Genomic DNA, 115,343 nt, shown 5'->3' on the forward strand with positions numbered 1-115,343 from the left:
TGTTCGTCGAACCGGGTGCGCAGCGACTCGTGTCGACCCACCACGTCACGCAGCGCGGCGTCCAGCGCGGCGAGGTCCAGGGGGCCGGTCAGGTGCAGCACCAGGGGGCTGTGGTAGATCGGTGCGGTGTCGCCGACGAGCCGACCGAGGAACCACAGCCGCCGCTGCGCGTAGGAGAGCGGAATCTGCTCCGGCCGGGGTCGCGCCGTCAGCGCGAGGCGTCCCCCGGCCGCCGGCTCCCCGGCCTCCTCCGCCCCGGTGTCCAGCCCGAGCAGGTCCAGCAGGCCGTTGAGGGTGCTCGCCTCGAACAGGTCGGTCAGCCAGACGTCCAGTTCCAGTTCGTCGCGCAGCCGCAGCACCAGCCGCGTTCCGGCCAGGGAGTTGCCACCGAGGGCAAAGAAGTCCCCGTCCGGGTCGACCGGCCCCGGGCCCACCGCCTCGGCCCACAACTGACGTACCCGGGCGGTGACCTCGTGCGGCTCGCGGCCCGGAGCCGGCGCCACGACCCGGGCCGGCGGTGCCGCGACGCGGTGCGGCTCCTGGTCGAGGTCGGCCCCGGCGCGTCGCTGCTGCCGGGTCGACCGGGCCGGAAGCTCCACCCGCAGGTCGGCGACCCGCCGCTGCGGGGCGGCGACGACGTCGGCGAGCAGGTCCAGGTAGCACCGGGAGACGCGCTCGATGGTGGCCCGGTCGAACAGGTCCGCCGCGTAGCGGAGGTCGACGTGCGCGCAACCCGAGCCGAGGGTCACGTCGGCGACGAGGTCGAACTCGGTGCTGACCTCCGCCGCCTCCAGGTACTCCTCCGACAGGTCGGTGACCTCCAGGCCGGCCAGCCGCATCGGCTCGCCCTCCGGCACGATCTGGAAGACGACCTGGTAGAGCGGCTGACGGCTGCGGTCCCGTGGCGGGTTGACCCGGTCCACCACCCGGTGGAACGGCGTCGAGGCGTGCGTCAGATCGGCGGCGACGTCGGCCCGTACCCGGTTCAGCAGGTCGGCCCAGGACTCGTCCGGGTCGCACCGCAGCCGCAGGACGACGCTGTCGGCGAAGAGCCCGATCAGGTCGGCCGACTCGGGCTCGTCGCGGCCGGCCACCGGGGTGCCGACGACCACCTCGGACTGCCCGGACCACCGGGCCAGCAGCACCGTGAAGGTGGCGAGCAGGACCACGAAGGGTGTGGTGTCGTACGCCCGCGCAAGCGTGCCGACCCGGTCGGCCAGCCCGGGGTCGAGCGGGGCCCGGTGGTTGGCCCAACGGAACCGGCGGACCGCCGGCCGCTCGCCGTCCAGCGGCAGCGCCATCGTGGACAGGCCGGTCAGCCGCTGCTGCCAGTAGCGCAGGCCGGCCTGTACCTCGGGTTCGAGCTCCTGACGCTGCCACACGGCGAAGTCGGCGTACTGGGCGGCCAGGTCGGGCAGCTCCGGGCGGCGTCCGGTGGCGTACGCCGAGTACAGCTCGGAGAGGTCCCGGCGGAGCACCCCCTGCGACGTCTGGTCGAAGACCAGGTGGTGGGAGGCCAGCACCAGCAGGTGGCGTCGCGGGCCGCAGCGGATCAACTCGCCGCGCAGCAGCGGCGCGTGGGAGACGTCGAAGGGCTGCTCGTACCAGCGCAGCACGAGCGACCGTACCGCCGATTCCAGGGCGGCGGCCGGCAGCCCGGACAGGTCGGCGTAGCCCAGGCCGGTCCCGGCGGTCTCGTCGAGCACCTGCCGGGGGGTGCCGTCGACCGGTGTCAACGCGCACCGCAGCAGGTCGTGCCGGGCGAAGAGGTCGTCGACCGCGCGGTCGAACGCTGCCCGGTCCAACTCGCCGTCGAGGGCGTGGACCAGCACCGTGCAGTAGGCGGAGAGGTCCGGTACGAGCTGCTGCGACAGCCAGAGCGCCTCCTGGCTGTACGACAGCGGCGGTGCCTCTTCCATGGGTGGCCACCCCTTCGCGGTCCGTCCGGTGCGGCCCACCCCGCGTCGGACCTCGCGTCGGGGCCCGGCGCGGCTGGTCCCGCAAGACGGTGACGCTAGGCGGGCCGGGTTAGCGGGTGGTTATGCCAGCCGCCGCCTCCGGCGACATAACCGGGCGGCAACCCGGGCGTGGCAGGGTGCCGCGGGAGAGCGGGGCGCACCGGGCAACCGCTGCGGTGTCCGAGCGGCCGCCGCCTGTGCCGTCCCCGCGCGGAGGAGACCTGTGACGACTCACCCACGACCCGACTCGCTCTCCGACGTGCTGCGCGTCTCGGCCCGGCGGCATGCCGAGCGGACGGCGCTGGTCGACGTCGGCGTCCGGCTGACCTACCGGGACCTCGACGGTTGTGTGGACGCGCTCGCGGCCCGGTTCCGGCGGGCCGGGGTGCGCCCGGGGGACCGGGTGGGCCTGCACGTGGCCCGGGGGCCGCTGGCGCTGGTGGGTTCCGCCGCGCTGATGCGGGCCGGTGCCGCGTACCTGCCGCTCGACGTGGCCCAGCCGGCCGCCCGGCTGCGCTACATCGCCGAGGATTCCGGCCTGCGGCTGGTGGTCTGCGACGAGGCCGGCAGCCGGGGCGAGTTCGGGGCGGGCGTGAGCCGGCTGACCGTGGACGCCGACGACCTGGGTCGACGGGCGTCGACGGACCCGGACGACGAGCCGGCGATCCTGACCGGCTCGGGGGCGTACGTCATGTACACGTCCGGGTCGACGGGTGCGCCGAAGGGGGTGGAGGTCACCCACGCGAACGTGCTGGCGCTCCTCGACGACGCGTTGCCGCTGTTCTCGCTCGGCCCGGACGAGGTCTGGCCGTTGCAGCACGGCCACGGTTTCGACATCAGCGTCTGGGAGATGTGGGCCGGCATCGCCGTCGGCGCCACCCTGGTCGCGGTCACCGGGCCCGCCACCGAGGACGTCGAACAGCTCGCGGAGCTGCTGGCCCGGCACCGGCCGACGCGCCTGCACATCGTGCCGAGCGTCTTCCGGCACCTGGCCGAGGTGGTGGCGGAGGACGACGTGCGCATTCCGCTGCGCAACGTCACCTTCTGCGGCGAGGCGGTCAACTACCAGGCGATGCGGACCTGGGCGGACAGTCAGCCGGGCCCGGCCCCGCAGTGGTTCAACTCGTACGGCATCACCGAGACCACGGTCTACAACACACTGGCCGAGCTGTCCGCCGCCGACATCGCCCGCGCCGACCCGGCCACCCTGATCGGCGCCGGCTACCCGAGCAGTCCGGTGGTGGTGCGCACCGACGACGGTCCGGCGGCGGCCGGTGCGGTCGGCGAGATCTACATCGGCGGCCGGCAGGTCAGTCCCGGCTACCTGGGCCGTCCCGAACTCACCGCGCAGCGGTTCGTCTCCCTGCCGGACCAGCCCGGCATCTGGTACCGGACGGGGGATCTGGGCCGGACCGACCCGGACGGGCGGCTCCGCTACGTCGGTCGGATCGACGAGCAGGTCAAGATCCGTGGCTTCCGGGTGGAGCTCGGGGAGATCGACGTAGCGATGCGCGGGATCGAGTGGATCCGCGACGCCGCGTGCGTGGTGCACACGTCCGCGCTGGGCGAGCCGATGCTCGTCGCGTTCGTGGTGCCGGCACAGGACGCGCAACCCGCACCGCAGGCGCTGCTCGCCCGGCTCCGTGCCGAGCTGGCGGCCCGGCTGCCCGCCCACATGCTGCCCAACCTGGTGGTACCGGTGCCGGTGCTGCCGCTCAACGCCAACGGCAAGACGAACCGGCGGGCGCTCGCCGCCGAGTTGGGCGGCTGAGCCGTGACAGTCGAGCACCCGTTCCGGTTCGCCGTCGTCGCGAACGGCACCGAGGGCCCCGAGTGGACCGCCCTGGCGCAGCGCGTCGAAGCGCTCGGCTACGACGCGCTGCTGGTCACCGACCACGTCACCGATCGGGTGGCGGCGGTGCCGGCCCTCGCCGTCGCGGCCGCGCACACCGACCGCATCGGCGTGGGCACCTTCGTGCTCAACAACGACCTGCGTCATCCGGTGCTCCTCGCCAAGGACTTCGCCGCCCTCGACGCCCTCAGCGGCGGACGCGCGTTGCTGGGCCTGGGCGCGGGCTGGATGAGCAGCGACTACGAGGTGACCGGGGTGCCGCGGGAGCGGGGTGCCGTCCGCCTGGCCCGCCTGCGCCAGTCGGTCGGCATCGTCAGGTCGCTGCTGGCCGGTGCGGCGGTCGACGTCGACGGGCCGCACTACCGGGTACGCGCGGACGCCGGTCTGATCGCCCACGACGGGCCCGGGCCGCGGCTGCTCCTCGGTGGCGGTCGCCGTGGTGCGCTGGAGTTCGCCGCCCGCGAGGCCGACATCGTCAGCGTGGTGCCGCCGCTGGGCCCGCAGGGGCCGCGCGACGTGACGGACCTCGCCCCGCAACGGGTGGACGAGCAGGTCGGCTGGGTCCGCGCGGCGTCCGCCGGCCGCCGGGAGGCACCCCGGATGAACCACGTGGTGTGGGAGTGTTTCGTCACGGCCCGGCCGGCGCCGATCGTCGCGGCACTCGCCACCGCGTTCGGCACCACCCCGGACCTGGTGGCGCAGTCCCCGAGCTTCCTGGTCGGTTCGGTGGACTCGGTGGTGGACGCGCTCTGGTCGCGCCGCGAGCGTTGGGGCTTCTCGTTCGTCACCGTGCCGGTGGCCGCCCTCGACGCGTTCGCTCCGGTGGTGGCGCGGCTCACCGGACGGTGAGCCGCCTACGTCCGGCCCCCTCGTCGGCCCAGCAGGGCCTGGCCGGGCCCGCCTCGGCCCAGTAGCGCGCCGAGCCGCCGCAGCAGACCCGGTCGAGCCCCGGGCGACCCGGCGGGGTGCCCGGGGCCCGCCGGCCGACGGTTCCGGCCGCCGAGCAGCGGATCGGTCGCCCCCGTCGCCCACCGCACCACGGCCGCCTGGTCCTGCCGGCCGGTGCCGGTGGGGCTGCCGGGCAGGGTGAGCAGCCCCCGCTCGGGACGCGCCGGGTCGACCACCAGCCGCATGGCCGCCCCGAAGTCGGGTTGGGCCACGCAGACGGTCTCGGCGCAGCCGGAAAGCTCCACCAGGGGATCGGGCGCGGCGGCGCGGCCCAGCGGCGACCGGGCGAGCAGGTTGACCTCGCCCCACCGGGCGGGGCGCTCGTGCCCGACCCGCCCGGCCACCACCGCCCGCGCCAGCAGCAGCTGCCCGACGACGAACCGGCGCGGGGTACGCCAGGGCGGCGGCACCAGCCCCTCGGGGAGCGCGTCGAGCAACCCCCGCAGGGCGGACTCGTGGCCGTGGTAGCAGTAGGTGAACTCGGGGTCGTAGCGCCGGCACGGTGCGGTGAGCGCGGCGAAGAGTTCCTCGCGCAGCAGATCCCGGAAGACGACGAGCACCGCCAGCCCGTACTCGTCCCGGTCGGCGGTGCCCGCCCACCGGCTGATCTCGTCGCGCAGCGTCGGCAGCGGCTCGGGCGCGTCGCCGGCCGGCAGGTGGCGCAGCGCGAGATCCCGGTAGTAGGTGTACAGCTCCGCCCGCACGTCGAGCTGGAGTCGCGCCGACACCGACTCGGCCGCCCGGTCGCCCGCGCGCAGCCGCTCGGCCACCCGCCGCGCCCGGTGACCGCCGAAGAAGTTCCAGGCCACCCCCGCGGAACGGGCGGCGGTGGTGCTGTTGTTGCAGCTCACCACGAACCCGGAGGCGGGGTCGACCACCCGGGGCAGGCGCTGGGCCGGGATCCACTCGACGCTCTCCCCCGGCGGGGAGAACCCGCGCGGCCCGCGCTGCGCGCGGGCCGGGAACCGGCCGCCGACCGTCCAGGCCACCCCGCCGTCACGGTCGGCGAGCACCGCGTTGACCGGCGGCAGCCCGCTGTCGGTGAGCACCGCCACCCCGTCGGCCACCGTGGTCACGCCGTACATGCCCAGCAGGCCGAAGTCGAGCGCCCGGGGATCGGTGAGGGTCGACCGGAAGGCCACGGCCCGGCCGGCCAGCTCGCCGACGATCGGGCCGCTCGGGCTGTCCCGTACCTCCAGCACCTCGTCCGGGCCGCCCCGGACCGCGATGGTCTCCCGGCGCGGGGTGCCCGGTCCCCCGGCAGCGCCGGCCCCGCCCGGGGAGGCGTCGCCTGGGCCGGCCGGACCGGCGTCGCAGAGGTCCACCACGTCACCGGGGAGCCGGGTGAAACCCCAGGCGACGTGCTGGTTGGTTCCCGACACGATCACCGGCAGCCCCGGGATGGTGACGCCGGTGACCGTGGTGTCGGGCAGCGCGATGGTGGCGGCGTACCAGAGGGACGGGTTGGTCAGGCTCAGGTGGGTGTCGCTGGCCAGGACGGCGGACCCGGCGTGGGATGCGGCCCAGGCGTTGCTGCCGACCGGGCGCTGGTCGGTCACCACCAGCGGCTGTCCGTCGCGTGGCTCGGCCTGCCCGATCAGCTCGCGCAGCAGGGCCAGCGGCGGGGTCGGCCGGAGGGGTGCGGGCCGAGCGCCGTCGACGTCGGTCTCGAACTCGTCCTGCTCGGGCAGGAGGAAGTCCACGACCTGCGCGGGCAGGGTGCGCCGCATCACCTCGACCATCCGCAGCTCGCTGCCGTCGGAGGCCAGTTCCTGGAAGAGCAGCTGCGCGACGGCGATCGAGTCGACCGGTGACCACCGGCGGTGACCCGTCGCGTCACCGGTCGCGTCGTTGACGCCCGCGGTGAACGCCTCGACCAGCTCCCGTTGCCCCGCCGGCAGCAGCGCGAAGCACTGCCGGGCCACCTCGGCGAGGTGGAGCCGGCGCTGCCACCGGTCGCCGGGCAGGGCGACCGGGCCGGCCACCTCCGCCAGCCGCCCGTGGACACGACGGCAGAGCAGGTCCATCTGCTCGCGCCGGTGGTGCGCGACGCTCCAGCCCAGTCCGAAGGTGGCCGCCTCGACGGTGCCGGCGGTGATCCGGGGCCGGTCGGAGCGGTCGTAGCGGATCTCCGCGCCGCCGCGCCGCACGACTCGTGGGCGGGTCACCGGGGCGGCGCCCCGACCGCCGACGGCGCCGGCAGCGGGGTGTCGGGGGCGCTGACGACGGCGGTCAGGAGCCCCACCACGTGGTCCAGCAGTGCCCCCGCCCGAGCCGCCTCGTCGGGGTCGTCGGCGTGCTCGACGGCCAGCCGCAGCCGGTCGGCGTCGCCGAGGTGGGCGTGGACGGTGCGTTGGGCGGCGACGGCCACCGGCAGCAACGGCGGCCCGTCGTCGGTCACCGGCCGCAGCCGCAGCCGACCACCGGCCGGTCGGTCGCCGGCGACCTCGACGGAGAGCACCACGTCGATCAGCTCGGCCGGGTCGACCGCCGCGTCGGCGGCGGGCCCGGCGATCAGCGTCTCCAGCGGGAGATCCGACCACTGCCGGGCCGCCGTGAGCCGCTCACCGACCAGGTGTACGAGCTGACGGGGGGTCGCCTCGGCGGCGACCGGAACGGCCAGCAGGGTGCTGTTGGCGAACGGGCCGACGGTCCGCTCCACCTCCGCCAGCGGACGGTTCTCCAGCAGCGTGCCGACCCCCACCGAGGACAGCCCGGCGAGCCGGGCCACCGCGGCGGCCACCGCGGCGGCCAGCACGACGACGCTCGTGGCGTTCTGTCCGGCCGCCCACCGCCGGACCGCCGCCATCACCTCGGGCGCCACCTCGGTCGCGCTGCGGGCCACCGCGACGGTGGTGGCCGGTTCCCGGGGCATTCGGGCGGGGTCGTCGGCCAGCTCCCGCACCACGGCGCGCCAGTGCGGTCGGCTCTGCCGCAGCGTCGCCGGCCACCGCCCCTCCTGCCACAGCGCGTAGTCGAGATACGAGATGACGTCGGTCGGGTGGGTGGCGGTGGGAACGGCACCGGCGGTGCCGGTGCCGGCCTCGGTGCCGGTGCCGGCCTCGGTGGCGGCGGCGTTGGCGGTGGCGGTGGCGGTGGTATCGGCCAGGGCGTCGTAACCGGCGGCCAGGTCGTCCACGAGCACCTGTTGTGACCGGCCGTCGCAGGCGAGGTGGTGCAGGTGCAGCGCCAGCAGGTCGGCGGCACCCGACCTGCGGAACAGTTGAGCGTGCAGCAGGCCGCCCGCGGCGAGGTCGAACGGCCGCAGGTGGGCCTGCCGCACCCGCCGACGCGCCCGGCGCAGCGCGTCGGCCGGGGGCAGCTCGCGCAGGTCCGTCTCCTCCAGGACGCCGTCGTCGGCGACGGCGGGAAGCACCACCTGGACGTGCCCGGCGCCCTCCGGGCGGAAGCCGGTACGCAGCATCGGGTGCCGACCGACCAGCCGGTGCAGCGCCCGGCGGAGCAGCTCCGCGTCGACCCGGCCGCCGTCGCCCGCCTCGACTTCCAGCACGACCACGACCTTGTTCGCCGGCGACGGCCCGAGCCCCACCTCGACCAGCATGAGCTGCTGCTGTTGCAGGCTGAGCGGCCCGTGCTCCCGCCCGGTCGCCTGCGGGGCGTCCACCGGCTGCGCGGCCGTACCGTGCCGGGTTGCCCGCGCGACCTGGGCCGCGAAGTCCGCGAAGACCGGGAACTCGAAGATCAGGTTGGCGGGAAGGTCGACGCCGAGGCGTTTGCGGGCCCGCGCCATCAGCCGGGTGGCGAGCATCGAATGCCCACCCAGCTCGAAGAAGTTGCTGTCCGCGTCGACCTTCGGCACGCCCAGCAGGGCCCGCCACAGCTCCCGCAACCGTCCGGTGAGGTCGTCGTCCACGGCCGCGTCACGGCCGCCGTCCGGAGCTTCGTCCACGGTCCACCCTCCACTTCCCGGCACCGTGTCCCGCACGAGCCGTCGTCGCTCGGCTCAGGCGTAGGCGCGGTGCTGCCTGCGGTACATGTCGGCGTAGCGGCCGTCGGGTCGGACGACCAGCGTGTCGTGGTGGCCGACCTCGACGATCGCGCCGCCCTCGACGACCACGACCAGGTCGGCGGTGCGGGCGGTGGAGAGGCGGTGGGACGCGAAGAGCGTGATGCCGTTGGCGCTCTCGGCGGCCCGGCGGGCGGCGGCGAGGTAACGGCGCAGGACCGCCTCCTCCGCGATCGGGTCGATCGACGCGGTCGGCTCGTCCAGGACGAGCAGGCACGGTGCCGGGCGCATGCTGGCCCGGGCCAGCGCCAGCCGTTGCCACTGCCCCCCGGACAGGTCCACACCGTCCTCGAACGACCGTCCCAGCCTCGTCGACAGGCCCTGCGGGAGCCCGTCGACCACCTCGGTGGCGGCCCCCCGGCGGACCGCCTCGTGCACCGCCGGGAGGTCGTCGACGCGGTCGAGGTCGCCGACGCCGACGCTGACCCCGGCGGTGAACTCCAGCCGGGAGAAGTCCTGGAAGCACGCGCTCACCCGCGTGTACCACCGGCCGCCCGGGATCGCGGCGAGGTCGACGTCGTCCGCGGTGATCCGGCCCTCGGTCGGCGCGTACAGCCCGGCCAGCAGCTTGATCAGGGTGGACTTGCCGGCACCGTTGCTGCCGACCACCGCCACCGTCGTGCCCGCCGGCAGGTGCAGGTCCACCCCGCGCAGGGCCCAGCCCTCGGCGCCCGGGTACCGGAAGCCCACACCGCTCAGGGTGACGCCGGAGGCGAGGCGGTGGGGCGCGGGCGGACCGACGGCCGGTACCGCCCGCACCGCGTCGTCGACGTACTCCTCAAGCGCCAGCAGTCGGCGGGAGGAGGCGACGGTCTGCTGGAGGAAGCCCAGCGACTGCACCAGTTCGTTGACCTGCATGCTGATCGAGGTGACCAGACCGAGGGTGAGCACCACGTCGCCGAGCGACACCGATCCGTCGACGAACCGCCACATCACGAGCACCAGGCCACCGGCGTAACCGGCGGCGAAGACCAGCGCACCGAGGCCGGTGAGCAGCAGGTTGCCGGTGACCGCCCGGACCACCCGGCGGTCCGCCTCCCCGGTCGCGGCGGCGAGTCGGCGGCGCAGCTCGGGCAGGACCCCGAACAGGCGCAGTTCCTTGCCGGCCGCCGGGGAGGTGCCGACGGTGTACAGGTGCCGGCCCAGCCGGGCCGCGCCGGCCCCCGCCCCGACCGCGGCGATCCGGCGGCGCTGTGCCCACCGCGACGTCATCAGCGCGGGCACCGCCAGCACGGCGATCAGCAGCATCCGCGGGTCCACCAGCGACAGCAGCACGGCGGTGACGACGGCGCGCACGCTCGCGCCCAGCACCAGGGACAGCGCGTCGGCCCCCTCCGAGAGGTAGACCCGTTCCTGTTCCAGGACCTCCAGGTTGTCGCGCACCGTCGGATCGTCGAGGTGGGCCACCCCGGGCAGGCGGCTGACCAGGGTCATCAGCCGACGGTCCACCGCCGCGGCGGTGGCCTCGATCATCCGGACCGACAGTTCGATGGCGGGGGCGATCGTTCCCGACCAGAGCGCGGCCGCCAGCACCAGCGCGACCACGGCGACGGTCACCGCGGTCGGGTCCCCGGCCACCGACCCGTCGATGATCAGCTTCACCAGGTACATCAGCAGGGTGACCAGGGTGGGTCGCAACCCGAACATCAGCAGGGTCAGCACGGTGGCCCGGCGGTCGGCGCCCAGGGACAGGCTGATCGCGGCCACGAAGGCGCTGCGGCGGCGGGTCCCGGTCGGTCTCATCACGCGTCGCCTTCCGTGCGGAAGCGCTGTGCCTGCACCGTGAACATCGCGGCGTACTCGCCGCCGGCCGCCATCAGCGCGTGGTGGTCGCCGCGCTCGACCACCCGCCCGCCGGCCAGGACGACGATCTGGTCGGCGCGGCGCACCGTGGAGAAGCGGTGGGAGATCAGCACCACCGTCCGGCCGGGCGCCGCGGCGAGCAGCAGGTCGTACAGCTCGGCCTCGCCCCTGACGTCCAGCGCCGAGGTCGGTTCGTCGAGCAGCAGCACGCCGGCACCGGCGTGCACGGCCCACAGCGCCCGCGCCAACCCGACCCGCTGCCACTGACCGCCGGAGAGGTCGACACCGTCGAACTCCCGACTCAGCACGGTCGCCCAGCCCGCGGGCAGCTCGCCGATCACCTCGTCCAGCCCACTGGACCGGGCCACCCGGTCGAGGTCGTGCGGCTCGGCCGGGTGGCCCGGCGCGCCGAGCAGGACGTTGTCGCGCAGCGGCAGGCCCCAACGGATCCAGTCCTGGAACAACGCGGCGCAGTGCCGTTGCCACTGATCCGGGTCGAGTTCCCGCAGGTCGACGCCGTCGACCAGGATGCGGCCCTCGGTGGGCTGGTAGAAGCCGCACAGCAGCTTGACCAGGGTGGTCTTCCCCGCCCCGTTCACGCCGACGATGGCGGTGGAGGCGGCGGCCTCGATGGTCAGGTCCAGACCGCGCAGCACCCACTCGGCGGAGTGCGGATAGCGGAAGCCGACGCCGTCGAAGACGATGGACCCGCACCGGGGGATCTCCCGCCGCCGGGGGGCGGGCGCAAGGGTCGCCGGGTTCGCCCGCTCCAACTCCCGAACGGCGCGCATGGTCTCGCCGCCGACCCCGATGTGCAGCAGGTCGGGAGTGGCGACGAGGAAGCCGCCGCAGCCGACGGCGGCGACCGCGAAGGCGGTGAACCGCCCCGGGGAGAGTGCCCCGCTGGCCAGGTCGGCGGCGAGGGGCACGAACACCAGCGCCTGCCCGGCCGCCACCGCGAGGGTGCTCACCACGGTCACCCGGACGACGCCGGAGCGCTCGGTCCGCACCCGGCGCAGCGCCCGGACCCACTCGCCCCGGTAGCCGCCGAGCAGCCAGTCGGCCAGGCCGAAGACCCGGACCTCCTTGGCCGCGGGTGCGGTGGTGACCAGTGACTTGAGGTACAGGGCCCGGGCCAGGCCGGCGGGCGTGCCGTCGGCCGAGACGAGCTGACGCTGGTACAGCTTCGACACCACGACCATGGCGCAGCAGTACGCGGCGAGCAGACCGAGCGCCACCCACCAGCGGTAGCCGAGCAGCACCAGTGCGGACAGGGTGGCCGCGGCGCGGACCAGACCGATGTTGACCACGCCGGTGACGGCGTCCCGCAGGTTGGTGGCGATCACTCCGCCCCGTACGGCGGCGAGCAGCTCCCGGCTGGCCGGATCCTCCAGCCGTTCCAGGCCGGCGGGGGCCGCCAGCGCGGTGACGACCCGGCCGGAGACTGCCCGGTCCAACGCCCGCCCCACCCGCTCGGCGACGGCGCGGGCGATCATCGGCAGCACCAGTTGCAGGAGGAAGACGAGGCCGAGGCCGGCCGCCGCCAGCAGGATGTCGCGGCTGGCGGCCGGCCAGCCCTGCGCCCGCAGCCGGTCCAGGCTGCCGATCAGGGCCCCGGAGGCGATCGCGAGACCGGCGGGAAGGACGGCGAAGCAGGCGAGTGCGCCCAGCAGCGCCGCCGTCCCCGAGCGGTCGGTGCGCAGCGCCTCGGTGATCAGCAGGACCACCGGCGGCGCCGGTTTCCGGGGCACTGCCGTGCTGGTTGTCGCGGTCATGCGCCCACGGCGTCCTGGTGGTTGCCGGCCCCGGGGCTTGGACGGGCCAGCTCCGCGAAGGCGGCGTCGAGGTCGCGGCCGGCCGTGGCGAACGAGTCCCCCGGCCAGGAGTCCACCAGATGTCGGGTGATGCCGCGCAGCCCGTCGTCGAACCACAGCTCCAGGACCAGGCCGAAGGAGGTGGGGTCCACCTGCTCGCCGATCTCCGCCGACGGTTCGACGGTGAGCGTGCCGCCGGGGAGTTCGCGTACGACGCGGGGGTCGGGCTGGAGCGCGAGGCCGAGGGTCGGCAGGTGGCCCAGCGCCGTGAGGTCGCGGCCGTTCTCCGCCAGGAGGGCGACGGCCCGCTCGAACGGCATCTCCTCGTGTCGCAGGGTGCGCCCGACGGCCCGCTGGGCGGCGACGACCTGCTCGGCCGGCGACGCGGTCGGATCCACCTGCACCTCGACCGGCAGCAGGTTGGAGAAGCAGCCGATGATCGCGTCGCTGCCCGGCCAGCCGCGATTGGCGACCTGCATGGCCACGAGTTGCCGGCGCTCGCCGGTGTGCTTCGCGGCGAACCCGACCAGCCCTGCCGCGAGCACCGAGAAGAAGCTCACCCCGTGTGCGGCGGCGAGGGCGGTCAACCCGGCCGAGGTGGCCTGCGGGACCTCGAAGTGCCCGGTGCGGACGACGTGCCCCCGCACCGGCGAGCTGTCGCCGGTCAGCCGCGGTGCGGGCCGGCCGAGGAGGTCGGCCAGCCCGCCGAGGTGGCCGGCCAGCCGCTCACCGGTGAGGGCGTCGGCCTGCCATTCGGCGAAGTCGAGGTACTGCGACGCCAGCGGGTCGCGCGCCGCGCCCACGCCGAGGCGCACCGCGTACGCGTGGGCGATCTCGTCGACGAGGATGCCCCGGGACATGCCGTCGTAGGCGATGTGGTGGATGCAGGAGACCAGCTGCCAGGCGTCCTCGGCGGTCCGGACCAGGGTGAACCTGGCCGGCGTCTCGGCGTGCAGGTCGAAGCCGACGAGATGCTCGCGTCGGATCAGCTTGTGCAGCTTCGCCGGGCCGGCGCCACGCAGGTCCACGGTCCTGATCCGGGCCGGCCGGTCGACGACGCGCTGCGCCGGCACCCCGCCCGTGTCCTCGACGACCGTGCGCAGGGCCCACTGCCGGGCGACCACGTCGCCGACCGCGCCGACCAGCGCGTCCGGGTCCAGGTCGCCGCGGAACGACAGCAGGTCCACCCCGTTGAAGAAGCTCATGCCGCCGGTGGCCCGGTCGATGTCGTAGAAGACCCGCTGGCTGAACGACAGCGGGCTGCCGGACCGGCGGCGACGGGCGGTGACGCTGATCGACCGACGTCGGGTCGGCTGCGCGGCCGTGGCCAGGACAGCCAGCCGTTCCGCGAGCGACCGGGCGCTGGTGTGGGCGAACAGGTCCGCGAGGGTGACCGGGAGGTGGTAGCGCTGGTGCAGCCGGGACACCACCCGCATGGCGTCCAGTGACGAGCCACCCAGCCGGAAGAAGGAGTCGTCCGGCCCGCACGTCGCCGTCCCGATCTCGACGCGGAACAGTTCACACAGGGTGGCGGTGGTCGGGGTGGTGGCCGCCGCCGGCTTCGCGTCCACCGTCACCGGTGCGCGGGCCGGCGTAGGTCGAGCAGCTCGACGACCCGGGCCCCGATCGCCGCCGGCGACAGGGTGCTGACCTCCGGCACCGTCAGCTCGACGTCGTACTCGTTCCGGATCCGGTCCCGCACCCGTCGGGCGGCCGCCGCGTCACCACCCAGTTCGGTGAGGTTCTCGTCGACCGGCTGTCGGTTCAGGCCCAGTTCCTCCCGCAGGTACCGGGCCGTCACGCTGGTGATCAGCTCGGCCTCACTGAGCACGGTCGTGTGTGCCCCGCGGAACCCGATCACGAGCACCGGCCGGGGCCGCCCGCTGGTGTTGGCGCCGCTGAGGTGGATCGTGCGGCAGTCGAAGAGGGCAGCCGAGCCGGCCGGATAGTCCGGCTCCACCCGGAAGCGGCTCAATCGCTCCAGCACCTCCGGCTCCACGCCGTAGAAGCGTCCCCCCATGGTGTCCGGTGCCTGCTGGGTGTGCGGCGCGAGGCCCAGGCGGTGGCTGCGACGGTAGAAGGCCAGGCCCCCGTTGACCGAGGTCACGTCCTCCAGGGCGATCCACATGTGGATGAAGTCGGGCGGTTCGACCGGCGAGGTGAACAGCTCCTGGTGCGCGGGCAGCGCGCCGGCACCCGGGGGCTTGGGGAACGACTCCAGGTAGAACACGACCGGCTCCCACGGCACCGCCGCCCGCACCAGGTCGAGGAAGATCGGGCTGTTCGCCAGGTCGAGGAACCAGGGCTCGTACCGGTGCAGGTCATGCATGCAGCGCAGCGTGCCGTCGGCGAACCGTTCGTTGGCCGCCGGCGGCACCGTCGGCAGGGTCTCCCGTTCGTAGCGTTCCAGGGCCGCCCGGGTCCGTTCGACCTGCGCGGCGTCGAAGAACCGGTCGACGAAGACGACGCCCTCCCGTCGCAGCGTCTCCGCGATTTCCGGCTCGCCCGGTCTGAAGAACCGTTCCGCCATGGCCACCACCTCCCGGTCGACGCGCGCACCCGCGGGCCGCGACGGGCGTCCCGCGCAGGGTAGGAGGCGCTGGTTATCGTCCGGTTACGCCGGGATCGTCGGCCCCGCCCGCCCGCCCGAGCGCGTTCTCGGCGGTGCCGCACGGCGGTATGGTGGCGCCCTTCGAGCCGTGGAACCGCCCGCCGCGACGGGGGTGGCGGGACCGGCTCGGACCCGTGGTCCGCCGTCCACCGCCAGGCCCGCCGGGCCGGCGCACATCGACTTCGAGGTGAGTGGCTGTGTCGAGTACCGGTCCAACCGTTCCCGCGCCCCCGGTGGGGTCCGTTCCCTCGTCGGCGCTCGCGCTGACCGCCACCCAGCAGGGCATCTGGCTCGCGGAGCAGCTCGAACCGGGAGAGTCCGGTTACCACGACACCGCCGTGTCGCGGATCGTCGGAGACCTCGACGCCGACGCGCTGCGGGCGGCGCTGGCGGACGTCCAGCGGCACCACGAGGCGTTACGGTGCCGGATCGAGACCACCGCCGACGGCGTCCCGACGCAGGTCTTCGACGTCGACCGGGTCGACTGGTCCTACCGACGGTCGGCCCGGCCCGACACCCCCGTCGAACGGCTCGTCGGGTTGGACAGCAGCGAACCGTTCGACCTCGGGTCGGGCCCACTGTGGCGGGTACGCCTGGTGCGCACCGGACCGGCGGAGCACATCCTGATCGTGGTGACCCACCACCTCGTCACCGACGGCTGGTCGCACGGGGTGTTCCTGCGTACGCTGCTGGCCTGCTACCTGGCCCGTACGCGGGGGATCCGGCCGGCCCTGCCCGACCCGGGGCTGCGCTACGGCGAATGGATCGCCGACAAGCTGCGCAGGGAACGGGACGCCCGACAGAGCGACCGGGTCGACCGGGCCGCCGCCCGGCTCGTCGACGCGCCCCGCCGCTGGTCCCCGCCGGGGTTGACCGCCGGCCCGGCCGGACGTCGGGCGGCGCTGGTGCCGGTGCCGCTCTCGGCGGCCGAGTGCGAGACCTTCCGGCAGGCGTGTCGCGGGCTCGGCGTCACCACGTACATGGGGCTGGCCGGGTTGTTCGCGCTGGGGGTCGCCCGGGGCACCGGCGTCGGCGAGGTGGTCCTGGCGGCACCGGTGGCGCACCGCGCCGACCCGCGCACCGCGGCCCTGATGGGCTGCATGATCGAGGTGGTGCCGGTGCATGTCCGGGTCGATCCGGCCCTGCCGGCCCGGGAGGCGGCCACCGCCGGCCGGGCGGCGACGCTGGAGGCGCTGCGCCACCTGGACGTGCCGTACCGGGAGGTCACCCGGGCGCTGCGGGTGCCCCCCGGCGACGAGGACCCGCTGACCAACCTGTCGTTCGAGGAGTTCAACGTCCCGCTGGGTCGCCACCGCCTGGCCGGGCTGGAGATCGAGCCGCTGCCCCGGGTGGGGTTGCGCACCCGGCACGATCTCACGCTCAGCGTCCCGGCCGGTCTCGCCCGGTCACCGGAACTACTGGTGCCCGCCGACCGTTGGCAACCCGGGACGGTCGCCGCGTTCGCCACGGACCTCGCCGACCTGGTGCGCGCCTGCCGCCCGGCGTGACCGACGACGCCCAGCGGCCGGCGCGGCGTCCTCGTCCGGCGGACCGCCGGCCGGTCCGGTGCCCATAACCTCGGGATAACCGCCCCCGGCTAGCTTGCCCCCGGAGGTGTCAGCCATGCCGAGTTCGTTTTCCCGTTTCCTCGACGAAGCGGAGCTGGCCAAGGTCCGGGAGCTGTACCTGGAGTCGCTCGACGCGCTGGACGACGACGAGGACGACGAGGCGACGGCGGCGACGGATCGGAACGGCCCCGTCGGGCAGGACGCGGCGGGCCGCGGGGAGAGGGCCGGTTCCGATGAAACTGACTGACGACCAGGTCGAGGCGTACGAGCGCGACGGTTTCCTGCTGCTACCGGCGTACTTCTCCGCCGACGAGGTCGCGCTCATGCGGGCCGAACTGCCCGCCGTGTTCGGCGTGGAGTCGCCGGCGCTGATCCGTGAGGCGGGCAGCGGCGTGGTGCGGGGCGTGCACGGCGTCCACGAGTCGAACCCGGTCTTCGCCGCCCTGGTGCACCAGGCCCGGATGGTGGAGCCGGCGCGGCAGCTGCTCGACAGCGACGTCTACGTGCACCAGTTCAAGATCAACGCCAAGCTGGCGCTCGTCGGTGACGTCTGGGAGTGGCACCAGGACTTCCTCTTCTGGCACGAGGAGGACGGCATGCCCGAGCCCCGGGCGCTGACCATCGGGCTCTTCCTCGACGACGTCGACGAGTTCAACGGCCCGCTGATGCTGGTGCCCGGCTCCCACCACGGCGACCTGTGCGAGGTGAGCCGCCAGCCCGACACGGAGGGGTGGGCGAGCACACTGACCTCATCGCTCAAGTACCAGGTGCGGGCCGACACGCTGGCCGACGCGGTCGACGGTCGGGGGATCGTCGCACCCAAGGGGCCCGCCGGCTCGGTCCTGATCTTCCACAGCAAGATCCTGCACGGCTCGGCGCCGAACATGTCGCCGCGCAACCGGACCATCGTGCTCACCACCTACAACAGTGTGGACAACGCGCTGGCCGAGGTGGCCGACCCGCGACCGGAGTTCCTGGCCAGCCGCCGGGCCGTCGCGTTGACGCCGCGTGGCGCCGAGTCTCTCGCACCCGCCTAGGGCCCGGCGGACCGTGCTCCGCGAAGCCGGTTCGCGGTCCCGACCCGAGGAGGACCCCTGTGACCACGGTGGCAGAGCCGTCGGCCTGGAACTCGACGCAGGAGCCGTTCGCGCAGGTTCCGCTGACGGCGCTGCTCGCCGACCAGGCCGGGCGCACCCCGGACGCGGTGGCGGTCGTGTCCGGCGTCGAGGAACTGACCTACCAGGAGCTGGACGCGCGCGCCAACCAGCTCGCCCGCCGGTTGATCGGGCTGGGTGTCGGGCCCGAGGACGTGGTGGCCCTGGTCCTGCCCGGGTCGGTGCCGTTCCTGGTCGCCGCGCTGGCCGTGCTCAAGTCGGGGGCGGCCTACCTGCCGGTCGACCCCGGCTATCCGCAGCACCGGATCCAACTCATGCTCGACGACGCGCGGGCCGCCGTCCGCCTCACCCTCGACTCGATCGCCGCCGACCTGCCGTCCGCCGACATCCCCACCGTCGTGCTTGACCGCCCGGAGGTCGCGGCGGAGCTGGCCGGGTGGAGCCCCGCCGCTGTCACCGACGCCGAGCGGATCCGGGCGCTCTCCCCGCTGCACCCGGCGTACCTCATCTACACCTCGGGGTCGACGGGCCGCCCCAAGGGCGTGGTGGTCTGCCACCGGTCGGTGGTCAACTACCTGACCTGGGCCACCCGGGCCTACCCGTCCTGCGCCGGCGCCACCGTCCTGCACTCCCCGGTCACCTTCGACCTGACGGTGACGGCCCTGTTCGCGCCCCTGCTCACCGGGGGCCGGATCCATCTGACGGGTGTCCGGGGCGGTCCGCCCGCTCGGTCCGCCCTGCGCCGGTCCCCCAGCACGTTCCTCAAGGCCACGCCGGGATTCGTCCCGATGCTGGCGGCGTTGCCCCCTGAGTTCTCCCCGAGCGGGGAGCTGGTGGTCGGGGGCGAGGAGCTGCTCGGCGACGCACTGGCCGACTGGCGCCGGCGGCACCCGACGGCGACGATCATCAACGAGTACGGCCCGACCGAGACGACGGTCGGTTGCATGGAGTACCGGATCGCGCCGGGTGACCACCTTCCCGGCGGCCCGGTGCCGATCGGCCATCCCATCGCCAACACCCGGATCCACGTGCTCGACGAACGCCTGGATCCGGTGCCACCGGGCGCGATCGGCGAGGTGTACGTCGCCGGGGCGGGGCTGGCCCGGGGGTACGCCGGCAGGCCGGCACTGACCGCGGAACGCTTCGTGGCCTGCCCCTTCGCCACCGGGGAACGGATGTACCGCACCGGCGACCTCGCGCGCTGGACGGCGGACAGTCAACTCGTCTACGCCGGGCGGGTCGACGAGCAGGTGAAGGTGCAGGGCTACCGGGTCGAGATCGGCGAGGTGGAGGCGGCGCTGACGGCGCACGGGACGGTCGCCCAAGCTGCCGTGGTGCTCCGTGCCGGCCCCGGGGGCGCCGCCCTGGTCGGCTACGTCACGCCCGTTGCCGGGCAGGCGCCGCAGGCTGCCCGGCTGCGCGAACACGTCGCGCGGCGGCTGCCGTCCTTCATGGTGCCCGCCGAGATCGCCGTGCTCGACGAGATCCCGCTGACCCCGAACGGCAAGGTCGACCGTCGGAGGCTGGCCCAGCGGTGACCGACCGGCCGGGGGGTCACCGCTGACCCGCCGGATGACCGGCGCCCCCGCCGTGGGCGATGGCGGCGCTCAGATGCCGACCGGGATCCTGCCCCGCAGCACGGCTACGATATCGAGCCCGACCCGGCAGAGCTCGCCCCGGATCGCCTGCCGGTGCAGGCGGTTCGTCGACTCGTCCACGTCGACGTTGAGCTCCCTGCGCAACCTGGTGGAGCAGATCTCGTACCACCGCTGGGCCTGGGACAGGTGTCCCAGGTGGCCGTGCACGGCGATCAGGATCCGGTAGGTCTCCTCCCGGTACGGCTCGATCTGGAGCATCTCCCGACACCGGTCGACCACGGTCAGGTGGTCACCGCTGGCCAGGTTCGCTGCGATCAGCCGCTCCAGCGCGAGGAGACTCCTGCTGCGCAGCCACATCCGGTGCACCTCGGCCCAGTCCAGATCCACCCCGGGGAGGAAGTCGCCCCGGTAGATCTCCATCGCCGACGCGCACAGCCGGACGGCCTGTGCGCCGTCCCCCTGTGCCTCCGCCGCACGCGCCCGGTCGATCAGGTCGTCGAAGACCTCGAAGTCGACCCACACGCCACCCTCGGCCTCCAGGGCGTACCCGAGCTGGTGGGTGACCAGCCGCAGCGACGCACGCTCCCCCGCCGGGCCGCCCGCCCCGACGGCGCGCTCGTTCTGGCTCGTCAGCGCGGCGCGCAGCATGTGCACGGCCACCTTTAGCGAACTCGAGGTGCGCGACCAGGGCGCGTCCGGCCACAGTGCCTCGTACAGGGTCTCCCGGGACAGGACCCGACCCCGGTTGAGCAGCATGAACTGCAACAGGACCCGGGCCTTGCCGGCCCGCCAGCGGTCGATCTCGTGGCCGCCGGCGCTGAAGGCGAACCCACCGAGGGTACGCACGACGATGGCTGGCTCCGCAGTCGTCACGGTTCCTCCTCCGTCAACCCCGGTGTGCGCAGGTGCACCGGTAGCTGGCGTGGCGTTCGGCGTGCGACCTGCGGAAAAAGTAGATCATTCGGCCAAGGGCCGGGAGGAACCCCTAACCACCCCTATAGTCCGCAGTTGTCCTGAGCTGAGGGGTTTGGTGAGCGTCGGGTCCGTAGCCGGTACCCGGCCGCCTGCCACTCGCCCGCCCGGGCGACCGCCCCCGCCAGCCATTGACGCCTGTCTCTATCAGGTGTCTCATGACAGGTACCTACCGGTAACCCCGTCCGTCCCGGAGGTTCCCATGTTCTCCCGCCCCCCGCGTCGCCTGGCCCGGCTGACACCCCTGGTGCTCCTGCTCGCCGCGGCGACCGTCGCCGCCCCGCCCGCCCACGCTGCCGGACCGGCCGGCTGCGATCCGGCCGGCTGCCTGCTGCCCTTCCCCAGCGACGTGCACACCGTCGCCGACCCGCACACCGACACCGGCATCCGGCTCAACCTCGACCGGGCCCACATGCCGGCGAACATCCTCGGTACCCGGATCAACCCCTGGGAGTGGAACCGCAGCGACGGGTTCTCCCCCGGCTCCGCGCTGCTCGCCCACGTCCCGGGGCTCGACGCCGCGGCGACCGGACTCGCGCCGGCCACCGACATCGGCCGCTCGCTCGCCGCCGACGCCCCGATCGTGCTGATCGACACCCGCACCGGTACGCGGCAACCGTACTGGGCCGAACTGGACGCCACCGCCGCCGACCGGCCCGACCGGCAGGCACTCATCATCCGACCTGCCCGCAACCTGGACGAGAACACCCGGTACGCCGTCGGGCTGCGCCGCCTGCGCACCGCCGCCGGCGCCCCGGTCGCCGCCTCGAAGACCTTCGCGGTCCTGCGCTCCCCCACGCCCCCGGCCGACCCGGCGCTGCGTCGCCACTGGGAGTACGCACAACGCGCGCTCGGTTCCCTCGCCACAGCCGGCATCGACACCAGCGAGCTGCACCTCGCGTGGGACTTCACCGTCGCCAGCCGACGCGGGCTGACCGGGCGGATCACCCACATGCGCGACGAGGCGTTCCGCAGACTCGGCATCTTCGCTCCGGCGGTCACCATCGACGCGGTCACCAACCGGCCCGCCGAGGACGACCCGTACATCCGGCGGCAGGTCGAAGGAACCGTACTGGTGCCCAGCTACCTGAACAACCCGCTCGGTCCGCCCGGCTCCTGGCTGAACACCGGGGACGACGGGCTGCCAGAGCAGGAGGGCGTCAACACGCAGCTGGCGAAGTTCCACTGCAACATCCCCCGCTCCGCGAGCGCCGCGACGCCGGCCCGACCGGCGCTCTACGGGCACGGCCTGCTCGGCTCCCCGCGCGAGATCGACCAGACCCGGCTGCGGCAGTACGCGAACGAGTCGAACACCATGCTCTGCGCCACCGCCTGGATCGGCATGGCCACCGAGGACGTACCCAACGTCATCTACGCGCTCGGCGACTTCTCGCAGTTCCCGTCGATTCCGGACCGTACCCAGCAGGGCTTCCTGAACTTCCTGTTCCTCGGCCGAGCGCTCACCCACTCCTGGGGCGGCCTCAGCACCCGCTCCGCGTTCCGCGACAGCGGCCCGCTGTTCCGCGCCGGCTCCGGTCACCTCGTTTACCTCGGCAACAGCCAGGGAGGCATCCTGGGTGGGGCACTCTGCGCCGTCGCCACCGACCTCACCCGCTGCTCCCTGGGCGTACCCGGGGCCAACTACTCCACCCTGCTGGACCGCAGCGTGAACTTCGACCAGTTCCTTCCGGTCTTCGGCACCGCGTACCCCGATCCGCTCGATCGACAGCTCGTCCTCGGGCTCGCGCAGCTGCTCTGGGACCGGGGAGAGGCGAACGGCTACCTCGCCCACCTGACCCGTGACCCGCTGCCGAACACTCCGGCGAAGCGGGTGCTCCTCGTCGAGGCGTTCGGTGACCACCAGGTGGCCAACGTGGCGACGGAGGTCATGGCGCGCAGCATCGGCGCGCGACTGCGTACCCCGGCCCTGGCCGCCGGGCGCAGCGCGGACGCGGTGCCGTTCTGGGGCATCCCGGCCGCACCCACCCTGCCCTACGCCGGCAGCGCGCTGGTGGTGGTGGACAGCGGTTCGCCCGCACCGCCGGCGGGCAACGTCCCGCCCCGCGCCGGCCAGGACCCCCACGGCCACCCCGCCAACTCACCGGCGATCCGGGCCATGATCGCCCAGTTCCTGGCCACCGGAGAACTCGTCGACACCTGCGCGGGGTCGCCCTGCACCGCAACGCCGTAGCGCCGTAGCGCCGAGCCGACCCCAGGCACTCGCCGGCCCCCGTCGAACCGGGTCGGTCGCGGACCACGTCCGTCGACCGGGTCGGTCGCGGACCACCCGCGGTGCCGGGCGCGGCTGGTCCCACCGGTTCAGTGGTGGGACCAGCCGCGGTGTTCAGGCAGTCGTGCAGGGCGCTCCGTCGAGCGTGAAGCCCGACGGGCGGGGGTTGGCACCGCCGTGGGTGCCGTTGAAGCCGATGCCGACCGAGGCGCCCGCCGGCAGCGCGCCGTTCCACGTCTCGTTGACGGCGGTCACCTGCGTGCCGCTCTGGGACCACCGCGCCGACCAGCCCTGGACCACGCGCTGGTCGGCCGTCGGGAAGGTGAACCCCAGCCGCCAGCCGGACAGCGCCGTCGTACCGGTGTTCGTGATCGTGATCGTGGCGGTGAAGCCGGTGCTCCAGTCGTTGGTCGCGTAGCTGACCCGGCATCGTCCGTCGCCGGGCCCACCGTCGTCCTCGGCGGTGGTGACCGTGACCGGAGCCGACGGCGCGGAGCGGTTGCCGTCCGCGTCCCGCGCCACGACGTGGAAGGAGTACTCGGTGCCGGGGGTCAGGCCGGTCACGGTCAGGGCGTTGGTCGTGGGCCGCCCGACGAGCACGTCCGTCGCGCCGTTCTCCCGGTACACCTCGTAGCCGGTGACACCCTCGTCGTCGGTCGACGCGGCCCAGCTCAACGTCATCCCGGTGGCCGTCACGTCGGCAGCGACCGGGGTGCCGGGCACGGTGGGCGGGCTGGGTTCGGTGGTGGCGTAGGTCAGGCCGAAGCCGTACGGGAACAGCGGCGTCCTGCCGTCGCCGTCGTTGACCGGCTGCTGGGTCGCGGTCGCCGGCCAGCTCACCGGGAGCTTCCCGGTGGGGTGGTGCCGGCCGAAGAGCACGTCGGCCACACCGGCGCCCTCGGTGCCGGGCAGCCAGGCCGCGAGCAGGGCGTCCCAACCGGGAAGCTGGGCCGCGACGTCGAGCGGCCGACCGGACACCAGGACGACCACCACCGGAACGCCGGCCGCCCGCAGGGTGTCGACGGTGCGCAGGTCGGCCGGGTCGAGCGCGAGCCCGTCGGGCCGGTCACCCTGCCCTTCGGCGTACGGCGTCTCGCCGACGACCGCGATCGCCACCTTGTACGACGGGTCGATTCCGGTGCCGTCCCGGCTGTAGGTGACGGTACCGGCCGAGCCGACGGCGTCGCGGATGCCGCGCAGGACCGTGGTGCCCGGGGTGATCGGCCCGCTGTCGCCCTGCCAGCTGATCGTCCAACCGCCGCTCTGGTTGCCGATGTCGTCGGCGTTGCGTCCGGCGACGAAGATCTTCCCGGTCGGGGCGAGCGGCAGCACGTCGCCCTGGTTCTTGAGCAGGACCTGTGATTCGGCCACCGCCCGCCGGGCCAGCGCCCGGTGCTCGGCACTGCCGACGGTGGCCGCGTAGGACCGGTCGGCCAGGGGACGCTCGAAGAGGCCGAACTCGATCTTCTTGGTGAGGATGCGCCGGTTCGCGTCGTCGATCCGGGCCATCGACACCCGACCCGCCTGCACCTCACCGCGCAGGAGGGTGATGAACCGCTTCCACTCCGTCGGCACCATCACCATGTCGATGCCGGCGTTCACGGCCCGGGCGACCTCGTCACCGGTGAAGCCGGGCGCACCGTCGATCTGGTCGATGCCGTTCCAGTCGGAGACGACGAAGCCGGAGAAGCCCAGCTCTCCCTTGAGCACGTCGGTGATCAGGTAGCGGTGCCCGTGCAGCTTCTGCCCGTTCCAGCTGTTGTACGAGACCATGACCGAGCCGACGCCGCGCTCCACGGCGGCCCGGAAGGGCGGCAGGTGCACGGCCCGCAACTGGGCCTCGGTGAGGGCCGTGTCGCCCTGGTCGTCGCCGCCGGTCGTACCGCCGTCACCGACGTAGTGTTTCGCGGTGGCCAGCACCGACGCCGGCCCACCGGGCGTCGTGCCCTGGAGGCCGGTGACGACGGTCGTCATGTCCGAGGCCAGCTCCGGCCGCTCCCCGAACGACTCGTAGGTGCGGCCCCACCGGTCGTCGCGTGCGACGCACACGCACGGCGCGAAGGTCCAGTCGACCCCGGTGGCGGTCACCTCCTCGGCCGTGGCCCGCCCGATCTGCTCGACGAGCGCCGGGTCGCGGGTGGCGCCCAGGCCGATGTTGTGCGGGAAGATCGTCGCACCGACCAGGTTGTTGTGCCCGTGCACGGCGTCGGAGCCGTAGAGCATCGGGATGGCCAGCGGCGTGGCACGCGCGCCGCGCTGGAGACCGTCGTACATGTCGGCCCAGCCGGCAGCGGTGTTCGGCGTGGGCGCGGAACCGCCGCCGGAGAGCACCGATCCGAGGCGGTAGGTGGTCATCTCGGTGGCGGTGACCGAGGCCCGTTCCGCCTGCGTCATCTGGCCGAGCTTGTCGTCCAGCGTCATCCGGGACAGCAGGTCGGTGACACGTGCGACGACGGGCAGTGCCGGGTCCTGGTAGGGCGGCACGGCGGCGTGCGCCGCCGGCACATGAGCCAGGGCCGCGACCAGGGCGGCACACAGGACAGCGGACAGACGGGTACGCACGGTACGTCCTTTCGACGGCGGAAGCCCCGCACGTCCGGCGCCCATCTCGCCGTGCAGGTATCGACACCTCACCATATCCGGGAGCGCTCCCACGACACAATCTCCGGGAGCCGCGAACCGGGCCGCCGCAGCGTCGAATGGCGCGAGGGGGATACTCGGGTGGGGTGGCCGACTGCGGAGTCGACCGGGGATCGGAAAACCGGCTGTTCCGGTGTGACATGGCGGATATGAGCAAAGATCTCTTCGCCAAGGTGCAGAGCTACGAGGCGTACGCGTTACGCCAGGAGCTGGAACTGCGCAACCTGCTGCCGTACTTCCGGACCGTGCAGGGACCCCCCTGCGCCGTGACCATGATCGGCGGCGCTCCTCGCGTCAACCTGGGCTCCAGCAACTACCTCGGGCTGTCCGGGGACCCACGGCTGACCGAGGCCGCCCACCTGGCAACCCAACGTTACGGCACCTCGATCAACGGCTCCCGGTTGATGAACGGCACCACCGCCCTGCACCTGGAGGTCGAGGCAGCGGTCGCCGACTGGTTCGGCGAGGAGGACGCGCTCGTCTTCAGCAGCGGTTACAGCACCAACCTGGGGGTGATCGGCGCCCTGGTCGGTCCGCAGGACGTCGCCGTCTGCGACGCCGGTGACCACGCCTCCATCCTGGACGGTGCCGGACTGGCCCGTGGCCGGCTGCTGCCGTTCCGGCACAACCGGATGGACCGCCTGGAGGCGTTGCTGCGGCGGGCCGCCGACTCGGACGGGGGAACCCTGGTCGTCGTCGACACCGTCTACTCGATGCAGGGCGACCTGTCCGACATCGTCGGCGTCACCACCCTGTCCCGCCGCTACGGCGCCCGCCTGCTCGCGGACGAGGCACACGCGACGGGGGTGCTCGGTCCCACCGGGCAGGGGGTGGCGGCCCTGGCCTGCCTGGCCGACGCGGTCGACCTGCGGATGGGCACCTTCTCGAAGGCGCTCGGCGGCAGCGGCGGTTTCGTGACCGGCCCGGCCGACGTCATCGACTTCCTCCGGGTCCAGGCACGGTCGTTCATGTTCACCGCGGCGGCCCCGCCGAGCGGAATCGGCGCGGCCCTCACCGGGATACGGATCGCGCAGTCCGCCGAGGGCGACGAGCGGCGGCAACACCTCGAGGCGAACGCGGCGCGGCTGCGCACCGCCCTCGCCGACCTGGGCTTCGCCGTGCCGGCGGTGTCGCTGGCCGCCGCCGGGACACAGGTGCAGACGCCGATCCTGCGGGTGCCCGCCCCGGACGACCTCACCGCCGCCCGGATGTGGAAGGTGCTCTACGACCACGGGATCTACGTCAACGTGGCGCTCTACCCGGCGGTGCCGAAAGGACAGTCCCAGCTGCGGGTCAGCGTCATGGCGACGCACACCGAGGAGCATCTGGAACGGGTCGTCGACGCCTTCACGGTCGTCGCCCGCAAACTGGCGGTGGTGGACATGCCGGACGGTGCCTGACCGACGGTGCGACGCGGGGGCCTGCGTGCCGCCGGCCCACGCGTCAGACGCCCGACCAGGCCCGGGAGGCCGCCACTTTCAGCAGGATGTCGTTGCTCTCCGGCAGGCCGACGGTGACCCGGACGCCCTCGCCCGAGAAGGCGTGCACCTGGAGCCCTTCGGCCCGGCAGGCGGCCTCGAAGTCACCGGTGCGGGTGCCGAGCGGCAGCCAGACGAAGTTGCCCTCGCTCGGCGGTACGGGGATCCCCACCGCCCGCAGGCCGTCGACCACCCGCCCACGCTCGGCGGTGACCGCCGCGCGGCGGGTCGCGTACTCCGGCGCCGAGGCGAGCGCCGCGATGGCGGCGGCCTGTGCGGTCTCCGGAACCACGAACGGCATGGTCACCGCGCGCAGCCCGGCGATCGGACCAGGCTGCCCGATCGCGTAGCCGACCCGCAGACCGGCCAGCCCGTACGCCTTCGAGAAGCTGCGCAGCACCACCAGGTTCGGGTGCCGGGGATAGGTACGCAGACCGTCGGCGGTCTCCGGGTCGGTGGCGAAGTCCCGGTACACCTCGTCGAGGACCACGAAGACCCGGCGGGGCACCCGGTCGAGGAACCGGTCCAGGTCGTCCTGACGGATCGCCGTACCGGTGGGGTTGTTCGGGCTGCACAGGAAGATCATCTTGGTGCGCCGGCGGACCGCCGAGGCCATCGCGGGCAGGTCGTGGTCGGCTCCGCGCAGTGGGATCCGCCGCACCGGCACGCCCATCCCCTCGGCGATCAGCGGGTACCCCTCGAAGGACCGCCAGGCGAACAGCACCTCCCGCCGGCCCCACCCGCGGCCACGGTTGACCAGGTGCAGCATCTGCTGGATCAGGCCCGCCCCGCCGGCCCCCACGGCCACGTGGTCGACCGGCACGTCGTGATGGGCGGCGATCGCCTCCACCAGGGCCGTCGGATACACCTCGGGGTAGCGGTTGACCCGGCCCGACGCTTCGGCGATCGCCCCGAGGACCGCACGCGGCGGCGGATCCGGGCTCTCGTTCGCGGCGGCCCGGTGGATCTGCTGTTCGGACATGTCGCCTCCTCCCGGGCGACGCTATGCCGCCGGGCACCGGGACGAATCGACTGTACGGCGCGGCCACGAGGGGCACCCGGCACTGCCCGGTCAGGCAGTCCGATCGGCGCCGTCGCAATCGGGTTCAACCGGACCCGCGCCCCTGCCAGCATCGCCGGACGGGGCCGACGCCCGCCGACCTCGTACCCGACGACAGGAGTCACCGTGACCACCTCGGAGGCTCGGCGCGCGCCGGCCAGAACCACCGTCCTGGTGGTGGTCTGCCTCGCCCTGTTCATGGCGTTGCTGGACAGCACCGCGATCAGCCTGACCCTGCCGGCGATGCGGGCGGACCTGAACGCCGACCTGACCGGGCTGGTGTGGATCGCCGACGGGTACGTGCTGGTCTTCGCCGCCCTGCTGCTGACCTCGGGAAGCCTCGGTGACCGGCTCGGCCGGGCCCCGATGTTCCTCGCCGGCCTGGCGGTCTTCACCGTCGGCTCGGCGATCTGCGCGTACGCCCCGGAGCTGCCCGTGCTGGTGGCCGGGCGGATCGTGCAGGGCCTCGGGGCGGCGCTGGTCACCCCGCAGACGTTGGCGATCCTGTCGCACACCTTCCCCACCCCGAAGGAGCGGGCCAGGGCGTTCGGCATCTGGTCCGGAGTCTCGGCGTTGGCGCTGTTGCTCGGACCGGTCCTCGGCGGGCTACTCGCCGACACCTGGGGCTGGCGGTCGGTGTTCCTGATCAACCTGCCGGTGGGTGGGGTGGCGCTGCTGCTCGGCGCGCGGGTCCTGATCGGTCGGGACGGCACCGCGGCCCGACCGCAGGGGCGGTTGCGTCGGGTTGTCGACCTGCCGGGTCAGGTGCTCGCCGTGCTCTGGCTCGGCACGCTCACCTTCGCCCTGGTCGAGGGGAGTCGTTTCGGGTGGACCTCGCCGGTCATCGTCGGTCTGCTGGTGCTCTCGCTGCTCGCGTTCGTCGCCCTGCTCGCGGTGGAGCGGCGGGTGGCGCATCCGATGCTGCACCTGGATCTGTTCCGCTCGGTCACCTTCTCCGCGAGCACCGTGGTGATCGCGCTGACGGCGTTCGGCATGTACGCGTCGTTCTTCCTGGTCAGTCTCTTCCTGCAACAGGCCCAGGAGTACTCGGCCGCCGAGGCGGGGGTGCGGTTCCTGCCGGCGATGGGCGCGGTGATGGTCGCCTCGCCGCTGGCCGGGCTGCTCGCCGGGCGGGTCGGCTCACGGGTCCCGGTGCTCGGTGGTGCGACGCTCATGGGGGTCGCGCTACTGCTGCTGGCCCGGGTGGAGACCGACTCGCCGTACGGGAGCTGGTGGCCCCTGCTGGTGATCTTCGGCGCGGGGATCGGTCTGGTCATCCCGCCGGTGAACAGCGCACTGTTGGGCAGCGTCCGGGCCGACCGGGCCGGGCTGGCCTCGGCGACCGGGGAGACCGGTCAGCAGGTGGGTGCGCTGGTCGGTATCGCCGTGCTCGGGGCGTTGGTCACCAACGGATTCCGCCGGGTGGTGGCTGACGGGGCCGGGTCGGTGGGGCTGTCCCGGGAGGACTCCGCGGAGCTGGCCCGACGGCTCTTCGCCGAGGACGGCGACTCGGCGGCGGGGGCGAGCCCGGCCGTGACGGCGCTGGTGGACCGGGCGTTGACCACCGGCATCGGCTGGGGGCTGACCGCGGCGGGAATCGCGGCCCTGGTCGCGGCGGCGGTGGCCGTGTTGATCCGGGAACCCCGGACCAGCGGTCAGCAGGAATCGGACGCCCAGCCGGTCGGTGCGGCGCAGAGCCGCTGACCCGACGGCGGGGCGACGCCGTCGCGAGCCCGCCGCGAGCCCTTTCCGCACGGCGGTCAGCTCCGTCGCCCACCGGCCCGTGCACCGTCCGGATCTCCCAGACGCGACGGGCCGGCCCGACGGATCGGCGCGGGATCCGTCGGGCCCTCACCCGGAGGCCGGGGTCAACCCCCGGCGCGCCTGGCGGTCAGCTCCGGCGGGCGTTGGATCTCCCGCCACGTCTTCGGGGCACTGCGCGCGACGACGACCTTCGCGACCTGACCCACCGCCCACCGGAGTGCCTTGTTGCGCACCGGCTTGAACCGGTTGACCCGCAGCACCCGCTCCCGGATCCAGAAGACCCGCTCCCGACGGCGACGTTCGTACTCACGCAGACCCGACGGGACGTCCGCCGCCGTCGCCAGGGCGTCGGCCAGCACCGTGCCGTCCTCGATCGCCATGCACGCACCCTGCCCGAGATCGGTGGGGAGGGCGTGCGCGGCGTCACCGAGCAGGGTGACCGGCCCCTCGCCCCAGCGGTCGTGCCACTCGTGGTAGAAGACGTCCAGCCTGCTGATCGTCTCCGGCGGGGTGGTGCCGACGAACTCCGGCGCCGGCCCACCGACCGCGTCCGCGAGCTCCCGGGCCCGGGCGGCCGTGCCCTGCGGGTCCTCCCCGCCGGGGTCGCGTTCACAGGAGAGCGTCCAGACCACCCGGTCACCGCCGATCAGCCATGCGCCGCCGCCGATCCGGCTGTCCGGGTTCGAGAACAGGTGCACGGTGCCCCGGCTGAGGCCGCAGGTGCTCGGTGCGATGCCGCGGTAGGTGGACCGGCCGGTGTAGACGGTGGGCAGTTCCCCGCGCAGCTGGGTCAGGATCGTGGAGCGGATGCCGTCGGCGGCCACCAGCCCGCTCCCGGTCACGGTCCGGCCGTCGCCGAGCTTGAGCGCGACCTCGTCACCGGTGAGCTCGTAGCCGGTGACCCGCTGCCCGTAGTTCGGCAGCACGCCGTGCTCGGCGCAGGCCTCCCGGAGCATCTCGATCAGGTCGCCCCGACCGATGCCGACCGCCGGGCTGCCGCCGGGCGAGATGGTCTCGGCGGTCCGCATCCGGAACATGACCTCCTGGCGTGGGTTGCGGCTCTCCGACCCCTTGAGGATCTCGGCTCGCTCCAGCAGGCGCCGCTCCAGCCCGAGCGACGCCAGACAGGTCGTCGCGTTGCTCCAGATGGTGTGCCCGAAGCCGGCGTTGGTGACGATCTCGTCCAGCTCGCGCCGCTCGTAGACCTGCACCGGGATGCCGTGCCGGGCCAGGGCCAGGGCGGCGGTCAGCCCACCCACCCCGGCGCCGGCGATGAGGATCGGGCGGGTCAGCTCCATCGGGTTGCTCCTCACGTGGTCACCGCCGGGTCATCAACAGCATCAGGGTGCGCGGACGGGTGGGCAGGTACTCCAGCTCGAAGGCGTCGGCGAAGAGTTCCTTCTCCTCCGCCGGGGCGAGCATCGGTGCCATCTTGGCCCCGCCCTTGAGCTGCTCCTTGTCACCCTGGAAGCACCAGACGAGCACCGCGGAGCCGGGCCGGGTGAGCCGGTGGATGGCGCGTGCCACCGCCAGCCGCTGCTCCCCCTCGGTGTCGTTGAGCGCCCCGAAGTCACAGATCAGGTCGTACTGGTCCCGGGTGCCGGGGATCGGACCGGCGGTGATGTCAGCCTCGGTGAACGTGCAGCGGTCGGCGACCCCGGCGGCGCTCGCCCGCGCACGGGCCCGACGCACCGCCACCGGGGAGAAGTCGACCCCGAGCACCGGCCCGAAGCCCTGACGGGCCAGGTAGACGGCCTCCGCACCGGTACCGCAGCCCAGGTCCAGCGCGGCGGGATACTCGGCGGGAGTGAGTCGACCCGACTCGACCAGCTCGGTGAGCTGGGGGCGGACCTCCTTGTCCCAGGGAGCGACGTTGAACCGGTAGAGGGTGTTGTAGAACCAGGGCCGCAGCCGCATCAGAGGGTCCTTCCGTTCGGGGCCATCGACGGGCCGGCCGGTTCGAGGTCACCGGCGATGCCCTTCAACACGTCGGCCACCCGGTCGTTGAGAAAGAAGTGCCCCCCGGGCAGAACGCGGACGTCGCCGGGGCCGGTGGTGAGGGTGGACCAGGGCGGAAGCAGGTCCAGCGGGGCCTCCGGGTCGTCGGCACCGCCGTAGACGGTGACCGGGCAGCTCAGCCGGGGGCCCGGCCGCCACTGGTAGGTGTCCGCCGCCTCGAAGTCGGCCCGCAGAATCGGCACCACCAGCTCCAGCAGCTCCTCGTTGGCGAGCACCTCCTCCGGCGTACCGGCCAGCTCCCGCAGCCGTTCCTTGAACTCCGAGTCGGGCAGCGTGTAGTCGTACTGGCCCGCGACGGGTGGGGGCAGCTGCGGGGCACGGTGACCGGAGACCATCAGGTGGGTCGCCGGGCGGCCGTGCAGGTGCTCCAGCCTGCGGGCCAGTTCGAAGGCGACGAGCGCACCGAGGCTGTGGCCGAAGAGGGCGTACGGCCGGTCGATCCGGTCCAGCAGGGTGCCCACCACCTCGAGGGCGATGGCGTCCACGCTGGTCAACGGAGCCTCGGCGATACGGGAGCCGCGGCCGGGGATCTCCACCGGCACCACCTCGACGTGCTCCGGCAACTGCCGCTGCCAGCGGCCGTAGATGCGCATCGCCGACCCGCCGGCGTAGGGCAGACAGAAGAGCAGGGTATGGGCCATCGCTCAGCCCTCCAGCGGGGCGGCCCCGCGCCCGTGGGTGGCGGCGATCGTACGGAACTGCATGTTCGAGGTCCCCTCGTAGATCTTGCCGACCTTGGCGTCCCGGTAGAACTTCTCCACCCCGTGTTCGGGGACGAAGCCGTTGGCGCCGAGTGTCTCCACCGCCAACGCGGCGGCCCGCTCGGCGACCTCGGAGGCGACGTACTTGGCCATCGCGGTGGCGCGCAGCCGCTCACCGGGGTCGCCACCGTGCTGGAGCAGCCGGGCGGTGTCGTAGAGCAGCGCGCGGGCGGCGGCGAGTTCCGCGGCGACCCGGGCCAACGGGAACGCCACCCCCTGGAACCCGGCGATCGGCTGGCCGAACTGCTCGCGGCGGGCCGCGTACCCGGTCGCCGCGTCGAGGACGCCCTGGGCGAGCCCGACCAGTTGGGCGGCGATGCCCACCTTGCCGACGTTGAGGGTGTCCACGGCCAGCAGTTCGCCCGCGCCGGGACGGCCGAGCACGTCGCGCCGGCCGACGCGCACCCCCTCGAAGGTGACGTCACAGGTGGAGCTGGCCCTGATGCCCATCTTGTCGATCGGCTCGCCGACGGTCAGCCCCGGGCTGTCCCGATCAACCAGGAACGCGGTCAGGCCCACGTCGGCGAGCCGGGCGAAGACCACGAGGACACCCGCCTCGGCGGCGCTGCTGATCCACCGTTTCGCGCCGTCGAGGACGTAGCCGCTTCCGTCGGCGCGGGCCACCGTGCGGCTGGCGAAGGCGTCGCTGCCGGCCTGCGGCTCGCTGATCGCGTACGCGCCGACCGTGCCGTTGGCGAGCCGGGGCAGCAGCCGCCGACGGGCGTCGCCGTCCCCGTGCCGCAGCAGGGCGCTGGCGACCAGCGCGTTCTGCACGTCCACCAGGACGGCGACGGACGGGTCGACCCGGGCGATCTCCTCGATGGTGAGGACCACCGCGAAGAGGTCCCGCCCCGAGCCGCCGTACACCTCGGGGATCTCCACCCCCATCAGCCCGGCGGCGAAGAGGTCCTCGGTCAGCTCCGGGTCGATCCGGGCTGCGGTGTCCATCGCCCGCACTCGGGGGGCGATCGCCTCGGCGGCGAACGCGCGGACCTTCTCCCGCCACGCCTGGTCGGCCGGAGGCAGCCAGGTCAGCGGCTGCGGGACGGCGGGGTCGACGCTGCTCATGCGGCCCCCTCGGGCTCGTCGCTGCCGGTGGTCGGGGTGGTGGTGCGGCGGGCGGCCACCGCGCCGAGGAAGGCGGCGAGGTCGTCGCGGCCCAGCCCGGCGAGCGGGAAGTCGCTCGGGCTGACCGTGCCCGCGCCGGGTCGGGCACTGGCCTCGACGAGCCGGTCCAGCGCGGCCGGCACCGCCTCGGCCAGGGTGTCCAGGGTGTCGGTGGCGGTGGTGTGCCGAGCGGAGAACTCGACCACCAGGTCACCGGCGGCGAGGTGGCTGGTGACGGTGAGCCGGTGGTCGCCGCCGTCGCTCGCCGCCGGCCCGTCGGCGGCCTCCCCGGCCGCCCCCGGTGCCCCGTCGAGGTCACCGAGGTGCCGCAGGAGCACCGGGGCCGGCCCGGCCGGCGGCACCGGGGTCCGGACCGTCGCCCGGTAGCGTTCCTTGACCACCCCGACCAGGTCCGGGAGGTCGTCGGGGGCCTGCTCCACGGTCAGCCGGGCGAGGCTCGCGTACGGCCCGACCGCGCCGGTGACGTCCAGGTCGGCGACCCCGTCGGCGCGCAGGTCGACCTCGACGTCCAGGTCGGACCGGGAGACCCCGGTGGCGCGCAGTGCCTCGACGAACGCCACCGCGACCACCTCGTCGGCGGTGAGCCGGTGCGTCCGGGAGGCGGCGGCGAGCAGCGCACCGGCCCGTTCGGCGGGCACCCGCACCACCCGCCGGTACGCGGGTGCGTCCGCCGCGACCGGGCCGAGGTCGGGCCCGCCGGCCGGCTCCGTGCTGGTGCCGGCGTCGACCGTACCGGCGGGCGGGGTCGCGGTGGCGAGCCGCTCCGCCCAGCGGGCCAGCAGCGCCGGAGGGGCCGCCAGGGCCACCTCGTCGCCGGTCGCCGCCTGGGTGAGGGCGTGCCGCAGGTCGGCGTAGAGGATCGGCCAGGAGCGGGCGTCCACGGCCAACTCGGCGACGAGCCAGACCAGTCGTCGGCCGGCGCCCAGGTCGAAGAGGGCGGCCCGGGTGAGCAGCCCGTCGACCGGGTCGAGTTCGGTACGGATGTCGGCGACCATCTGGTCCCTCGCCGCGGCCCGCCGCTGCTCCGGGAGCGGGGCGAGGTCGATGAGGGGCACGTACGGTTCGTCCTCGACGCCGACCTCCTGTCGCCAGCCGTCGTCGGTGCGGAGCAGCCGGAGCCGCAGCGCCGGATGGGCGGCGAGCAGCGCGGCGAGGACCCGACCGGCCGCGTCGGAGTCGAAGCCCTCGGGCACCGGCAGGTCGACCACCCGGACCCGTAGCGGAGTGGCCGGCCCGTCGGCACCGACCAGGTTGCGCTGGTACGGGGTGAGCGGGAAGCTGCGGTCCCCGGCGGGCCGGCCGGTGGCCCCGGTACGGGCGTCGGCGACCGCCGCCAGCTCGGCGATGACCTGGTGGGCGAAGAGGTCGGCGGGGCTGAGTTCGATGCCTTCGGCGGCGGCTCGGCCGACGATCTGGATACCGGTGATGGAGTCGCCGCCGATGGCGAAGAAGTTGTCGAAGGGGCCGACGTCCGGCTGGTCGAGCACTTCGCCGATGAGCCGGGCCAGCAGCCGCGCCGTCTCGGTGGCCTCGCCGGTCGGGGCCGGTCCGGCTGCCAGCCGGGCCGGGTCGGGCAGTGCCGCCCGGTCGACCTTGCCGTTCGCCGAGAGCGGCAGCTTCTCCAGGGCCACCAGGGCGGTCGGCACCATGTACGCCGGCAGCGCGGCGGCGGCGTCGGCGCGGACCGCCTCGACGAGGGCCTCCCGATCGGCGGCCGGGTCGGCGGGGACCAGGTAGGCGACGAGTCGGCGGTGGTGGCGGTCGCCGAGTGCGGTGGCCACCGCGGCGGCCACTCCCGGAGCACGCCCCAACGCCGCCTCGATCTCACCCAACTCGATCCGATAACCACCGATCTTGACCTGGAAGTCCTCCCGACCCAGGAACTCGATACACCCCTCCGGCCGCCAACGCCCCAGATCACCCGTCCGATAAAGCCGCTCACCACTGACCGGATGGGTCACGAACCGGGCCGCGGTCCTCTCCTCGTCCCGCCAGTACCCATCAGCCAACCCGTCACCACCGATGAACAACTCCCCGGTCACCCAGACCGGACACTCCTGCCACCGATCGTTCAACACGTGGAAACTCTGGTTACGCAACGCCCGACCATACGGAACCGACTCCCAGGCCGGATCAACCTCACCGATCTCATGGAAGATCGACCAGATCGACGCCTCCGTCGCACCACCAAGACTCACCGGCAGACACCCCGGCGCCAACCGGCGCAACTGACCAGGCAGATCCACCGGAATCCAGTCACCGGACATCAGGAACAACCGCACCGAGCCGAGCACACCCACCCGACCACTACCAGCAACATGATCAGCGAGCATCTGCGCCAACGCCGGCACCGAGTTCCAGACAGTCACCCCATGCCGCGCCACCAGATCCACCCAATGCCCAGGATCACGATTACTACCGTGACGAGGCAGGACCAACCGACCCCCCGCACCGAGCAACCCGAACACGTCGTACACCGACAGATCGAAACTCAGCGAAGAAAGCCCCAACACGGCATCGTCCGGACCGACCGACCACCGATCATTAACATCATCAATGGTGTTACAAGCCGCCCGATGCCGAATCATCACCCCCTTCGGCATCCCCGTCGACCCCGACGTGAAGATCACATACGCCAGATCATCCGGCCCCGCCACCGGCTCCGGATCCACCAACTCCGGCGGCACCACCGACAGATCCACCACCACCTCGGCCACCCCGTCCGGCCAACCACGCCGAGGCCCGTCAACCCGCGCCAACACCACCCGACAACCACCGAAAGCAACCAGATGATCCTGCCGCTCCTCCGGCAGATCCGGATCCACCGGCAGATACGCCCCACCCGCCAACAACACACCCAACGCGGCAACAACCTGCGCAGCGGACTTGTCCACCGCCACCGCCACCAACTCGTTCGGACCCACCCCGAGATCACGCAGACGATGAGCGACAACACGAGCATGCCGATACAACTCGCCGTAACTGACCACGCCGTCAACCGACACCACCGCCGGACGCCCCGGATCCCGCCGCACCCAACCCAACAACGGAGCATGCAACAACCCGTCAGCCCGCCGACCAGCAGTCTCGTTCGCCGCCGCCACCAACTCACGCTGAGCGACCGGCCGTAGGTCGCCCGGGTCGGTCCGCCAGGCGTCGTCGTGCTCGGCGAGCGCGGTGGTGAGCCGGGAGAACGCGTCGAAGACTGCGTCGAGAACCCCGTCGGGGAAGAGCTGCCGGACCCCGTGCCAGCTCATCCGGACCCCGTCGGCGGTCTCCAGCAACGCGAAGTCCAGCCACACCTGCGGGGTCTGGGCGACCTCGTGGACCATGTCGCCGAGCCAGCCGAACCAGGTCTCGTCGCCCGGTTCGTTCTCCTGCACGACGGTGCTGGTGAAGACGACCGGCATCACCGCGCCGGCCGCGCCGCCCCGGGCCCGGGCCATCTCGCGGAGCACCTCGACACCGCTGACGTACCGGTGTTCCAGGTCGGCCCAGCTCTGCTCCTGCAGGTGCCGGGCCAGCTCCGCCACGCTGCCGGCGGCGGTCAGATCCACCGGGAGCAGGTCGAACGAGGCGAACTCGCCGACCAGGTCACCGACGTGCGGGTGTACCGGCAGCCGGTTGGTGACGGTGACGTTGACGGTGAACCGGCCCGACCGGCACCAGGTACCGAGGGCGTAGGCGTAGACGGCGAGCAGCACCGACGACGCGGTGAGCCCGTACCCGCCGGCCCGGTCGAGGATGCGCTGCCAGGTGGCCCGGTCCAGGGCCAGGTCGAAGGAGACCGGCTCGGGGCGGGTGATCGCCGCCGGGGCGGTGGCCAGCGGCAGGTCCGGCCGGGGCGGCAGCTCGGCGATCCGCTCCCGCCAGTACGCGAGCGACCGTTGGTGCAGCGGCGTGCCGCGCAGCTTCTCGGTGGCCAGCACGTAGTCCCGGTAGGTGACGTCCAACGGGGCGAGGCCACCGATCTCCTGGTGGATGCGGCGCCAGTCGCGGGAGATCAGCCGGATGCTGCCGATGTCGGCGATCATCAGGTCGAAGCCGAGGTGCAGTCGGGTCCGCCCGCCGGGCAGCAGAGTGGCGCGGACGTCCCAGAGCGGCCAGACGTCGACCGGGCGCATCTGGTGCGCCAGGAACTCCCGCAGTTCGGCGAGGTGCGCCTCGACCTCGTCGGCGGGACGGTCCCGCAGGTCGGTGGCCTCGATGGCGTACGGACCGGGATCGGCGAGGATGCGCTGCCGGCCGTCGTCGCCGACGACCGCCCGGAGCATGGGGTGCCGGCGGATCACCTCCTGCCAGCTCGCGGTGAGCGCGGCGAGGTCGACCTCACCGGTCTCCACCTCCCAGTAGACGTGCGCGGCGACGTTGCCGCCCTCGACGCTGCCGAGCCGGCCGAGCCACTGCGCCTGCTGGATCTCGGCGAGCGGGAACGGCTCGTACAGGTCGTCCGGGGCGGGCACGGCCGGCGGCAGGCCGGGCTCCGGCTCGTCGCCGTCGGGGTCGTCGCGGCGGCCGGCGGCGACCAGGGTGGCCACCCCGGCGACGGTCGGCGCGGCGAGCATCTCGCGCAGGGTGATCCGGGTGCCGAAGGCCTCGTTGACCCGGGCCACCACGCGGGTGGCGAGCAGGGAGTGCCCGCCGAGCTCGACGAAGTTGTCCTCCACACCGACGGGGGCCACACCGAGCAGGTCCTGCCAGATCCCGGCGACGAGCCGCTCCCGGTCGTCGCGGGGGGCGACGTAGGGGGTCTGCACGTTGGGACGCTGGTCCAGGTTCGGACCACCCCGGTCGGTGGCCGACTCGCCGCCCTCCTGCCGGGCGGCCAGGTCCAGCGGGGCGGCGACGGTGCCGTCCGGTTCGATCCAGTAGCGCCGCCGCTGGAACGGGTAGCCGGGCAGGGAGACCCGCCGGCCCGTACCGCCGCCGTGCACCGCGTCGAGGTCGACGGCGACACCGGCCGCCCAGAGTCGCCCGGCGATCCGGGCCGCGTGGTGCGGGTCGGTGACCTCGCCGGGGGCCGGGTGGGTGGCCAGCACGGTCGCCTCCCGGGTGACCTGCCGGGCCAGGGTGCCGAGGGTGTGACCGGGGCCGACCTCCAGCAGCACGGCGTCCGCCCCGGCGACCCGGGCGACCGCGTCGCCGAAGCGGACGGTGTCGCGGACGTGCCCCACCCAGTAGGCGGGGTCGGTGGCCTCCGCCTCGGTGATCCAGTCACCGGTGCGGTTGGCGAGGTACGGCACGGCTGGCGGGCTGAGGCGGAGCCCGGCCAGTTCGGCGGCGAACGGCTCCAGCATCGGCTCCATCATGGCCGAGTGGAAGGCGTGCGAGGTGTGCAGCCGCCGGCTGGTCACACCCTGTTCCGCCAGGGCACGCCCCAGGGCCTCGACCTCCTCCGTGGGGCCGGAGACCACACAGAGGTCGGGGCCGTTCGCGGCAGCCAGGCTCAACGTCGGGGTGAGGTGGGCGCGGACGGCGCCCTCGGCCAGTGGGACGGAGAGCATCGCGCCGGGTGGCAGGGCGCGCATCAACCGGCCCCGGGCGGCGACCAGCCGGGCCGCGTCGGCGCGGTCGAGCACGCCGGCCAGGCAGGCGGCGGTGATCTCACCGACGCTGTGTCCGATCATCGCGTCCGGGGTGACTCCCCAGCTACGCAGGAGCGCGGCGGTGGCGTACCCGACGGCGAAGAGGGCGGGCTGGGCGAGATCGGTGGACTCCAGGCGGCGGGCAGTCTCCTGCGGGTCGCCCCCGTCGTCGTGCAGCACGGTGCGCAGGTCCAGGCCCAGGTGCGGGCGGAGGTCCTCGACGACGGCGTCCAACGCCTCCCGGTACGCCGGCTCGGTGGCGTAGAGCTGCGCGCCCATGCCCGGGTACTGGCTGCCCTGGCCGGGAAGGAGGAAGACCATGCGGGGCCGGTCGACGGCGCTGCCGGTGAGCGCGCGGGCCGGGTCGGTGAGCGCGGCGGCAGCCTCGGTGGGGTCGGCGGCCACGACCACCCGGCGGTGGCGTTCGGCGGTCCGTCCCGCCCGCAGCGTCCAGGCCACGTCGGCAAGCGACGGCGCGTCGGTTGCGGTGAGGGCACGGGCGAGGCGTTCCCCCGCGTCGTCGAGGGCGGCCGGGGTACGCGCCGACAGGGTGATGACCTGGGTGGCGCGGGCCGGCGCGGGCGCCGGTGGGCGTTGCGCCGCCTCTTCCAGGACGACGTGGGCGTTGGTGCCGCCCATGCCGAACGAGCTGACCCCGATCCGACGGGGCGCGTCGGAGACGGACCACTCGCGCAACTCGGTCACCACCGACAAGGGCGAGGAGTCGAAGTCGATCTCGGGGTTGGGCTTGTCGTAGTTCAGGCTGGGCACCAGTTCGCGGTGCCGGAGCTGGAGCACCGCCTTGATCAGGCCGGTGACCCCGGCGGCGGTGTCGAGGTGCCCGACGTTGGACTTCACCGACGCCAGGGCGATCTGCCCACGTCGCCGGGCCCGGGAGGCGAAGACCCGGTTGAGGGCGGTGACCTCGATCGGATCGCCGAGCAGGGTGCCGGTGCCGTGCCCCTCGATCGCGGTGACGGTGGCCGGGTCGATCCCGGACACACCGAGGGCGGTGGCGATGGCGCGGGCCTGACCGTCCACCCCGGGAGCGGTGTAGCCGACCTTGGCCGCGCCGTCGTTGGTGACCGCACTGCCCCGGATCACCGCCTCGACGTGGTCACCGTCGGCGAGCGCGTCCTCGAGCCGCTTGAGGACGACCACCCCCACTCCGCTGCCGAACATGGTGCCGGTGGCGTCGGCGTCGTACGGCCGGCAGTGCCCGTCCCGGGAGAAGATCAGTCCCTCCTCCCAGAGATAGCCGGTGGGCTGTGGCAGCCGGACCGCCGCTCCCCCGGCCAGGGCGATGTCACACTCCCCCTCGAGCAGGGACTGGGTCGCGACGTGCACCGCCACCAGGGAGGAGGAGCAGGCGGTCTGCACCGCCACCGCCGGCCCGCCCAGGCCCAGCTTGAAGCTGACCCGGCTGGGCAGGTAGTCCTTGTCGTTGGTGACCAGCAGGTCCAGCGTCTCCGAGATGGTCGACATGACCCGGCCGGCGAGGATGTTGCCGATCAGGTACGTCGACAGGGAGCTGGAGGCGTAGACGCCCACGGAGGCGTCGATCGAACCGGGTGGGTAGCCGGCGTCCTCCAGGGCGTGCCACGCAGCTTCGAGGAAGAGCCGCTGTTGCGGGTCGATCAACGCGGCCTCGCGCGCGTTGTAGCCGAAGAACGTCGCGTCGAACAGGTCGATGCCGTCCAGCACCGAGGCGGCCCGTACGTAGCGGGGGTCGGCGAGGGTCTCCTGGGGGATACCGGCGGCGCGCAGCACCTCCTCGTCCCAGAAGGTGATGGACTCGACGCCCTGGCGCAGGTTACGCCAGAAGGCGGCGATGTCCGGGGCACCGGGGAAACGGCCCGACATGCCGATGACGGCGATGTCGCCGGTGGAGTCCGCCGACGTCATGAGGAGGCCTCCTCGGAAATGGACCGACCGCGTCGCCGGTCCCGGCGACGGCCGGCCCGGGCGAAGGCCTCGTCGACCGTGTCGTCGGTGTCACCGCCGTCCAGTCGGGCCGCGAGTAGTCGGATCGTGGGATGTTCGAACATGTGCATCAGGGGGAACGCGGTGCCGAGCGCGTCACGGAGCGCCCGGTAGACCCGGACGATGATCACCGAGTCGGCGCCGAGGTCGAAGAAGCGGTCGTCGAGCCCGATCCGTTCGACCCCGAGAACCTGCTGGAACGCCTCGGCGATGGCCTGTTCCACGGCCCGGGTCGGTGGCGCGTAGGGCTGGGCTGCGACCGAGGTGGCGTGGGCGTCCGCCTCCCGGATCAGCCGTTCCACCCCCGCCCGGTCGACCTTGCCCTGAGCTGTCAGCGGCAGCCGGTCGACGACGGTCAGCGTCGCCGGCACCATGTAGGCGGGCAGGACCCGCCGCAGGTGGGCGCGGACCCCGTCGGTGAGTGGCACGCCCCGGGGGCCGGCCTCCGGCGGCGCCGGGTGGTGCACACCACCGATCAGGCTGTGCAGCAGCACGTCGTCGTCGCCCAGGTCCAGCACGTCCCGCACCGTCGACTCGTCGCGGAGCACGCCGACCTGGCAGAGGCCGAGGTCGTGGTCGGGTGCCGTCTCCTCCAGCAGCTGGCTCATCTGACCGGCCTCCAGGAGGCTGAAGTGCAGCGCGCGGTCGCCGTAGAGCGGCGCGACGGCACTCATCCGGCCAACCAGGAAGACCTGGAACGCGCTGCCGTCGAAGGTGGACTGGTTGGTGGAGACGTGCAGGTCGCGGCCGAGGTGCGCGTCGGGGCGTACCGGCACGAGGCGGTGGGCCACCGGGTCGTGGTAGTAGCTGCCGCCGGGCAGCCCGTCGACCCGGCCGGGGCGGACCTGCACGTACGTCTGCACGGGGTAGAGCGAGCCCGCGGAGGCGTACCGGTACTTGGGCAGGGTGTCCCCGTCACGGCCGCGCAGGCACTCGAGCAGCCCACCGAGGGACGCCATCGGCACCGCCTCGTCGGCGAAGGTGCGGCGGCTGCTCCGGCGTGCCCACCGCTGCTTCCCCTCGGTCTCGTCGAGGGTGGTCGGCAACACCACGGCAGGGCTGGTGAGATCGTCGCGGAGCGATTTGCGGGCCAGGGTGAACTCGGCCCGGCGGACCGGGTCGGTCTCGACGTCGCCGAGCACCTTCTTCTCGTCGGGGTCCACGTCGACCGGTGAGGTCGCCGACGGGGTGGTGCGGGCGTCCGTCGCCTCCGGCACGACGCAGGCGACGAGTCGGCGGTGGTGGCGGTCGCCGAGTGCGGTGGCCACCGCGGCGGCCACTCCCGGAGCACGCCCCAACGCCGCCTCGATCTCACCCAACTCGATCCGATAACCACCGATCTTGACCTGGAAGTCCTCCCGACCCAGGAACTCGATACACCCCTCCGGCCGCCAACGCCCCAGATCACCCGTCCGATAAAGCCGCTCACCACTGACCGGATGGGTCACGAACCGGGCCGCGGTCCTCTCCTCGTCCCGCCAGTACCCATCAGCCAACCCGTCACCACCGATGAACAACTCCCCGGTCACCCAGACCGGACACTCCTGCCACCGATCGTTCAACACGTGGAAACTCTGGTTACGCAACGCCCGACCATACGGAACCGACTCCCAGGCCGGATCAACCTCACCGATCTCATGGAAGATCGACCAGATCGACGCCTCCGTCGCACCACCAAGACTCACCGGCAGACACCCCGGCGCCAACCGGCGCAACTGACCAGGCAGATCCACCGGAATCCAGTCACCGGACATCAGGAACAACCGCACCGAGCCGAGCACACCCACCCGACCACTACCAGCAACATGATCAGCGAGCATCTGCGCCAACGCCGGCACCGAGTTCCAGACAGTCACCCCATGCCGCGCCACCAGATCCACCCAATGCCCAGGATCACGATTACTACCGTGACGAGGCAGGACCAACCGACCCCCCGCACCGAGCAACCCGAACACGTCGTACACCGACAGATCGAAACTCAGCGAAGAAAGCCCCAACACGGCATCGTCCGGACCGACCGACCACCGATCATTAACATCATCAATGGTGTTACAAGCCGCCCGATGCCGAATCATCACCCCCTTCGGCATCCCCGTCGACCCCGACGTGAAGATCACATACGCCAGATCATCCGGCCCCGCCACCGGCTCCGGATCCACCAACTCCGGCGGCACCACCGACAGATCCACCACCACCTCGGCCACCCCGTCCGGCCAACCACGCCGAGGCCCGTCAACCCGCGCCAACACCACCCGACAACCACCGAAAGCAACCAGATGATCCTGCCGCTCCTCCGGCAGATCCGGATCCACCGGCAGATACGCCCCACCCGCCAACAACACACCCAACGCGGCAACAACCTGCGCAGCGGACTTGTCCACCGCCACCGCCACCAACTCGTTCGGACCCACCCCGAGATCACGCAGACGATGAGCGACAACACGAGCATGCCGATACAACTCGCCGTAACTGACCACGCCGTCAACCGACACCACCGCCGGACGCCCCGGATCCCGCCGCACCCAACCCAACAACGGAGCATGCAACAACCCGTCAGCCCGCCGACCAGCAGTCTCGTTCGCCGCCGCCACCAACTCACGCTGAGCGACCGGGAGGACCTCCGCCCCACCGGTGCCCCAGGCGGTGTCACCGTCGGCCAGGTCGGTGAGCAGGGCGCAGTACGCGTCGAACATCTCGTCCATGACGCCGGGCGGGAAGAGTCCCTCGACCACGTCCCAGTTGAAGGCAAGAGCGCCCTGGTCCTCGTAGACCTGGTGGTCGAAGTTGACCTGCGGGGTCTGCGAGACGACGTAACTCATCTCGCCCAGCCACGCCGCGCCGAGCGCACCCTGCGCGCCCTCCTGGTCACGTCCCTGCTCACGGGCGCTGGCGAAGACCACCGGAGCGAACGTGCCGGGGCGCACCCCCCGCTGCCGGCTGATCTCCCGGAGCACCTCCACTCCGGAGAAGTAGCGGTGCTCCAGGTCCTGCCAGAGCTGACGCTGGATCCGTTCGGCGAGCCCGGCCAGCCCGTCGCGGGGGGCGACGTCGACCTCCAGCAGCGTCACCGTGGTGAAGTCACCGATCACCGAGTCGATGTCGGGGTGCAGCGGCAGCCGGTTGAACAGCGGCACGTTGAGCACGAACCGGCTGGTCCGGCTCCACCTCCCGAGCACCTCGGCGAAGGCCGCCAACTGGACCACGGTGGGGGTGACGCCCCGCCGGGTCGCCCGGTCGCGCAGCCGCGCCCACCGGGCGGCGTCCAGGACGTACGCCCGACGGTGCCGGCTGTGGCTCCCCGCGCCGCTGAGCACGGGCAACTCCGGTCCGGCGGGCAGCTCGGGGATGCGGGCCAGCCAGTAGTCGCGGGACTTCGCGTAGGCGGCGGAGGTGGGCACCTGGTCCAGGGCGAGGACGTAGTCGCGGAAGGAGACCGCCGGGGGACGCGGGTGGGTCCCCGGGTCCCGGTAGAAGTCCCCCCACTCCAGGAAGAAGAGCCGGACACTGGCCACGTCGGCGATGAGCAGGTCGAGGCTGACGTGCACCCGGGTGATGCCGTCCGGCAGCCGGGTCGCCCGCACCTCGAACATCGGCCAGTGTCCCGCCGGCAGGATCTGGTGGCTGAGTTCCTCCCGGACCTTGACCAGGTGGCCGTCGCGCTCCGAGGCGTCCATGGTGGCGACGTCGGTGACCGGCACGGTCAGCGGCCCGATCTCCTCCGGCGGGAGGATCCGCTGGGTGCCGTCGGGTTCGATGACCGCCCGCAGCATCTCCTGGTGGGCGACGAGCCGGTTGAGCGCGGCGGTGAGCCGGTCGACGTCGAGTGCGACCGCGTCCAGTTCGAGGTAGATGTGGACGGAGGCGTCACCGAGTTCGTAGCCGCTGCTGCGACCGACGAAGTAGGCGTACTGCTGTTCGGTGAGGGGGAACGGTTCGTGCCGGTGTGCCGGGTCGTCGACGAGCGGACGCCACGTGACGACCTCCGGGTCGCGGGGCGCGGGAAGCTGCCCGGTGGCGCGGGCCACCAGGTCGTCCACCGAGCCGCGCATGAACTCCACCAGCGGCAGCGGCACGCCGAGATCGCGTTCCAGGTCACGACGCAGCTCGATCGCACGCAGCGACTCCAGGCCGAGGCCGGCCAGAGGCACGTCGGTGCCGACCCGGTCGGCGGTGGTGCCGAGCAGCGCGGCGAGCCGTCGGCGCACCTCGGCGGTGAGCACCGGCGCCCGCAGCGCCTCGTCCAGGGCGAGCAGCATGTCCCGCACCGGCGCGGGTGCCGGCGCTGAAGCGGCCGGGGCGGCGGGACGTCCGGCGCGGGCCAGCGGGCGGAGTTCCCCGGCGACGTAGCGGTCCCGGCAGGCACCGCGCTGCACCTTGCCGCTCACGGTCTTGGCGACCCCGTCCGGGCCGACCAGGAGCACCTCGTGCGCTTCGACCTCGTGCTCGCCGGTGACCGCCGCGCGCAGGCGTCGGGCGAGCTCGTCGAGGTCCACCCCGTCGGTCTCGGCGATGGACTGGACCACGACCAGGCGCTCCTCGTCGTCCTGGTCGATCGCGAAGGCCGCCGCGGGGGCACCCTTGAGCGCGGGATGGACCCGCTCGCAGGTCATCTCGACGTCCTGCGGGTAGAGGTTCCGTCCCCGGATGATGATCATTTCTTTGAGGCGGCCGCAGAGGACCAGCTCGTCGCGGTGGCGGAAGCCCAGGTCGCCCGTGCGCAGGAACGGGCCCGTCCCGTCGGCCAGCCGCGCCCCGAAGGTCTCCTCGGTCAGCTCCGGTCGCCGCCAGTAGCCCTGGCAGACCACCGGCCCACGGATCCACAACTCGCCGACGCGGTCGTCGTCAACGACCGTACGGCGCTGCGGGTCGACCACCACGATCTCGCAGTGCGGCCCGGCGGGACCCACCCCGACCAGGGTCAGACTGCGGTCGTCGGCGTCGGCCGGGACGACCCGCCCCTGTTCGAGTTCGGCGGCGTCGACCCGGAGCACCAACGGCTCCGGGTCGCAGTGGCGGCCGGTGAGGAAGAGCATCGCCTCGGTCATCCCGAAACCGGGGCCCATCGTCTCGGGCCGGAACCCGTACGGGCCGAACTCCTCGGCGAAGCGGGCGATGGTGTTCGCCCGGACCCGTTCGGCGGCGTTGAAGGTGGTGTGCCAGCCGGAGAGATCCAGCCCCGCCCGACGGGACCGGGGGATCTGCTCCAGGCAACGTTCGAAGGCGAAGTTCGGGGCGCAGCCGAAGACCGGCCCAGGAGTCTCGGTGATGGCGCGCAGCCAGCGCAGCGGGTCGGCGACGAAGTCCTCCGGGGTGAGGAAGACCGCGTGCCCGCCGAGGTACTGCGCCAGGAGCAGATGGCCGCCGATCCCCAGCGCGTGGTAGGGCGAGATCCAGCTCACCACGTTCGCGCCCGCCGGCAACCCGGCCAGGGAGACCGTCTGGGCGATCTCGTGCAGCAGGTTGCGGTGGGTGACCATCACGCCCTTGGGCGCACCGGTCGATCCGGAGGTGTACTGGAGCAGCGCCAGGTCGTCCCCGCTGATCTCCGGCGGCTTCCAGTCGGCGGCGGCGGACTCGTCGATCCGGTCCACGGCGAACCACGGCACGTCCGCGCCGAGTCGCTCGCGCAGGTCGGTGAGGCGGTCGAGGAGGTCGGCGGTGGTGACCACGGCAGCGACCTCGGCGTTGCCGGCGATCTGCACGGCGCGTTCGGTGCGCGGGTCACCGGGGCCGTCCACGGGGGCGGGCAACCCACCGCCACCATGCCGGCGTAGAGGCTTCCGGTCAGCCCGACCAGGAAGTCCAGTCCGGGCGGAAGCAGCACCAGCACACGGCTGGCCGGAGTGAGCCGAGGAGCCAGGGTGGCGGCGAGGGCGGCGGAGCGGTGGTCGTACTCCCCCCGGGTGAGAGTGCGGGCGACACCCCGCCCGTCGGTGGTGTCGGTGCCGGCGGGATAGCTCAGGTGGACGAAGGCGAGTCCCCGCGGATCCCGCTCGGCGTTCGCCCGCAGGATGTCGAGCAGTGTGGTCGCCTGGATGCCGCCGTCGAGGGCAAGGTCGGTCATGCGCGCTCCTGGCTGGAAGTCGTCTCGGTCCGACGGCGCGCCACCCGGCGCAGCCGGCTCCCGGTCACCGGCGGGCCGGCGGTGATCTCACGGGTCTCATCACCGTGCCAACGCCGCAGCGGACGGGCCGCCCTCCAACGGGCCCTCCGGCCGGGCACTCCCCGGCCCGCCCGCTTCGGGGTGCCCGCTCCGGGGTACCCGCTCCGGGGTGCCCGGTCGGCTACCCTGCCGCCCGGTCGGGTCGCGCCGGACAGGACGACAGCGGACCCCGGAGGGAATCGCCGTCGGGAGTGCCGGATCAACGCGAGGGCGTCACCTGGTCGGGGCGGACGGCGAGCTCGGGCAGGCGCTGCATCTCCTGCCACATCTTCTTCTCCGCCATGGCCAGGTAGACCCGGGTCAGCTTCCCCATCAGCCAGCGCACCGCCGGGTTGCCCGGCTCGGCGGCCGTGGCGACCTGTACGGACTGCTGGCGGACCCACTTCACCCGCTCCAGGCGACGGCGTTCGTAGTCTCGGAGCGCGGCGGCCACCCCGGCCGCAGCGGTGAGGTCACCGGCGGCGAGCGCGTCGGCCAGCACCACCCCGTCCTCCACCGCCTGGCAGGCGCCCTGGCCGAGGTCGTTGGGCATCGCGTGGGCGGCGTCACCCACGAGGGTGACCAGGCCGTCGCCCCACCGTTCGTGCCACTCGTGATACCAGATGTCGGTCCGGATCATCGCCTGGCTGGGGGTGGCGGCGACCCGGTCCCGCAGCATGGCCGGGAGCACCCGGGCCAGGTGGAGCGCGTGGTCGCGTTCCCGGCCGGGCTTCTCACGCTCGCCCGCCGGGGCCTTCCAGGAAAGCGTCCAGGCGGCCCGGTCGCCGCCGATCCGGTAGACACCACCGCCGACGCGGGTGGTGTCGTCGTGGAAGAGCTGCGGGATCTCGGGCACCAGGCCGTCCGTGCCGGCCACCACCCCCCGGTACGTGGTGCGGCCGAGGTAGATGCCGGGGACCGACCCGTGCAGTTGCTCCAGCAGGGCCGAGCGGACGCCGTCCGCGCCGACCAGCGCCGTGCCGGCGACGGTGCTCCCGTCGTCCAGCAGCGCCTCGACCCGCTGGTCGCTCTGGCGGTACCCGGTGACCCGGCGGCCGTGGTGGACCCGGATGCCGCGCTGCTCGGCGGCGTCCATGAGGATCTCCGCCAGGTCCATCCGTCCGATCGACAGCGACGGCAGCGCCCCCGGCCAGAGGTACGGGTGGCTGGACATCCGGAACCGCAGCTTCTGCGCCGAGTCGAAGCTCTCGATCGCCACCACCCGGTCGGCGGCGGCGACAAGCCGGTCCCCGAGCCCCAGCCAGCCCAGCGGGGTGGAGGCGTTGCTCCACAGGGTCAGCCCGCTGCCCGGGGCGGTGCGGATCTCCTCGGCGGTGCGCCGCTCGTACACCTCCACGGGCAGGCCGTGCCGCGCCAGCGCGAGGGCGGTGGTCAGTCCGCCCACCCCCGCTCCGGCGATGATGATCGGCCTGGACAGGCTCATCGCTGGTCCCCTTCCGCTTGGTCGGTGGTCGGTGGTGCCGGGAGGAATCCCTCGGCGACCAGTCCGTCGAGGTACCGGCCGAGCAGGTCGGTGTCCACCCGGGGTGGGCGGAGCCCGTCGCCGAGCACCTCCCGGGTGGCGCGGTCGTCGAAGACCGGCTCGCCGGGACCACTGACCCGTCCCTCGGCCAGCGGCGCGTACATCGCCAGCACCGGGCCCAGCTCCGCGTCCCCGGCCTCCGCGGCGGCGGTGACCGCCGCGTACCACTGCGCCAGCGGCACCCGGCGCACCGGCCAGCCCCGGTCGGTCAGGGCGTCGGCGAGCCGGACCAGTGGCACCTTCTCCGCCAGCGCGAAGTGGAAGGTCCGGCCGAGCGCTGCGCGGCGCCGCGACAGGCCGGTGATCACCTCGGCGATGTGGTCGACCGGGACCAGGTCGGTGGCGAGCCCGGTGTCGGGCACCAGCCCGGTCCGGACGCAGGCCCGGATCACCTGGCAGACCAGGTCGTCCCGGCGCCACACCCCGCTGCGGGTGTCCCCGGCGATCCGGCCGGGCCGGTAGACGGCGATCGGGAGACCCCGGGCGCGGGCCAGGGCGACGACCTGCTCGGCGACCCACTTGCTGTGGTTGTAGCCGGTGTCGGTGACCGGCGGCGGAACGTCCGGCAGGACGTCCTCCCGGAGCACCGCCTCCTCGACCGGCCCCTCCGGGGTGAGCCCGCCGAAGACCGACATGGTGGAGACGTAGTGCACCGGGATCGGGCGGTCCAGGGTGGCCAGCCGGAGGATCTCCACGGTGCCGCGCACGTTGCCGTCGCGCAGCATCGCGTACGGGCGCAGGAAGTGCACCACCGCGCCGCAGTGGTGGATGGCGTCGACCTCGCGGGCCAGGTCGGCGAAGCGCCGTTCGGTGAGCCCGAGTCGGGGCGCCTCCAGGTCGCCGGTGACCGCCCGGACCCGGTCGGCCGACGCCTCGTCCCAGCAGTGGTAACGACGCAGCTGGGTCTCCAGGCGCCGTTGGGCGTCGGTGTCGTCGCGCCCACGGACCAGGCAGAGCACGGTGGCGCCCTGCTCGGCGAGGTGCCGGGCCAGGAACGCCCCGAGGAAGCCGGTCGCCCCGGTCAGCAGCACCGTACCGGGCCGTTCGGTGAAGCGGACCTCCCCCACCGGGCGGATCTCCTCGGGGAGCACCACGTCGGCGCGCAGCGCCGCGACGTGCTCCGCCTCGGCCGCCGCCACGTCCACCGTCCCCTGGGCGTCGAGCAGGTCGGCGAGCGCGCCGATCCGGGACCGCTCGAAGAGCACCCGCACCGGCAGGTCCACGTTCCACAGCCGACGGATGGTGGCGTGCAGCCGGGCGGCGAGCAGGGAGTGCCCGCCGAGGGCGAAGAAGTCGTCGTCCAGCCCGACCCGCTCCACCCCGAGCGCCTCGGCGACCAGCCGGGTCAGTTGCCGCTCGGTGGCGGTACGCGGGGGCACGTAGCCGGTGTCGGCGACCGTACCGGTCGGGGCGGGCAGTGCCCGTCGGTCCACCTTGCCGTTCGGAGTGAGCGGAAGGGCGGGCAGAGCCACCACCGCGGCCGGCACCATGTACTGCGGCAGCCGCTCGCCGACGGCGTCCCGGGCGGCCCGCAGCAGGGCGTCGTCGCCGGCGGTGCCGTCGGCGGGGACGACGTAGCCGACGAGCTTCTTGTCGCCGGGGCGGTCCTCCCGGACCACGGCGACCGCCTCGGCGACGCCCGGGTGGGCGCGCAGCGCGGCGGCGATCTCGCCCAGCTCGATCCGGAAGCCGCGCAGCTTCACCTGGTCGTCGGTACGGCCGAGGAACTCCAGGTTCCCGTCGGGCAGGTAGCGGACCAGATCACCGGTGCGGTAGAGGCGTTCCCCGGTGACCGGGTGGGTGACGAAGGCCGCCTCGGTCAGCTCGGGTCGGTGCAGGTAGCCCCGGGCCAGGCCGGCACCGCCGATGAAGAGTTCGCCGGGAGCCCCGAGTGGACGGCTGCGCAGCCGCTCGTCGAGGACCCGGACCACGGTGTTGGTCACCGGGCGGCCGATCGGCGGGTGTCCACCACCGACGATCTCGTCGGTGACGGTGGCGTAGACGGTGGTCTCGGTCGGGCCGTACCCGATGAGGAAGCGTTTCTTGCCGCCCCACCGTTCGGCGACGTCGGCCGGGCAGTCCTCGCCACCGGAGCCGAGCACCTCCAGCGTCGGTACGTGTTCCGGGGCGAGGTGGGCCAACAGTGACGGCGGGATGAAGGTGAACGTCACCCGCTGCCGGTTGATCAGCTGCACGATCTCGACGCCACCGGCCAGGTCCGCCGGGGCGGGCACCACCAGGGGTACGCCGCCGAGCAGCGACAGCACCATCTCGAAGACGCTGACGTCGAAGCTGAACGGCGCGAACTGGAGCACCCGGCTCCCGTCGTGCAGTCCGGCGAGGTGGCGGGTCAGGTGCAGGTTCGCCACCGACCGGTGCTCCACGGCGACACCCTTGGGGGTTCCGGTGGAGCCGGAGGTGTAGATGACGTAGGCGAGGTGCTCGGGCCGGCAGCGCACCGGCGGATCGGTGTCGGGGAGTCCGGCCAGGTCAGGGTCGTCGATGGCGACCACGGTCGCCGGGGCGTCGATCCGCTCGCGCAGCGCGGTGGGGGCGAGCAGCACCCGGGCCCGCGAGTCGCTGATCATGAAAGCGACCCGGTCGGCCGGGTAGCTCGGGTCGACCGGCACGTACGCGCCGCCGGCCTTGAGCACGGCCAGAACCGCGACGACCATCTCCACCGACCGGTCGGCGACGATCCCGACCAGGGCGTCCGGTGCCACGCCGAGGTCCACGAGGCGGTGGGCGAGGCGGTTGGCGCGGCCGTTGAGTTCCGCGTAGCTCACCGACTCGTCACCGAAGATCACCGCCGGGTGGTCGGGAGTGGCGGCCACCTGCCGGGCGAAGAGCTCCGGCCAGGTCTCGGTGGGCAGGTCGGCGACCGGGCCCCGGCCCCACTCGGCGAGCTGCGCGGCCTCGGCGGCAGGCAACTCCGGCAGGGCTGCCACGGCCCGCTCCGGGTCGGTCGCGATCTCGGTCAGCAGCATCACCAGGTGGGCGACCATCCGGTCCACGGTCGCCGGGGTGAAGAGGTCGGTGGCGTACTCGGCGACCAGTCGCCACGCCCCGCCGTCGGTGGGAACCACGGTGACGGTGAGGTCCGTCTTGGCAGTGCCCGGGTCGACCTCCAGGGGCTCGGCGGTGATCCCGGCGAACCGGCGGTCGGCGGCGTCGACCCGGTCCACCAGGGCGAACCCGACCTGCGCCAGCGGGGTACGGGAGAGGTCGCGGGTGATGCCGAGCCGCTCCACCAGCACGTCGAAGGGGACCTCCGCGTGGGCGTACGCCGCCAGGCAGGCCCGGCGGACCCGCCCGATCAGCTCGGCCACGCTCGGGTCGCCGGCCAGGTCCGCGCGGAGCACCAGGGTGTTGGCGAGGAACCCGACCAGCGTCTCGGTCTCCGGACGGTCCCGCCCGGAGACCGGCACGGCCACCCCGAAGTCGCTCTGCCCGGCGTACCGGCCGAGCATCAGCTGGTACGCGGCGAGCGCCACCATGAAACCGGTGGCGTCGTACCGCCGGGCCACCCCGGTCAGCCGGTCGACGACCCCGGCCGGCACCTCGGCGTACCGCTGCCCGCCCCGGTTGGTGCGGGTGGCCGGGCGGACCCGGTCGGTGGGCAGGTCCAGCACGGGCAGCCCGGCGAGCCGGTCCACCCAGTGCCGCAGTTCCTCGTCGTGTTCACCCCGCTCCAGGCGGTCCCGCTGCCAGGCGGCGACGTCGGCGTACTGGAGGGCCGGGGCAGGCAGGTCGACCGGCTCCCCGGCCACCCGGGCCCGGTAGGCGGTCACCAGGTCACGGACCAGGACCTGGGTGGAGCCCTGGTCGCCGATGGTGTGGTCGAGGGCGAGCAGCAGGTGGTGTTCCTCGTCGTCGACGCGGAGCAGGGTGACCCGCACCAGCGGCGCGGTACCCAGGTCGAACGGGGCGGTGAGCCGGTCCCTGGTGAGCGCGGCCACCTCGTCCGGCCGGGCGTCGAGCAGCTCCACCGGCACGGTCAGCTCGGGGAGCACCACCTGCACGGGTTCGCCGTCGCGGACGTCGAAGCGGGTGCGCAGCGGCTCGTGCCGGGCCACCACCTCGGCGAACGCGGCGCGGAACCCGTCGACGTCCAACGGGCCGCGCAGGCGCACCGCCGTGCCGATCACGTACGCCCCGCCGCTGGTCGGGTCGAGCTGGTGCAGCAGCCAGAGTCGACGTTGCGCCGGGGAGACCGGCAGCACACCGTCGCGTGGCAGCACCGGGATCGCCGCGGTGGAGCCGCCCTCGTCGGTGCGGAGCAGGCCGGCGAGGGCCGCCACGGTGGGCAGGTCGAACAGTGCCCGCACGCCGGTGTCGACGCCGAGCGCCGCCCGGGTCCGGCTCATCGCCCGGGTGGCGAGCAGCGAGTGCCCGCCGAGGTCGAAGAAGTTGTCGTGCACGCCCAGCCGGTCGACGCCGAGGACCTCACGCCAGATGTCGGCCAGCGTCCGTTCCAGGTCGTCGCGCGGGGCGACGGTGTCGGTCTGGCTGTCGTCACCGGCCCGGGTCGGCTCCGGCAGGGCCCGGACGTCGAGCTTGCCGTTGCCGGTGCGGGGCAGCTCGGCCAGGACGGTGAGGGTGGCCGGGACGAGGTACTCCGGCAACAGCCGTCGGGCGTGCTCGCGCAACGCCGCCGAGGTCGGGGCGGCGTCGGGGCGGGGCACCACGTACCCGGCGAGTTCGGTGTCGTCGGCGCGCCCGGCGCGGGCCACCACGACCGCGTCGGCCACCTCGGGGTGCTCGCGCAGCACCGCCTCCACCTCACCCGGCTCCACCCGGAAACCCCGGATCTTCACCTGGGTGTCGGTGCGGCCGAGGAAGTCGAGCGTGCCGTCGGGCAGCCAGCGGGCCCGGTCACCGGTGCGGTAGAGCCGCTCGCCGGTGTGCGGATCGGTGACGAAGCGTTCGGCGGTCAGCTCGGGGCGGCCGGCGTAACCGAGGGAGACCCCCGGTCCGCCGATGGCGACCTCGCCGGGCCCGCCGAGGGGCACCGGCCGCAGCGCCGGGTCGAGCAGGAGGATCCGCAGGTCGGGCAGAGGACGGCCGACCCGGTTACGGTTCGGCTCGGCCAACTCGGTGGCGCGGACCCGGTGGAAGGTGGCGTGCACGGTGGTCTCGGTGGTGCCGTACATGTTGACCAGTTCGGGCTGGTCGTCGCCGTACCGGTCGAACCAGCCGGCCAACGCGCGGACTTCGAGGGGCTCTCCGGCGAAGACCACGTAGCGCAACGCGGCCAGCCGGTCCGCGGCGGTTGCCTCCACGGTGGTGAGCTGCCGGAACGCGGTCGGGGTCTGACTGAGCACGGTGACCCGGTGCCGGGCCAGCAGCGCCCGCAGCTCTGCCGGTTCCCGGCTGGCCAGGTAGGGCACGACGACCACCCGGCCGCCGGTGAGCCAGGCCCCCCACAGCTCGAAGACCGACACGTCGAAGGCGACCGGGTGGAACATGCTCCACACGTCGTCGGGGCCGAGGCGGAAGAGGGTGGCGGCGCCGGTGACCAGCCGGACCACGTTGCGGTGGGTGACCATGACGCCCTTGGGGCGACCGGTGGAGCCCGAGGTGTAGATCAGGTAGGCGACGTCGTCGGGGTCCTCCGGGGCGCGGTCGGCCGCCGTCGCGACGGGCGCAAAGGTGGTGGGGGCGACGACCGGGCCGGTGAATCCCGCGAGGTCCGCGTCGGCGACCAGTGCGGTGACCCCGGCGTCGTCGAGGACGTAGCGCATCCGCTCCGCCGGCCAGGCCGGGTCCAGCGGCACGTACGCGGCCCCGGCGTCGAGCACGCCGAGGACGGCGACCAGCAGGTCCAGCGAGCGGTCCAGGTGGATGCCGACCCGGTCGCCGCGGGCCACGCCGGCAGCGTGTAGCCGCCCGGCCAGGTCGGCTGCCCGGTCCCGCAGCTCGGCGTAGCCGATCCGGTCGTTCCCGCACTCGGCGGCGACCGCGTCGGGGGTACGCGCGGCCTGCTCGCGGAAACGGGTGAGCAGACCGGGCGTCTCCGGCTGGGGTGTGGTGCGGACCCACTCGTCGAGCAGGAGCCGTCGTTCGTCCTCGGTGAGCGGGGCCAGTTCGCCGAGGCGACGACCCGGGTCACCGGACAGGTCGGCCAGGATCAGCCGGTACTGGGCGATCATCCGGTCCACCGTCGCCGGATCGAAGAGTTCGCGGTCGTACTCGACGCGCAGGCGCAGCCCGTCGTCGTCGGGAACGAGCATGATCGACAGGTCGAACTGGGCGGTGCCCGGCCGCAGGTCCACCGGGGTCACCACGGCCTCACCCATCGCGCGCGCCGCCGCCGGGGTGTTCTGCACCGCGAAGAGGACGTTGAACAGCGGGGTCTGCGCCCGGTCCCGGACCGGGCGCAGCCGCTCCACCAACAGGTCGAACGGGACGTCGGCGTGCGCGTACGCGTCCAGGCAGGTGTCCCGGACCCGGTCGAGCAGCTCCCCCACGGTCGGGTCACCGGTCAGGTCGGCGCGCAGCACCAGGTTGTTGACGAAGAACCCGACCAGCCCCTCCAGCTCGGTGCGGGGCCGCCCGGCGACCGGCGAGCCGACCGCGAAGTCGGTCTGCCCGCTGTACCGGCCGAGCAGGAGCTGACAGGCGGCCAGCCCGACCATGAAGAGGGTGGCCGAGCGACGGCGGCCCGCCTCGGTGGCCCGCGCGACCAGGTCGGCGGGGATCCGGTCCCAGCGCAGGTCACCGGTGTAGGCGCGGCTGACCGGGCGGGGCCGGTCGGTGGGCAGGTCCAGGGTGGGCAGGTCGGCGAGGCGCTCCCGCCAGTGCTCGACCTGGGCGGTGGCCCCCTCGCCGGCGGTCCACTGCCGCTGCCAGGCGGCGTAGTCGCCGTACTGGACGGGCAGGCCGGGAAGCCCGGCGGCGGTCGGGTCGGCCCCGGCCACGTACGCGGCCACCAGGTCCCGGGCCAGGATCTGCACCGACCAGCGGTCACAGATCGCGTGGTGCAGCGCCAGGTGCAGCACGTGCTCCCGGTGGGTCAGCCGGATCAGGGTGGCCCGCAGCAGCGGCGCGACGGTCAGGTCGAAGGGGCGACCGGAGAGCCCGTCGAGAGTCTCGGCGAGGGTGTCGGCGTCGGCCGCCTCCACCCGATCCAGCGGTACCACCAGCGCGGGTGCCACCACCTGCACCGGTTCCCCGTCGGCCTCGTGGAACGACGTCCGCAGCGTCTCGTGCCGGGCCACCACCGCGTTCAGCGCCCGGTGCAGGGCGTCCGGGTCCAGCGGGCCGGTCAGCCGGACCGCGCTGTCGACCGCGTACGCCCCGGCGCTGCCCGGGTCGAGCTGGTCGAGGAACCACAGCCGCCGCTGCCCGGAGGAGGCGGGCAGCACCCACCGGCCGGACAGGTCCCCACCGACCTGCGGCATGCGGAACTGCGCGGCGATCGGCGGCAGCTCGACCGGGGTCGGGCCGGCGGCCTGCTCCGGGGCCGGGTCGGAGCCAGTCCGGGCGGGCTGCGGCAGGGCAGCGGCGAGAGCGGCCACGGTGGGCCGGGCGAAGACCGTCCGCACCGGCAGGTCGGTCGCCAGGGCGTCCCGGACCCGGGCCACCAGCCGGGTGGCGAGCAGGGAGTGCCCACCGAGGGCGAAGAAGTCGTCGTCGCGGCCCACCCGGTCGAGGGTGAGCACGTCGGCGAAGATGCCGGCGACGGTCTGTTCGACCGGGCCACGCGGCTCGACGTAGGTACCGATGTCGGGGCGGAGCCCGTCCGGGGCGGGAAGCTTCGCGCGGTCGACCTTGTTGCGGTTGGCGGTCAGCGGCAGGGCGTCGAGGAGCACCAGCGCCGCGGGGACCATGTAGTCGGGGAGCCGGTCCCGGCAGGCGGCGTGCAGCTCGTGGGTGAGCGCGACGCGGTCGGCGCCGTCCGGGTCGTGCAGGTCGGCGTAGCCGACGAGGCGTTGGTCGCCGGGGCGGTCCTCCCGAACCACCACCACCGCGTCCCGCACCCCCGGATGCCCCCGCAACACCGACTCGATCTCCCCCAACTCGATCCGGTGCCCCCGCACCTTCACCTGGAAATCGACCCGCCCCAGAAACTCCAACCCACCATCAGCCCGCCACCGCACCACATCACCCGTCCGATACACCCGCGCACCGGACACCTCCGGATGCCCCACGAACCGCTCCGCCGTCAACTCCTCCCGACGCCAGTAACCCGCCGCGACCCCCGCACCACCGATCCACAACTCACCCGGCACCCCCACCGGCACCCGACGACCACCCGCATCCACCACCAACAACTCCGTGTTCGCCACCGGAACACCCAACGGCAACGAACCCTCCCCACCCACCACCCGGTACACCGTCGACCACACCGTCGTCTCCGTCGGCCCGTACAGGTGCCACACGGTGGCGCCGAGGTCGTGCAGCCAGTGCGCCAGGTCCGTGGGGACCTTCTCCGCGCCGGCCAGGGCGGTGAAGCCGGCCGGTGGTCGCCAGCCGGCCTGCTGGAGCAGCCGCCAGGTGGTGGGGGTGCCCTGGAGGTAGGTGACGCCGCTGCGGGCCAGCCGCTCGGCGAGGCGTTCGCCGTCCACGACGGTGTCGTGCGGGATCATCTCGATCCGCGCGCCGGCCACCAGGGGCAGGTAGACGTCGAGGACCGGCATGTCACAGGAGATGGTGTTCGCCGCGCCGACCACCGCGTCGGTCGGCATGCCGGGGCGCTCGGCCATGGTGAGCAGGAAGTTGACCACCGGTCGGTGCGGCAGCAGCACCCCCTTGGGGCGCCCGGTGGAGCCGGAGGTGTAAATGACGTACGCGAGGTCGTCCTGGCCGGGGCCGTCGGGGAGCGGGTCGACGGGGCGCTGCGCCACAGCCGACCAGTCGGTGTCGAGCCGGAGCACCCGGACCGCCCCGGGCAGCGGCTGCGGCAGGAGCCCGACCAGGTTCTCCTGGGTGAGCACCGCCGTCGCGCCGGAGTCGTCGAGGATGAACGCGATCCGGTCGGCCGGGAAGTCCTTGTCGATCGGCACGTACGCGGCCCCGGCGCGGAGCACACCGAGGAGCGCGACCAGCACCTCGCAGGAGCGCTCAGCGAGCAGCGCCACCTTGTCGCCCCGGCCCACCCCGAGGGCACGCAGGTGGTGGGCGAGCTGGTGGGCCCGCGCGTCCAGCTCGGCGTAGCTGAGCCGGGTGGTGTCGTCGGCGACGGCGATCCGGTCGGCGTGCCGGGCGAAACCCGCGCTGACGTACCGGTCGACGCTGGTCTCGGGAATCTGGGGACGGGTCCCGGTGCCCCAGCGGGTCAGCCGGGCCCGTTCCTCGGGCGGGAGCGCCGGCAGCGTCGACAGCGGACGGTCGACGCCGTCGGCGAACGCGGTCAGCACCATCCGGTAGTGGGCGAGCAGCCGGTCCACGGTGTCGGCGTCGAAGAGATCGGTGTTGTACTCGGCGACGACCCGCTGGGCGGTGCTCTCCGGCCCGGTGGGGAAGACGGTGAAGGTCAGGTCGTACTTGGCGGTGGTCTCCGGGGCGCGCAGCGGGGTGGCGGTCAGCGCGCCGAGGCGCAGCGACGGCGCCGGCAGGTGCGCGGCGATGAACATGACCTGGAAGAGCGGGCTGTGTGCCAGATCGCGCTCCGGGCGCAGCCGCTCGACCAGCCGTTCGAACGGCACGTCGGCGTGGGCGTACGCGTCCAGGCAGACCGCCCGGACCCGGTCGACCAGCTCGCCGACGGTGGGGTCGCCACCGAGGTCGGTGCGGAGCACCAGATTGTTGGTGAAGTAGCCGATAAGCGGCTCCAGCTCGGGGCGGTACCGGCCGGAGATCGGCGAGCCGACCGGCACGTCCTCGGTGCGGCAGTAGCGGGAGAGGGTGAGCGCGTAACCGGCGAGCAGCGCCATGAAGAGGGTGCCGCCGCGCGCGGCGGCGAGCCCGGTGAGCCGGTCGACCAGCTCCGCCGGCAGCTCCGCCTGCCGGGTCGCGCCCCGGTGGGTCAGGACCGCCGGGCGGGCCCGGTCGGTGGGCAGGTCGAGCACCGGCACGTCGGCGAGCTGGGTACGCCAGAAGTCGAGCTGCCGTTCCTCGGCCGGCCCGCCGGCCCACTCCTGCTGGGCGTCGGCGTAGTCGCCGTACTGGACGGGCAGGTCGGGCAGGGTCGGCTCGTTCCCCGCGGCCAGGGCGGTGTACGCAGTGGAGAGTTCGGTGGTGAGGGCCTCCACAGCGAGCCGGTCCCCGACGGCGTGGTGCAGGGTGACCAGCAGCGCGGCGTCGTCCGGTCCGCAGATGGCGAGGGTGATTCGCAGCAGCGGTGGCACGGCCAGATCGAACGGGCCGACGGCCTCCGCCCGGAGCAGCTCGGCCAGGGCCGCCTCGGGGTCACCGGCGGCGCGCAGGTCCACCTCGGTCAGCGGCGTGGGGACGTGTGGGTGGACCACCTGCACCGGCTCACCGTCGACGGCGGCGAACCCCGTCCGCAGCGACTCGTGCCGCTCGACGAGCAGCGCGACCGCGCGGTGCAGGGCGGGCACGTCGAGCGGACCGCGCAGCCGCAGCGCCCCGTAGAGGTGGTAGGCGGTGGCGGTGGCCGGCTCGAACTCGGTCAGGAACCAGACCCGCCGCTGCTGGAAGGAGGCGGGGAACCGGATCGTGCCGTCGGCTTCGGGGTGGCGGACGCCACGCCGGACCGCCGGGGCCGACCCGCCGACCGGCGACGCGTCGGTGGGCCGGGTGTCGGCCGGGGACGCGCCGGGCAGGGCGGCGGCGAGACCGGCGACGGTGGGCCGGGCGAAGACCGTCCGCACCGGCAGGTCCACCCCGAGCGTGGCGGCGATCCGACCGATCACCCCGGTGGCGAGCAGCGAGTGCCCGCCGAGGGTGAAGAAGTCGTCGTCGCGGCCGACCCGGTCCACGCCGAGCACGTCGGCGAAGATCCCGGCGACGGTCTCCTCGACCGGGCCGCGCGGGGCGACGTACGTGCCCTCGCGACGGGCCGGGTCGGGTGCGGGCAGCGCCCGCCGGTCGATCTTCCCGTTCGGGGTGAGCGGCAACGCGGCCAGTGGCACGAAGACCGCCGGCACCATGTACTCGGGCAGCCGGTCCCGGCAGGCGGCGCGCAGGTCGTCGTCGGAGACCGGACCGCCGACGTGGTAGGCGACGAGGCGTTGGTCGCCGGGGCGGTCCTCCCGAACCACCACCACCGCGTCCCGCACCCCCGGATGCCCCCGCAACACCGACTCGATCTCCCCCAACTCGATCCGGTGCCCCCGCACCTTCACCTGGAAATCGACCCGCCCCAGAAACTCCAACCCACCATCAGCCCGCCACCGCACCACATCACCCGTCCGATACACCCGCGCACCGGACACCTCCGGATGCCCCACGAACCGCTCCGCCGTCAACTCCTCCCGACGCCAGTAACCCGCCGCGACCCCCGCACCACCGATCCACAACTCACCCGGCACCCCCACCGGCACCCGACGACCACCCGCATCCACCACCAACAACTCCGTGTTCGCCACCGGAACACCCAACGGCAACGAACCCTCCCCACCCACCACCCGGTACACCGTCGACCACACCGTCGTCTCCGTCGGCCCGTACAGGTTCCAGACGGCGGCGCCGGTGCCGGCCAGGGTGTGGGCCAGCTCGGGCGGGAAGACCTCGCCGCCGCACCAGACGGCGAAGCCGGGCGCGGGTCGCCAGCCGGCGGCCAGCAGCAGCTTCCAGGTGCCCGGGGTGGCCTGCGCGACCGTCGCGCCGACCTCGCTCAGGTGGGCGGCGAGTCGCGTGCCGTCGCCGGCCACCTCCCGGGGTACGACGTCGACCCGACCGCCGGCCAGCAGCGGGCCGAAGAGCTCCAGGGCGGCGATGTCGAAGGAGAGGGTGGTGAGCGCGGCGAGCACGTCGTCGCGGCCCAGTCCCGGCCGTTCGGCCATGGTGGCGAGGAGGTTGAGCAACGCGCCGTGCGGCACCGCGACCCCCTTCGGGGTACCGGTGGAGCCGGAGGTGTAGATGACGTACGCGATGTCGTCGGCGGCGGGCGTGGCGGGCCAGTCGCCGGCGGCGGGCAGGTCGGCGTCGGGGTGCGCCCGGCCGGTGCCGTCGGCGGCGGGCAGGTCGGCGTCGACGCGGAGCAGCGGGGTCCCCGCCGGCAGGGCGTCGGCGGTGGTGGCGTCGGCGAGGACGAGCGTCGCCCCGCTGTCGGCGAGCACGAACCGCACCCGGTCGACGGGGAGTGCCACGTCGATCGGCAGGTACGCGGCCCCGGCGCCGAGCACGCCGAGGAGGGTGGCGGGCAGGTCCACGTCCCGCCCGACGGCCACCCCGACGAGCTGCCCCGGGGTGACCCCGGCGGCGCGCAGGGCGGTGGCGATCCGGCGGGCCCGGCCGACCAGTTCGCCGTAGCTGAGGCGGCCGGAGACCCCGGTCACCGCGGTCCGGTCGGTGTCGGCGTCGGCGTGCGCGGCGACCAGTTCCGGCAGGGTCCGCGCCGGCACCGGCCGGGACGCACCCCGTCCCCAGGTGGTGAGCTGTTCGCGTTCGGTCTCGGTGAGCAGCGGCAGCGCGCTGATCGGCCGGTGCGGGTCGGCCACCGCGCCGTCGAGGACCATCCGCAGGTGGGCCAGGAGCCGCTGAGCGGTGGCCGGGTCGAAGAGCGCCGTGTTGTACTCCACGGTCACGTTGAGCCCGCCGTCGGCGCGGGGCACACAGGTGACGAAGAGGTCGAACTTCGCGGTGCCCGGGTCCACCCGGAACAGCTCGGCGGTGATCCCGCTGGCGGTCAGCGCCGGCAGTGGCACGTTGCCGAAGACGAACATCACCGAGAAGAGCGGGCTGCGGGCCAGATCCCGGTCCGGGCGGACCCGCTCGACGACCCGTTCGAAGGGCACGTCGGCGTTGGCGTACCCGTCGAGGCAGGTGGCACGGACCCGGTCGAGCAGTTCGGCGAAGCTCGGGTCCGCGCCGGCGTCGACGCGCAGCGGCAGGTTGTTGACGAAGAAGCCGATCAGGTGTTCCACCTCGGCTGCGCGGCGACCGGCGACCGGGGTGCCGATCGCCAGGTCGTCCTGGCCGCTGTGCCGGGCCAGGACGGTGGCGAAGCCGGCGAGCACGGTCATGAAGAGGGTGGCCTGGTGGTCGCGGCCGAGGTGTTCCAGGTCGGCGACGAGCCCGGCCGGGAACGCCTCGGTGACGGTGGCCCCGTCGAAGGTCTGCGTCGCGGGGCGGGGCCGGTCGGTGGGCAGTTCCAGCGGGGGAAGCCCGGCCAGCCGGTCGGCCCAGTAACCGAGCTGGCCGTCCTCCTCTTCGCCGCCGACCCATTCGCGCTGCCAGGCGGCGAAGTCCCCGTACTGGATGGGCAGCTCGGGCAGGGCCGGCTCGACCCCGGCCAGCGCGGCGTCGTACGCGGTCAGCAGCTCGCGGACGAAGACCGCGCCGGACCACTGGTCGTAGACGGCGTGGTGGAAGGCGACCAGGAGCACCCGGTCGCCATCGGCGATGTCCAGGAGGGTGGCCCGGAACAGCGGCGGCCGGGTCACCTCGATCCTGCGGCGGAGCAGCTTCCGGATCCGTCCGGCGAGGCGCTGGTGCACCTCGTCGGTGGGCAGACCCGGCGGCACCAGGTCGGCGACGTCGATCCGCTCGATCGCGACGGTGAGGCTGGTCGAGACGGCCTGGACCGGTTCGGAGTCGACCAGGACCAGGCCGGTACGGAGCGTCTCGTGCCGGGCGACCAGGGTGTCCAGCGCCCGCTGGAGCGCCGGGACGTCCAGCTCACCCCGGATGCGCAGTGCGCCGTGCTCCACGTAGGAGGCGCTGCTGTCGGGCTCCAACAGGTCCAGGAACCAGAGCCGCCGCTGCCCGAACGAGGTCGGCAGCAGGTACGCCTCCCGGGTGCGGGCCGGGGTTTCTTCGACGCTCACGCGGACACTCCTCGCTGCGTGGGGTACGGACGGTCAGACCTGCCGGGCGAGCCGGGGCTGACGGGCGATCACCGGGGCGGCCGGGCGGGACGCGAGCCCGTCGATGACGTGCGCCAGGTCGGCCAGGACCGGCCGGTCGAACAGGGTGCGGACGGGCACCTCGACGCCGAGCACGCCGCGCAGCTTGAACGCCACCCGGGTGGCGAGCAGGGAGTGCCCGCCGAGGGCGAAGAAGTCGTCGTGCACGCCGACCTTCTCCACGCCGAGGATCTCCCGCCAGGCGGCGGCGACCGCCTCCTCGGTCCCGGTGCGCGGGGCCACGTACTCCCGGCCGAGGTCGGGGCGGGCGCCGTCGAACTGGGGCAGGGCCGACCGGTCGGTCTTGCCGTTCGGGGTCAACGGGAACCGCTCCAGCGTCACCACGTGCGCCGGCACCATGTACTCCGGCAACAGGGCGCGCAGTTCGGTGGTCAGCGCGGCGTCCGGCACGGACGCACCGTCGGCCGGCACCACGTACGCCACCAGGCGGGTGTCGCCGGCGATCTCCCTCGGCAGAACCACGGCGTCGGCGATGTCGGGCCGGTCCCGCAGCACCGCCTCGATCTCGCCCGGCTCGACGCGGAAGCCCCGGATCTTCACCTGCTGGTCCGCGCGACCGAGGAACTCCAGTTCACCGTCGTCGGTCCAGCGGGCGAGGTCACCGGAGCGGTACATCCGCTGCTCGCCCTCACCGGCGTACAGGTCGGGCAGGAAGCGCTCGTAGGTCAGCCGCGGGAGGTTCTGGTAGCCGACGGCGACCCCGGCCCCGGCGACGAAGATCTCGCCCCGCATGCCGGGCGGTACCGGCATCAACCGCTCGTCGAGCAGGTAGATCCGCAGGTCGGGCAGGGGACGGCCGACGTTGCTGCGGATCCCGCTGGTCAGGTCCGCGCGGGTGATCCGGCGGTAGGTGGAGTGCACGGTGGTCTCGGTGATCCCGTACATGTTGACCAGTCGGGGCGCGTCGTCGCCGTACCGGTCGATCCAGGGAGCCAGGGTCGGCACGTCGAGGTACTCGCCGGCGAAGATGACGTGGCGCAGGGGCAGCCGGGGGGCCTGGTCGGCCAGGGCCGGGACCATGAACTGGCGGAACGCCGAGGGGGTCTGGCTGAGCACGGTGACCTGCTCGGCGGCGAGCAACTCCAGCAACGCCTCGGGGTCGCGGACGGCGTCGTGCGGGACGACGACCAGGCGGGCACCGTGGCCGAAGGCCCCCCACATCTCGAACACCGACACGTCGAAGGCGTACGAGTGGAACATGCTCCAGGCGTCGTCGGCCGAGAGGTCCATCAGGGTGCCCGCGCCGGTGACCAGCCGGACCACGTTGGCGTGGGTGACCAGCACCCCCTTCGGGCGTCCGGTCGACCCCGACGTGTAGATCAGGTAGGCGACGGAGTCGGGTTCGGGGCCGTCGGCCGGCGCGTCGGCCGGCCGGGCGTCGATCGCGGCGGCGTCGGTGTCCAGGTTGACCACCGGGCCGGCGAACTCGGGCGCGGAGCCGTTCACCGCGTCGTGGGTGACCAGCGCCGACACCTCGGCGTCGGCGAGGATGTAACGCATCCGTTCGGCGGGGTGGCCCAGGTCCAGCGGCACGTACGCCGCACCCGAGGTGAGCACCCCGAGGATGGCGACCACCGTGTCGAGGGACCGTTGCAGGCACAGGCCCACCCGGTCGCCGGGTCGTACGCCCACCGACCGCAGGTGCTGGGCGAGCCGGTTGGCCCGGGTGGCCACCTGGGCGTAGCTGAGCTGCTGTCCCTCGCAGACCACTGCCACGGCGTCGGGGTTCGCGGCGGCGCGTTGCGCGAAGAGCTGGGGCAACGCCGGGGCGGAGGGCTGCGGTTCCGTCCGGTTCCAGTCGAGCAGCAGTTCCCGCCACTGCCCGATCGGCATGATGTCCATGTCGCCCAGCCGCAGCTCCGGGTAGAGAGCCATGTTCTCCAAGGTGGCGCAGAACTGGGTGACCAGCCGGCGCATCGCCGTCTCGGTGAACCGGGTCTGGTCGTAGACCAGCCGGGGTACGGGCATCGCCTCGCCCGGCATCACGATCATGGTGATCGGGAAGTGGGGCCGGCCGTCGTACGTCGACTCGACCAGCTCGACCTCGTGCAGGGTCATCTCGGGCACCGGGACGTTCTCGAAGGCCAGGTCGATCTCGAACAGGGGCCGGTTGCCCGGCAGGTCGGCCAGCCGTCGCAGGTCGGTCAGCGAGATGTCGGCGTGCTCGCGGGCCTGGGCCATGCCGTTCTGCAGCTCGCGCAGCCACGGGATCAGTTCCGCGTCGTCGGTGACCCGGGCCCGCACCGGCATGGTGGCCAGCATCGGTCCCATGATCCGTTCGCTGCCGGTCAGCGTCGCCGGCCGCTGGGTGCCGGTGGAGCCGACCAGCACGTCGTCCCGCCCCAGGTACCGGCTGAGCACGATCATCCAGGCACCCTGCATCACGGTGTTGAGGGTCAGGCCGTGCTCGCGACCGAAGTCGGTCAGGGCGGGGATCTGGTCCAGCAGTTCCGGGGTGGGCAGCACCGCGTGGGTGGGCTCGCCCGGGGCCAGCGGCCCGACCGGCGCCGAGCCGATCTCCAGGGCGTCGGACGCCCGGTGGCCGGCGAGGTACTCCCGCCAGAACTTCTCGGTCTCCGACCGGTCCTGCCGGGCCCACCAGGCCAGGTACGCGCGGTAGGGGCGCGACGGCGGCAGGTCCGCCGGTCGGCCCGTGGCGTGGGCGTTGTAGAGCGCGGTCAGCTCGGCGAAGGCCAGACCGAACGACCAGCCGTCCATCAGCAGGTGGGAGAAGCTCCAGAAGAACTCCCACTCGGTGTCGGCGAAGCGGATCAGGCGACCGCGCATCAGCGGGGCGGTGGCGTAGTCGAAGCCGCTCATCCGGTCGTCGTGGACGAACCGGGCGTACCGGTCGCGCTGTTCCTGCGGGTCGGCGTCGCGCCAGTCGAGCACCTCGATCGGGAACGGGGCGTCGCGGTGCACCACCTGGAGCGCCTTGTCGACACCCTCCCAGTGGAAACTGGTCCGCAGCACGGCGTGGCGATCCACGATGGCCTGCCATGCCGCCCGGTACGCCTCGACGTCGAGCCGGCCCCGCATCCGCATCGTGACCTGTTCCAGATAGATGCCGCTGCCCGGCGAGTACAGGTTGTGGAACAGCAGTCCCTCCTGGATCGGGGACAGCTCGTAGACGTCCTCGATGCCGTCGTGCTCCATCACTCACTCCTCCCGGGCCGTGTCGTACCGGCACCCGTCTGGTCTGTTTGTGGTGTTGCCTGCCGCAGCCGGTCGAGCCGCTCGACGAGGTCGACCAGCAGCGTCCGCAGGGCGACGACCTGGCCGGTCTCGGCGGCGGCCCTCGCCACGTCCGCGACGACCCCGGCCAGGTCGGACCGCGTGGCCGGCCCGGCCGTGGCGGGGGCGGGGCGTTCGATCCAGTGCCGCTGACGCTGGAACGGGTAGGTCGGCAGTGCCACCCGACGGCGGACGCCGGACGGGTGCATGGCCTCGAAGTGGGGGGTGGCGCCGGCCGTCCAGAGCTGACCGACGGCCCCCATTAGGGCCTCCCGCCCGCTGGTCCGGTCAGCTGCCGCGGGCATCGTGGCCACCACCGGCACGCGGTCGGCGGCCTGGCCGACCAGCGACGCGAGCGACGCGCCGGGGCCGACCTCGACCAGGAGCCGGCCCGGCGGCTCGACGAGCTGACGGGCGACGTCGGCGAACCGGACCGGCCGGCCGAGCTGGCGCAGCCAGTGTGCGGGCTCGGTGGCCTCGTCGGCGCTGACCGGGCGACCGCTGACCGTGCTCACCCACCAGGTCCGGGGTGGCCGCGGGGTGAGGTCGGACAACTCGGCCGCCAATCCGGGCAGCAGGGGCGCCACGCCGACCGGGTCCGGGGCCGGCGGGGCGGCCAGCCGGTGGCAGCGCACGTAGAGCTGGGACAGCTGCCGTTCCAGCAGCCGCACGTCCGCCTCGGGACCGGTGACCACGCAACGTTCCGGAGCGTCGAGCGCCACCAGGTGCACCGCTGGGGGAAGCTGACCGGCGAGTTCGGCCTCGGGCAGGTCGACGGCCATCGTGGCCTGCGGCGGCAGCTGGGCCACCAACCGTCCCTGGGCGACGGCCAGGCGCAGCGCCTCGGCCGGCTCGAGCGTCCCGGCCACGGTCGCGGCGGTGATCTCGCCGGCGCCGTATCCGGCGACGGTGTCCGGGGTCAGCCCCCAGGCGGCGAGCAGCCGGACCAGCGCGTACTCCAGCACGAACAGCGCCGGGCGGATCACCTCCGGCCCGGGCCGGCCGGTCGGCGCACCGACCAGCAGTTCGCGTACGTGGGGGGCGAGCGGGCCGGGAAGCGCCGCCACGCAGGCGTCGACCTCGGCGCGGAAGACCGGCTCGGTGTCGTACAGGTCCCGGCCCATCCCCGGGTAGGCGCTCGCCTCTCCGGGGAAGAGGAAGACCAGCCGCCGCCGGTCCTCCGGAACGGCCTCCGGGCCTGTCCCGCGCCGGTGGGCGGTGAGGGCCTCCACGGCCGCGTCCACGGAGTCGGCGAGCAGCGCCACGCGGTACCGCATCGACTGCCGGCCCACCTGGAGGGTCCAGGCGGTGTCGGCCAGCGGCGGGGGTTCGGGCGCCCGCAGGGCGTCGGCGAGCCGGCCGGCAGCCAGTTCCAGGGCCTGCGGGGTACGCGCCGAGAGCGTGATCAGGTGTGGTCCCGGACCGGCCGGCGGCCGGGCCTCCGGCGCGGGCGCCTCCTCCAACACCACGTGGGCGTTGGTGCCGCCCACCCCGAAGGAGGAGACCCCGATCCGGCGGGGGCCGTCGGTCGCCGGCCAGTCCCGCAGCTCGGTGTTGACGAAGAACGGGGTCGCGGCGAAGTCGATCTCCGGGTTGGGCTTGTCGAAGTGCAGGCTCGGCACGAGTTGCCGGTGTCGAAGCTGGAGGATCGCCTTGATCAGCCCGGCCACCCCGGCTGCCGCGTCCAGGTGACCGATGTTCGACTTGACGGAGCCGAGCGCGCAGTAGCCGGTGCGGCGGGTCCGCGCGGCGAACGCCCGGGTCAGCGCGGCGACCTCGATCGGGTCGCCGAGCGGCGTGGCGGTGCCGTGCGCCTCCACCGCGGTGACGGTCGCCGGGTCGACGCCGGCCAGGCCGAGCGCCGTGGCGACCGCGCGGGCCTGCCCGTCCACCCCCGGGGCGGTGTAGCCCACCTTCGCCCCGCCGTCGTTGGTGACCGCGCTGCCACGCACCAGGGCCAGCACCCGGTCACCGTCGGCGACCGCGTCGGGCAGCCGTTTCAGCACCACGACGCCGGCCCCGCTGCCGAACACGGTGCCGGTGGCACCGGCGTCGAACGGGCGGCAGCGGCCGTCGACGGACAGGATCGACCCGTCCCGCCACAGGTAGCCGTGCCGCTGCGGCAGCCGCACCGCGACCCCTCCGGCGAGGGCCACGTCGCAGTCCCCGTCGAGCAGGGCACGCGCCGCCAGGTGCACCGCCACCAGCGAGGACGAACAGGCCGTCTGCACGGTCACCGCCGGGCCGCCCAGTCCCAGCCGGTACGCCACCCGGCTGGTCAGGTAGTCCTTGTCGTTGCCGACCACCAGGTCGAGGTCGTCGGTGTCGACCGGGGTGCCGCCGCCGGCGAGCAGGTGGTGGATCAGGTAGCTGGGCAGGCCCGCTCCGGCGTACACCCCGACCAGGCCCGGTACCGCACCGGGTGGGTATCCGGCGTCCTCCACCGCCTCCCACGCGCACTCCAGGAGGATCCGGTGCTGCGGGTCGATCCGGGCGGCGTTGTGGGGCGGGTAGCCGAAGAGGTCCGCGTCGAACTCCTCGATCCCGGGCAGGGTCGCGGCGGCCCGCACGTAGTGCGGATCCGCCAGTGTCCGCGGGTCGACCCCCGCCCGGCGCAGCGTCGCGTCGTCGAGCTGGCTGATCGACTCGGTGCCGTCGCGCAGGTTGCGCCAGAACCGGTCGACGTCCGGCGCGCCGGGAAAGCGCCCGGCCATGCCGACCACCGCGATGGCCGCGCCACCCTCCCCGGTCAGGTCGCTCACCTCGGCCGCACCGCAGCCGGCGACAGGGTCGACGCCACGCCGCAGCGGTGCCGCCGGACGAGGGTCCTCGGCGTCTCGGTCATCAGGTTCCTCCCGCCGTGCTGGTCGCTGTCGGCTCCCGCCGCGGGAGCCCGCCCGTGACACCCGTTCGGGTCCGTCGCCGTCGATCACGTTGCCAACTACGTCCTGCCGCAGCCGCCCTCCAACGGAGACTCCGCCCGGCTACCTCGCCGGAGGGCCCGCCCGGCGGTGCCCGAACGGCTACCCGGACGGGCCGGGCTCACAGCCGCGTCCGCAGTTCCCACAGGTCGGGGAAGAAGCGTTCGTCCCGGCGCGAACGGAGGTGGTTGACGCCACTGGAGCCGCCGGTGCCCGCCTTGTGACCGATGAGGCGTTCCACCGCGAGCGCGTGCCGCATGCGCCACATGGCCCAGGCCTCGTCGTGGTCGAGCAGCGCCTCGGCGACCTCCAGCACGTCGCTGTCCGGCCGGCCACCGCGCAGCAGTCGTACCGGATCGGCGATCCCCCGGCGGCGCAACAGGTGACGGAAGGCGTCGGCGAGGCTGGGCTCGCGCAGCCTGCGGTCCAGCCGGGCACGGTCGGTGCCGCCGGCCGTGGTGATCCCGGCGTGGCCCCGGCCGCGCAGCCCGGAGACGTACTCGATCTCCCGGAACCGGACGGACTGGAACCCGCTCGCGCTGCCGAGGTACGGACGCAGGCTGACGAAGCCACCCGGGCTGATCGTGCCCAGCGTGTCGAGTTGGCTGACCAGGAGCCGGTCCACGCCACCGACCCGGCGCAACCGGTAGAGGGCGTCGGGTACGGCGCCGGCGAACAGGTCCGCCCGGGCGGCGACGAGTTCGTGCACGATCAGTTCGAACCAGATTTCGAACGCCTGGTGCACCAGGACGAAGAAGCGTCCGTCCGGGTGGTCGGGCACCTCCCGGGTGGCCGCGAGCAGCGCGTCGAGGTGCAGGAAGCCGCCGTAGTCACCGCCGGACGGGCGGTGCGGCCCGACCACCGCCGGCTCGACGCCGTGGTCCTGGTCAGTGGTCATCGCGGTTTCGCCACCTCTCCGCCGGGTCAGCGACGCTGACACTGGCACCTGCGGGGAATCTCCCAGCGGCTGACCAACCCGGGAATCCACCAACGCCTACGACGATCGGGGCCCATGCGCGCGGCCCGGTCGGCCCGCCCGATGAGGCGCCACCGGTGATCAGAGGCCCGACAGGTGCACGCCACCACCGTGCGTCGAGGGTGGGCCGGTCGGGTCGGCCCGGACACCGGGGGTCAGCGGTAGACCCGACGGACCCTCGGGCCGACCCGGGTGAGCAGTTCGTTGGGGATGGTGCCGGCCGCCCGCGCCCAGTCGACCAGGGTGGGTTCCCCGGCCGTGCCGGGCCCGAACAGCACCACCTCGTCGCCGGCCACCACCGACGCGTCCGGCACGTCGACCACGAACTGGTCCATGCACACCCGGCCACTGATCCGACGTCGCCGGCCGGCGAGCAGCACACTGCCCCGGTTGCCCACCGACCGGGGCACACCGTCGGCGTACCCGGCGGCGACCAGGGCCAGGGTCGTCTGCCCCGTCGTGACGTACTCGTGTCCGTAGGAGACCGGGGTGCCGGCCGGGACCTGTCGGGCCAGGACGACCGGCGCCCGCAGGGTCATCGCCGGCACCAGGTCGACCGGCGGTGGCACCGGCAACGGGTTGATCCCGAAGACCGCGATGCCCGGGCGGATCAGGTCGTACGCGGCGGCCGGCACGGCGAGCGCGGCAGCGGAGTTCGCCAGGTGCCGCAGCCGGGGCGCCACACCGTGCGCGGCGGCGACGTCCAGAGCGTCCGCGAAGGCCGCCAACTGCCGGTCGGTGGACGGGTGCCCCGGCTGGTCGGCGTTGGCCAGGTGGCTCCACACCCCGACGACGTCCAGCTCGTCGCCGGCGAACTTGCCGGCCGCCAGGACCAGCTCCGGCCATCGGGCGGCGGTGGCACCGGCCCGCGCGCAGCCGGTGTCCACCTTGAGGTGCACCCGGGCCTGCCGCCCGGTGAGCCGGACGGCGGCCAGGACGTCGTCGAGCACCCACCGGTCGGAGATCGAGAGGTCCACTCCGGCCCGGATCGCGGCGGCGAGGTCGTCGCCGGGGCGTGGCAGCCAGCACAGCACGGGGACGGTGATCCCGGCCGCCCGCAGCGTCAGCGCCTCGGGCAGATAGGCCACGCCCAGCCAGGTGGCGCCGCCGGCGAGGGCGGCCCGGGCACCGGGCACCAGACCGTGACCGTAGGCGTCGGCCTTGACCACCGCCATCAACTCGACGGCCCGCAGCCGGCGGAGCGCGGAGACGTTGTGGGCGATGGCCGCCAGATCGACCTCCGCTTCGCACCCGACCATCCGCCGAGTGTGCCGGTCACCCCGAGTCGGCCACAGTGCCTGATCGGGCCGTCCGGTGTGGCGCTCCGCGAGGGGTGGGGCACGGCGGCGCGGGCGGGGCATGGCGCGTTCAGTCACTTCCGTAGGGCCTGGTCGGGTACGCCGACCGCGATGGTCGACCGGTGGCGGCGAAATGAGTCCCTGGTCCGGGGGGCCCGGGGCCGCCGCGTCGCGCCTAGCGTCCCTTGCGCAGGTTCCGCGCCGACCGAGGAGCGGGACGAGACCGAGTATCCGCGTGTGGCAGACCGCTGGGAGTCGTGGCATGGACGAACAACAGGCGTTGGAGCTGGTCATCCGGCTGGTGGCCCGCGGCCGGGGGGTCGACGAGCGAGCCCTGGGCCCGGAGACGGATCTGGTGAACGACCTCGGCTTCGACTCACTCGACGCCTCGGAGCTGCTCGCCGCCCTGCACACCGAAACCGGCACCCACGTGCCGATGACCGACCTGTCGGACCTGCGCACCGTCGCAGACGTCGGACGCGCGTTGACGAAGCAGGAGGCCGCCTCGTGATCACTTCCACCGGTCGACGTATCGACCCCGAGGACCCGGTGTGGATGCTCAACCAGTACCGCGCCGCCGAGGTGCACGGCGCCGGTGCCATCATGCGGATGGCGCGGCTGGCCGACACCGCGAAGCTGCGCAGCGACCTCTCCCGCCACCTGCGGGACGAGGCGGTGCACGCCTGGCTGTGGACCAAGGCCATCGAGGAACTCGGTGGCGAGGTGGTCGACGTCCCCCAGCCCTACCAGGCCCGACTGTCGGCGCACTTCGGCATCCCGAAGACCCTCACCGACATGCTGGCGCTGACCCTGGCCTCCGAGAAGCGCGGCCTGGCCGAGTACGAGCTGCACGTCGGTCAGGACGACCTGCCGCAGGCGATCCGGCGGCCGATGAAGGCGATCATCCGGGACGAGGCCTGGCACGTGTCCTACATCGAGGAGGCGCTGCAGGAGCGGGCCCGCGAGGACAAGCGGATCGACGAGATCATCGCCCGGGCCGAGCAGGCCGACGTGCTGGCGGTCGCGGAACTGGAAGCCGAAGCGGCGACCGCCGGCGGATAGCGGAGCGACGACCGCCGGCGGGATGGCACGGCATCGCCGACCCGCGACCCGACCGCCGCTCGCGCCGGCCCCGTTGTGGGGCCGGCGGGCCGGCGGTACCCCCGTGAGAGAACACGATTGGCGAGGACTGCCGATGACCCAGCTCGACCTCCCCTCCGCCCCGCTGGTCACCTGGCCCGCCAGCTACGCCACCGACCCGGGGCTCTGCCTCGAAGAGATCGTCCGACCCTACGGCTCGACGGCGACGGTGAGCTTCATCGACGCCGACGGCAGCCGGGACTCGGTGACCTACGACGTGCTGGCCCGCCGGATCGCGACGGCGGCGGCCCGGCTGCGCGGGGCGGGCGTGCGGGTCGGTGATCCGGTCGCCATGACCCTGACCAACGACCTGCCCGCGGTGGTGGCCGCGCTCGGCGTGTGGGCGGCCGGCGGGACCCTCGTCTCGCTGCCGCCATCGCCCCGGCGGGGTCGGGAACTGCACGCGGAACGCTTCGGTGCCGTGCTCGCGGCGATGGACTGCCGGTTCCACCTGACCGCGCCCGACGACCCGGGCCCGCTCACCGACCGGTTGCGGGCGGTGCCGATCGGCGGGTTGCAGGGCGAGGAGAGGGTCAGCGACCCCGAACCCGACATCCCCCGCACCGCGCTGGTGCAGTTCACCTCCGGCAGCGTCGGTACGCCCAAGGGGGTGGCGATCCGGGCGGACACCTTCGCCGGGCACACCAAGATGATCAGCCGGTGCTTCGATCTGGATCCGGTGCGGGACCGGGTGGCCACCTGGCTGCCGCTCTACCACGATCTCGGCTTCGTCTGCTTCTTCGGCTCGGCACTGTACTCCCGGACGGGGCAGGTCCACACGGATCCCCGGACGTTCGTGCTGAACCCGGCGCACTGGCTGACCATGCTCGCCGAGGAAGGAGCCACGATCAGTGGGGCGCCCAACTTCGGCTTCCGGCTCGCCTCCCGGGTGCCCTATCCGGACAAACTCGACCTGTCCCGGATGCGGTGCTGCCTGAACGCCGCCGAACGGGTGCTCTGGTCGGACGTGGTGGACTTCCACCGGGTCGCCGGTCCGCTCGGCTTCGCCTGGGAGGCCATCATGCCGGCGTACGGGCTGGCCGAGGGGACGGTCGGGGTGTCGTGCACACCGCGCGGCCGGGGGCCGGTCGAGGGGCCCGGTGGTCACGTCTCGCTCGGTCCCGCCCTGCCGGGCGCCCGTTACCAGCTCAGGGGCGACGAGACACCCGCGACCCTGCTCATCAGCGGTCAGTGGCTCCTGGAGGGCTACTGGACCGCCGCCGGCTTCGAGCCCCGGCAGGAGGATCCGTTCGACACCAACGACGCGGCGTTCACCCACGACGGTGAGCTGTACGTCATCGGCCGGCGAACCGAAGTGGCGTCGATCTCGGGGCACAACGTCTTCGCCGAGGACGTCGAGGCGGGGGCGCTCCGCGCGGGAGGTCCGTCCCTGCTGGGCTGCGCGGCTTTCAAGCACAGCGCCACCGACGGCGGCGAACGGTTCGCCCTCGTGCTGGAGATCTCCCCCCGGACGGCGAAGTCGGCGCCGGAGTTGGCGCGTACCGTCCGGGCCGCCGTGTCCGACCTGCTCGGCACCCGGGTGGCGCCGCTGCTGGTGGTGCAGCAGGGCGTGATCCCGCGTACCACCTCGGGCAAGCCGCGTCGGCCGGCGCTGCGCGAGGCGGTGCTCTCCGACGGGCTGCCGGCACGGCGGATCCTGGCCGAGCTGAGCTGACCGGACCGGCCACCGAGGTCGCCGCACGGCAGGTGACCGGGACAGGCGCACCGCGAATGACCGGGTCGCCGGACGGCGGATGGCCGGGGTCGCCGTACGGCCACGCTCGCCGTGCGGCGGCCCCGGTCGCCTATCGTCGGGGGATGTCGGCCGTCATCAGTCGGTCGAGCTCGGCGTCGAACCGGGGATCGGCCAGGGCGAGGCGGGACGCGAGCAGCTCGGTGAGCACCTCGTCGGCCCCACCGCCGATGCGGGCCAACCGCACGTCGCGCCACCAACCTTCCAGCGGGAAGTTCGTGGTGTAGCCCCGGGCCCCGAAGACTTGGAGGCAGTCGTCGGTGACCCGCTCCACGACGTCGCTGACGATCAGTTTGAGGGCGGCGGCCTCGTGGGCGAAGCCCACACCGGCGACGCCGCGGGCCACGGTGTCCCGCAGGGCGGCCTCGGCGACGGTGAGCTGGGCGTGGGCCTGGGCCAGCCGGTGCCGGACCGCCTGTTTGCCCAGCAACGGGCCGTCGCCCAGCTTCCGCTGCCGGGCGTGGGCGGCGGCGAGGCCCAGCGCCATCCGTCCGGCGGTGAGCAGTTGGGCGCAGATCGACATCCGCTCGAACTGGAGCAGCCGGCTGGCGTAGGCCAGACCCATCCCGGGGGCGCCGAGCAGCGCCCCGGGACCGAGCGGCACGTCGAAGGACACCTCACCGACGTCGCACGAGCGTAGACCCGCGGTGGCGAAGAACCCTTCGACGCACACCCCCGGGGTGGCCAGCGGCACCAGGAACAGGGCAAGGTCACGGGGCCCGCTGCCGGCGACCCGGGCCACGGCCAGCAGGTGGGTGGCTCCGCCCAGGTTCGAGATGTAGCGCTTGCGGCCGACCAGCCGCCAGCCGTCCGCCTCCCGCGTCGCCGTGCTGCGCACCCCGGACAGGTCCGATCCGCCCTGCGGCTCGGTGGCCCCGAAGCAGCCCACAGCCTGTCCGTCGAGCGCGTCCTCCAGCAGGGCGTGCTGGGCGCTGCCGTCGGCGAGCCAGGTCAACGCACCGATGAACACCTCGCTGTGGCCCATCGCGGCGAGGGCCAGTCCGCTGTCGCACCCACTCAGTTCCTCCGCCATGGCGACCAGCCGAGGCAGCCCACCCGTCGCGCCCGGCGCCCACCGCTCGCGGAAGACGCCGTGGGTGGCGAGTTCGGTGATGATCGTCCTGGGCAGGTGTCCGGCCCGCTCCCAGCTCCGCCTGCGGTCCCGGTCGATGCCGGAGATCGCGGTACGCACCAGGGCGCGGTAGTCCACCTCGGCCGTCAACCGCACCGGCGTCATCCGACCAGTTCCCGCCACTGCGCGTGCTCGGGGACACGTCCGGTGCTCAGGTCGGCGTACCGGTCGACGAGTTGCTGGGTCAGTGGCCCCACCTTGCCGGTGCCGACCGTACGCCCGTCGACGCTGAGCACCGGCACGATCCCGGCAGCGGTGCCGGTGAGGAAACACTCGTCGGCGTGGTAAAGGTCGGTGCGCACCAGGACGTCGGCGCGGGCGGGAATGCCGGCCTCGGCGGCCACGGTCAGAACGGTGTCCCGGACGACGCCTTCGAGCGCGCCCGAGGCCAGGTGCGGCGTCCGCAGCTCGCCGTCGCGGACGACGAAGAGGTTGTGCGCCCAGCCGTCGGTGACGTGGCCCTCGGTGTTGAGCAGGATGGCCTCGTCGTACCCGCTGGTGAGCGCCTCCATCTGGGCCAGGTAGGAGTTGAGGTACTGGCCGGTGGCCTTGGCCGCGGGCGGCAGGACGTGGGAGGGCATCCGCTGGAAGCTGGCCACCTTGGCGCGTACCCCGGCGTCCTTGGCGCCGCCGACGAGCGGGCCGTTGGCGGAGGCGATGACCGCGACCTGGTAGGACGCCTGCAACGGGTTCGCTCCGGGGCCGAGGAAGACGATCGGGCGCAGGTACGCGTCGGTCAGTCCGTTGGCGCGGACCACGGACCGGCACGCCTCGGCGAGGTCGTCGACGCCGTAGGGCAGGCGCACCAGGTAGGTCGCCGCGGAGCGGGCCAACCGCTGGAGGTGGTCGGTGAGTCGGAAGATCGCCGGTCCCTGCGGGGTGCCGTGGCACCGCACCCCCTCGAAGAACCCGATCCCGTAGTGCAGACCGTGGGCGCTGACGTGGACGTGGGCCGCATCCCAGTCGACCAGGCGACCGTCCAGCCACACCTTGGCATCGGTCATCATGCTCTCCCTCCCTTGCCCCACTGCTGCTGTTCCGGTACTGACGCGATGCGACGGCGGAGACTGACCACAGCGGGGTCCGGCGGCTGCACCGTCTCCTCGGCCAGCAGGCCGTGGTTGAGGGCGACGGTCACCGCCACCGTCCGGTTCGGACAGTTGAGTTTCGCCAGGACGTTGCCCACGTGCCGCTTCGCGCCGTGCTCGGAGATGCCGAGCCGTCGGGCTATCTGCTTGTTGCTGAGCCCTTCGGCCAAGAGCTTAAGAGCCTGCCGCTCCCGGGGCGTGAGCATGAAAGACGGGTCTGATCGGGGCTTGCCAACGGTGCGCAGCTCATCGAGAATGCGCCGAGCCAGCGAACCGGGGATGGGCATCTCGCCGTGCCGCAGCTTGTGCAGACTGTCGGCGAGGACGGTGCGGTTCAACCCGGACTCCAGCAGGAAGCCGTCCACCGAGAGGGCGGCGACCTCCGGCATCAGGGCATCCTCCGGCTGCCGGAGCAGGAACAACGACGACGTGCCGGTACGGGCGGCGACCGCGAGAACCTCGTCGGTGCCGCCACGGGGACTCTCCGCCGAGACGATCACAAGCTGGTAGTCCCCCGTCTCCAGTAGCCGTATGGTGGCCTGCGGGTCGGCTCCGGGATGCACCGTGGTGACCATCGGCAGGTCGGCCAGCATCTGGATCAGACCGCAGCGAGTCAGCTCGTTGTCGATCGACACCAGTACGGCAAGTCCCTGCGTTTCCTGCGGAGATCGGATGATGCTCGCCTCTTGCATGTCTCCCCCTTGCTTAGCCTGCTGACGCTCCGGCTCCTGCATGCTCCGGTGGACGTGAGGCGCCCCGGCCGCATCCGGCCGCCGCGCCCGCTGGTTGAAAATCTGCCATGATCTTGTCATTCGGCCGGTTGGTCGAAGTTAAAAATCCATCCGGCCGGCCAACTCTGCCGGGAATATTAACGGTCTCATGCTCTCGACACCACAGAGCTTCGAGATACCAGGGTGAAATTTGCCTGACGAAGCTGGAAGATCACCCGCTGATGACGGACTCCAATGCCTTCATCCCTATCCGGGTTTGCCAGTAGGCTGACCCGGGAACCGATGTCACGGTGACGATAGGAGCGACTTGAGGCAGTCCGTGGTGACCGTTTTGCGCTTATGCGGGGTATTAGCATTCCTGGCGCTCGGGCTCGCCGTGGCCTGGTCGGCGGTGTTCGCCGTCGCCCGGGTGACCACCCACCCCGGCGTCTTCCTGCTGGCCGGCCTGGCCGCCTACACGGCCGTGCTGGCCCTGGGCGGGTGGCTTCTCACGCGTAACCTCGCCGAGAGGCCGAGGCGACGGGCCCGCGTGGTCGGGGCGGCGGTCGCCATGTCCCTCGTGCTGGCACCCGCCCTCTGGGAGGCTGCGACCCCGCCCCCGGAGCCTGATTTCGGGCCGCCGCCGGCCGGACTGCGGTACTGGGAGCTGCCCGACGGCACCCGGCTGGCCGCGGTGCGGGTTGCGGGCCGCCCGCAGCCGGCCGGCGACCCCGTCGTCTTCCTGCACGGCGGCCCCGGCGTCGCGCACCTGGACCACGACCTGCGGGTCCTGGGACAGCTCGCCGACACCGGTCGGGACGTCTGGCTCTACGACCAGATCGGTGCCGGCCGGTCCAGCCGGCTGGCCGACCCCACCGGTTACTCCCTCGACCGTAGCGTCTCGGACCTCGAAGAGGTGCGCCGGCGCATCGGCACCGAGCGGATCACCCTGATCGGCCACTCCTACGGAGCGACCATCGCGGCCACCTACCTGGCCCGGCATCCCACCCGCGTCTCGGGATTCGTCGCCGTCTCGCCGGGCCGGTTGGTGCCCGAGGTCGGCGACGTCAGCGGCACGGGCATGATCGAACGGCTCACCCCCCGGCAGCGACTCGCCGTGCTCGGCACGGCACTGCAACCCCGGGCCATGCTCACGTGGAGTCTCGTCAAGGCCGATCCCCGCGCGGCCCACGCGTTCTCCGGCGACCGGGAGATGGACGCGCGGTTCGCCACCCTGTACCGACACTCCGCGCCGGGCCTGGTCTGTGAGGGCAACCGACCCCCCTCGGCGCCGGACCGACCCGGCTTCTACGCCAACCAGGTGCCCCTGCAGATCACCCGGCCCGCACCGGACATCCGGCCGGCACTGGCGCAGGTGACGGTGCCGACCCTGCTCCTCAAGGGCGCCTGCGACTACCTGCCCTGGTCGATCGTGGCGGACTACCGCCGCAGCATCCCCGACAGCCGGCTGGTCTACTTCGCCCGCTCGGGGCACCAGATCTTCACCGAGCAGGAGAGCGAGTTCCTCGACGTCGTCCGGGCCTTCCTGGCGGACGCCCCGCTGCCGACGCCCGCCCGGCCGGACCTGGAACCGCCCGCGAGCTTCGAGGGCCCCCGGTGAGACCCGCCCGACCTGCATCGACCAGGACCGACGACATGACGCCCGGCAACCCCGCCCGCCGAGAAGCCTTTCCGCAGCAGACTGCGCATCGCCAGGACTGACGATGCGAACCGATCCGGCCGCACCTCCGACGGCGGCGACTCGCGATTCACATTGCGGGATCGGTTGACAGGTCAACTATTCACCGAGCCGGCCGGATATGGCAGGGTAATTGTGCGCCGACCCGGACAGTAAACACTGGTGGACGGGCGGTCAGCACGGTGACGCCTTATCCCGACACCTTTATTCCTGATGCGCCCGACGACGGACCGTCGTGTTCAGGGCAGCCGCACCACCTGACCGGCATAGAGCAGACCAGCACCGAACCCGAGCAGCAACGCGAGACCGCCGCGCACCTCCGGCGACCGGCTCACCAGAGCGTCGATCGCCAGCGGCACCGACGCGGCGGCGGTGTTGCCGAGATCCGCGACGTCGCGGGCCACCATCACCGACTCGGGCAGTGCGAGCGAGTCCACCAGCGCGTCGGTGATCCTCATGTTCGCCTGGTGCGGTACGAACGCGGCGAGATCGGTCGCCTTCACTCCCGCCACGTCCAGCGCCTCCGACGCCACCCGGTGCATCCGGGTCGTCGCCCAGCGGAAGACCGCGGGCCCCTCCAGGTGCAGGTAGGGCCAGGGCGTACCCGGCTGGTCGCGCAGGTCCGACCAGGGCCGGGGTTGCGAGATGGCCGAGCCCTGGACGCTGTCGGAGCCCCAGACCACCCGGGAGATCCCCGGTGCCGCGCCGGGGCCGACCACCACCGCTCCGGCGCCGTCGCCGAAGAGGAACGCCGAACCCCGATCCCGCGGATCGACGATGTCACTCATCCGCTCGGCTCCCACCACCAGGACGTGCTCGGCAGATCCCGCTGCCACCATGTCGCGGGCCAGGCCGAGCGCATAGCAGAACCCCGCGCACCCCGCGTTGAGGTCGAACGCCGCCGCGACGTTCGCCCCCGGGCCCAGCAGGTCGGCGACCTGCGCCGCCACCGCGGGCGCCTGCCGCAGATGGCTCATCGTCGTCGCGATGACGCAGTCGACGCGGTCGACCGGTACACCGCCGGCCGCCAGGGCCTTCGTGGCGGCCGCGTGCCCCATGAGGGCCAGGGTCTCGTCCGGGCCCGCGAACCGGCGTCGCCGGATCCCGGACCGGCGCACGATCCATTCGTCGGTCGAGTCGATGCCGGCGCAGACCTCCTGGTTGGTGACGACCCGCTCGGGCAGGTAGCCACCGGTTCCCACGATCGTCGCGGGTACGGCCCGGTCAACCGGCACGCCCATCAACCCCTTCCGGCGTCTGGCAGGGCACCCCCGGCGGGTGCCAGCTGTCCACCTGAGGACAGCGTGGTGGATCGATCGGATGTCGACGGTCCCCGGACCGCGCGACCAACCGACGGCGGTCGGTCGCCCCGATCGGGGTACCCGATGAGGGTTTCCTCCCCCGTCACCGGACGGAGTCCCGGGCGGTCACCAGTTCCGGCCGCGCCGCGGCGGAGCCGTCGTGGTCGTCCGTAGGACGTCGGAGGACGCGGGGCGTCCACCAGTTCGCCCGTCCGAGGACGGTCATCGCCGCCGGCAGCACCAACGCGCGGATGATGGTGGCGTCGATCAGGATCGCCGCGGCGAGCCCGATCCCGATCTGCTTCATGTCGATCGTGGAGAGCGTGCCGAAGATGGCGAAGACCGCGACCATGACCACCGCCGCGCTGGTGATCACACTCGCCGAGGCGGTGATGCCCTGCGCGACCGCGTCCCGGTCGCCGGCACCACGGCGCACCGCCTCGCGGATCCGGCTGACCACGAAGACGTGGTAGTCCATGGACAGCCCGAACAGGATGACGAACAGGAACAGGGGCAGCCACGACACCACCGCGTCGATGGACCGGAAGTCGAGCAGGCCCTCCGCCCAGGTGCCCTGGAAGACCACTGTGACCAGGCCGTAGGCGGCGGCCACGGAGAACAGGTTGAGCACGATGGCGGTGAGTGCCACCACCGGAGCCCGGAAGGTCACGGCCATCACGAGGAAGGTCAGCAGCAGGACGAAGCCGATGACGAGCGGCAGCTTCGCACGGACGTGCTCCGCGTAGTCGAGGTCACTGGCCACCGGCCCGCCCACGGCGTACTCGGCGCCGGGAACACCGGCCACGGTGGCCGGTAACAGTTCCCCGCGCAGTTCGGTCAGGGAGTCGCGGGCCTGCTCGGTGCGCGCCGGATACGGGGTGGAGACGCGCAGCGTGCTGGTCCGCCCGTCGGCCGAGACGTCGATCGCCGGTTCCGGCCGCTCGTGGGCGAACAGCGGGTCACTCAGCGTGCGCCGGTGCAGATCGGTCAGCGCCGCGCGTACCTCCCCGGACCGCTCGGCCGGGGCACGCACCACCACCTGGTGGGCGATGCCGGTCGACGGGAAGGCGGCGGTGAGCCGGTCGTAGCCCTGCATGACGGCGGTGGATCGCGGAAGGTCCTCGGTACCGGGAAAGCGCAGCCGCATGTCCAGGGCGGGCGCGGCCAGCGCCAGCAGCAGCCCCAGCGACACCGCCAGGGTCAGCCAGGGGTGACGCAGAGCGGGACGCAGGATCACCGGCCACAACCGGGACCGGCCGCCCCGGTTGCCCAACCGCCACAGCACCGGCACCCTCGGCCGGTCCACCCGGGGACCGAGCAGGACGAGCAGCGCAGGCAGGACGGTCAGGGAACCGACCATCGCGACGGCGATCACCAGGATCGACCCGGTCGCGAACGAGGCGAAGACGGCGTCGTTGGCCAGGTAGAGCCCGGCCATGGAGACGATGACGGCGACTCCGGAGACGATCACCGCGTGACCCGACGTCTCCGCGGCGATCTCCACCGATCCGAGCCGGTCCGCCCCCCGGAGCCGCTCCTCCCGTTCACGCCGCAGATAGAACAGGGAGTAGTCGACCCCGACCGCCATCCCGATGAGCAGGACGACGCTGTTGACGGAGTTCACCGCGGGCACCAGGTGACTGGCGAGCGTGGCCAGGCCGATGGCGGCACCGACCGCGGAGAGCGCGAGCAGGACGGGCACCGCGGCCGCCACCAGCGCGCCGAAGGCGACCACGAGGATGAGCAGGCTCACCGGCAGACTGGTGAACTCCGCTCGACGGAAGTCCCGGGCGAGAGTCTCGTCGAGACCCCTCTGCACCGAAGCCTCACCGACCTGTTCGACCCGCAGCCGGGGATGGGATCGCTGCACCTCCTCGGTGGCGGCGAGCAGCGGCTCGATCCGCGTCTTCGCGGTCTGCGCGTCGTCGGTCAGGGTGAGCCGCACGAGGACGGCGTCCCCGTCCGGAGCCTCGAGTGGGCCGGTGACCGAGGCGACCCCGGGCTGGGTGCGCATCACCTCGACGGTGCGCTGTGCCGCCGCCATCGCCGCTGCCCGGTCCAGCCGGCCCGCCCGCGCGGTGATCAGCACGTTCTCGGTCGCCCGCTCGTCGAAGCCGCCTGCCCTGACGAGGGCGACCGCCCGCCCGGACTCCCCGACGGCGCCGTCCTCCACGGACATCTCGTTGACCTCGACCAGCGCCCCGGCGGTCAGACAGGCGGCCACGAAGACGACCCAGAGCGCGATCGCCCGCCAGGCGTGTGCGGCACTCCAGCGGGCGATCCGAACGGTCAAGGGCTTGTTCTGCACGTCGGCGTTGCCTCCACGTGAACGACCCCGAAGGGCCCCGGACCGGCGACGGCTCCGATGGCCGGGCACCCGGTGATTACGCTCCTGCGGGAGCGGCGAGGTCCGACCGAATGTAGGAAGGGCCGGGCGGGGTGACACGACCGGATCGAGCACCCCGACCGGGCACCTCGAACCGCCGCCCGGGCCACCGGGTCGGGCAGGGGGTGTCGCGGGTGGGCCGGTCGGGCAGACCGATCGGACACGGTGGCCCCTCCTGCCGGGCGGTAGACCTGAGGGGAAGGGAGTGCCGCATGCGAGATGACTTCCCCCGGTACCTGGCCAAGGAACTGGATGTCGCCGATCCGTTGGCCGAGCTGCGCGACCGGTTCGTGATCAACGACGACGACCTGATCTACCTCGACGGCAACTCCCTGGGGCGCCTTCCGGCCGCGACGCCGGACTTCCTGGCCCGGCTGGTGCGCGACGGCTGGGGCACCGGTCTCGTCCGGTCCTGGCCGACCTGGATCGACTGGGGCAGACGGTTGGGCGACCAACTCGCCCGGCATGCCCTCGGTGCCCGGCCGGGTGAGGTGGTCATCTCCGACTCCACCTCGGTCAACCTCTACAAGCTGGCGGGTGCCGCCCTGGACGCCACTCCCGACCGGGGCACCATCCTCGTCGACGCGGAGGAGTTCCCGACCGACCGCTACATCCTCCAGGGCCTGGCCGAGCAGCGGGGCCGCATCCTGCGGAGGCTGCCCTCCGACCTCGATCAGGGGCTCCGGCCCGACACGCTACGGGCCGCGCTGGACAGCGACGTCGCACTGGTGGTGCTCTCCGCCGTCTCCTACCGGTCGGGCGCGCTGCTGGACATGGCGGCCGTCAACGCGGCGGCCCGGGAGGTCGGGGCGTACGTCCTCTGGGACCTGTCGCACGCGGTCGGCGCGGTCCCGGTGCAGCTGACCGCCTCCGGCGCGGACCTGGCCGTCGGGTGCACCTACAAGTATCTCAACGGTGGGCCCGGCGCCCCCGCCTTCCTCTACGTACGCGAGGAGTTGCAGGCCACCCTGCGCCAGCCCATCTGGGGCTGGTTCGGCCAACGCGACCAGTTCCAGATGCGGTCCGACTACGAACCGGCGGGCGACCTCGACCGCTTCCTGGTCGGCACCCCGCCGATCCTCTCCGTGGCCGCTGTCGAACCGGCGTTGGCGGTGTTGGCGGAGGCCGGCATCGAACGGATACGGCAGAAGGGGCTCCGGCTCGGTGAGCTGATCGTCGAACTGGCGGACGCCTGGCTGGCCCCACACGGCTTCTCGCTCGCCTCGCCCCGCGATCCGCACCGGCGCGGCGGTCACGTGTCGTTGAGCCACCCCGAGGCCCTGCGGATCTCCCGGGCGCTCGCCGCCGAGGCGCGCGTGGTCGGCGACTTCCGGGTCCCCGACCGACTCCGGCTGTGTGCCGCTCCGCTCTACACCCGCTTCGTCGACGTCTGGGACGCGATGGACCGGCTCCGGGACGTCGCGGAGCAGCGGTCCTACCTGCGACTGCCCGCGACGCCCTCCAGGCTCACCTGAGCCGGGCCCGGCCCGGACGCGGCAGACCACCTGCTGCGATGGCGTGACCAGGGGTCGGGTGCAGGGCGTCGCGAAGCTGCTCGGACGCCTCCGGCGCGGCGCCGGTCCTCGACGCCGCCGGTCAGCGGGTCTTCTTCGTCGCCCGCTTGCGAGGCGGCGTCAACGATTCGGCGATCGCCGCGATCGCGGACGGCACCAGGCGGTAGTACGCCCAGACACCCCGTTTGTCGCGCTCGATCAGACCGGCCTCGGCGAGGATCCGAAGGTGATGACTCACGGTCGGCTGGGACAGCCCGAGCGGCTCGGTGAGGTCACTGACGGACGCCTCCCCTTCCGGGGCGGACTGGATCAGGCTGAGCAGCCGCAACCGGGCCGGGTCGGCGAACGCTTTCAGCACCCCCGCGAGCCGCTCGGCATCGGCGCGTTCGATCGGCTCGCCCGCGAGGGGCGAGATGGCAGGCGTCGTAGTCTCCACGGTTCCCACGTCATGCATCGTTGCAGCAACATGCCCGTCAGGCCGGGAAAACGAGGGGCGAATCACGGCGAGTTCGCAAGGAGGAGGATCCGGCACCCGGCCGTCGCCGGCTACGTCCCGCCGTGATCCGGGTGCGGTGGTCGCCGGTCAGGCGGTGAAGACGGCGTCCGGGTCGTAGCGGGCCACGGCACGACGTACCCGGTCGACGTTTCCGCCGTGGTAGGCGGCGTCCAGCGGCGAACGGCCAGGTTCCGGGTAGTTCGGATAGATCCGCCCAGAGCCCAGTGGATGGGTGATCGCCCAGGACCGGTCGACCCACCGCTGTGTCTCCTGCCGGACGTCGGGAGTGCTCCGGCGGATCGTGTAGCCGGTGTGTTTGAGAATGAAGCGGGCCCGGCGGTGGACGAAGGCGGTGGCCTGCGGGGCGACCCGACCGTAGGCACCGCCCCAGGGGATGAACTCCAGTTCGCGTGCCTGCCCGGTGACCCGGCCGGTGGTCAGGTGCCCGATCAGTGCCGCCACCACCGCCGGGGTCAGGGTAGCGTCGAAGAACTCGGAGCGGGCCAGCCGACGGCCCGGCGAGGTTCCCCAGGGCGGGCCGGTCACCTCAAGATCCTCGGGTAGCTCGGGGTAGCTCACCGCTGCCGCGACGCTGGCCGGCAGGTCACGGATGGCGACCTGCTCCGGTTCGGGGGCGAACCGGTCCAGGAACGCGGTCCCCGCGCCGACGCTCACGCCGAACACGGCAACCCAGGGCTCCTCTGCGGGGTCGTACGGGCCGATCAACCCGACCTCGGCGTTGATCTCGTCGGGTGCCTCCGGCGCCCAGCTCAGCCAGGTCCCGATGATGTCGGCCGCGTGCCGTACCGGCCACCGGCACTCGAAGAACGTCGCCGGTACCGCTGGCCGGGTTCGCAGCACGAACGAGGTGACGGCACCGAGCAGTCCGCCGCCGGCGCCCCGCAGCGTCCAGAACAGCTCCGGTTCACGCTCGGCGTCACACCAGAGGATACGGCCGTCGGCGAGTACCACCTCGGCGGCGACCAGATGGTCACTGCCCAGTCCGTAGAGGCGGCTGAGGCTGCCGTATCCGCCGCCGAGGACCGCACCGCCGAGGCCGACGTCCGGACACCAGCCACAGGAGACGGTCCGGTCGTCGACGGCCAACTGACGCCGCAGCTCGTGCATGCGCAGCCCGGGGCCGGCGGTGACCAGGTCGCCGTCGCGGCGCAGCTCCCGCAGGGCACCGAGGTCCAGCAGCAGCCCGGTGGTGCTGGACCGGTCGGCGAAGCTGTGCCCGCCGCTGCGCAGCGCCACGTCCAGCCCGTGGGTCCGAGCGAAGGCCAGGGCCGCCGAGATGTCGGCGGTACCGGCGGCCCGCACCACGGCCTGCGGTAACCGCTCGTCGCCGACGGCGAGAAACGGCAGCCGGCAGCTGACGTACTCCGGGTCCGACGGGGTCAGCAGATGCCCGGTCAGCTGGTCGGCGAGTCGGGTCAACGGTGCTGGAGCGACAACCACGGGTCCTCCGCCATGCGGGCCTGTAGGAGGGACAGTTCGGCGTACCGGCCACCGCGGGCGAGCAGCTCCTGATGGCTGCCCTGCTCGACGATCTCCCCCTCGTGCAGCAGGTAGATGCGGTCACAGTTGCGGACACTGGCCAGGCGGTGCGTGATCAGGACGACGGTGCGCCCGACGGCCAGCCGACGCAGCGCCTCGTAGACCGCGTACTCGGCCCGGGCGTCGAGCGGAGCGGTCGGCTCGTCCCAGATCAGTACGGGCGCGTCGCGGAACAGGCCCCGGGCCACCGCGATCCGTTGCCACTGGCCGCCGGAGAGGTCGACACCACCCTGGAAGGCGGTGGTCAGCAGGGTGTCCCAGCCGGCGGGCAGCGGATCGACGACCTCGTCGGCCAGTGCCTGCCGGGCCGCCCGCCGCAGGGCCGAGTCATCCGGGTCGGCCCGGTCGAACCGTCCCATCCGGACGTTCACCCGGGCCGAGTCCGGCCAGCGGACCGGATCCTGCAGCACCATCATGATCCGGTCCGCGACACTCTCCGGGTGCAGCTCGGCCAGCTCCGTGCCGTCCCAGGTCACCGAGCCGGTGGTCGGGCGGTACAACCCGGCGACGACCTTCGCCAGCGTCGTCTTGCCGGAGCCGTTCTCACCCACCAGTGCCACCGTCTGCCCGGCGTGCAGGGTCAGGTTCACCCCGCGCAGCACCGATGCCGACGAGCCGGGATAGCGGAAGCCGACGTCACTTAGCTCGATGCGCTGCGGTACGGCCGGCGCCGCCGCCCCCGTCGCGGGACGGGTACGGGTTCCGGCGTCGGCGAGGAACGCGTGGAAGTCGGCGACGTACAGGCCCTGTTCGAACAGCTGGTCCGCGGTGCGTACCAGTCGAGCCAGCGCGGCCACGGCGGTGCGGGTGGCGATCAGGGCCGTACCGGCGACGGCCAGCGGGATCCAGTTGGCGTGCAGCAGCAGCCACAGGGCCGCGAAGACACCACCGAGGGCGACGCCGGCGAGCAGCCGGCCCCGGGCACGGGCCCGTACCTGCGCCGACGCGACCTCGATCTCCTCGTCGCGTACCAGGTCGGCGGCCTGCCGGTAGCGGCTCAGGACGCTGTCGCTGGCCTGGGTGGCCCGGACCTCGGCGGCCGGTTCCCGCTCCGTCGCGAGGTCGGTCACCATCGCCACCCTGCGGTTGAGTGCGACCAGTCGGGCGTTGCTGGCGTAGCCGAGCCGGGCGGCCCGGAGCGCCGCCCAGCCGTCCGGGAGCACGGTGATCAGCAGTACCGGCAGCAGCACCGGGTGCAGTACGGTCAGGCTGATTGCCGCCGCGGTCACGGCCAGCACCGCGCCGACCGCCTCGGCCAGGTTGTCGACGACGCGTTGCAGGTAGAGCAGACCACGGTCGCGGGCCCGGAACATGCGGTCGAGGAACCGTGGATCGTCGAACGCGGTCAACTCCACCGACAGGCCGGCCGCGACGAGTCGTTCGTCGGCGAGCCGGCGTACCGCCGGGGCGATCCGAGCCTGGGCGAGGGTGGCGGTGATCTCCAGACCGGCCCGCGCGGCCAGGGCGAGGACGACCAGGGCGAGAGCGGGCAGGGCGGCGGCCACCCGGGTGCCGGTCGGCCCGGCGGCGAAGAGTCGTTCCAGCACCCCGGCGGTGGCGACGAGCCCGTAGGTGGTGGCGACGCCGGCGAGCAGGTGCAGCGTGAGGACCGTCCAGGCGGCACGGGGCGCGGCCTGCCGGATCAGCTGCACGGCGGGTCCGAGCGCGCCCGGCAGGCCCCGGACGACCTGCCAGGGGCCCATCTGGTCGGTCGGTGTCTCCAGTCGCCAGTACGGCGCGGTCACATCGGTCATCACGGCGCCTACCGGATCGGGTCGGGTGGACCGGGGTCGGGCAGCAGAACGGAGGGAAGAGGGCTTCGCGGGTGCATTCGGAGCAGCTGGTAACCGATGCCACCGAGGCCGAGCAGCAGTCCCGGCCGGAACGCGTCCCGGTTCGGGCCGGCGACCGCCCCGAACTGCTCCATGCCGGTCAGGACCCGGGCGTCGAGCGCGGCCAGTTCCGGGTCGGCTGGTGCCAGGCCGGCTCCGCGCGCCGTCCGTAGCAGTTCCCAGGTGCCCAGCTCGCCGTGACAGAGAGTGTGGTTGGCGCCCATCCCCGCCGGCCAGGCTGCGGCGGCGGCACGGCGCAGCACGCCCGCCCAGTGCGTGGCGGCGACCGGGTCGCAGGCGCGACGCCACCGGTCGGCAGCCACGATACCGATGCCGACCGATCCGTGGCACCACGCCGCCGCGTCGCTCGGCCGCTCCGGCTTACGCATGTCGAGCCAGCCGGGCAGCCGGGGGTCGTACAAGGACTCCTCGTAGCGGAACGCGGCGGCGGCCAGGTCGGCGCAGTCGCGCAGATGGGACAGGGCCCAGCCGATGCCGGTAGCGCCGTGGGAAAGTCCGCCCAGGGCGTCGGTGCCGAACGGCCCCGGCCACCACACGGCGTCCGGGTCCCCGCCGGCCGGGCGGGCGGTTGCCCGCAGGTGTCCGCCGATCGCGGTGGCCGTCTCGGCCCACCGCGGATCACCGTCCGTCTCGGTCAGGCGCAGCAGCGGTACGATCGCGCCGGCCGACCCGCGGAGCAGGTCGTACGCCTCGTCGGCCCGGACCGCGGCGGGCACCAGCGCGGCGAGGGCCCGCGCACGGCGCAGCGCCTCGTCGGTCGCCGTGCCGCCCCGGCCGGTGCCGTGCCGGTCGGTCCCGCCCCGGCCGGTGCCGTGCCGGTTGCCGGCACGCAGGCCGGCGTCGCCCCGGCCGAGACGACGCAGCAGCAGCCAGCCCCAGATCCGGGACCCGAGCCCGACGTAGCCACCCGACGGCTCGGGCCGGATGGGGATACCGGTGGCCCGGTCGGCCTCGACCTGGTCCTCGGCGGCACGCACGGTCGCCAGGACGGCGTCGAGCAGTTCGGCGACGCCGTCCACCGGATCGGCCCGTCCCGCTGTGGTCTCGTGCTGGTAGGCGGCGAGCAGGACCGCGATTCCGACGGTGCCGAGGTACATGTCGGCGGTCAGCGGTTGCACCGCCCACCCGGAACCGGCGGTGATGACCGGTGCGATCCAGGTGGCGGTGCCGTCCTCCGCCCGGACGGCGGTGTCGCGCAGCGTGCGGACGACCTCGGCGGCGAGCGTGCGGCGGCGCCGGTCGAGATCTTCCGGACGGGTTCGCCGGGGGATCAACGGCGGACCGGGCGGTGCGGGCGGCGCTTCGTTCAGGTAGGCGCTGATGAGGCTGGAACTGAGCACCTGGCGGTCCAGCTCCGGGTCGGCGTCGCGCCAGCGGCCCAGCGTCTCGGAGATCAACGTCCGGTCGGCGGCCGTCGTGAACATGGGTATGTCCCCGACGAGCAGGTCATCGACCTCGGTGGCGACGACCTCCGGTTCGGCGGGTGCCTCCGCGGCGTGTCGGCCGTGCCTGATCAGCAGGTCGGTGACTGTGGCCCGGGCCGCCGGCTCGTCGTGCAGCGACGCCGGGTGCCACAGCATCCGGGCAAGTTCGGCGTACGTCTCGGTGTTGCGGCGGACGAACCGCACCTGGCATCCGACGAAGTCGGTGAGCAAAGGGTCGAGGCGGCCGTGCCGGTCGAGTTCCCGTAGTCGGTCGGTCAACTCGTCGAAGGCCGTCCGGACGTCCCCCCAGAACCGGGCCAGGACCGGTTCGGGGCTCGGCTGGTTGGCGGCCTCCGGGGCGCCGACGTCGGCGAGGGCGACCCGCACCTGGTCGGTGCCCTCGTCGACGAGCACCGGCAGGGACACTGTCGGTTGTTCACCGCGCAGCCCACCGGCGCCGGACGGGTCGAGTCCCCGCCAGGCCAGTGCGACACCCCGCCCGGGTAGCAGACCGGTGCCCAGCACCGACGAGTTCAGGGTACGCGCGGCCCGGTCGGTGGCCAGCCCGTAGCCGGACGGCAGCAGCGGCAGCTGCGGCGTGAACAGGGTCTCGCAGTCGACGATCACCGGCACCGGTCCGGCGGCGATGAGGTTCTCCGCGTGCAGGTCGCTGCCGCCCAGCATTCGCATCACCGCGGTCCAGTGCCCGAGTCCGCGGTAGAAGGCGCGCAGCTCCTCGTCGGTCGTGCAGTACCGGTGGGCGACGTGGGCGGCCCAGCCGTGGTCGTCGCGGACCAGGACGGTGGGTACCCGGATCCGGGTGGCCGGTGGCTCGTCGGGCAGCAGCCGGGCCACGAGTCCGGCCAGGGCCGCGTCGACGCGCAGGGACCGTGGCTTGTAGACGACCGTACCCGCGGCACATCGTGCCAGCGCGACGGTCTGCCCGCCGCGGTGGGTGTCGCCGGAGCCGAACTCGACGTCGAGCAGTGTCGGATCGCCCGCCGGCAGCACGGCGGCCGGCTGGAGGTGGCTGCGGTCGACGGCGAATCGGTGCGCGAATCGCACCACCGCGTGGCGGCTGTTCACCAGGAGCGTGTCGACGCGTCGACGCAGAGTCGGGAAGCGGCCGTCCATCGTCGACCAGAACCCGTCCGTGGCGGTCAGCTCCAGCCAGTGCTCCCAGCGGGACCGCGGGTCCGGGCCGGTCAGCCGGCCGCTGATCCGGGCGGCGTGCACGTCCAGCACCAGTGCCCGGGTCACCTTGGGGCGTACCGAGTTCCGCCATGCCCGCGTCGCGCTGTTGAGGATCGCCGTCCGCTCTTCGCCGCCGAGGCCCGCGACGGCATCGAGCTGGTCGACCAACCGTTGTGCCTGTGGTGCGATCAGATGTTCGAGCACGGGGTCGAAGCTCGTCGACGCCCCGGCCGGTACCTCGGTCACCGAACCCGTCACACGATCCGCGACCGCCCTGCGGGCCGCCGGTGGCGGCGCGGTCGCCGGTGTGGTTGCCGCGGTCGCCGGTGCTGGCGTGGGTCCGACGGTGGTGGTGCCGGCGGATTCCACGACGGCGGGGGTGCCCGCGTGTGCCCGGGGGCCGAGGTACCGGTCATGTCCGGATCAGCAGCAGGCGATGGGCCGGGACCCGGTGCAGGAGCTGCAGTTGCTGCTCGGCGGCGAGATGGTCATGGTGATCTCCTGCAGGGCGTACTCGCCGCCGGTGAAGAGGTCACCGGCCGGGTTCTCCCAGCCGTCGACCGACGTGTCGGTCAACCAACGGGTGATGATCTCCTCCGCCTGCACCGGGTCGACGACGGACAGCGTGGTGGGCATACGAATCCACTCCTCACTTTGATTGACTTCTATATGCGATTATTCGGGCCCGCGCTTGCCGGCACCTTCCCCGCTGCTGTCCGGACGGTTCCTGCCCCGTGCCCCGACCACTACCGTGGATGCCCAGTGGCCGACGCGGGGAGTTGCGTTGGAAGTACGGGTCCTGGGGCCGGTCGAGGTGGTCGTTCACGGCAGGCCGGTCCGCCTCGCCAAGCGACAGCACCGATTGATCATGGGCATCCTGAGCATTCAGGCCAACAGAGCCGTCCCGAGTGCCCGACTGGTCGAGCTGCTGTGGGGAGACCGGGCACCAGCCCGGCCGAGGGCCGTACTGCACAGCCGCCTGTCCGAGCTACGCGCCGTGCTACGCACGGCCGGCGGAGTCACCGTCCAGCAGGCGATCGTCACCGGCGACGACGGATACACGCTACGAATCCCGAATCGGATGGTGGACGCCCACCTCTTCGAGGCACTGGTCGCAGAATCCCGAACAATGAACTCAGATATGCAACTACGAGACAAACTCCGGCAGGCCCTGCGGCTGTGGCGCGGATCCATCCTGGGTGGTTGGTCATCGACCGGCCCCACGGACGCCCTGCTGCGGAGTCTGGAGTCAGCCCGCCTGACCGCTGCCGAAGACCTCTACGAAGCCGAACTGCGGCTCGGCAACCACACCTCCATCACCGACGAGATCACGGCGCTGTCCGCCGCGCATCCGACCCGGGACCGGTTGACGGCGGCGGCGATGCTCGCCCTGCACCGGGCCGGGCGCAGCGCGGAGGCGATCGGCGTCTACCACCAGCGTCGCGTCTGGCTCGCCAGCGAGCTGGGAGTCGACCCGGCACCCGCGCTGCGGCACCTGCACGTCGCCGTGCTGCGACACGATCCCGCCCTGAACCGCCAGCCCCCGCTGCCCGGGTCCGAAAGGCCCACGCCAACCTGACCGCCGGCCGCCGCCACCGTACGGCGGGTCCGGTCGGGGGTTGACGGTCGGCAGGAGGCAGTATGGTCGCCGTGACCGCGCCGGCCCGTCCCGTACTCGCCACGCTCGATGCGGTGTTGGAACGCCTGACCTACGTCAACGAGGAGACCGGTTACACGGTCGCCCGGGTCGCCACCGACCGGAGCAGTGACCTGTTGACCGTGGTGGGTGCGTTGCTCGGGGCGCAGCCGGGTGAGTCGCTGCGGCTGTCGGGACGCTGGTCGTCGCATCCCCAGTACGGGCGGCAGTTCGAGGTCGACTCCTACACCACGGTGCTGCCGGCCACGATCCAGGGCATCCAGCGTTACCTCGGCTCCGGCCTGGTCAAGGGGATCGGGCCGGTGTTCGCCGAACGGATCGTCGCGCACTTCGGCCTGGACACCCTGCGGGTCATCGAGGAGGAACCCGGGCGGCTGGTGGAGGTGCCCGGTCTCGGCCCGAAACGAACAGCGAAGATCACCGCGGCGTGGGAGGAGCAGAAGGCCATCAAGGAGGTGATGGTCTTCCTGCAGGGCGTCGGTGTGTCGACGTCCCTGGCCGTGCGGATCTACAAGCGGTACGGCGACGCGTCCACCGACGTGGTGACCAAGGAACCGTACCGGTTGGCCGCGGACGTCTGGGGCATCGGCTTCAAGACCGCGGACACGATCGCCCGGTCGGTGGGGATCCCGCACGACAGCCCGCAGCGGGTGATGGCCGGCCTGCAGTACACGCTGTCCGAGGCCACCGACTCGGGTCACTGTTTCCTGCCGGAGCCGAACCTGGTCGCCGACGCGACGAAGATCCTCGACGTGCCCGCCGACCTGGTGGCCCGCTGCCTCGACGACCTGGTCGCCGAGGACGGTGTGGTCCGCGAGAACCTGCCCGGCGGCGACGGGCAGGCGGTGCCGGCGGTCTACCTGGTGCCGTTCCACCGCGCGGAGCAGTCCCTGGCCTCAACGCTGTCCCGGCTGCTCGACGCCCCGGCCGACCGGCTGCCCCACTTTCACGACGTCGACTGGGGCAGGGCGCTGGCATGGCTGAAGGCCCGCACCGGTCACGACCTCGCCCCCGAACAGGAGCAGGCGGTCCGGCTGGCCCTGACCTCGAAGGTCGCGGTGCTCACCGGCGGGCCGGGCTGCGGCAAGAGCTTCACCGTCCGCTCGATCGTCGAACTCGCCACCGCGAAGAAGGCCAGGGTCACGCTCGTCGCCCCGACGGGCCGCGCCGCCAAGCGGCTCTCCGAGCTGACCGGCCACCCCGCCGCCACCGTGCACCGGTTGCTGCAACTTCGTCCCGGCGGGGACGCCTCCTACGACCGGGACAACCCCCTCGACGTCGATCTGCTCGTGGTCGACGAGGCCTCGATGCTGGATCTGATCCTGGCCAACAAACTCGTCAAGGCCGTCCCACCCGGAGCACACCTGCTGTTGGTCGGCGACGTCGACCAGTTGCCCTCCGTCGGCGCGGGTGAGGTTCTGCGGGACCTGCTCGCCGCCCCGTCGATTCCCCGGGTCCGGCTGACGCAGATCTTCCGGCAGGCCGCGCAGTCCGGGGTGGTGACCAACGCCCACCGCATCAACGCCGGCCGTCCGCCTCTGCTCCAGGGGCTGCCGGACTTCTTCCTGTTCGCCCACGACGACACCGACGCCACCGCCGCACTCACCGTCGACGTCGCCTGCACCCGCATTCCCGCCCGGTTCGGGCTCGACCCGCGCCGGGACGTGCAGGTCCTGACGCCGATGCACCGCGGTCCCGCCGGCGCGGGTGCCCTCAACGGCCTGTTGCAGCAGAAGCTCACCCCCCACCGCGACGGCCAGCCGGAACGGCGCATGGGTGGACGGGTGTTCCGGATCGGCGACAAGGTCACCCAGATCCGCAACAACTACGACAAGGGCCAGGCCGGCGTCTTCAACGGCACCCTCGGCATCGTCACCCACCTTTCGACCGAGGAACAGACGCTGACGGTACGTACCGACGAGGACGAGACCATCGAGTACGACTTCGACGAGCTCGACGAGCTCGCCCACGCGTACGCCATGACCATCCACCGTTCCCAGGGCTCCGAGTACCCGGCGGTCGTGATCCCCCTGACCACCAGCGCCTGGATGATGCTGCAACGCAACCTGCTCTACACCGCCGTCACCCGCGCCAAGAGGCTCGTCGTTCTCGTCGGTTCCCGCCGTGCCCTCAACGCCGCCGTGCGCACCGTCAGCGCCGGCCGCCGCCACACCGCCCTCGACCAACGCCTCGCCTGAGACCGGGAAGCCTCGCCCGACACCGGGAAACTGCCACCTCGGGAGGCCCTTGCCTGATCGTCGGTCGGCACCTGTCCAGCCCGTCGGAACAAGCGGCGTTCGCACCGCCCTCGCTGCGCTGCTGCTCGTGGTGCGGCCAGGCTCGCCACCTGGCCACCGCACGAGCGCCGTCGGCGGCACCGGGACCGGCGTTACGAGTGTCCGCCGTGGCCGGAGCCGCCCGGGTGCAGGTGGAACCGGGCGACCTCGGGCGGGTGTACGACGAAGGGTCGCATCATGCCCTCGTCCTCGTGGTCGAGGATGTGGCAGTGGTACATGAACTCGCCTGTCGCGCCCTCGAACTGGCCGGCGACTCTGATCCACTCCCCCGTCCAGAGGCTGAAGGTGTCCTTCCAGCCCTCCTCGTGCCTCTCGATCGGGGGGCCGTCGGTCGAGGCGAGCAGCGGCGCGGAGGTGCCGCCGACCGCGACGTCGAAGGCCGTCAGGTCGCTGATCTTCCGCCGGGACAACAGCTGGAACCGCGCCATGTGGATGTGCATCGGGTGCGGTGCCCCGCCGAGCTGGATCAGGTTCCACACCACCCACCGGCCCCGGTTGATGAAGATCGTCCTCGTGTCGTCGAAGAGGCGCGCGACCGTCCGGAACGTTCGTACCTTCCCCGTGGCCGGGTCGGTGAGCTGGATGACGCCCTCCTGCGGGAACCGCGTCGGCACCTCGGCCGGTCGGGTGATCTCCTTCAGCTCCCACATCTCCGGGTGCGGTCGGCCGGCCACCCCGGGCGGGGTGGTCGCCACGAACACCTCGTCGTGGTCGGCCGGCACGGTCACACCGTCGTCAAGCCGGGCGTACGAGCTCGACAGGCGGGCCGGCGGCGTGAACGGGTCGTTGCGGCCCCGGCTCTCGACACGGAACTCCATGATGTCCGGTTCGATCGAGGCTCCGGTGTTGACCAGGCGCAGGCGCTGCCCCCTGAACCGGCTGAAGTCGACGAGCAGGTCCACCCGCTCGGCCGGGGTGATGGTCAGCCCGCCCGCGGGCACCGCCGCCGGGGCGGGCAGCAGACCCACGTCCGTGCCGATGATCCGGACCGCGTCGTTGTGCACGGTGCCCGCCTCGTCGACCAGGTCGAGGCGGAAGAACCGACCGTTCGCCGCGTTGAGCACGCGAAAGCGGTACCAGCGCGCGTCAACGTCGAGGTGCGGCCAGATGACGCCGTTGACGAGGGTGAAAGGACCGGTGACGGGAGCTGTCGTGCCGGTCGCCGGCAGGTACTGGAACTTGAACAGCAGCTGCCCGGTGAGCGCGCCGGTCGCCGGATCGGTGTCGAGGTTACGGTCGGTGATGACCAGCGGGATCTCCCGGTCGCCGCCAGGTAGGCCCAGACCGTCCTCCTCCTCGTCGCGGATCAGGTACAGGCCGGCGAGTCCGGCATGGACGTTGAAGCGGGTCACCGCCATCGCGTGGTCGTGGTACCAGAGGGCGGCGGCCGGCTGTCGGTTCGGGTACTCGGTGAGCTGTGCCTCTCCCGGTGAGATGCCGTTGTGGGCCCAGCCGTCGTTGCCGCCGTTCGTCACCGCGCCGTGCAGGTGTACGACGTTCCACGGCGGCAGGTCGGCCACACCGTCGATCAGCTCCACCAGGGCGGGCAGGCTGCCGTCCGGGTCGCGGTAGCCGGGCGTGTTCGCCGGGGTCGGCTGCGCGTACGGTGCCCGTACCGCCACCAGCGGCACCGTGCCCCGGAGTTCGTTCGTCCACGCGACCCGCAGTCGCCTACCGCTGCGCACCTCGATGGTCGGGCCGGGGAACTGTCCCTCGTAGGTCCACAGCCTGGTCTGGGGCAGCTGGGAGTGCAGCCGGGTCCGCGCATTGGTCATCGTGATCGTCAGCTCGTCCCGGTGCCGTCGCGAGTACGCCCGGATCGTCGGCGGAATCCGCAACGGGTCGAGGAACTTGGTGAGACCGAAGGTCGGCGCCGTGGACTGTGTCCCTCGGCCGCCGACGGTCACCGACCCCGATGCATTCTGGCTTTGCAAGCTGACACCCGCCACCACGCCTACGGACCCGAGCACGGCGGAGGTGAGGACGGTGCGACGGTCGACGAAGTTGTCCAAGGTTCTTCTCCTGTGTCGGCTCAGTGACGTACACGTCGTGCCACAGTGATCATCGTCTACGTCACCGATCCTCGCCAGAGCCTGGCGCCGATCTTGGGTCAGCACCGATCCGCTGTCTCCGGCGGGCATCACGTCGTACCGGGTCGGCTCGGGCACCTTTAGCAAGTTCCGTGGGACGGCGGCGGCTCGGCGCCCTCGCACCCCTACCAGGTGACGGGGAGTTCGGTTATCACCTGGAAGCTCGCATCCGGAAGGAACGGAACCTCTTCCGCCGCCACCGCGAGACGCAGGTTGGGCAACCGGTTGATCAGCGCGCCGAGAGCGCTCTCCATCGTGATGCGCGCGAGGTTCTGGCCAAGGCACTGGTGGGTGCCGAACCCGAACGTCACGTGGTCTGCGGCGGAGGCGCGGTGCCAGCTCAGGGAGTTCGGTTCCTGGTGGACGTTGGTGTCGCGGTTGATGAGGGAGGTTATGAAGAACACGCCGTCGCCCTTGCGGATCGTGGTCCCCTCGACCTCGATGTCGTCCGTGGCCAACCGCGTGACACCGTCGGGGACGGACAGGTACCGCAACAGTTCGTCCACGGCGGTGGGCATCAGTGCGGGATCGGCTCGCAGCTCGGCTAGCTGCTCGGGGTGCTGGAGCAGGGTGAACATACCGAGCGAGATCATGGTTCCGGTAGTGCCGTGACCGCCGGCCACCTGCAGGACGAGCCTCGAGACCAGCTCTTCCTGGTCCACGTCACCGGTGGCACCGCGCTCCGCGAGGAGGTCGTCGAGAATCCCCTCACCACGGTTACGTCGCTTCTCCGCGATCAGCCTGCCCATATAGTCCATGAGCTGGTCGTATGCCTCGTTGGCGTTCGGACCGAAAGCGAGCTGGTGCGACAACTTCTCGAAGAACTCGTGGTCGGCGTCCGGTATGCCCATCAGTCGGTACAGAACCGTCACGGGCACCGGCGCCGTGAACGCCGGGATCAGGTCGGTAGGAGCGCCGTTCTCGATCATGCGGTCCAGCTGTTGGTCGACAATCTCCTGAATCTTGGGACGCAGGGCGTTGATGCGTCTGAACGTGAAGCCAGGGATCAGCATTCTGCGCCGGGCGTTGTGCACCGGGCCGTCCACGCCGACCAACGTGGTGACGATCTTCAGGACCTTCTGCTGCGGGTCCTCGGTGGCGGCGGCGATGACCGGCACCATCTTGGGCCACGCGGGGTTGGTGCGGTCGCTGGAGATGCGAGGGTCGACGAGGAGCCTGCGGGCCAGATCCCGGGTCGTGACCGCCCAGACCTGGCGGCCGTCGTAGAGGGTCACCCGGGCGAGTGGGCGCTGCGCGGTCAATTGCCGGTAGCCCGGTGCCGGCTGGTGGGGGCAGGTGCGGCCCTGCGGGAACACGAGCGTGTCAGTCATGCGGGGACCCTCCGAGCAATCAATGCGGTGATCTGCGCGTGCCCCGTACGGAGCGGAGAACCGACCATCTCGACCGCGGTGTCGGCAGTGGTGGTCACGAATCCCTCCCATCGCGTTCGAATGCCTGAGTCCGCATGGTTGGGCGGACGGACAATTGTCCCGGTCGGACGATAGCCAAAGAATGAGCTGCCCGCATCCCCCCGATTGATAGTTCGCGGCATCACGGCATCACGGCATTGCGATACCGGCGGGATTCGCGCCGACACGAATCCCGCCGATATAGAGAATCATTATGGTAAATGGCATGGGCTGAGCGTCAGCACCGGGACCGTCAGGTCCACCCAAGCAGCGGACGCGGGTCACACCTGGTCGACCAACTCCCCGCGCTCACCCTCACCCCACACCTCCGGCTCGGCAGGGCCGGCAGGGCCGGCAGGGCCGGCAGGGCCGAACCAGGTGGTGAGCGCGGATGTGAGAGCCGTGAGGTCGGGGACCTCCCCGACGGAAGTGATCCAGGCGGTGTGTCCATCGGGGCGGATGAGGACCGCTTCGGGCGAGGGGAGCCCGCCGTCGGTAACGGCCACGGGCAGCCGACCGCGGCAGCGGGCGTCGACGATGTCGACGCGGTCGCTCCATCCCGTGGTGGCGGCTGTCAGCTCGGCGAGAAGACGCACGTCGTCGCTCAGGTTGAGCAGAACCGGTCTCGCGGTGTGCAGCAGGTTGAACAACCTGGTGTCACCGTCGGGCAGGCTCAGGTCGAGGTCGGGAAACCGGCGGCCGAGCCACGGACACCCGTCGCCGAGCGGGTAGCGGATGTCCAGCGCGCTGATCATGCCGGCGAGCATCTGGTTCACCTCGTCGATGGCAACGAGGTCGGCGAACACGTCACGGAGGGCGTCCGCATGCGCGCCGGGACGGGCCAGCGCAGTCTGCGCGCGAGTGTTCTGCAGCACCTGGGTGGCGACGGCGGAGCGCTCGCTGTGATAAGTGTCGAGCAGGTCGTCCGACACGTGGCCGTTGACCACCGCGGCGAGTTTCCAACCGAGATTCACCGCGTCCTGCATGCCCACGTTCATGCCCTGGCCGCCGGCCGGGAAGTGGACGTGTGCGGCGTCGCCCGCGAGCAGCACCCGGCCGAGCCTGAACCGGTCGGCCTGCCGTGCGGCGTCACCGAAGCTCGAGAGCCAGCGCGGGCTGTGCATGCCGAAGTCCGTGCCGGCAATTCGCATCGTCGAGTCCCGCAACCGCTCGAGCGTCATGGGTTCGTCCCGGGCGATCACCAGGTCGTACTCGGTGGTGAACACCCGGTACCAGCCAGGTTCGTGGCCCAGCACCGAGACGTTGCCCTTCTCTCCCGCCACGACCGTCGGCCCGTCCGGCGGTTCCGTCAGCTCAACGTCACCGAGCATGGCGGTCAGCGTCGCCGGGGTGCCGGGGAAGCCGATTCCCGCGAGTTTGCGGACCGTGCTGCGTCCCCCGTCACAGCCCACCAGGTAGTCGGCCAGCATGGTCGACACCGATCCGTCCGGCCGCCGAACGTCGATGGCCACACTGCTGTCGTCCTGGCGCACTCCGACCACTTCCGACGACCAGCACACCTGCACGCCGAGTTCGGCGAGCCGTTGGTCGAGCAGCGCTTCGGTCCTGGTCTGCAACAGCATCAGCGAGAACGGATAGCGCGTCTCGAGCCGGGTGAGGTCCAGCCGCTGCTTGGCGAAGAGCCCGCTCGGCATCGGTCTGCCCGCAGCGATGAACGGCTCGACGATCCCCCGCTGGTCCAGCACTTCCAGTGTGCGGACGTGCATGCCCGCGGCACGTGACTCGCCGGAGCGGCCGGCGAGCCGGTCCAGCACCGTCACCTCGACCCCACTCAGCCGCAGTTCGCAGGCCAGCATCAGTCCTGTCGGTCCGGCACCCGCGATCACCACATTGGGCTTCGACATTCTTCTCTCCACAAGTTCCTGAGGGCCAGGGAACCACTGTGTAACAGACATTGACGGACCTGAGCATCCCCTCAAGCATTAGTCCCACAGGATCCTGGCCTACGCGATCGGCGACGACTCCGGGCGGCCGCCCACTCCCGGCGCGGATCAAACAGGATGAAATCGACGACACAGGCGCATCCATCAGGCCATCGGCAGGAAATCGTCCAGATCGTCGCCGCAGTCGCGACGGACATCGGCAAACCGGCACAGCTTCAGGATCTTCCGCTCGGTGAGGCCAACCGGATATAGTCGCTGCGGTCGATGGATGCCATCCCAGTGAGGATCGGCGGCGTCCAGGAACACCTCTGCACCACGGTCGGGTGAGGGCCGAGATGACGAACGACGTCGATTGGCCTCACAGGTCGCCCACCGCGGACGTCAACCGGTGGGTGGAGGAGCAGGATCAAGCCACGTGGGGGAACCATGACGATCTTGGTAACTGGCGCGACCGGCAACGTCGGTCGTAACGTCGTAGACCTCCTGCTGCGGGCCGGAGCGGACGTACGGGCGACCTCCCGCAATCCCGAGACGCTCGACCTGCCGGCGGAGGTTGACGCCCGCAGAGCGGATCTCACCGACCCGAAGACGTTCCAGCAGGCGCTTCAGGGCGTGGACAAGATGTTCCTCTACAACCAGCCGGCTGGCATTGAAGGGGTCCTGGAGGCCGCGAAGGCCGCCGGCGTCAGGTACGTCGTGCTCCTGTCCTCCCTGGCCGCCGCCGGCCGGGATCCGGACCACTGGATCGCCCGGTGGCACCGGGCGACGGAGCATGCGATCGAGCAGTCCGGCTTGTCCTGGACGTTCGTGCGTCCGGGCGCGTTCGCCGCGAACTCCCTCCTGTGGGCTGGTTCCGTCAAGCAGGGCCGGCCGGTGCGGCTTCACTACGCGCACTCCTACCTGTCCTCGATCCATGAGCGGGACATTGCCGAGGTGAGCACCTGCGCCCTGCTCCAGGAAGGCCACGACGGGGCCAAGTACCACATAACCGGCGGTGACAGCATCACTCAGGCCGAGCAACTTGCCCTCATCGGCCAGGCGATCGGCCGTGAGTTGGCTTTCGAGGACATCACGGGCGATGAGACACGCGCCGAGCTACGCGCGCTCTTCGAGCCTCGCCTGCAGGAGTTGATCCGGGACGGGGTCATCAGCCCGGCAGACAAGCCGGGGATCATCGAGACCAGGATCCGCTACTACGAGGAGGCTCTCGACGGGCCTGAGGACATCGACCCCACCGTCGAGAAGGTTCTTGGCAAGCCGGCGCGGACCTTCGCCGAGTGGGCGGTGGACCACAAGGCGGACTTCACGAACTGACACCCGCGCCGAGGTCCGTTTCGACGATTCGGACACGTGAGCGGTCCTGCGCCCGGCACGCCGGGGCGACCGGGATTGTGGCGCTTTCCGTGTTCCGGCCTGTGGTGTGATCACCAGAGGCGGATGACGGCCGGCGGTCAGCGGCCGTACCGCATCGTGCCGGCGCGAGTCCGCAGGCCGTGCCCACGGCGGCGGACCTGGCGGTGCCAGAGTGCCCCCGCGACCCGATTCTGGGTCAGCTCGAAACATCTCGGCGCCACCCTGAATACGATGAACGTTCGTGATTCGCATTTCATCGAGATGTGTTCACTTACGGGGAAACGCGACACGGCCGCCACTCGGATGCCCGCCTTGACGCTTTCCGTTCCTGTGCCCACTTAGCATGGTCGCGTCTTGACGTTTCCAAGCACAGGATCACAGATGACGCAACATGAGAGCCTTTCGTCCACTCTGTCGAGCTTCTATCCGGTCATCTGCACCAACAAGCTCGCCGAATCGGCCAAGTTCTATACCGAGCTGTTCGGATTCGAACAGACCTTCGGAGCTGACTGGTACGTGAGCCTGCGTCGACCCACACCGCCGAACTACGAGTTGGCGCTGCTCGACGCCACGCACCCGACGATGCCGGCCGACTATCGCCGCCCCGTGCGGGGAATGCTGCTCAACTTCGAGGTGACCGATGTCGACGCCGAGTACGCCCGGCTGGTCACCAGGGCGGGTCTGCCACCGGTGCTCGACCTGCGCAGTGAGGATTTCGGCCAGCGCCATTTCATCATCGCCGATCCCAGCGGGGTGCTCGTGGACGTCATCACCCCGATCCCGCCCTCGCCGGAGTTCGCCGCCGCCTTCGCGGCATAGTCCCCGCCCCGATCGGTTCCGGCACGGCGAGCGCTGACGGAGCCGCAGAACCGGAACGCCCGCGCACACCCGCCGACGACAGCGGCGGGTGTGCGCGGGGCGAAGCCGTCCGGCGACCGGGTAGCCGGCGGCGACCCCGGAGGCGGCGCCTAGCGGACGGCGCCCTCGGTCTGCGCGGGCATCTTCTCTTCGCTCCCGTCCGCGGGCTGCTCGTCCCGCGACGCACGGTCCCGGACCGCCGCCACGACCAGGACCGCGAGCAGCACGGTCACGGTGGCACTGATCGCACCCACCGTGTTCAGACCCCCGGTGAAGGCGTCCCGCGCCGAGGTCAGCAGCGCGGAAGCAAGATCACCGGGGAGTTGCGCCGCCCTTGACACCGCGGCGGTGAGGGTCTCCTCCGCGGCGGTGGCGTCTCCGGTGAATCCGTCGGGCACGGTGATCTGGGACCGGTACACGGCGGTGCCGATGCTGCCCAGCACCGCGACCCCCAGGGCCATGCCGAGTTCGGTGCTGGTCTCGGAGATCGCCGACGCGGAGCCGGCCTGCTCGGGCGGCGCCGACCCCACCACCATGTCGGTGCCCAGAGCGATCAGCGGCCCGCCACCGGCGTAGACGAGCGCGAAACCGGTCACCAGCTGCGCCAGCCCGTCCGTGCTACCCACGGTCGCGAGCATGAAGTGACCGACCGCCGAGACAACCAGGCCGACCGCCACCACGGACGCCGGGCGGAACCGCTGGGCGAGCACCGGGGCGAGCATCGACGTGATGATCAGCGCGATGGCGGCCGGCAACAGCCAGAGCCCGGCGCGCATCGGCGACAGGCCCGAGACGAGTTGCAGGTACTGCGTGACGAAGAGGTAGGTCCCACCGGCGATGAGCATGCTGAACAGCATCGCCGTGAGCATGACGGTGAACCGGCGGATGCGGAACAGGCGCACGTCCATCAGGGGGTCGGCGAGGACCCGCTGCCGCCGCACGAAGGTCACGCCGACGACCAGGCCCACCACGACCGCCAGGATGGACAGCGGGCTGGGGCCCTCCTTGGCCAACTCCTTGATGCCCCAGATGACCGGCAGGATGGCGGCCAGGGACAGCGCCACGCTCGCCAGATCGATCCTGCCCGCCCGCTCGGCGCGGTACTCCGGGAGCAGCCGTGGCCCGGCGACCAGGAGCAGCAGCATGATCGGCACGCCGAGCAGGAAGACCGAACCCCACCAGAAGAACTCCAGGAAGAGCCCACCGACGACCGGGCCGAGCGCGATGCCGACGGAGAACATGGTGACCCACACCGCGATGGCGAGTCCGCGTTGCTGCGGGTCGCGGAACATGTTGCTGATCAGCGCCAGGGTGGAGGGCATCAGGGTGGCACCGGCGACGCCCAGGGCGGCGCGCGCGGCGATCAGCGCGACCGGATCCGTGGCGTACGCGGCGAACACCGAGGCGACTCCGAACGCGGCGGCGCCGATCAGCAGCAGTCGCCGCCTGCCGATCCGATCCCCCAGGGTGCCCATCGCCACCAGGAAACCGGCGATCATGAAGCCGTAGATGTCGATGATCCACAGCATCTGGGAGGCACTCGGGGAAAGATCTTCACCGATGTGTGGAACCGCGAGGTGAAGCACGCTCACATCGATCGACAACAGAAGCGTCGGGAGAGCCAGGATGGCGAGTCCCAGCCATTCGCGCAGCCCGGCCCGAGGCTCGACGGTGGTGTTCAACATCAGTCCTTTCGGGTTGGTGCGAACCGGATCCCGTGCCGCGGGTCGGTTCGGTGTCCGTGTGAGGGTCAGAGCATTATCTTCGAGGGGTACGACAGTTCCGCGGAAGCCGCCCCGACAGAACCCGAAGAGTCTCCAAATGTTGCGCGACAGTCGCCGCGACGGCTGGTTCGTACAGGTAGAAGTGGCCGCCGGTGAACATCAGCCGGTGGAACGCACCGGTGGTCTCCAACGACCACAGATGCAGCCGGTCGGCGACCACGACCGGATCGTCGTGCGCACCCAGCGACAGGATCGGCACATCCGTTCCCGACAATGGCCGGCGGTAGGTCTCCATCGCCTCGAGGTCCGCCCGCACCGCCGCGAGGACCAGTCGGACGAAGTCCGGGCGGTCGGTCCACTCCGGCGCCATCCCGCCGATCTCCAGCAGGTGCGCCAACAGGTCGGCGTCACTGTGGAGATGCGCGAACGGCGGCTCGCTGGGAAAGCTGGGCGGTTGCCGCGCGGAAACGACCAGCAGCCGGGGCGGCCGGCCCCGCCGTTCCATCGCCCTGGTCAACTCGTAGCCGAGCACGCTGCCGAAGCTGTGACCGACGACGACGTACGGTGCCGGGTCGAGGTCGGCGACCGCCCGAGCCAGACCGTCGACGAGAGGGTCGACCTGACGCAACGACGGCTCGTCGACCCGTCGGCCCCGGCCGGGCAGCTGACCGACCAGCAGTTCGACGTCCTCGGGCAGCACCGACCGCCAGGGCCGGAAGGCGGTCGGCCAGCCCCCGGCATGCGGCAGCGCGATGATCCGCAGCCGGGGTCGACGCCCCCCGGACGGCGGCTCACCGAGCCTGATCAGCCAGTCGACCATCGTGGTCCCTCGTGCTGTTGAGCAGCGGATGGTGGGCGGCAAGGTGCTCGATCACCCGTGTCTGGTGCGGCCTGAGGCGTTGCCCGGGCAGATGTTCCAGCGAGTGCAGAAACGGGTCCTGCGGCTCCGGCAGGCCGGCGATCGCACTCACGGTCGCCAGGATCAGCATCGGCTGGTACCAGGCCGAGTAGCCGCCCTCGTGGGCGAAGACGATCCGCCCCGCGGCCAGCTCGTCGGCCAGGTGGCACAGCCGCGTGGTCATGGCGTGGAAGGTCCGGCTGGTGCACATCATCCGACCCATCGGGTCGTGCCCCCCGGCGTCGACTCCCGCCGCGACCAGGATCAGTTCCGGGGCGAAGGTCCGCGCCGCCGGTGTCACGACCCGGTCGACCACGGCGAGGTACGCCTCGTGCCCGCACCCCGCGGGCAACGGCACGTTCAGGGTCGCGCCGGTGCCGGCGCCGACGCCGGTCTCACCCACCAGACCGGACGCCGGGGGGAACAGTCCCTCCTGGTGGATGGAGACGTACAGCACGTCGGGATCCTCGTAGAAGGTGCGCTGGATGCCGTTGCCGTGGTGCACGTCCCAGTCGACGACCAGGATGCGGCGTACTCCGGCCCGCTGGGCGGCTCGCGCGGCGACCGCCACGTTGTTGTACAGGCACAACGCCATCGCCCGGTCCGGCTCCGCGTGATGCCCGGGCGGGCGGACCAGGCAGTACGCCCGGTCGGCCCACCCGTCCAGCACAGCTTCGGTGGCCTGCACGCACGCGCCCACCGCCAACCGTGCCGCCTGGGCGCTGTGGTAGTTGACGTGCGCGTACACGCCGGCGTCGCCCGATCCGAGCGCCGACGCGGCCTCGACCCGCCCGATGTGCTCGGGGGTGTGCACGAGCATCAGGTCCTCGTCCGTCGCCGGCGTCGGCGTGACCGGGGTGAAGCGGTCCATCACGCCGGAGGCCTTGACCAGTCCCTCGGCCCGACGCAGGTCCGGATCCACGGCGAACTGGCGCAGCGGCTCGATGCCCGGCCCGACCGGCAGGTAGCCCGATCCGGAGCCCGGATCGTGCCAGAAGCAGATCTCGTGGCTGTACCACGCGAGATTCGGCATGCTGTTCACGTCCTCGTCGATTGTCGGTGACGTACGACGTCGGGGTGCGGAACGGTGCGGTGTCCACACTCCCGCCCGTGCGGGTGCGCTCCCGGCGACGGGAGCGCACCCGGCTGTCGGATCCTCAGGCGAGCACGCCCATCGGCAGTTCCGTCCCGGCGGCCCGGACGATCTGTCGGTGGTGGTGCTCCAGGTCCTCGCGGGAGGTCCGCTTGGTCCGCAGCACCATGTCCAGCCAGCTCAGGACCTGCTCGGCCTCGGCCGAGGTGAGGGGTCGGCCCCCCACCTCCTTCTCGAACTCCCGGATCCGGGCAACGGGCGCCAGCACCCCTTCGGCGTACTCGGCGCGGTCGTCGTTGTGGTTGGGGGTGCAGGCCACGGCCTTCAGGACCGCCCCGAAGAACGCCGCCGTGTTGATCTCGCTCACGATCGCCTCCTGAACAGTTCGGTTGGTGGTTGGACGGGGTTCGTCAGCCGATCAGGCCGACCTGGCGTCCGGCCTTCTCGAGAATCGCGACGGCCTCGTCGAGGTCGCCGTCGGTGTGACTGAGGTTCACGATGGTCCGCAGCCGGGGCAGCGCCTTCGGCACGGTGGGGTAGACGATCGGTTGCACGAACAGGCCGTCCTGCTGGCACAGTCGGGCCATCGCCTGTGCCTGTTCCGCGCTGGCGCAGTAGATCGGCACCACCGGCGTCGTGCTGACCCGGGTGTCGAAGCCGAGCTGGTGCAGCTTCTGCCGGTAGCGGTCGGTGCGGGCGCGGAGCTCATCCGGAAGGTGGCTGGCCACGGTCATCACCTCGAACGCCGCCTTGGCCGCCGCCACCTGCGCCGGGGTTGCCGCCGCGGAGAACATCCAGCCGCGCGCGTTGTTCTTCAGCGCGAAGATCAGATCGCTGGACCCGGCGACGTAGCCGCCGGCACTCGGCACCGTCTTGGACAGCGTCCCCATCTTCACCGGCACCCGCGCGGGGTCCAGGCCGAAGTGCTCGATGATGCCGCGACCGGTCGCGCCCAGCACACCCAGACTGTGCGCCTCGTCGACCATCAACATCGCGTCGTGGCGTTCACACAGCTCGACGATCCCCGGCAGGTCGGCGACGTCGCCGTCCATGCTGAAGACGGCGTCGGTGACGACGAGCCGACCGGCGCCCTCGGTACGGCGCAGCGCCCGTTCCAGATCGGCCAGGTCGTTGTGCGCGTAGGTCACGACGTTCGCGCCGGACAGCCGGTAGCCGTCCAGGATGCTCGCGTGGTTGTAGACGTCGCCGATGATCACGTCGTCCGGGCCGACCAGGGCGCCGACGGTCGCCACGTTGGCGATGTACCCGCTGGAGAAGACGACGGCGTCCTCGGTGCCGAGGAACCGGGCGATCGTCAGTTCCAACTCGCGGTGCAGTTGCAGTGTCCCGGCGAGCAGTCGCACCCCGTGCGCGCCGGTGCCGTACCGCTCGACGGCGCGGTGCGCCTGGGCGTCGATGTAGTCGTGTCCGATGAGGCCCAGGTAGCTGTAGGACGCCAGGTTGAGGAACCACCGGCCGTCGAACCTGATCCAGGCCCCCTTCGCGTCCTCGACGACCGGCTCGTAGAAGTAGTCGTCGCGGGCGATGATCTCGCGGTCCTCGGCGGAGAGGGCGTCGATGCGACGGTCGACGAACGACCCGTCGGGCAGATCGTGGAGACGGCCGGGCAGCGTCCGGCGGGGAATCCGACCGGTCGACCGGAGCGTGTCACCGGTGGACGCTCGCATCGGTGCGTGCGGTGCCGGCGACGGTGACGTTCCGGAGCCCGACGGGTACGCCGGTGCCTCCGTGGCCGGAGCGAACCGTGCCACCGGAGCGGAGGACGGTGCGGGCCGGGCCGGCGACGGCGGGACCGGGGCGGAGCGCGGCGCGGACGGCGTCCCACCCCGGGCGGGCGAGCCCGGCACGGGCGTCGGGACGGCAGTCCCGCCGGACACCGGCTCGGTCCCCGTCGTGACGCTACGGAAGCGGTCCCAGTCGACGACCGACGAGGCCTGGGTGCGGGGCGCGGCGACGGACGGGGAGGGGACCGGTTCCGGCGTACGGGGCGTGCCGCCTGGGCTGGTCGTTCCGGCGAGGAGCGCTGCCGCCGGGCTGGCGGCCACCGGTGGGGTCGAGGGCTGCCGGCTGGCCGGTGGTCCGGCGGTCGGCTCGGTTCCCCCGGCCGGGATGCTGTCCAGGTGGCGCAGCAGGGCGTCGAGTCCGGGATTGTCGAACAACACCATCGGGTCGACGTCCAGACCGTGCTTGGCCAACGCGGCGGTCACCTCGACCGCCATCATCGAGTCCAGCCCCAGATCCAGCAGGTTGTCGTCGGGAGACACGTCCTTGACGTGCAGGATGTTCCTGAGGATGTCCGCAAGCGGTTCCCACAGGTGGCTTGCCGGTACCACAACAGTCATCTGATCGTCCTTCGGGATCGAAGCGGCGGACAGGACATAGTTGGCGGGACTCAGGTGCAACGTCTCCTGGAGCAGGTCGATGCCGTCGGCAGCCGTGAGGGCCGGTATCCCCCGGGCGCTCGCACCGGCCGCGACGCCTTCGCCCATGCCGACCGCCCACAGACCCCAGTTGAGGCTGTACCACGACTCGCCCTCGGCGCGTCTGCGGGCGGCGTAGCCGTCCAGGTAGGCGTTGGCTGTCGCGTACGAACTCTGCCCGAGGTTTCCGTGCACGGCGGCGACGGAGGAGAAGAGCACGACGAACCCCGGCCGGGCGTCGCGGGGTAGTGCTTCGTCGAGAGCGTGGACACCGGCGATCTTCGGAGCGAAGACCTCGTCGATCCGGTCGGGTGACAGCGAGCGCAGCAGGCCGTCGCGCAGCACCCCGGCGGCGTGGAACACACCGTCGAACGCGGGGGTGCCGCGCAGCACCTCCGACAGTTCCCGCACGTCGGCCCGGACGACCGCGAGGTCGCAGGTCGCGGCGAGCCGGTCGAGCCGCTCCCGGGCCTCGCCGCCGTCGGGAACGGTACGGCCCACGAGGGTCAGGTGTGCGCAGCCCTGCCGGGCCAGGAACTCCGCGACGTGCAGCCCGATGCCGCCCATGCCCCCGATGACGAGGAACCGTCCACCGCCGTTCGGCACCCGGTCCGGGCCGGCGGACACCGCGGTGAGCGACGGCGCGTACCACGATCCGTTCCGCCAGGCCAGTTCCGGCTCGGCGTGACGGAACCCGGCCGGTGGCACCCCGTCGTCGACGTCGACCAGCCGGACGCGGGCGCGCGGATACTCGACCCGGAGCGTCCGCACCAGTCCCCACAGCGCCGTCTGGAACGGCTCCACCCGCTCCTGCCCGGTCACCTGGTGCGCCACCGTGGTGACGACGGTGAGGTCGGGCATGGGTGGCCGGGCCGCGAGCTGGCGCAGCATGGCGAAGACGCGGTGCAGATCGTCGATCACCCGGGCCCCGTCGCGGGAATCGCGTGCCGCGACGTACACGACCTCACCGGGAGCGGTGCCGCCGAGCACGTCGGCGACGCGCTCGGTGCTCAGCTCGTCCGGTGCGAGACGGAGCACCGTCCGCCCCGCGGCATCGACAGGGTCGCGGGACACGACCAGAGTGGTCCCGTCGGCCGGCGGTGGCTCGGGGGTCGGCTGGACGGCACGCCACATCGGCGTGCGGATCGAACCGGCCCGGCGGACGGCGGTCGGCGCCGCCGCCGACGGCGCCGACCACCCGACCGGTCGGGGCGGCGGCACCGGGTTCGCCCGGCTGCTCGGGCTCTTGAGGGCGATCCGGTCCAGTTCCAACAACACCTCGCCCTGCTGGTTGCACAGGGTGGCCCGGCCCCGTACCAGAGCGTCGCCCCGCTGGTCCGGGTCGGTCCGCTCGATCAGCGCCCAGACCGTTCCCGAGATGCGACGCCGGGCCACCAGCCGTCCCACGTACCAGGGCAGGCATGCTCCCGCGGCGCCCTCGTCCAGCGCCCCGAGACACTGGAACACACCGTCCAGCAGCGGCGCCGGCACGAACGAGGACCGCTGCGGGCTCTCCGGTGCCCGCATCAGCGCCACCATCCGGTCCGGTCCCCGGTACGCCGCGCGGATCACCTGGTAGGTCGGGCCGTAGTCGATGCCGGTCGTACGCCGCCAGTCGGCCAACGCGGCGAGGGGCAACTCCTCGTCGCAGCCGGCCCGCAGCCGTGCCAGGTCCAGGTAGTGCGGAACCGGCAGCGGGCTGCCGGTGACCTGCGCCTGGCTGTGCGTCACCTGGTCGGCGCCCTCGGGGTCACCTGGTGCGCCGGTACGGGAGCTGACAGTGCACACGCCGCCGTCGGTGACGGTCGTCTCGACGTCGATCGGCGCACGCACCGTCAGCGGGGAGAGGAAGGTGACCCGGTCGAGCTGCCAGCGCCACCCGGGCCGGCCGGTGTCGCAGGCGACGAGCATGGCGTCGATCTGCGCGGCGGCCGGCAGCACCGGCACGCCGCTGATCCGGTGGTCACCGGCCACCGGGTCGGCGGGGGTGATCTGTTGCCGGAGCGTGGTCATGACAGCAGGTCAAACGTGTCGGTGGCCTTCACCAGGCCGTTGACCTGGATGTCGACGCGGTGCTCACCCGGGTAGTAGCGGCGGGTGTTGATCTCCCGCACGGGGTGGGCCTTCTCGATCATCCTCCGCTCCCCCGCGACCAGGTCGACCCTGGCGAGCTTGAACACCTTGGGGATGGTGCGCCCGTTGCCCCGCACGTGGTGCACCACGTAGTCGACCGTCACGCTGTGCGGCCGTCGATCGGTGTTCGTCACGTCGAGCCGCAGCATGACCGTCTCGCCGACCCGCACCGAACGGGGCGAGCACCGCAGCGCGGACACCTCGACGTGTTCCCCGCCAGTGGCGCCGAGCAGACTGAGGGCCTCCTGGTTGCCCTTCTTGACCAGGGTGCGCAGGCCGTGCCGGACGATCCAGGCGGTCTGCGGGGTGGGGCTCTCCCGCAGCCAGCGGCGGGCGGTGTCCAGGGCGATCGCCGGGGAGTCCTTGGAGATGTCGTTGAGGTTGTTGGCGACGGACTTGCGGACGTACTCCGAGGGGTCGCTACGCAGCGGTTCCAGGATCTCCAGCACCGGTTGCGGGTCCGCGACGAACCGGGTGAGCGTCCGTGCCCAGGGCAGGCGGGGGCGGACGCCCTCGCTGGCCAGACGCCGCACGTTGAGACTCGGGTCGAGGGCCCAGGCCCCGATCCGCTTCATCGTGAGGTCGTAGTGCTCCTCGATGAACGGCCGGATCGCGTACTCGCCCGTGTGGCGCTTGGTGATCTCCTCCAGCGCGTCGAGCGACGCGTCCGGATGCTCCAGGCCGTACTCCTCGACGAACCGGGCCACCGGCATGAGGTACCAGCTGGTGTTGAACATCCCGTCGCCCTCACCGAGCTCGTCGCCGAGGATCGACACGAGCACCTCGACGGCGTCGACGTAACGCTCGGGCAACCGGCTGCGCATCTCCTCGGCCAGGATCAGGACCCGGTCCTTGAGTTCCTTGCCGGGGATCCGTCGGTCGACGGCCTCGGCGTAGCCGTCGATGTCGAACCCCGGCAGAACGGTTCGGATCTTCCCGCCGAGGAGCCGGGCGGCCTCGCCGGTGAAGTGACGCTTCAGCCCGTACTCGCTGGACATCACACTCGACCTTTCTTCAGCAGCATCCCGGGGTGGGACGCCGGACGGTGGTGGAACTGGTGCGCGGGCGGCCCGGTCTCCTGGGCCGCGGGAGCAGGCACCGGATCGACTCCGGTCGGTTCCGGCGAGATCCAGAACCGCTCCCGTTCGAAGGGGTAGGTGGGGATGGTGGTGGTGCGGTGCCCGCGTTGGTGGTGCAGAGCGGGCCAGGTCAGGTCGGTGTGGCCCTGGTTGTAGTAGTCGACGAGGTTGTCGTGGAGTTGACGCTGGTCGGTGTGACCCCGACGCAGGGTGTGCAGCCAGGTCAGACCCGCCTCGGGAAGAACCTGACGACTGATCGGGACCAGGACCGGATGCGGACCGATCTCCCAGAACACCTCCGCACCACCCTCACGCACCAACCGCACCGCCTCGGCATACCGCACCGGCCGACGGATCCCCTCGGCCCACACCCGCGGATCAGTCACCGACTCCCCGGTGTGCCAACCACCCGTGATCGTCGACGCGAACGGCATCCCCGGCGCCCGCAACACACCACCGGCCACCGCCTCCGCGAACACCGGCACCGCCGCACTCATCGCCTCCGAATGAAACGCGTGACTGACCGTCAACCGCTGCCCACGCCCCACCGCCCGACAGAACCCGTCCACCGCCTCGACCCCACCGGCAACCGTCACATTCGACGGCCCGTTGTAAGCCGCGACCTCCACCCCCGGATGCTCCACCAACAACCGATGCACCACATCAACATCGGCATTCACCACCGCCATCGCCCCACCCGACGGCTGCGCCTGCATCGCCTGCGCCCGCGCCCGCGTCAACCGCATCAACTCCGGCAGGTCACACACCCCCGCCGCCCACGCCGCCGTCAACTCCCCCACACTGTGACCCGCCACCACCTGCGGACCCACACCCCACGACCCCAACAACCGCACCAACCCGACCTGCACCGCAACAATCGCCACCTGCGCAAACCCGGTCTGCCCCAACACCTGCGCCGGCGCATCACACAACAACCCCGGCAACGACCACCCATCCAACGAACCCAACAAACCCGCACACTCATCAATAGCCTCACGGAACACCGGCTCCGCGGCATACAACCCCGCACCCATCCCCGGATACTGCGAACCCTGCCCCGTGAACAAGAACCCCGTCACCGGCCCCCGACCGGCCAACCGACCAATCGGCCGATCCCCCGACGCCACCCGCCGCAACCCCGCAGCCAACTCATCACCATCAGCACCCGCCACCGCAACCCGGAACCGATGCACCGCCCGACCCACATTCGCCGTGAACGCCACATCCCCCACCTGCGCCCCCGACACCCCCACCAACCGATCCGCATAAGCCCCCGCCAACACCCGCACCGCATCCTCCGACGCCGCGGACACCCGCACCACAAAACTGTCCTGCCCCACCACCGGCGCCCGCCCCACCACCGGCGCCTCCTCCACCACCACATGGGCATTAACCCCACCCATACCAAACGCCGACACCGCACCCCGACGAACCCGCCCACCCCGAGGCCACAACACCGGCCGATCCACCACAAAGAACGGCGACTCCTCAAACCGAATATGATCATTCGGCCGCACCACATGCAACGTCGGAGGAATCACCCCGTTCTCCAACGCCAACACCACCTTCACCACACCAGCCAAACCCGCAGCCGGCTCCAAATGACCCACATTCGACTTCAACGAACCAATCCCACAAAACTGCACCCGATCCGTGAACACCCGCCACGCCCGAGACAACCCCTCCACCTCAATCGGATCCCCCAAACCCGTCCCCGTCCCATGCGCCTCCACCATCTGAATCCCCACCGGATCCACACCCGCATCCCGCAACGCCGCACCCACAACCTCCGCCTGGCCCTTCGGGCTCGGGGCCGAGTAGCGAGTGGTACGCCCGCCGTGGTTGACCGCGACGCCCTTCACCACCGCCCGAACCCGATCGCCGTCACGGACCGCGTCGGCACTGCGCCGCAGGACCACCGCAACGGCCCCCTCCCCGGGCACGAAGCCGTCCGCCGACGCGTCGAAGGCACGGCACCGGTGACGGGGGGACAAGGCCCGCAGATCCCGCATCGACTGGAAGTACTCGGGGCTGATGGCGGCGTGCACGCCACCGATCACCGCCGTGTCGATGTCACCCGAGCGCAGGTGTTGTACCGCCGAGTGCAGGGCGACCAGCGACGAGGAGCACAGGGTGTTCACCACCAGGCTCGGCCCCTGCCAGTCCATCAGGTGCGACAGCCGGTTCGGGATCATCGCCTCCAGGCCGAGGCCCCGCCCGGAGGAGACGCCGTGGCGGGCCCGCTCCTCGTGGTAGTGGTCGTGGCTGTAGGCGATCCAGAGGCCGGTGCGGCTGCCGGCGCCCCGGTCACCGAGACGGCCGGCGTCCTCCAGGGCCTGCCAGATCGTCTCGTACACGATCCGGGCCTGGGGGTCGATCAGCGGCGCCTCCCGCGCGGAGATCCGGAACGGCGCGGGGTCGAACTGGTCGACCTGCTCCAGGAAGGACGCCTGCGTACCATCGTGGTCCGGCTGGCTCCACCGCTGTGCGGGCACCGGACCGACGGTGTCGCGTCCCTCCATCAGCAGCGACCAGAACTCGTCGAGACTGCCGGCGGTCGGCACCCGCACGGCGGCACCGACGATGGCGATGTCACGCGGGGATGACTCGGGGTTCGGGGCGTCGGCGGTGGCGGTCGCCACCGGTGCATCGGTCCGGGCCACCTCGGGTCCCGGCTCCCGGCCGCCGGTCCGCGTCGTCACCGGCCCACCGTTCTCGGTCGCCGCACCGGCCGGCCTCGTCGGACCCGCCGGTTCCGGCGGCGTCACCGGATCGGCGGTCGCCGCCGATCCGGGCGGCGCCTCCGGGTCCGCGCTCCGCGCCGGTGACACCGTCGCGGCAGCCTCCGCGGCCTCTCCGGCGGGTGACCCGGACGGCCAGGTCAGCGTGGCGACGAACTCGGGCTCCTCCCGGGCGAGATGGTCGGCGAAGCTGCGCGGGGTGGGGTACTCGAAGAACACCGTCGGGTACAGCGAGAGCCCGTGCTCCCGGGAAAGCCGGTCACTCAGTCCGACCAGGCTGATCGAGTCCAGCCCGGCGGAGAGGAACTCGGTGTCGGCATGGTCGTCACTGATGCCCGCCTCGGCCAGGAACCAGGTGAGCACCGGCACGGCGGGCGCGGTACGGGCCGCCGGTGCCGGCCGATCGGCCGGTGCCGCCGCCTCCCCGGTGCGGGACGGGGGCGCATCGGCGGTCACGGCGGGCGGCACCGCACGGTCGACGGCCGGCACCATGAGATCGGCGGCCGGCACCACGCGGTCGGCGGGCGGCACCACGAGATCGGCGGGCGGCACCACGCGGTCGACGGGCGGCACCGGCACGGCCGGGAGGTCAGGCCCCGCCGAGGACTGCACCTCGACGGTCCGCTTGCCCTCGAAGGCCCGTGCCGGCACCCGCTTCGAGGAGATGTCCCCGAAGACGAACAGCACGTTCCCGGAGGCGTCGGTGACCACCTGGGTGACCCGGCAGGCCTCCTCGTTCCAGAACGCGACGGTGGTCCGCACGAACGCCGCGTCGTCCAGGGACCCGAAGACCCCGACCCGATCCACCGACAGCGGAATGAACGCGGACGCGTCGTCGGTGCCGAAGACCGGGTTGTCGGGGTCGATCGCGGCGATGGTCACGCTGTCCAGCAGGCCCGGGAAGAGGCTGACGTCCGCCGGGTTCATCGCCCGCTGCCGGCCGCCCTCGATCCGGGCGAGCGTGCCGCCACCGGCCAGACTCGCCACCCAGGAGATGTTGCGGTAGTAGCGACCGTGGTGGTAGCCGATGCGGCGCAACCACCGGTAGACACCCGACCCGGAGTGGATTCGGGAGCAGGTCTCCAGCAGGGCGGTCACCGGCACCGGTGCCGGCGCGGGTTCGGCGTCGCGGATGAACCGGCCGGTCACGAACGCGCCGTCGGTGTCCTCGACGGTGAACAATGCGTCGCCGTCGACCCGGCACACCACCCGGCGCGCGCCGTCGGGGATCAGCGGACGGTGGAACAGCAGGTCTCGTACGCCGTGGAACCGGTCGCCGCGCGCCTCGACGCCGCGGCGCAGGAAGTCGAACCACCCCACTCCGGGCAGCATGGCGGTGCGGTACACGGAGTGCTGGGCGATGGGCACCTCGCCCGGCCCGAACAGGCGGG

At 72.5% G+C, this 115,343-nt stretch carries 61 protein-coding genes and 1 pseudogene (2 of these 62 running past the window's edge); 18 read left to right on the forward strand and 44 right to left on the reverse strand.

Annotation, left to right across the window (positions count from 1 at the left end; genetic code table 11):
* On the reverse strand, nucleotides 1-1,919 hold the start of the coding sequence (locus GA0070616_RS02330; protein WP_091075476.1) for a non-ribosomal peptide synthetase. Its footprint begins 3,070 nt before the window's first position; 1,919 of the gene's 4,989 nt are visible here — the first part of the coding sequence; its start codon is at nucleotides 1,917-1,919; its stop codon lies beyond the left edge, outside the window.
* 262 nt (nucleotides 1,920-2,181) lie between these two features.
* On the opposite strand from GA0070616_RS02330, the gene GA0070616_RS02335 reads away from it, so the two are divergent.
* Nucleotides 2,182-3,729 (forward strand): amino acid adenylation domain-containing protein, encoded by a 1,548-nt coding sequence (locus tag GA0070616_RS02335; RefSeq protein WP_175439958.1) that lies wholly within the window; start codon nucleotides 2,182-2,184, stop codon nucleotides 3,727-3,729.
* A 3-nt stretch (nucleotides 3,730-3,732) separates the two neighbouring features.
* Nucleotides 3,733-4,659 (forward strand): TIGR03621 family F420-dependent LLM class oxidoreductase, encoded by a 927-nt coding sequence (locus GA0070616_RS02340; RefSeq protein WP_091075483.1) that lies wholly within the window; start codon nucleotides 3,733-3,735, stop codon nucleotides 4,657-4,659.
* Between the two features lie 5 nt (nucleotides 4,660-4,664).
* Here GA0070616_RS02340 and GA0070616_RS02345 read toward each other — a convergent pair whose 3' ends face one another.
* The 6 genes from GA0070616_RS02345 to GA0070616_RS02370 are packed head-to-tail and all read right to left on the reverse strand — an operon-like array spanning nucleotide 4,665 to nucleotide 14,932.
* Nucleotides 4,665-6,926, reverse strand: coding sequence for a penicillin acylase family protein (locus tag GA0070616_RS02345; RefSeq protein ID WP_091075487.1), 2,262 nt, complete (start codon nucleotides 6,924-6,926; stop codon nucleotides 4,665-4,667).
* Entirely contained in the window at nucleotides 6,923-8,668 is a 1,746-nt protein-coding gene (locus GA0070616_RS02350; protein WP_175439959.1) for a condensation domain-containing protein, read from the reverse strand. Before GA0070616_RS02350 ends, GA0070616_RS02345 begins: the two co-directional genes overlap by 4 nt.
* A gap of 54 nt (nucleotides 8,669-8,722) precedes the next feature.
* Nucleotides 8,723-10,528, reverse strand: coding sequence for an ABC transporter ATP-binding protein (locus GA0070616_RS02355; protein ID WP_091075493.1), 1,806 nt, complete (start codon nucleotides 10,526-10,528; stop codon nucleotides 8,723-8,725).
* The gene (locus GA0070616_RS02360) at nucleotides 10,528-12,363 is read right to left on the reverse strand and encodes an ABC transporter ATP-binding protein (protein ID WP_091075497.1); all 1,836 of its coding nucleotides are present in this window, start codon (nucleotides 12,361-12,363) and stop codon (nucleotides 10,528-10,530) included. Before GA0070616_RS02360 ends, GA0070616_RS02355 begins: the two co-directional genes overlap by 1 nt.
* Nucleotides 12,360-13,979, reverse strand: a complete 1,620-nt coding sequence (locus GA0070616_RS02365) for a condensation domain-containing protein (RefSeq protein WP_091075501.1) — start codon at nucleotides 13,977-13,979, stop codon at nucleotides 12,360-12,362. The genes GA0070616_RS02360 and GA0070616_RS02365 overlap by 4 nt, the downstream gene beginning before the upstream one ends.
* Complete coding sequence (locus GA0070616_RS02370; protein ID WP_139128830.1) at nucleotides 13,976-14,932, reverse strand: phytanoyl-CoA dioxygenase family protein; 957 nt, start codon at nucleotides 14,930-14,932, stop codon at nucleotides 13,976-13,978. Before GA0070616_RS02370 ends, GA0070616_RS02365 begins: the two co-directional genes overlap by 4 nt.
* Nucleotides 14,933-15,246: 314 nt before the next feature.
* Here GA0070616_RS02370 and GA0070616_RS02375 point away from each other — a divergent pair, with 314 nt between their 5' ends.
* The 4 genes from GA0070616_RS02375 to GA0070616_RS02390 all read left to right on the forward strand — a co-directional run bounded on the left by GA0070616_RS02375 (nucleotide 15,247) and on the right by GA0070616_RS02390 (nucleotide 19,234).
* A complete protein-coding gene (locus GA0070616_RS02375) occupies nucleotides 15,247-16,521 on the forward strand; it encodes a condensation domain-containing protein (protein WP_175439960.1) in 1,275 nt (424 codons plus the stop codon).
* Between the two features lie 115 nt (nucleotides 16,522-16,636).
* Entirely contained in the window at nucleotides 16,637-16,828 is a 192-nt protein-coding gene (locus GA0070616_RS02380; protein WP_091075511.1) for a hypothetical protein, read from the forward strand.
* Nucleotides 16,815-17,618: a phytanoyl-CoA dioxygenase family protein gene (locus GA0070616_RS02385; protein ID WP_091075513.1), complete on the forward strand. Its 804-nt coding sequence runs from the start codon at nucleotides 16,815-16,817 to the stop codon at nucleotides 17,616-17,618. The genes GA0070616_RS02380 and GA0070616_RS02385 overlap by 14 nt, the downstream gene beginning before the upstream one ends.
* 59 nt (nucleotides 17,619-17,677) lie before the next feature.
* On the forward strand, nucleotides 17,678-19,234 hold the full coding sequence (locus GA0070616_RS02390) for an amino acid adenylation domain-containing protein (protein ID WP_091075516.1): 1,557 nt from the start codon (nucleotides 17,678-17,680) through the stop codon (nucleotides 19,232-19,234).
* Between the two features lie 69 nt (nucleotides 19,235-19,303).
* On the opposite strand, the gene GA0070616_RS02395 is transcribed toward GA0070616_RS02390, so the two are convergent.
* Nucleotides 19,304-20,167 carry an AfsR/SARP family transcriptional regulator gene (locus GA0070616_RS02395; protein WP_091075519.1) on the reverse strand — a complete coding sequence of 288 codons (864 nt, stop codon included), beginning with the start codon at nucleotides 20,165-20,167 and terminating at the stop codon, nucleotides 19,304-19,306.
* Between the two features lie 301 nt (nucleotides 20,168-20,468).
* Between GA0070616_RS02395 and GA0070616_RS02400 the strand changes: the two genes are divergently transcribed.
* A complete protein-coding gene (locus GA0070616_RS02400) occupies nucleotides 20,469-22,457 on the forward strand; it encodes a hypothetical protein (protein WP_091075521.1) in 1,989 nt (662 codons plus the stop codon).
* Nucleotides 22,458-22,610: 153 nt separating this feature from the next.
* Here GA0070616_RS02400 and GA0070616_RS02405 read toward each other — a convergent pair whose 3' ends face one another.
* Entirely contained in the window at nucleotides 22,611-25,058 is a 2,448-nt protein-coding gene (locus tag GA0070616_RS02405; protein ID WP_245712622.1) for a glycoside hydrolase family 3 N-terminal domain-containing protein, read from the reverse strand.
* Nucleotides 25,059-25,285: 227 nt separating this feature from the next.
* On the opposite strand from GA0070616_RS02405, the gene GA0070616_RS02410 reads away from it, so the two are divergent.
* The gene (locus GA0070616_RS02410) at nucleotides 25,286-26,536 is read left to right on the forward strand and encodes an aminotransferase class I/II-fold pyridoxal phosphate-dependent enzyme (RefSeq protein WP_175439961.1); all 1,251 of its coding nucleotides are present in this window, start codon (nucleotides 25,286-25,288) and stop codon (nucleotides 26,534-26,536) included.
* 43 nt (nucleotides 26,537-26,579) lie between these two features.
* Here GA0070616_RS02410 and GA0070616_RS02415 read toward each other — a convergent pair whose 3' ends face one another.
* Nucleotides 26,580-27,596 (reverse strand): histidinol-phosphate transaminase, encoded by a 1,017-nt coding sequence (locus tag GA0070616_RS02415; RefSeq protein ID WP_091075532.1) that lies wholly within the window; start codon nucleotides 27,594-27,596, stop codon nucleotides 26,580-26,582.
* A gap of 204 nt (nucleotides 27,597-27,800) precedes the next feature.
* Here GA0070616_RS02415 and GA0070616_RS02420 point away from each other — a divergent pair, with 204 nt between their 5' ends.
* Nucleotides 27,801-29,378 carry an MFS transporter gene (locus GA0070616_RS02420; RefSeq protein WP_091075537.1) on the forward strand — a complete coding sequence of 526 codons (1,578 nt, stop codon included), beginning with the start codon at nucleotides 27,801-27,803 and terminating at the stop codon, nucleotides 29,376-29,378.
* Nucleotides 29,379-29,542: 164 nt separating this feature from the next.
* Here GA0070616_RS02420 and GA0070616_RS02425 read toward each other — a convergent pair whose 3' ends face one another.
* From GA0070616_RS02425 to alr, 12 genes are all read right to left on the reverse strand, one after another.
* Nucleotides 29,543-30,736 (reverse strand): FAD-dependent oxidoreductase, encoded by a 1,194-nt coding sequence (locus GA0070616_RS02425; protein ID WP_091075541.1) that lies wholly within the window; start codon nucleotides 30,734-30,736, stop codon nucleotides 29,543-29,545.
* Nucleotides 30,737-30,755: 19 nt separating this feature from the next.
* Nucleotides 30,756-31,355: a class I SAM-dependent methyltransferase gene (locus GA0070616_RS02430; protein WP_091075544.1), complete on the reverse strand. Its 600-nt coding sequence runs from the start codon at nucleotides 31,353-31,355 to the stop codon at nucleotides 30,756-30,758.
* Nucleotides 31,355-32,098: a thioesterase II family protein gene (locus GA0070616_RS02435; RefSeq protein ID WP_091075546.1), complete on the reverse strand. Its 744-nt coding sequence runs from the start codon at nucleotides 32,096-32,098 to the stop codon at nucleotides 31,355-31,357. The genes GA0070616_RS02430 and GA0070616_RS02435 overlap by 1 nt, the downstream gene beginning before the upstream one ends.
* A 3-nt stretch (nucleotides 32,099-32,101) precedes the next feature.
* A complete protein-coding gene (locus tag GA0070616_RS02440) occupies nucleotides 32,102-33,286 on the reverse strand; it encodes an acyl-CoA dehydrogenase family protein (protein WP_091075549.1) in 1,185 nt (394 codons plus the stop codon).
* Nucleotides 33,283-40,836, reverse strand: a complete 7,554-nt coding sequence (locus GA0070616_RS02445; protein ID WP_091075553.1) for a hybrid non-ribosomal peptide synthetase/type I polyketide synthase — start codon at nucleotides 40,834-40,836, stop codon at nucleotides 33,283-33,285. Before GA0070616_RS02445 ends, GA0070616_RS02440 begins: the two co-directional genes overlap by 4 nt.
* Nucleotides 40,833-46,664, reverse strand: coding sequence for a non-ribosomal peptide synthetase (locus GA0070616_RS02450; protein WP_091075556.1), 5,832 nt, complete (start codon nucleotides 46,662-46,664; stop codon nucleotides 40,833-40,835). The genes GA0070616_RS02445 and GA0070616_RS02450 overlap by 4 nt, the downstream gene beginning before the upstream one ends.
* A gap of 612 nt (nucleotides 46,665-47,276) precedes the next feature.
* On the reverse strand, nucleotides 47,277-48,500 hold the full coding sequence (locus tag GA0070616_RS02455) for an FAD-dependent oxidoreductase (RefSeq protein WP_091075560.1): 1,224 nt from the start codon (nucleotides 48,498-48,500) through the stop codon (nucleotides 47,277-47,279).
* Nucleotides 48,497-62,497, reverse strand: coding sequence for a non-ribosomal peptide synthetase (locus tag GA0070616_RS02460; protein ID WP_091075564.1), 14,001 nt, complete (start codon nucleotides 62,495-62,497; stop codon nucleotides 48,497-48,499). Before GA0070616_RS02460 ends, GA0070616_RS02455 begins: the two co-directional genes overlap by 4 nt.
* A gap of 33 nt (nucleotides 62,498-62,530) precedes the next feature.
* Entirely contained in the window at nucleotides 62,531-65,752 is a 3,222-nt protein-coding gene (locus tag GA0070616_RS02465) for a non-ribosomal peptide synthetase (RefSeq protein ID WP_091075567.1), read from the reverse strand.
* Nucleotides 65,752-68,592 (reverse strand): type I polyketide synthase, encoded by a 2,841-nt coding sequence (locus tag GA0070616_RS02470; protein ID WP_091075569.1) that lies wholly within the window; start codon nucleotides 68,590-68,592, stop codon nucleotides 65,752-65,754. Before GA0070616_RS02470 ends, GA0070616_RS02465 begins: the two co-directional genes overlap by 1 nt.
* 280 nt (nucleotides 68,593-68,872) lie before the next feature.
* A complete protein-coding gene (locus tag GA0070616_RS02475) occupies nucleotides 68,873-69,649 on the reverse strand; it encodes a tryptophan 2,3-dioxygenase family protein (protein ID WP_091075572.1) in 777 nt (258 codons plus the stop codon).
* A gap of 233 nt (nucleotides 69,650-69,882) precedes the next feature.
* Nucleotides 69,883-70,986, reverse strand: coding sequence for an alanine racemase (gene alr, locus GA0070616_RS02480; protein ID WP_091075575.1), 1,104 nt, complete (start codon nucleotides 70,984-70,986; stop codon nucleotides 69,883-69,885).
* 301 nt (nucleotides 70,987-71,287) lie between these two features.
* On the opposite strand from alr, the gene GA0070616_RS27935 reads away from it, so the two are divergent.
* From GA0070616_RS27935 to GA0070616_RS02495, 3 genes are all read left to right on the forward strand, one after another.
* Nucleotides 71,288-71,536, forward strand: a complete 249-nt coding sequence (locus tag GA0070616_RS27935; protein WP_175439962.1) for an acyl carrier protein — start codon at nucleotides 71,288-71,290, stop codon at nucleotides 71,534-71,536.
* Nucleotides 71,533-72,087: a ferritin-like domain-containing protein gene (locus tag GA0070616_RS02490; protein ID WP_091075582.1), complete on the forward strand. Its 555-nt coding sequence runs from the start codon at nucleotides 71,533-71,535 to the stop codon at nucleotides 72,085-72,087. The genes GA0070616_RS27935 and GA0070616_RS02490 overlap by 4 nt, the downstream gene beginning before the upstream one ends.
* Nucleotides 72,088-72,220: 133 nt before the next feature.
* Nucleotides 72,221-73,840: an AMP-binding protein gene (locus tag GA0070616_RS02495; protein ID WP_175439963.1), complete on the forward strand. Its 1,620-nt coding sequence runs from the start codon at nucleotides 72,221-72,223 to the stop codon at nucleotides 73,838-73,840.
* Between the two features lie 130 nt (nucleotides 73,841-73,970).
* Here GA0070616_RS02495 and GA0070616_RS02500 read toward each other — a convergent pair whose 3' ends face one another.
* From GA0070616_RS02500 to GA0070616_RS29095, 3 genes are read right to left on the reverse strand one after another with little or no spacing between them, the layout of a single operon-like run.
* Nucleotides 73,971-75,155, reverse strand: coding sequence for an acyl-CoA dehydrogenase family protein (locus GA0070616_RS02500; protein WP_091075589.1), 1,185 nt, complete (start codon nucleotides 75,153-75,155; stop codon nucleotides 73,971-73,973).
* Nucleotides 75,152-76,057 carry a branched-chain amino acid transaminase gene (locus GA0070616_RS02505; RefSeq protein ID WP_091075593.1) on the reverse strand — a complete coding sequence of 302 codons (906 nt, stop codon included), beginning with the start codon at nucleotides 76,055-76,057 and terminating at the stop codon, nucleotides 75,152-75,154. The genes GA0070616_RS02500 and GA0070616_RS02505 overlap by 4 nt, the downstream gene beginning before the upstream one ends.
* Nucleotides 76,054-76,830, reverse strand: a complete 777-nt coding sequence (locus GA0070616_RS29095) for a response regulator transcription factor (RefSeq protein ID WP_281187719.1) — start codon at nucleotides 76,828-76,830, stop codon at nucleotides 76,054-76,056. Before GA0070616_RS29095 ends, GA0070616_RS02505 begins: the two co-directional genes overlap by 4 nt.
* A gap of 361 nt (nucleotides 76,831-77,191) precedes the next feature.
* Between GA0070616_RS29095 and GA0070616_RS02515 the strand changes: the two genes are divergently transcribed.
* The gene (locus tag GA0070616_RS02515; RefSeq protein WP_139128832.1) at nucleotides 77,192-78,469 is read left to right on the forward strand and encodes an alpha/beta fold hydrolase; all 1,278 of its coding nucleotides are present in this window, start codon (nucleotides 77,192-77,194) and stop codon (nucleotides 78,467-78,469) included.
* 317 nt (nucleotides 78,470-78,786) lie between these two features.
* Here GA0070616_RS02515 and GA0070616_RS02520 read toward each other — a convergent pair whose 3' ends face one another.
* The gene (locus GA0070616_RS02520) at nucleotides 78,787-79,788 is read right to left on the reverse strand and encodes a beta-ketoacyl-ACP synthase 3 (RefSeq protein WP_091075599.1); all 1,002 of its coding nucleotides are present in this window, start codon (nucleotides 79,786-79,788) and stop codon (nucleotides 78,787-78,789) included.
* A 163-nt stretch (nucleotides 79,789-79,951) separates the two neighbouring features.
* A complete protein-coding gene (locus GA0070616_RS02525; RefSeq protein ID WP_091075603.1) occupies nucleotides 79,952-82,156 on the reverse strand; it encodes an MMPL family transporter in 2,205 nt (734 codons plus the stop codon).
* 290 nt (nucleotides 82,157-82,446) lie between these two features.
* Here GA0070616_RS02525 and kynU point away from each other — a divergent pair, with 290 nt between their 5' ends.
* Complete coding sequence (gene kynU / locus GA0070616_RS02530; protein ID WP_091075607.1) at nucleotides 82,447-83,709, forward strand: kynureninase; 1,263 nt, start codon at nucleotides 82,447-82,449, stop codon at nucleotides 83,707-83,709.
* Nucleotides 83,710-83,830: 121 nt separating this feature from the next.
* Here kynU and GA0070616_RS02535 read toward each other — a convergent pair whose 3' ends face one another.
* The 5 genes from GA0070616_RS02535 to GA0070616_RS02555 form a co-directional block, all read right to left on the reverse strand.
* Nucleotides 83,831-84,202 carry an ArsR/SmtB family transcription factor gene (locus tag GA0070616_RS02535; RefSeq protein ID WP_091075610.1) on the reverse strand — a complete coding sequence of 124 codons (372 nt, stop codon included), beginning with the start codon at nucleotides 84,200-84,202 and terminating at the stop codon, nucleotides 83,831-83,833.
* Between the two features lie 129 nt (nucleotides 84,203-84,331).
* A complete protein-coding gene (locus tag GA0070616_RS02540) occupies nucleotides 84,332-85,705 on the reverse strand; it encodes an FAD-binding oxidoreductase (protein ID WP_091075614.1) in 1,374 nt (457 codons plus the stop codon).
* Entirely contained in the window at nucleotides 85,681-87,558 is a 1,878-nt protein-coding gene (locus tag GA0070616_RS02545; protein WP_091075616.1) for an ABC transporter ATP-binding protein, read from the reverse strand. The genes GA0070616_RS02540 and GA0070616_RS02545 overlap by 25 nt, the downstream gene beginning before the upstream one ends.
* Nucleotides 87,559-87,566: 8 nt before the next feature.
* Complete coding sequence (locus GA0070616_RS02550) at nucleotides 87,567-90,521, reverse strand: type 2 lanthipeptide synthetase LanM family protein (RefSeq protein WP_425412918.1); 2,955 nt, start codon at nucleotides 90,519-90,521, stop codon at nucleotides 87,567-87,569.
* Nucleotides 90,522-90,698: 177 nt separating this feature from the next.
* Nucleotides 90,699-90,911: a DUF6229 family protein gene (locus tag GA0070616_RS02555; RefSeq protein ID WP_091075620.1), complete on the reverse strand. Its 213-nt coding sequence runs from the start codon at nucleotides 90,909-90,911 to the stop codon at nucleotides 90,699-90,701.
* 148 nt (nucleotides 90,912-91,059) lie between these two features.
* On the opposite strand from GA0070616_RS02555, the gene GA0070616_RS02560 reads away from it, so the two are divergent.
* Nucleotides 91,060-91,854, forward strand: coding sequence for an AfsR/SARP family transcriptional regulator (locus GA0070616_RS02560; protein WP_245712623.1), 795 nt, complete (start codon nucleotides 91,060-91,062; stop codon nucleotides 91,852-91,854).
* Between the two features lie 62 nt (nucleotides 91,855-91,916).
* The gene (gene recD2 / locus GA0070616_RS02565; RefSeq protein WP_091075622.1) at nucleotides 91,917-94,130 is read left to right on the forward strand and encodes an SF1B family DNA helicase RecD2; all 2,214 of its coding nucleotides are present in this window, start codon (nucleotides 91,917-91,919) and stop codon (nucleotides 94,128-94,130) included.
* A gap of 191 nt (nucleotides 94,131-94,321) precedes the next feature.
* Here recD2 and GA0070616_RS02570 read toward each other — a convergent pair whose 3' ends face one another.
* The 4 genes from GA0070616_RS02570 to GA0070616_RS27940 form a co-directional block, all read right to left on the reverse strand.
* Nucleotides 94,322-96,004 carry a multicopper oxidase family protein gene (locus GA0070616_RS02570; protein WP_425412980.1) on the reverse strand — a complete coding sequence of 561 codons (1,683 nt, stop codon included), beginning with the start codon at nucleotides 96,002-96,004 and terminating at the stop codon, nucleotides 94,322-94,324.
* Nucleotides 96,005-96,444: 440 nt separating this feature from the next.
* A complete protein-coding gene (locus tag GA0070616_RS02575) occupies nucleotides 96,445-97,650 on the reverse strand; it encodes a cytochrome P450 (protein ID WP_091075628.1) in 1,206 nt (401 codons plus the stop codon).
* A 359-nt stretch (nucleotides 97,651-98,009) separates the two neighbouring features.
* Nucleotides 98,010-99,593: an FAD-dependent monooxygenase gene (locus GA0070616_RS02580; protein ID WP_091075632.1), complete on the reverse strand. Its 1,584-nt coding sequence runs from the start codon at nucleotides 99,591-99,593 to the stop codon at nucleotides 98,010-98,012.
* Between the two features lie 183 nt (nucleotides 99,594-99,776).
* A complete protein-coding gene (locus tag GA0070616_RS27940) occupies nucleotides 99,777-99,938 on the reverse strand; it encodes a hypothetical protein (RefSeq protein ID WP_175439964.1) in 162 nt (53 codons plus the stop codon).
* 120 nt (nucleotides 99,939-100,058) lie between these two features.
* Here GA0070616_RS27940 and GA0070616_RS02585 point away from each other — a divergent pair, with 120 nt between their 5' ends.
* Together GA0070616_RS02585 and GA0070616_RS02590 are read left to right on the forward strand one after the other, a co-directional pair.
* Entirely contained in the window at nucleotides 100,059-100,946 is an 888-nt protein-coding gene (locus GA0070616_RS02585) for an NAD(P)H-binding protein (protein WP_091075636.1), read from the forward strand.
* A 420-nt stretch (nucleotides 100,947-101,366) separates the two neighbouring features.
* Nucleotides 101,367-101,804: a VOC family protein gene (locus tag GA0070616_RS02590; RefSeq protein WP_091075639.1), complete on the forward strand. Its 438-nt coding sequence runs from the start codon at nucleotides 101,367-101,369 to the stop codon at nucleotides 101,802-101,804.
* A 149-nt stretch (nucleotides 101,805-101,953) separates the two neighbouring features.
* On the opposite strand, the gene GA0070616_RS02595 is transcribed toward GA0070616_RS02590, so the two are convergent.
* The 8 genes and pseudogenes from GA0070616_RS02595 to GA0070616_RS02625 all read right to left on the reverse strand — a co-directional run.
* A complete protein-coding gene (locus tag GA0070616_RS02595; protein ID WP_091075642.1) occupies nucleotides 101,954-103,528 on the reverse strand; it encodes an MFS transporter in 1,575 nt (524 codons plus the stop codon).
* A gap of 73 nt (nucleotides 103,529-103,601) precedes the next feature.
* Nucleotides 103,602-104,387, reverse strand: coding sequence for a thioesterase II family protein (locus GA0070616_RS02600; protein ID WP_091075646.1), 786 nt, complete (start codon nucleotides 104,385-104,387; stop codon nucleotides 103,602-103,604).
* Nucleotides 104,359-105,498 (reverse strand): class II histone deacetylase, encoded by a 1,140-nt coding sequence (locus tag GA0070616_RS02605; protein ID WP_091075649.1) that lies wholly within the window; start codon nucleotides 105,496-105,498, stop codon nucleotides 104,359-104,361. Before GA0070616_RS02605 ends, GA0070616_RS02600 begins: the two co-directional genes overlap by 29 nt.
* A 124-nt stretch (nucleotides 105,499-105,622) precedes the next feature.
* Nucleotides 105,623-105,925: a DnaD domain-containing protein gene (locus GA0070616_RS02610; RefSeq protein WP_091075653.1), complete on the reverse strand. Its 303-nt coding sequence runs from the start codon at nucleotides 105,923-105,925 to the stop codon at nucleotides 105,623-105,625.
* Between the two features lie 43 nt (nucleotides 105,926-105,968).
* On the reverse strand, nucleotides 105,969-108,068 hold the full coding sequence (locus GA0070616_RS29385; protein ID WP_425412981.1) for an aminotransferase class I/II-fold pyridoxal phosphate-dependent enzyme: 2,100 nt from the start codon (nucleotides 108,066-108,068) through the stop codon (nucleotides 105,969-105,971).
* 66 nt (nucleotides 108,069-108,134) lie between these two features.
* Nucleotides 108,135-110,012: pseudogene (locus GA0070616_RS29390) on the reverse strand (SDR family NAD(P)-dependent oxidoreductase); the annotation flags it as partial.
* A complete protein-coding gene (locus GA0070616_RS02620) occupies nucleotides 110,009-111,130 on the reverse strand; it encodes a DNA alkylation repair protein (protein ID WP_091075660.1) in 1,122 nt (373 codons plus the stop codon). The gene GA0070616_RS02620 and the pseudogene GA0070616_RS29390, both read right to left, overlap by 4 nt.
* Nucleotides 111,130-115,343, reverse strand: partial view of a type I polyketide synthase gene (locus GA0070616_RS02625; RefSeq protein WP_245712929.1) — the 3' portion only. It continues 2,167 nt past the right edge of the window; the window shows 4,214 of its 6,381 coding nt (coding positions 2,168-6,381); the start codon falls outside the window, past its right edge; it ends in the stop codon at nucleotides 111,130-111,132. Before GA0070616_RS02625 ends, GA0070616_RS02620 begins: the two co-directional genes overlap by 1 nt.

The sequence above is a fragment of the Micromonospora nigra genome (assembly GCF_900091585.1).
GTDB classification, from domain to species: Bacteria; Actinomycetota; Actinomycetes; order Mycobacteriales; family Micromonosporaceae; genus Micromonospora; species Micromonospora nigra.

What these genes read in the sequence shown, in the direction of transcription:
- GA0070616_RS27935 (WP_175439962.1), top strand. Translation starts at nt 71,288, where the DNA reads ATGGACGAACAACAGGCGTTGGAGCTGGTCATCCGGCTGGTGGCCCGC.
- GA0070616_RS02590 (WP_091075639.1), top strand. Translation starts at nt 101,367, where the DNA reads ATGACGCAACATGAGAGCCTTTCGTCCACTCTGTCGAGCTTCTATCCG.
- GA0070616_RS02465 (WP_091075567.1), bottom strand. Translation starts at nt 65,752, where the DNA reads ATGGAGCACGACGGCATCGAGGACGTCTACGAGCTGTCCCCGATCCAG.
- GA0070616_RS02385 (WP_091075513.1), top strand. Translation starts at nt 16,815, where the DNA reads ATGAAACTGACTGACGACCAGGTCGAGGCGTACGAGCGCGACGGTTTC.
- GA0070616_RS02595 (WP_091075642.1), bottom strand. Translation starts at nt 103,528, where the DNA reads ATGTTGAACACCACCGTCGAGCCTCGGGCCGGGCTGCGCGAATGGCTG.
- GA0070616_RS29385 (WP_425412981.1), bottom strand. Translation starts at nt 108,068, where the DNA reads ATGGGCGAAGGCGTCGCGGCCGGTGCGAGCGCCCGGGGGATACCGGCC.
- GA0070616_RS02600 (WP_091075646.1), bottom strand. Translation starts at nt 104,387, where the DNA reads ATGGTCGACTGGCTGATCAGGCTCGGTGAGCCGCCGTCCGGGGGGCGT.
- GA0070616_RS02400 (WP_091075521.1), top strand. Translation starts at nt 20,469, where the DNA reads ATGTTCTCCCGCCCCCCGCGTCGCCTGGCCCGGCTGACACCCCTGGTG.
- GA0070616_RS02445 (WP_091075553.1), bottom strand. Translation starts at nt 40,836, where the DNA reads ATGACGTCGGCGGACTCCACCGGCGACATCGCCGTCATCGGCATGTCG.
- GA0070616_RS02520 (WP_091075599.1), bottom strand. Translation starts at nt 79,788, where the DNA reads ATGGGCGTGCCGGTTGACCGGGCCGTACCCGCGACGATCGTGGGAACC.
- GA0070616_RS02430 (WP_091075544.1), bottom strand. Translation starts at nt 31,355, where the DNA reads ATGCGGCTGCGGCCCTGGTTCTACAACACCCTCTACCGGTTCAACGTC.
- GA0070616_RS02495 (WP_175439963.1), top strand. Translation starts at nt 72,221, where the DNA reads ATGACCCAGCTCGACCTCCCCTCCGCCCCGCTGGTCACCTGGCCCGCC.
- GA0070616_RS02580 (WP_091075632.1), bottom strand. Translation starts at nt 99,593, where the DNA reads ATGTCGAAGCCCAATGTGGTGATCGCGGGTGCCGGACCGACAGGACTG.
- kynU (WP_091075607.1), top strand. Translation starts at nt 82,447, where the DNA reads ATGCGAGATGACTTCCCCCGGTACCTGGCCAAGGAACTGGATGTCGCC.
- alr (WP_091075575.1), bottom strand. Translation starts at nt 70,986, where the DNA reads ATGGTCGGGTGCGAAGCGGAGGTCGATCTGGCGGCCATCGCCCACAAC.
- GA0070616_RS02410 (WP_175439961.1), top strand. Translation starts at nt 25,286, where the DNA reads ATGAGCAAAGATCTCTTCGCCAAGGTGCAGAGCTACGAGGCGTACGCG.
- GA0070616_RS02360 (WP_091075497.1), bottom strand. Translation starts at nt 12,363, where the DNA reads ATGACCGCGACAACCAGCACGGCAGTGCCCCGGAAACCGGCGCCGCCG.
- GA0070616_RS02545 (WP_091075616.1), bottom strand. Translation starts at nt 87,558, where the DNA reads ATGACCGATGTGACCGCGCCGTACTGGCGACTGGAGACACCGACCGAC.
- GA0070616_RS02505 (WP_091075593.1), bottom strand. Translation starts at nt 76,057, where the DNA reads ATGATGACCGATGCCAAGGTGTGGCTGGACGGTCGCCTGGTCGACTGG.
- GA0070616_RS02425 (WP_091075541.1), bottom strand. Translation starts at nt 30,736, where the DNA reads ATGGAGCTGACCCGCCCGATCCTCATCGCCGGCGCCGGGGTGGGTGGG.
- GA0070616_RS02535 (WP_091075610.1), bottom strand. Translation starts at nt 84,202, where the DNA reads ATGCATGACGTGGGAACCGTGGAGACTACGACGCCTGCCATCTCGCCC.
- GA0070616_RS29095 (WP_281187719.1), bottom strand. Translation starts at nt 76,830, where the DNA reads ATGCAAGAGGCGAGCATCATCCGATCTCCGCAGGAAACGCAGGGACTT.
- GA0070616_RS02440 (WP_091075549.1), bottom strand. Translation starts at nt 33,286, where the DNA reads ATGAGCAGCGTCGACCCCGCCGTCCCGCAGCCGCTGACCTGGCTGCCT.
- GA0070616_RS02415 (WP_091075532.1), bottom strand. Translation starts at nt 27,596, where the DNA reads ATGTCCGAACAGCAGATCCACCGGGCCGCCGCGAACGAGAGCCCGGAT.
- GA0070616_RS02455 (WP_091075560.1), bottom strand. Translation starts at nt 48,500, where the DNA reads ATGAGCCTGTCCAGGCCGATCATCATCGCCGGAGCGGGGGTGGGCGGA.
- GA0070616_RS02500 (WP_091075589.1), bottom strand. Translation starts at nt 75,155, where the DNA reads ATGACGCCGGTGCGGTTGACGGCCGAGGTGGACTACCGCGCCCTGGTG.
- GA0070616_RS02435 (WP_091075546.1), bottom strand. Translation starts at nt 32,098, where the DNA reads ATGGCCCATACCCTGCTCTTCTGTCTGCCCTACGCCGGCGGGTCGGCG.
- GA0070616_RS02585 (WP_091075636.1), top strand. Translation starts at nt 100,059, where the DNA reads ATGACGATCTTGGTAACTGGCGCGACCGGCAACGTCGGTCGTAACGTC.
- GA0070616_RS02620 (WP_091075660.1), bottom strand. Translation starts at nt 111,130, where the DNA reads ATGTCCAGCGAGTACGGGCTGAAGCGTCACTTCACCGGCGAGGCCGCC.
- GA0070616_RS02475 (WP_091075572.1), bottom strand. Translation starts at nt 69,649, where the DNA reads ATGACCACTGACCAGGACCACGGCGTCGAGCCGGCGGTGGTCGGGCCG.
- GA0070616_RS02355 (WP_091075493.1), bottom strand. Translation starts at nt 10,528, where the DNA reads ATGAGACCGACCGGGACCCGCCGCCGCAGCGCCTTCGTGGCCGCGATC.
- GA0070616_RS02570 (WP_425412980.1), bottom strand. Translation starts at nt 96,004, where the DNA reads ATGACCAATGCGCGGACCCGGCTGCACTCCCAGCTGCCCCAGACCAGG.
- GA0070616_RS02380 (WP_091075511.1), top strand. Translation starts at nt 16,637, where the DNA reads ATGCCGAGTTCGTTTTCCCGTTTCCTCGACGAAGCGGAGCTGGCCAAG.
- GA0070616_RS02555 (WP_091075620.1), bottom strand. Translation starts at nt 90,911, where the DNA reads ATGCCCACCACGCTGTCCGTCGTCGACCCGGTGCAGGCGGAGGAGATC.
- recD2 (WP_091075622.1), top strand. Translation starts at nt 91,917, where the DNA reads ATGGTCGCCGTGACCGCGCCGGCCCGTCCCGTACTCGCCACGCTCGAT.
- GA0070616_RS02575 (WP_091075628.1), bottom strand. Translation starts at nt 97,650, where the DNA reads ATGACTGACACGCTCGTGTTCCCGCAGGGCCGCACCTGCCCCCACCAG.
- GA0070616_RS02370 (WP_139128830.1), bottom strand. Translation starts at nt 14,932, where the DNA reads ATGGCGGAACGGTTCTTCAGACCGGGCGAGCCGGAAATCGCGGAGACG.
- GA0070616_RS02605 (WP_091075649.1), bottom strand. Translation starts at nt 105,498, where the DNA reads ATGCCGAATCTCGCGTGGTACAGCCACGAGATCTGCTTCTGGCACGAT.